At 69.2% G+C, this 110,504-nt stretch carries 108 protein-coding genes and 1 riboswitch (1 of these 109 running past the window's edge); of the genes, 33 read left to right on the top strand and 75 right to left on the bottom strand.

The features are described 5' to 3' along the window. From pilW to DFR41_RS20220, 6 genes are all read right to left on the bottom strand, one after another. Nucleotides 1-476, bottom strand: the 5' portion of a protein-coding gene (gene pilW / locus DFR41_RS20245) for a type IV pilus biogenesis/stability protein PilW (protein ID WP_114804069.1). Its footprint begins 376 nt before the window's first position; 476 of the gene's 852 nt are visible here — the first part of the coding sequence; its start codon is at nucleotides 474-476; its stop codon lies off the left edge, out of view. After that, nucleotides 473-1,630, bottom strand: coding sequence for a dual-specificity RNA methyltransferase RlmN (gene rlmN / locus DFR41_RS20240; RefSeq protein WP_114804068.1), 1,158 nt, complete (start codon nucleotides 1,628-1,630; stop codon nucleotides 473-475). Before rlmN ends, pilW begins: the two co-directional genes overlap by 4 nt. Before the next feature lie 25 nt (nucleotides 1,631-1,655). Next, the gene (gene ndk / locus DFR41_RS20235; protein WP_017759345.1) at nucleotides 1,656-2,081 is read right to left on the bottom strand and encodes a nucleoside-diphosphate kinase; all 426 of its coding nucleotides are present in this window, start codon (nucleotides 2,079-2,081) and stop codon (nucleotides 1,656-1,658) included. 241 nt (nucleotides 2,082-2,322) lie between these two features. Next, nucleotides 2,323-3,861 carry a pseudouridine synthase gene (locus DFR41_RS20230; protein ID WP_114804067.1) on the bottom strand — a complete coding sequence of 513 codons (1,539 nt, stop codon included), beginning with the start codon at nucleotides 3,859-3,861 and terminating at the stop codon, nucleotides 2,323-2,325. Continuing rightward, nucleotides 3,854-4,600: an SMC-Scp complex subunit ScpB gene (scpB, locus tag DFR41_RS20225; protein WP_114804066.1), complete on the bottom strand. Its 747-nt coding sequence runs from the start codon at nucleotides 4,598-4,600 to the stop codon at nucleotides 3,854-3,856. Before scpB ends, DFR41_RS20230 begins: the two co-directional genes overlap by 8 nt. 165 nt (nucleotides 4,601-4,765) lie before the next feature. Beyond that, nucleotides 4,766-5,755 (bottom strand): RluA family pseudouridine synthase, encoded by a 990-nt coding sequence (locus tag DFR41_RS20220; RefSeq protein ID WP_244917816.1) that lies wholly within the window; start codon nucleotides 5,753-5,755, stop codon nucleotides 4,766-4,768. Between the two features lie 48 nt (nucleotides 5,756-5,803). On the opposite strand from DFR41_RS20220, the gene DFR41_RS20215 reads away from it, so the two are divergent. Continuing rightward, complete coding sequence (locus tag DFR41_RS20215) at nucleotides 5,804-6,616, top strand: outer membrane protein assembly factor BamD (protein WP_017760851.1); 813 nt, start codon at nucleotides 5,804-5,806, stop codon at nucleotides 6,614-6,616. Nucleotides 6,617-6,762: 146 nt separating this feature from the next. Here DFR41_RS20215 and DFR41_RS20210 read toward each other — a convergent pair whose 3' ends face one another. The 4 genes from DFR41_RS20210 to DFR41_RS20195 form a co-directional block, all read right to left on the bottom strand. Further along, entirely contained in the window at nucleotides 6,763-7,662 is a 900-nt protein-coding gene (locus tag DFR41_RS20210) for a DUF3014 domain-containing protein (protein WP_114804064.1), read from the bottom strand. 148 nt (nucleotides 7,663-7,810) lie between these two features. Next, a complete protein-coding gene (locus DFR41_RS20205) occupies nucleotides 7,811-8,863 on the bottom strand; it encodes an NAD(P)H-dependent flavin oxidoreductase (RefSeq protein WP_114804063.1) in 1,053 nt (350 codons plus the stop codon). Between the two features lie 48 nt (nucleotides 8,864-8,911). After that, nucleotides 8,912-10,147, bottom strand: a complete 1,236-nt coding sequence (locus tag DFR41_RS20200; RefSeq protein ID WP_114804062.1) for a DUF1501 domain-containing protein — start codon at nucleotides 10,145-10,147, stop codon at nucleotides 8,912-8,914. Nucleotides 10,148-10,248: 101 nt separating this feature from the next. Next, entirely contained in the window at nucleotides 10,249-11,799 is a 1,551-nt protein-coding gene (locus tag DFR41_RS20195) for a DUF1800 domain-containing protein (RefSeq protein WP_114804061.1), read from the bottom strand. 256 nt (nucleotides 11,800-12,055) lie between these two features. Here DFR41_RS20195 and opgC point away from each other — a divergent pair, with 256 nt between their 5' ends. After that, complete coding sequence (gene opgC, locus DFR41_RS20190) at nucleotides 12,056-13,204, top strand: OpgC domain-containing protein (protein WP_114804060.1); 1,149 nt, start codon at nucleotides 12,056-12,058, stop codon at nucleotides 13,202-13,204. On the opposite strand, the gene DFR41_RS20185 is transcribed toward opgC, so the two are convergent. The 4 genes from DFR41_RS20185 to aroC all read right to left on the bottom strand — a co-directional run bounded on the left by DFR41_RS20185 (nucleotide 13,158) and on the right by aroC (nucleotide 17,461). After that, the gene (locus DFR41_RS20185) at nucleotides 13,158-13,829 is read right to left on the bottom strand and encodes a DsbA family oxidoreductase (RefSeq protein ID WP_017757611.1); all 672 of its coding nucleotides are present in this window, start codon (nucleotides 13,827-13,829) and stop codon (nucleotides 13,158-13,160) included. The two genes, opgC and DFR41_RS20185, sit on opposite strands and share 47 nt — an antisense overlap. 85 nt (nucleotides 13,830-13,914) lie before the next feature. After that, nucleotides 13,915-15,141 carry an MFS transporter gene (locus tag DFR41_RS20180; protein WP_114804059.1) on the bottom strand — a complete coding sequence of 409 codons (1,227 nt, stop codon included), beginning with the start codon at nucleotides 15,139-15,141 and terminating at the stop codon, nucleotides 13,915-13,917. Beyond that, a complete protein-coding gene (locus tag DFR41_RS20175; RefSeq protein ID WP_017761630.1) occupies nucleotides 15,138-16,325 on the bottom strand; it encodes an MFS transporter in 1,188 nt (395 codons plus the stop codon). Before DFR41_RS20175 ends, DFR41_RS20180 begins: the two co-directional genes overlap by 4 nt. Next, nucleotides 16,325-17,461, bottom strand: coding sequence for a chorismate synthase (gene aroC, locus DFR41_RS20170; protein ID WP_017761629.1), 1,137 nt, complete (start codon nucleotides 17,459-17,461; stop codon nucleotides 16,325-16,327). Before aroC ends, DFR41_RS20175 begins: the two co-directional genes overlap by 1 nt. Nucleotides 17,462-17,562: 101 nt before the next feature. On the opposite strand from aroC, the gene DFR41_RS20165 reads away from it, so the two are divergent. Beyond that, entirely contained in the window at nucleotides 17,563-17,985 is a 423-nt protein-coding gene (locus DFR41_RS20165; protein WP_017761628.1) for a cupin domain-containing protein, read from the top strand. A gap of 58 nt (nucleotides 17,986-18,043) precedes the next feature. Here DFR41_RS20165 and DFR41_RS20160 read toward each other — a convergent pair whose 3' ends face one another. The 13 genes from DFR41_RS20160 to DFR41_RS20100 form a co-directional block, all read right to left on the bottom strand. Beyond that, nucleotides 18,044-18,835 carry an ABC transporter ATP-binding protein gene (locus tag DFR41_RS20160; RefSeq protein ID WP_114804058.1) on the bottom strand — a complete coding sequence of 264 codons (792 nt, stop codon included), beginning with the start codon at nucleotides 18,833-18,835 and terminating at the stop codon, nucleotides 18,044-18,046. Next, nucleotides 18,832-20,694 (bottom strand): branched-chain amino acid ABC transporter ATP-binding protein/permease, encoded by a 1,863-nt coding sequence (locus DFR41_RS20155; protein WP_114804057.1) that lies wholly within the window; start codon nucleotides 20,692-20,694, stop codon nucleotides 18,832-18,834. The genes DFR41_RS20160 and DFR41_RS20155 overlap by 4 nt, the downstream gene beginning before the upstream one ends. Further along, entirely contained in the window at nucleotides 20,691-21,719 is a 1,029-nt protein-coding gene (locus DFR41_RS20150; protein ID WP_114804056.1) for a branched-chain amino acid ABC transporter permease, read from the bottom strand. The genes DFR41_RS20155 and DFR41_RS20150 overlap by 4 nt, the downstream gene beginning before the upstream one ends. Before the next feature lie 5 nt (nucleotides 21,720-21,724). Further along, nucleotides 21,725-22,873 carry an ABC transporter substrate-binding protein gene (locus DFR41_RS20145; protein ID WP_114804055.1) on the bottom strand — a complete coding sequence of 383 codons (1,149 nt, stop codon included), beginning with the start codon at nucleotides 22,871-22,873 and terminating at the stop codon, nucleotides 21,725-21,727. An 82-nt stretch (nucleotides 22,874-22,955) separates the two neighbouring features. Continuing rightward, nucleotides 22,956-23,627: a TetR/AcrR family transcriptional regulator gene (locus tag DFR41_RS20140; protein WP_114804054.1), complete on the bottom strand. Its 672-nt coding sequence runs from the start codon at nucleotides 23,625-23,627 to the stop codon at nucleotides 22,956-22,958. A gap of 14 nt (nucleotides 23,628-23,641) precedes the next feature. Continuing rightward, nucleotides 23,642-24,733 carry a 1,2-phenylacetyl-CoA epoxidase subunit PaaE gene (gene paaE / locus DFR41_RS20135; protein ID WP_017757499.1) on the bottom strand — a complete coding sequence of 364 codons (1,092 nt, stop codon included), beginning with the start codon at nucleotides 24,731-24,733 and terminating at the stop codon, nucleotides 23,642-23,644. After that, nucleotides 24,730-25,272, bottom strand: a complete 543-nt coding sequence (gene paaD / locus DFR41_RS20130; RefSeq protein WP_114804053.1) for a 1,2-phenylacetyl-CoA epoxidase subunit PaaD — start codon at nucleotides 25,270-25,272, stop codon at nucleotides 24,730-24,732. The genes paaE and paaD overlap by 4 nt, the downstream gene beginning before the upstream one ends. A gap of 5 nt (nucleotides 25,273-25,277) precedes the next feature. Further along, a complete protein-coding gene (gene paaC, locus DFR41_RS20125; RefSeq protein WP_114804052.1) occupies nucleotides 25,278-26,066 on the bottom strand; it encodes a 1,2-phenylacetyl-CoA epoxidase subunit PaaC in 789 nt (262 codons plus the stop codon). Nucleotides 26,067-26,086: 20 nt separating this feature from the next. Continuing rightward, nucleotides 26,087-26,398: a 1,2-phenylacetyl-CoA epoxidase subunit PaaB gene (paaB, locus tag DFR41_RS20120; RefSeq protein ID WP_114804145.1), complete on the bottom strand. Its 312-nt coding sequence runs from the start codon at nucleotides 26,396-26,398 to the stop codon at nucleotides 26,087-26,089. Between the two features lie 59 nt (nucleotides 26,399-26,457). After that, on the bottom strand, nucleotides 26,458-27,468 hold the full coding sequence (gene paaA, locus DFR41_RS20115; RefSeq protein WP_114804051.1) for a 1,2-phenylacetyl-CoA epoxidase subunit PaaA: 1,011 nt from the start codon (nucleotides 27,466-27,468) through the stop codon (nucleotides 26,458-26,460). Between the two features lie 46 nt (nucleotides 27,469-27,514). Continuing rightward, nucleotides 27,515-28,831 carry a phenylacetate--CoA ligase PaaK gene (gene paaK / locus DFR41_RS20110; protein WP_017761001.1) on the bottom strand — a complete coding sequence of 439 codons (1,317 nt, stop codon included), beginning with the start codon at nucleotides 28,829-28,831 and terminating at the stop codon, nucleotides 27,515-27,517. Between the two features lie 26 nt (nucleotides 28,832-28,857). After that, nucleotides 28,858-29,298 carry a hydroxyphenylacetyl-CoA thioesterase PaaI gene (gene paaI, locus DFR41_RS20105; protein WP_017761000.1) on the bottom strand — a complete coding sequence of 147 codons (441 nt, stop codon included), beginning with the start codon at nucleotides 29,296-29,298 and terminating at the stop codon, nucleotides 28,858-28,860. Nucleotides 29,299-29,305: 7 nt separating this feature from the next. Continuing rightward, entirely contained in the window at nucleotides 29,306-30,103 is a 798-nt protein-coding gene (locus DFR41_RS20100) for an enoyl-CoA hydratase-related protein (protein WP_114804050.1), read from the bottom strand. Between the two features lie 166 nt (nucleotides 30,104-30,269). Here DFR41_RS20100 and paaY point away from each other — a divergent pair, with 166 nt between their 5' ends. The 3 genes from paaY to DFR41_RS20085 all read left to right on the top strand — a co-directional run bounded on the left by paaY (nucleotide 30,270) and on the right by DFR41_RS20085 (nucleotide 31,908). Then, complete coding sequence (gene paaY / locus DFR41_RS20095) at nucleotides 30,270-30,872, top strand: phenylacetic acid degradation protein PaaY (protein WP_114804049.1); 603 nt, start codon at nucleotides 30,270-30,272, stop codon at nucleotides 30,870-30,872. A gap of 47 nt (nucleotides 30,873-30,919) precedes the next feature. Then, complete coding sequence (locus tag DFR41_RS20090) at nucleotides 30,920-31,228, top strand: EthD family reductase (protein ID WP_114804048.1); 309 nt, start codon at nucleotides 30,920-30,922, stop codon at nucleotides 31,226-31,228. Nucleotides 31,229-31,305: 77 nt separating this feature from the next. Then, entirely contained in the window at nucleotides 31,306-31,908 is a 603-nt protein-coding gene (locus DFR41_RS20085) for a GbsR/MarR family transcriptional regulator (protein ID WP_114804047.1), read from the top strand. Between the two features lie 104 nt (nucleotides 31,909-32,012). Here DFR41_RS20085 and DFR41_RS20080 read toward each other — a convergent pair whose 3' ends face one another. The 10 genes from DFR41_RS20080 to DFR41_RS20035 form a co-directional block, all read right to left on the bottom strand. After that, nucleotides 32,013-32,273, bottom strand: coding sequence for a hypothetical protein (locus DFR41_RS20080; RefSeq protein WP_114804144.1), 261 nt, complete (start codon nucleotides 32,271-32,273; stop codon nucleotides 32,013-32,015). Between the two features lie 142 nt (nucleotides 32,274-32,415). Next, nucleotides 32,416-33,438, bottom strand: a complete 1,023-nt coding sequence (locus DFR41_RS20075; protein WP_114804046.1) for an aminotransferase class I/II-fold pyridoxal phosphate-dependent enzyme — start codon at nucleotides 33,436-33,438, stop codon at nucleotides 32,416-32,418. Beyond that, on the bottom strand, nucleotides 33,438-34,382 hold the full coding sequence (gene cbiB, locus DFR41_RS20070) for an adenosylcobinamide-phosphate synthase CbiB (protein ID WP_425326714.1): 945 nt from the start codon (nucleotides 34,380-34,382) through the stop codon (nucleotides 33,438-33,440). The genes DFR41_RS20075 and cbiB overlap by 1 nt, the downstream gene beginning before the upstream one ends. 6 nt (nucleotides 34,383-34,388) lie before the next feature. Then, on the bottom strand, nucleotides 34,389-34,958 hold the full coding sequence (gene cobO / locus DFR41_RS20065) for a cob(I)yrinic acid a,c-diamide adenosyltransferase (RefSeq protein WP_114804045.1): 570 nt from the start codon (nucleotides 34,956-34,958) through the stop codon (nucleotides 34,389-34,391). Nucleotides 34,959-34,978: 20 nt separating this feature from the next. Beyond that, complete coding sequence (locus DFR41_RS20060; protein ID WP_244917815.1) at nucleotides 34,979-35,845, bottom strand: ABC transporter ATP-binding protein; 867 nt, start codon at nucleotides 35,843-35,845, stop codon at nucleotides 34,979-34,981. Then, nucleotides 35,842-36,855 (bottom strand): FecCD family ABC transporter permease, encoded by a 1,014-nt coding sequence (locus tag DFR41_RS20055; protein ID WP_114804044.1) that lies wholly within the window; start codon nucleotides 36,853-36,855, stop codon nucleotides 35,842-35,844. The genes DFR41_RS20060 and DFR41_RS20055 overlap by 4 nt, the downstream gene beginning before the upstream one ends. Further along, nucleotides 36,855-37,757 (bottom strand): ABC transporter substrate-binding protein, encoded by a 903-nt coding sequence (locus DFR41_RS20050; protein ID WP_114804043.1) that lies wholly within the window; start codon nucleotides 37,755-37,757, stop codon nucleotides 36,855-36,857. The genes DFR41_RS20055 and DFR41_RS20050 overlap by 1 nt, the downstream gene beginning before the upstream one ends. Further along, the gene (locus DFR41_RS20045) at nucleotides 37,754-38,329 is read right to left on the bottom strand and encodes a bifunctional adenosylcobinamide kinase/adenosylcobinamide-phosphate guanylyltransferase (RefSeq protein WP_114804042.1); all 576 of its coding nucleotides are present in this window, start codon (nucleotides 38,327-38,329) and stop codon (nucleotides 37,754-37,756) included. Before DFR41_RS20045 ends, DFR41_RS20050 begins: the two co-directional genes overlap by 4 nt. Then, nucleotides 38,329-39,699 carry a cobyrinic acid a,c-diamide synthase CobB gene (locus DFR41_RS20040; RefSeq protein ID WP_244917814.1) on the bottom strand — a complete coding sequence of 457 codons (1,371 nt, stop codon included), beginning with the start codon at nucleotides 39,697-39,699 and terminating at the stop codon, nucleotides 38,329-38,331. Before DFR41_RS20040 ends, DFR41_RS20045 begins: the two co-directional genes overlap by 1 nt. Continuing rightward, nucleotides 39,684-41,612 (bottom strand): TonB-dependent receptor domain-containing protein, encoded by a 1,929-nt coding sequence (locus DFR41_RS20035; RefSeq protein ID WP_114804041.1) that lies wholly within the window; start codon nucleotides 41,610-41,612, stop codon nucleotides 39,684-39,686. The genes DFR41_RS20040 and DFR41_RS20035 overlap by 16 nt, the downstream gene beginning before the upstream one ends. 94 nt (nucleotides 41,613-41,706) lie before the next feature. Continuing rightward, a riboswitch (cobalamin riboswitch) is annotated at nucleotides 41,707-42,027 on the bottom strand. Nucleotides 42,028-42,066: 39 nt separating this feature from the next. Between DFR41_RS20035 and DFR41_RS20030 the strand changes: the two genes are divergently transcribed. The 3 genes from DFR41_RS20030 to DFR41_RS20020 all read left to right on the top strand — a co-directional run bounded on the left by DFR41_RS20030 (nucleotide 42,067) and on the right by DFR41_RS20020 (nucleotide 43,832). Then, nucleotides 42,067-42,312, top strand: a complete 246-nt coding sequence (locus tag DFR41_RS20030; protein ID WP_114804040.1) for a DUF904 domain-containing protein — start codon at nucleotides 42,067-42,069, stop codon at nucleotides 42,310-42,312. Next, on the top strand, nucleotides 42,309-42,626 hold the full coding sequence (locus tag DFR41_RS20025) for a cell division protein ZapA (RefSeq protein ID WP_114804039.1): 318 nt from the start codon (nucleotides 42,309-42,311) through the stop codon (nucleotides 42,624-42,626). The genes DFR41_RS20030 and DFR41_RS20025 overlap by 4 nt, the downstream gene beginning before the upstream one ends. 390 nt (nucleotides 42,627-43,016) lie before the next feature. Next, on the top strand, nucleotides 43,017-43,832 hold the full coding sequence (locus tag DFR41_RS20020) for a sulfite exporter TauE/SafE family protein (protein WP_114804038.1): 816 nt from the start codon (nucleotides 43,017-43,019) through the stop codon (nucleotides 43,830-43,832). A gap of 30 nt (nucleotides 43,833-43,862) precedes the next feature. Here the strand turns inward: DFR41_RS20020 and DFR41_RS27485 are convergent, their stop codons facing one another. The 9 genes from DFR41_RS27485 to hemN all read right to left on the bottom strand — a co-directional run bounded on the left by DFR41_RS27485 (nucleotide 43,863) and on the right by hemN (nucleotide 53,089). Continuing rightward, a complete protein-coding gene (locus DFR41_RS27485) occupies nucleotides 43,863-44,483 on the bottom strand; it encodes a hypothetical protein (protein ID WP_147284404.1) in 621 nt (206 codons plus the stop codon). Beyond that, nucleotides 44,480-45,313 carry a fimbrial biogenesis chaperone gene (locus tag DFR41_RS20015; protein WP_017758335.1) on the bottom strand — a complete coding sequence of 278 codons (834 nt, stop codon included), beginning with the start codon at nucleotides 45,311-45,313 and terminating at the stop codon, nucleotides 44,480-44,482. The genes DFR41_RS27485 and DFR41_RS20015 overlap by 4 nt, the downstream gene beginning before the upstream one ends. Before the next feature lie 23 nt (nucleotides 45,314-45,336). After that, nucleotides 45,337-45,870, bottom strand: a complete 534-nt coding sequence (locus DFR41_RS20010; RefSeq protein WP_017758334.1) for a hypothetical protein — start codon at nucleotides 45,868-45,870, stop codon at nucleotides 45,337-45,339. Nucleotides 45,871-45,900: 30 nt separating this feature from the next. Next, complete coding sequence (locus tag DFR41_RS20005; protein ID WP_147284403.1) at nucleotides 45,901-46,515, bottom strand: hypothetical protein; 615 nt, start codon at nucleotides 46,513-46,515, stop codon at nucleotides 45,901-45,903. Nucleotides 46,516-46,546: 31 nt separating this feature from the next. Beyond that, nucleotides 46,547-47,194 (bottom strand): hypothetical protein, encoded by a 648-nt coding sequence (locus DFR41_RS20000; protein WP_081682488.1) that lies wholly within the window; start codon nucleotides 47,192-47,194, stop codon nucleotides 46,547-46,549. Beyond that, entirely contained in the window at nucleotides 47,194-47,811 is a 618-nt protein-coding gene (locus DFR41_RS19995; protein WP_114804037.1) for a hypothetical protein, read from the bottom strand. Before DFR41_RS19995 ends, DFR41_RS20000 begins: the two co-directional genes overlap by 1 nt. A 124-nt stretch (nucleotides 47,812-47,935) precedes the next feature. Further along, nucleotides 47,936-50,041, bottom strand: coding sequence for a hypothetical protein (locus tag DFR41_RS19990; RefSeq protein WP_017761481.1), 2,106 nt, complete (start codon nucleotides 50,039-50,041; stop codon nucleotides 47,936-47,938). Nucleotides 50,042-50,781: 740 nt separating this feature from the next. Next, nucleotides 50,782-51,534, bottom strand: a complete 753-nt coding sequence (locus DFR41_RS19985; RefSeq protein WP_114804035.1) for a sulfite exporter TauE/SafE family protein — start codon at nucleotides 51,532-51,534, stop codon at nucleotides 50,782-50,784. Between the two features lie 133 nt (nucleotides 51,535-51,667). Continuing rightward, complete coding sequence (gene hemN, locus DFR41_RS19980; protein WP_114804034.1) at nucleotides 51,668-53,089, bottom strand: oxygen-independent coproporphyrinogen III oxidase; 1,422 nt, start codon at nucleotides 53,087-53,089, stop codon at nucleotides 51,668-51,670. Nucleotides 53,090-53,282: 193 nt separating this feature from the next. On the opposite strand from hemN, the gene fnr reads away from it, so the two are divergent. Further along, nucleotides 53,283-54,002, top strand: a complete 720-nt coding sequence (gene fnr / locus DFR41_RS19975) for a fumarate/nitrate reduction transcriptional regulator Fnr (RefSeq protein WP_114804033.1) — start codon at nucleotides 53,283-53,285, stop codon at nucleotides 54,000-54,002. Between the two features lie 84 nt (nucleotides 54,003-54,086). Here fnr and DFR41_RS19970 read toward each other — a convergent pair whose 3' ends face one another. From DFR41_RS19970 to DFR41_RS19930, 9 genes are all read right to left on the bottom strand, one after another. After that, nucleotides 54,087-54,353, bottom strand: a complete 267-nt coding sequence (locus DFR41_RS19970; RefSeq protein ID WP_017761485.1) for a hypothetical protein — start codon at nucleotides 54,351-54,353, stop codon at nucleotides 54,087-54,089. Between the two features lie 109 nt (nucleotides 54,354-54,462). Then, a complete protein-coding gene (locus DFR41_RS19965; RefSeq protein ID WP_114804032.1) occupies nucleotides 54,463-54,759 on the bottom strand; it encodes a FixH family protein in 297 nt (98 codons plus the stop codon). 44 nt (nucleotides 54,760-54,803) lie between these two features. Next, nucleotides 54,804-56,252: a cytochrome c oxidase accessory protein CcoG gene (gene ccoG, locus DFR41_RS19960; RefSeq protein WP_114804031.1), complete on the bottom strand. Its 1,449-nt coding sequence runs from the start codon at nucleotides 56,250-56,252 to the stop codon at nucleotides 54,804-54,806. 64 nt (nucleotides 56,253-56,316) lie between these two features. Then, on the bottom strand, nucleotides 56,317-57,240 hold the full coding sequence (ccoP, locus tag DFR41_RS19955; RefSeq protein WP_017761488.1) for a cytochrome-c oxidase, cbb3-type subunit III: 924 nt from the start codon (nucleotides 57,238-57,240) through the stop codon (nucleotides 56,317-56,319). A 37-nt stretch (nucleotides 57,241-57,277) separates the two neighbouring features. Continuing rightward, nucleotides 57,278-57,415, bottom strand: a complete 138-nt coding sequence (locus DFR41_RS19950; RefSeq protein ID WP_017761489.1) for a CcoQ/FixQ family Cbb3-type cytochrome c oxidase assembly chaperone — start codon at nucleotides 57,413-57,415, stop codon at nucleotides 57,278-57,280. 22 nt (nucleotides 57,416-57,437) lie between these two features. After that, nucleotides 57,438-58,070 carry a cytochrome-c oxidase, cbb3-type subunit II gene (gene ccoO, locus DFR41_RS19945; protein WP_017761490.1) on the bottom strand — a complete coding sequence of 211 codons (633 nt, stop codon included), beginning with the start codon at nucleotides 58,068-58,070 and terminating at the stop codon, nucleotides 57,438-57,440. A 19-nt stretch (nucleotides 58,071-58,089) separates the two neighbouring features. Then, on the bottom strand, nucleotides 58,090-59,529 hold the full coding sequence (gene ccoN / locus DFR41_RS19940) for a cytochrome-c oxidase, cbb3-type subunit I (protein ID WP_043118453.1): 1,440 nt from the start codon (nucleotides 59,527-59,529) through the stop codon (nucleotides 58,090-58,092). Nucleotides 59,530-59,597: 68 nt separating this feature from the next. Continuing rightward, nucleotides 59,598-59,735 (bottom strand): cbb3-type cytochrome oxidase assembly protein CcoS, encoded by a 138-nt coding sequence (gene ccoS, locus DFR41_RS19935; RefSeq protein WP_017761492.1) that lies wholly within the window; start codon nucleotides 59,733-59,735, stop codon nucleotides 59,598-59,600. A 12-nt stretch (nucleotides 59,736-59,747) separates the two neighbouring features. Then, complete coding sequence (locus tag DFR41_RS19930; protein WP_114804139.1) at nucleotides 59,748-62,111, bottom strand: heavy metal translocating P-type ATPase; 2,364 nt, start codon at nucleotides 62,109-62,111, stop codon at nucleotides 59,748-59,750. Nucleotides 62,112-62,216: 105 nt separating this feature from the next. On the opposite strand from DFR41_RS19930, the gene DFR41_RS19925 reads away from it, so the two are divergent. Both DFR41_RS19925 and DFR41_RS19920 read left to right on the top strand, forming a co-directional pair. Continuing rightward, a complete protein-coding gene (locus DFR41_RS19925) occupies nucleotides 62,217-62,660 on the top strand; it encodes a universal stress protein (RefSeq protein WP_017760202.1) in 444 nt (147 codons plus the stop codon). Nucleotides 62,661-62,734: 74 nt separating this feature from the next. Then, nucleotides 62,735-63,160, top strand: coding sequence for a universal stress protein (locus tag DFR41_RS19920; protein ID WP_114804030.1), 426 nt, complete (start codon nucleotides 62,735-62,737; stop codon nucleotides 63,158-63,160). Between the two features lie 220 nt (nucleotides 63,161-63,380). On the opposite strand, the gene DFR41_RS19915 is transcribed toward DFR41_RS19920, so the two are convergent. The 4 genes from DFR41_RS19915 to DFR41_RS19900 all read right to left on the bottom strand — a co-directional run bounded on the left by DFR41_RS19915 (nucleotide 63,381) and on the right by DFR41_RS19900 (nucleotide 68,331). After that, nucleotides 63,381-64,928, bottom strand: coding sequence for a malonate--CoA ligase (locus DFR41_RS19915; RefSeq protein WP_114804029.1), 1,548 nt, complete (start codon nucleotides 64,926-64,928; stop codon nucleotides 63,381-63,383). A gap of 69 nt (nucleotides 64,929-64,997) precedes the next feature. After that, nucleotides 64,998-65,774 carry an enoyl-CoA hydratase/isomerase family protein gene (locus tag DFR41_RS19910; protein ID WP_114804138.1) on the bottom strand — a complete coding sequence of 259 codons (777 nt, stop codon included), beginning with the start codon at nucleotides 65,772-65,774 and terminating at the stop codon, nucleotides 64,998-65,000. 11 nt (nucleotides 65,775-65,785) lie between these two features. Further along, nucleotides 65,786-66,775 (bottom strand): Bug family tripartite tricarboxylate transporter substrate binding protein, encoded by a 990-nt coding sequence (locus DFR41_RS19905; RefSeq protein ID WP_114804028.1) that lies wholly within the window; start codon nucleotides 66,773-66,775, stop codon nucleotides 65,786-65,788. 83 nt (nucleotides 66,776-66,858) lie between these two features. Further along, nucleotides 66,859-68,331, bottom strand: a complete 1,473-nt coding sequence (locus DFR41_RS19900) for a malonyl-CoA decarboxylase (protein ID WP_114804027.1) — start codon at nucleotides 68,329-68,331, stop codon at nucleotides 66,859-66,861. Between the two features lie 101 nt (nucleotides 68,332-68,432). Here DFR41_RS19900 and mprF point away from each other — a divergent pair, with 101 nt between their 5' ends. The 5 genes from mprF (at nucleotide 68,433) to DFR41_RS19875 (ending at nucleotide 76,187) form a co-directional block, all read left to right on the top strand. Continuing rightward, nucleotides 68,433-71,048 carry a bifunctional lysylphosphatidylglycerol flippase/synthetase MprF gene (gene mprF / locus DFR41_RS19895; RefSeq protein ID WP_231394164.1) on the top strand — a complete coding sequence of 872 codons (2,616 nt, stop codon included), beginning with the start codon at nucleotides 68,433-68,435 and terminating at the stop codon, nucleotides 71,046-71,048. A gap of 31 nt (nucleotides 71,049-71,079) precedes the next feature. Beyond that, a complete protein-coding gene (locus tag DFR41_RS19890) occupies nucleotides 71,080-72,573 on the top strand; it encodes a virulence factor family protein (RefSeq protein WP_114804026.1) in 1,494 nt (497 codons plus the stop codon). A gap of 160 nt (nucleotides 72,574-72,733) precedes the next feature. Next, nucleotides 72,734-73,696 (top strand): pseudouridine synthase, encoded by a 963-nt coding sequence (locus tag DFR41_RS19885; protein WP_114804025.1) that lies wholly within the window; start codon nucleotides 72,734-72,736, stop codon nucleotides 73,694-73,696. Nucleotides 73,697-73,875: 179 nt separating this feature from the next. Further along, entirely contained in the window at nucleotides 73,876-74,913 is a 1,038-nt protein-coding gene (locus DFR41_RS19880) for a GlxA family transcriptional regulator (protein WP_114804024.1), read from the top strand. 89 nt (nucleotides 74,914-75,002) lie between these two features. Then, nucleotides 75,003-76,187: an MFS transporter gene (locus DFR41_RS19875; RefSeq protein ID WP_114804023.1), complete on the top strand. Its 1,185-nt coding sequence runs from the start codon at nucleotides 75,003-75,005 to the stop codon at nucleotides 76,185-76,187. 6 nt (nucleotides 76,188-76,193) lie between these two features. Here the strand turns inward: DFR41_RS19875 and lgt are convergent, their stop codons facing one another. Further along, nucleotides 76,194-77,015, bottom strand: a complete 822-nt coding sequence (lgt, locus tag DFR41_RS19870; protein WP_114804137.1) for a prolipoprotein diacylglyceryl transferase — start codon at nucleotides 77,013-77,015, stop codon at nucleotides 76,194-76,196. Between the two features lie 179 nt (nucleotides 77,016-77,194). On the opposite strand from lgt, the gene bfr reads away from it, so the two are divergent. Further along, on the top strand, nucleotides 77,195-77,689 hold the full coding sequence (gene bfr, locus DFR41_RS19865) for a bacterioferritin (RefSeq protein ID WP_017758623.1): 495 nt from the start codon (nucleotides 77,195-77,197) through the stop codon (nucleotides 77,687-77,689). On the opposite strand, the gene DFR41_RS19860 is transcribed toward bfr, so the two are convergent. After that, nucleotides 77,690-78,637, bottom strand: a complete 948-nt coding sequence (locus tag DFR41_RS19860; protein ID WP_114804022.1) for a LysR family transcriptional regulator — start codon at nucleotides 78,635-78,637, stop codon at nucleotides 77,690-77,692. Between the two features lie 97 nt (nucleotides 78,638-78,734). Here DFR41_RS19860 and ilvD point away from each other — a divergent pair, with 97 nt between their 5' ends. Next, on the top strand, nucleotides 78,735-80,426 hold the full coding sequence (gene ilvD, locus DFR41_RS19855; RefSeq protein WP_114804021.1) for a dihydroxy-acid dehydratase: 1,692 nt from the start codon (nucleotides 78,735-78,737) through the stop codon (nucleotides 80,424-80,426). 3 nt (nucleotides 80,427-80,429) lie between these two features. Here the strand turns inward: ilvD and DFR41_RS19850 are convergent, their stop codons facing one another. Continuing rightward, a complete protein-coding gene (locus tag DFR41_RS19850; RefSeq protein WP_114804020.1) occupies nucleotides 80,430-80,690 on the bottom strand; it encodes a TIGR04438 family Trp-rich protein in 261 nt (86 codons plus the stop codon). 100 nt (nucleotides 80,691-80,790) lie between these two features. On the opposite strand from DFR41_RS19850, the gene DFR41_RS19845 reads away from it, so the two are divergent. Next, nucleotides 80,791-81,096, top strand: coding sequence for a c-type cytochrome (locus tag DFR41_RS19845; protein WP_244917819.1), 306 nt, complete (start codon nucleotides 80,791-80,793; stop codon nucleotides 81,094-81,096). 106 nt (nucleotides 81,097-81,202) lie between these two features. On the opposite strand, the gene DFR41_RS19840 is transcribed toward DFR41_RS19845, so the two are convergent. From DFR41_RS19840 to ylqF, 3 genes are all read right to left on the bottom strand, one after another. After that, nucleotides 81,203-82,144 (bottom strand): M14 family metallopeptidase, encoded by a 942-nt coding sequence (locus tag DFR41_RS19840; RefSeq protein WP_114804018.1) that lies wholly within the window; start codon nucleotides 82,142-82,144, stop codon nucleotides 81,203-81,205. 58 nt (nucleotides 82,145-82,202) lie between these two features. Next, a complete protein-coding gene (locus tag DFR41_RS19835) occupies nucleotides 82,203-83,657 on the bottom strand; it encodes a SulP family inorganic anion transporter (protein WP_211322633.1) in 1,455 nt (484 codons plus the stop codon). Nucleotides 83,658-83,735: 78 nt separating this feature from the next. Continuing rightward, the gene (gene ylqF, locus DFR41_RS19830) at nucleotides 83,736-84,740 is read right to left on the bottom strand and encodes a ribosome biogenesis GTPase YlqF (protein WP_114804016.1); all 1,005 of its coding nucleotides are present in this window, start codon (nucleotides 84,738-84,740) and stop codon (nucleotides 83,736-83,738) included. A 273-nt stretch (nucleotides 84,741-85,013) separates the two neighbouring features. Here ylqF and DFR41_RS19825 point away from each other — a divergent pair, with 273 nt between their 5' ends. Next, the gene (locus DFR41_RS19825; RefSeq protein ID WP_114804015.1) at nucleotides 85,014-85,379 is read left to right on the top strand and encodes an HPF/RaiA family ribosome-associated protein; all 366 of its coding nucleotides are present in this window, start codon (nucleotides 85,014-85,016) and stop codon (nucleotides 85,377-85,379) included. After that, entirely contained in the window at nucleotides 85,376-87,643 is a 2,268-nt protein-coding gene (locus tag DFR41_RS19820) for a hypothetical protein (protein ID WP_244917813.1), read from the top strand. The genes DFR41_RS19825 and DFR41_RS19820 overlap by 4 nt, the downstream gene beginning before the upstream one ends. Here the strand turns inward: DFR41_RS19820 and DFR41_RS19815 are convergent. From DFR41_RS19815 to acs, 5 genes are all read right to left on the bottom strand, one after another. Next, nucleotides 87,615-88,532, bottom strand: a complete 918-nt coding sequence (locus DFR41_RS19815) for an SDR family NAD(P)-dependent oxidoreductase (RefSeq protein ID WP_114804013.1) — start codon at nucleotides 88,530-88,532, stop codon at nucleotides 87,615-87,617. The genes DFR41_RS19820 and DFR41_RS19815 overlap by 29 nt on opposite strands. Nucleotides 88,533-88,650: 118 nt before the next feature. After that, complete coding sequence (locus DFR41_RS19810) at nucleotides 88,651-89,205, bottom strand: LapA family protein (protein WP_234193958.1); 555 nt, start codon at nucleotides 89,203-89,205, stop codon at nucleotides 88,651-88,653. Nucleotides 89,206-89,341: 136 nt separating this feature from the next. Further along, nucleotides 89,342-90,769: a mannose-1-phosphate guanylyltransferase/mannose-6-phosphate isomerase gene (locus DFR41_RS19805; RefSeq protein WP_114804012.1), complete on the bottom strand. Its 1,428-nt coding sequence runs from the start codon at nucleotides 90,767-90,769 to the stop codon at nucleotides 89,342-89,344. Between the two features lie 30 nt (nucleotides 90,770-90,799). Then, complete coding sequence (gene galE / locus DFR41_RS19800; protein WP_114804011.1) at nucleotides 90,800-91,804, bottom strand: UDP-glucose 4-epimerase GalE; 1,005 nt, start codon at nucleotides 91,802-91,804, stop codon at nucleotides 90,800-90,802. Nucleotides 91,805-91,989: 185 nt separating this feature from the next. Next, nucleotides 91,990-93,990 (bottom strand): acetate--CoA ligase, encoded by a 2,001-nt coding sequence (gene acs, locus DFR41_RS19795; protein WP_114804010.1) that lies wholly within the window; start codon nucleotides 93,988-93,990, stop codon nucleotides 91,990-91,992. Between the two features lie 226 nt (nucleotides 93,991-94,216). Between acs and DFR41_RS19790 the strand changes: the two genes are divergently transcribed. From DFR41_RS19790 to DFR41_RS19775, 5 genes are all read left to right on the top strand, one after another. Continuing rightward, complete coding sequence (locus tag DFR41_RS19790; RefSeq protein ID WP_043118201.1) at nucleotides 94,217-94,462, top strand: AbrB/MazE/SpoVT family DNA-binding domain-containing protein; 246 nt, start codon at nucleotides 94,217-94,219, stop codon at nucleotides 94,460-94,462. After that, a complete protein-coding gene (locus tag DFR41_RS19785; protein ID WP_114804009.1) occupies nucleotides 94,459-94,875 on the top strand; it encodes a type II toxin-antitoxin system VapC family toxin in 417 nt (138 codons plus the stop codon). The genes DFR41_RS19790 and DFR41_RS19785 overlap by 4 nt, the downstream gene beginning before the upstream one ends. Nucleotides 94,876-94,938: 63 nt before the next feature. Further along, nucleotides 94,939-95,577: a TIGR00645 family protein gene (locus tag DFR41_RS19780; RefSeq protein WP_017758740.1), complete on the top strand. Its 639-nt coding sequence runs from the start codon at nucleotides 94,939-94,941 to the stop codon at nucleotides 95,575-95,577. A gap of 213 nt (nucleotides 95,578-95,790) precedes the next feature. After that, on the top strand, nucleotides 95,791-97,191 hold the full coding sequence (locus DFR41_RS27770; protein WP_170159430.1) for a hypothetical protein: 1,401 nt from the start codon (nucleotides 95,791-95,793) through the stop codon (nucleotides 97,189-97,191). Between the two features lie 44 nt (nucleotides 97,192-97,235). Next, complete coding sequence (locus DFR41_RS19775) at nucleotides 97,236-97,844, top strand: N-acetylmuramoyl-L-alanine amidase (RefSeq protein ID WP_170159429.1); 609 nt, start codon at nucleotides 97,236-97,238, stop codon at nucleotides 97,842-97,844. A 45-nt stretch (nucleotides 97,845-97,889) separates the two neighbouring features. Here the strand turns inward: DFR41_RS19775 and DFR41_RS19770 are convergent, their stop codons facing one another. Then, nucleotides 97,890-100,193, bottom strand: a complete 2,304-nt coding sequence (locus DFR41_RS19770; RefSeq protein WP_244917812.1) for a LamG-like jellyroll fold domain-containing protein — start codon at nucleotides 100,191-100,193, stop codon at nucleotides 97,890-97,892. Between the two features lie 275 nt (nucleotides 100,194-100,468). Between DFR41_RS19770 and DFR41_RS19765 the strand changes: the two genes are divergently transcribed. The 3 genes from DFR41_RS19765 to DFR41_RS19755 are packed head-to-tail and all read left to right on the top strand — an operon-like array spanning nucleotide 100,469 to nucleotide 104,987. Then, nucleotides 100,469-102,850: a phosphoesterase gene (locus DFR41_RS19765; protein WP_114804007.1), complete on the top strand. Its 2,382-nt coding sequence runs from the start codon at nucleotides 100,469-100,471 to the stop codon at nucleotides 102,848-102,850. Further along, a complete protein-coding gene (locus tag DFR41_RS19760; protein ID WP_114804006.1) occupies nucleotides 102,847-104,301 on the top strand; it encodes a cytochrome-c peroxidase in 1,455 nt (484 codons plus the stop codon). Before DFR41_RS19765 ends, DFR41_RS19760 begins: the two co-directional genes overlap by 4 nt. Nucleotides 104,302-104,309: 8 nt before the next feature. Beyond that, on the top strand, nucleotides 104,310-104,987 hold the full coding sequence (locus DFR41_RS19755; protein ID WP_114804005.1) for a hypothetical protein: 678 nt from the start codon (nucleotides 104,310-104,312) through the stop codon (nucleotides 104,985-104,987). Nucleotides 104,988-105,064: 77 nt separating this feature from the next. On the opposite strand, the gene DFR41_RS27480 is transcribed toward DFR41_RS19755, so the two are convergent. Genes DFR41_RS27480 through DFR41_RS27475 form a run of 3 tightly spaced genes read right to left on the bottom strand, consistent with a single transcriptional unit; the run spans nucleotide 105,065 to nucleotide 106,848 of the window. Continuing rightward, nucleotides 105,065-105,628 (bottom strand): hypothetical protein, encoded by a 564-nt coding sequence (locus DFR41_RS27480; RefSeq protein WP_147284402.1) that lies wholly within the window; start codon nucleotides 105,626-105,628, stop codon nucleotides 105,065-105,067. After that, a complete protein-coding gene (locus DFR41_RS19750; RefSeq protein ID WP_244917811.1) occupies nucleotides 105,625-106,206 on the bottom strand; it encodes a glycoside hydrolase family 24 protein in 582 nt (193 codons plus the stop codon). Before DFR41_RS19750 ends, DFR41_RS27480 begins: the two co-directional genes overlap by 4 nt. 3 nt (nucleotides 106,207-106,209) lie before the next feature. Beyond that, the gene (locus DFR41_RS27475) at nucleotides 106,210-106,848 is read right to left on the bottom strand and encodes a PAAR domain-containing protein (RefSeq protein WP_147284401.1); all 639 of its coding nucleotides are present in this window, start codon (nucleotides 106,846-106,848) and stop codon (nucleotides 106,210-106,212) included. Nucleotides 106,849-107,708: 860 nt separating this feature from the next. Between DFR41_RS27475 and DFR41_RS19745 the strand changes: the two genes are divergently transcribed. Together DFR41_RS19745 and DFR41_RS19740 are read left to right on the top strand one after the other, a co-directional pair. Further along, entirely contained in the window at nucleotides 107,709-108,479 is a 771-nt protein-coding gene (locus DFR41_RS19745) for a Crp/Fnr family transcriptional regulator (protein ID WP_114804004.1), read from the top strand. A gap of 36 nt (nucleotides 108,480-108,515) precedes the next feature. Then, on the top strand, nucleotides 108,516-108,800 hold the full coding sequence (locus tag DFR41_RS19740; protein ID WP_147284400.1) for a hypothetical protein: 285 nt from the start codon (nucleotides 108,516-108,518) through the stop codon (nucleotides 108,798-108,800). Between the two features lie 36 nt (nucleotides 108,801-108,836). On the opposite strand, the gene DFR41_RS27470 is transcribed toward DFR41_RS19740, so the two are convergent. Beyond that, complete coding sequence (locus tag DFR41_RS27470) at nucleotides 108,837-109,211, bottom strand: hypothetical protein (RefSeq protein ID WP_147284399.1); 375 nt, start codon at nucleotides 109,209-109,211, stop codon at nucleotides 108,837-108,839. A gap of 156 nt (nucleotides 109,212-109,367) precedes the next feature. Here DFR41_RS27470 and fcl point away from each other — a divergent pair, with 156 nt between their 5' ends. Next, a complete protein-coding gene (fcl, locus tag DFR41_RS19735) occupies nucleotides 109,368-110,354 on the top strand; it encodes a GDP-L-fucose synthase (protein WP_114804002.1) in 987 nt (328 codons plus the stop codon). Nucleotides 110,355-110,504: the final 150 nt, after the last annotated feature.

Raw genomic sequence — 110,504 nt, 5'->3', positions numbered from 1 at the left:
GCGGCGCCAAAACGCTGGACGGCATCGGCATAGCGCTTCTGCTGGCACATCAGCCAGCCGTAGTTGTGCAGCGCGTCGCCGTCACGCGGGTTGAGCGCCACCGCCCGACGGAAGCTGTCCTCGGCCTGCGCCGGATCGTCCAGGCGCATGTAGACCAGACCGCGCAGGTTGTACGCCGCCCCCAGAGACGGATCGGCCGCAAGAGCATTGCCGATCTCTTCGAGCGCGACCTGGTTCTGGCCCTGCTCGAAGTAGCCCAGGGCCAGTTGCAGACGCAATTGCGCCCTGCGCTTGGCCTGCACGGCCGGATCGACCGGCTCCACCTGCAGCGGCGCGTTGCCCGCGGGCGGCGGCGGCGTCACCACCGCCGGCGCCGTACTCTTGCACGCCGAAACCAGTGCCGCCATGCAGAGCACCGGCACGAGCGCCGGAAGACGCCCCTGGGCGGAATGGAAGCGCGGCCAGCGTAGGATCATCGTGCGGCTTCTCCAACGGGCTGCCGGTCCGGCGGAGACGACTCGGCCTTGCGCATCATCACAACGCGCCGCTCGGCCATGCGCTCGGCGGCCCGGGTGCGATCCTTGACGTCACCGGCCAACTGGCCGCAGGCGGCGTCGATGTCGTCGCCCCGCGTCTTGCGCACCGTGGTGACGATGCCCGCGTCGGCCAGAAGGCGCGCAAAGGCCTGCACGCGAGGCGCGGGCGAGCGCAGCAGGCCGGAAGCCGGGAAGGGATTGAAGGGGATCAGGTTGAACTTGCAGGAGACGCCACTCGTGCGCACCTGCTCGATCAACTGACGGGCATGCTCGGGCTGGTCGTTGACGCCATCCAGCATGCAGTATTCAAAGGTGATGAAGTCGCGCGGGGCGGGCTCCAGGTAGCGCTTGCAGGCGCTCATGAGCTCGGCCAGCGGGTACTTGCGGTTCAGCGGCACCAGGTCGTCGCGCAAGGCATCGTTGGGCGCATGCAGCGACACCGCCAGGGCCACGGGGCAGTCGGCACCCAGGCGATCCATCATGGGCACCACACCCGACGTGGACACCGTCACACGCCGCCGGGAAAGGCCGTAGGCGTTGTCGTCCAGCATGGTCCGCAGCGCCGGCACCAGCGCGCCGTAGTTCTGCAGCGGCTCGCCCATGCCCATCATCACCACGTTGGAGATGACGCGCTCATCGCGCCCCAGATGGCGGCGCAGGAAATGTTCGGCAAACCAGAGCTGGGCGACGATCTCGCCGGTGCTCAGGTTGCGGCTGAAACCCTGATGACCCGTGGAACAGAAGCGGCAGCCCACGGCGCAACCCGCTTGCGAGGACACGCACAGCGTGCCGCGGTCGTCTTCAGGAATGAACACCGCCTCGACGGCATCGCCGTTGCCGACGTCGAACAGCCATTTGATGGTGCCGTCCGACGACTCGTTCTGCGCCAGCACCGGCAGGCCGGTGACCGTGGCGCACCCGGCCAGTTTGCCGCGCAGCGACTTCGCCAGATCGCTCATCTGCTCGAAGTCGCTGGCGCCACGCTGGTGGATCCAGCGGAACAGTTGCGTGGCGCGAAAACGCTTTTCGCCCAGGCTCTCGCAGAACGCGGCCAGCCCTTCCAGATCGAGATCGAGCAGGTTGGTGGCGGTCATGGCGCGGGCCCGGGCTGTCTCAGCCTCAGCGACTGTAGACGTTCATCGAGGGGAAGAAGAAGGCGACTTCGTTGGCCGCCGTCTCGGGGGCGTCGGAGCCGTGCACGGCATTGGCGTCGATGCTTTCGGCGAAGTCGGCGCGGATGGTGCCGGCAGCGGCCTTCTTGGGGTCGGTGGCGCCCATCAGGTCGCGGTTCTTGGCGATGGCGTCCTCGCCTTCCAGGACTTGCACGAACACCGGGCCGGAGATCATGAAGTCGACCAGGTCCTTGAAGAAGGGACGCTCCTTGTGCACGCCGTAGAACTGCTCGGCTTCGGCGCGCGACAGGTGCACCAGCTTGGCGGCGGCGATCTTCAGGCCGGCGGCCTCGAATCGGGAGACGATCTTGCCGATCACGTTCTTGGCGACGGCGTCGGGCTTGATGATGGACAGGGTGCGTTCGATGGCCATGGGCTTTTTTCTCTGAGGTTGAATGGAGGAAACACGTTTGCCAGAGGTTCCCGCGCAGTGCGGAACGGGAGACCACACTCCCGGCCACGATGGGCGTCTCTCGGCAAAGCTCTCGATTTTATCCGCGCGTCAGGGTTGCCACGCAGTGTTCGAAGGTATTACTTCAACAAAGCCGGGCGACAGCCATGTGAAAAGAGGGCGGCGCGGCACCTGGAAGGCGCCTGCGCCGGCCCGCGATGCGTCAGCGGCCCCGCTTGCGGCCAAAGCCGCCGCCGCCACCACCGCTCGGCCCGCCATTGCCGCGCCGCGCATCCTTGCGCTGGCGGGTGAAGCTGTCGGCGCCGATGTAGCCGAGCGAGGTCTTCATCGGATCGGGCTGGCTGCCACCGGCATTCTTGCCACCGCCGTCCTTGCGGCCGCCGCCCTGCCCGCCCTTGTTGCCCTTGCCGGGTCCGTTGCCTTCCTTGCCGAAGGACGACGGAGCCGGGCCGCGCGGGCCACCGTTGCGGCTGACGCCATTGCGCTTGCCGCCGCCATTGCGTCCCGGTCCTCCGCCCCGCCGGTCGTCGGCCTGCGGCCGCGCCATCTCGGCGCCGGCGGCACGCGTGAGCGCACGGATGTCCTGCTCGTCCAGCTCCATCCAGGCGCCGCGCTTGAGGCCGCGCGGCAGCACCATCGCGCCGTAGCGGATGCGGATCAGCCGGCTCACGGCATGGCCGACGGCCTCGAACAGCCGGCGCACTTCGCGGTTGCGGCCCTCGGAGATCGTGACGCGGTACCAGCAGTTGGAGCCCTCGCCGCCGCCGTCCTCGATGGTGCCGAACTGGGCGACACCATCGTCCAGGCGAACACCGTCGAGCAGCTTCTGCTTCTCATCGTTCGACAGCGCGCCCAGCACGCGGACCGCATATTCGCGCTCCAGGCCGAAGCGCGGATGCATCAGGCGGTTGGCCAGCTCGCCCGAACTGGTGAACAGCAGCAGGCCTTCGGTGTTCAGGTCCAGCCGTCCCACGGACTGCCACTTGCCCTGGTGCAGCCGCGGCAGCTTGCGGAACACCGTCGGCCGGTTCTGCGGATCGTCGTGCGTGACGACCTCGCCCACCGGCTTGTGGTAGGCGATGACACGGGCGGGCGGCGGCGCGATCCGGTAGCGGATAGGCTTGCCGTTGACCTTGACCTGGTCGCCGTACTGGATGCGCTGGCCGATGTGGGCCGGCTCGTTGTTGACCGAGATGCGACCCTCCAGTATCAGCCGCTCCATCTCCAGCCTCGAGCCGAGGCCGGCCTGGGCCAGCACCTTGTGAAGCTTGGGAGCGTTCGCCTGGGGCAGCAGCACCCGCTTGGCGACGGCGCCGGCCGCCTCTTCTTCTTCCTGCGCGTCGAAGTCGCCGGAGATCACATCCGCGAACTGGATCGGCTGCGCCGCCGGCGCACGCTCGCGGGCACCCTCGGAGGACTCGTCCTGCTCGTCGTCATTGGCGGGGTCGTCCCCCGCGCCCTCGCCTTCGCCCTCGGCCGCATCTGCGGACCCGGCCGCGGTGGCCGGCACCGGCTCTGCCGCGTCCGCCGTGCCTGGCTCCCGCTCGGCGGTCATCGGGGCCGTGGTCTGGGTCTCGGCGGGTTCGGCGGCGAGCTCGCGCTTCCCACGCGGACGGCGCGCGCGAGCGGGCGTGCTGGCGCCCTCCTCGCCGCCGGCCAGCTGCGGCACCGCCACCGACTCGGCATCGGCAGCAACGGGAGCGCCGGCGGGCAGGCCCTGTTCGGGATCGGATTCAGTCATGAGGGGTTTCCGGGAAAGTGTTCGTGTCGGGGGATGCCGCAGCGGGCGGCGGGGGAGCGGGCGCTGTCGGCTCGGCGTCGGGCATGATGGCCGACCCTGCGGCAGCGGCCTCGGCGGAAGGCGCCTGCGTCTCGGGCACCTGCACCGTCTCCATCGGCAAGGCGGGCTGCCCGGCTTCCGGCGGCAAGCCGCGGCCCGCCAGGGCCTGGGCCATGTCGCCGGGCTGGTGCGGCGCCTCGATGGCCGGCAGCTGGTCGAGCGAGGCAAGGCCTAGGTCGTCCAGGAACTGCCGCGTGGTGGCGTAGAGGGCCGGACGGCCCACGGTCTCGCGGTGACCGATCACCTCGACCCAGCCGCGGTCCTCGAGCTGCTTGAGGATCAGCGAGTTGATCGTGACGCCGCGGATGTCTTCCATGTCGCCGCGGGTGACCGGCTGGCGATAGGCAATGATGGCCAGCGTTTCGAGCGCAGCGCGGGTGTAGCGCGGCGGCTTCTCGGGATGGAGGCGGTCGAGGAAGTCGCGCATCTCGGGCCGGCTCTGGAAGCGCCAGCCGCTGGCAACGCCCACCAGCTCCATGCCCCGCTGCGCCCACTCGTCCTGCATCTGGGCGAGCAGCGACTTGAGCGTGTCGGTGCCCACCTCTTCATCGAAGAGCACACGCATGTCGCGCAGCGTCAGCGGCTGCGACGAACACATCAGGGCGGTTTCGAGAATGCGCTTGGCATCCGCCGTATTCATGGTGGCGAGGTTCCAGGCAAGGAGCGCGCGGAGCGCGCCGGGACAGAAGAGCCGAGAGAGAAGAAGGCGCCGACGTCTGCGGCTGTGCGCCAGGACGGGCCGCCGTCCTGAAGGCGCGAACGGCCAGTCGAGAAGATGGCCGCCGGAGGTCGCGCCGCGAGGCGCTCAGCCGCGATTGTAGTCGAGCCCCCAGGCCCGGGCGGCGTCGGCAATGTCGGACGGCAGGGCCGAGCGCAGGTCCAGCGCCTGGCCGGTCATCGGGTGCGCGAAGGCCAGCCGGAAGGCATGCAGCGCCTGACGGTGCAGGCCGGCCGCCGGTGCGCCGCCGTAGGTCTCGTCGCCCACCAGCGGATGGCCGATGGAGGCCATGTGCACGCGGATCTGGTGCGTGCGGCCGGTGTCCAGCGTGCAGCGCACCAGGCAACCGCGGTCGTGGCCGTCGAGCAGCTCGAAGCGGGTGCGGGCCGGTTTGCCGGGATGCTGCGCCAGGTCGACCACGGCCATGCGCAGGCGGTTGCGGGGGTCGCGGCCGATGGCGCCTTCCACCGAACGGCTGGCGGGACCGGACCACGCGCGGTGGCCCATGGCCAGGTACTGCCGGGAAACCTCCCGCGCCGCGATCATGCGTACGAGCGCGTCCATGGTCTGGCGTGTGCGGGCCACCACCATCAGGCCGCTGGTGTCGCGGTCCAGCCGGTGCACGATGCCGGCCCGCGGCAGGGTGGCCGCCCTGGCGTCGCGCGCCAGCAGGCCATTGAGCAGGGTGCCGCTCCAGTGCCCGGGCGCCGGGTGGACCACCAGGCCCGCGGGCTTGTCGATGACGACCAGGTGCTCGTCCTCGTGCACCACCTGCAGCGGCATGGCCTCGGGCCGGAAGGCCTGGCTTTGCGGCGTGGGGCGCAACTCGATCTCGCCCGTCTGGCCGGCCTGGACCGCCGTCGCCGACTTGCGGATCGCCCGGCCCTGGAGCTGGACCGCGCCCTCCTCCACCAGCTGCTGCAGGTAGCTGCGGGAGAACTCCGGGATCAGTTGCGCCAGGGCCCGGTCCAGGCGCCGGCCATGCAGGGCCTTGGGAATGAAAAAGGCCCGTCGCTCGCTCTCGTCGAGGTGATCCGAGGGTTCGTCGGCCTCGGCATCGGGCCCGGGCTGGGCCAAGGGGGGGGTCGATATAATCCCGGGGGTTTGACTCACGAAAGCTTGCCTGTGACGTTTCGCACCCGATTATCGGCGGTCCCCTCGTGGCTCGCCCTCTGCGCCGCCGGGTTCCTGCTGGCGGGCTGCTCCTCCACCAAGACCGATCCGACGGCCAACTGGAGCCCGAACAAGATCTACTCCGAGGCGAAGGACGAAGCCGATGGCGGCGCCTACGACAAGGCAGTGCCGCTGTTCGAGAAGCTGGAAGGCCGGGCCGCAGGCACGCCGCTGGCCCAGCAGGCCCAGATCGACAAGGCCTATGCCCAGTACCGCGCCGGCGACAAGGCCCAGGCCCTCGCCACGCTGGACCGGTTCATGAAGCTGCATCCGGCCAGCCCCGCCATCGACTACGCCCTCTACCTCAAGGGCACGATCAATTTCAACGACGACCTGGGCATGTTCGCCTGGCTGACGCGGCAGGATCTGTCCGAGCGCGACCAGAAGGCCGCCAAGGAATCCTTCGAGTCCTTCCGCGAACTCGTGACGCGCTTCCCCGATTCGCGCTATGCCAACGATGCGCGCCAGCGCATGAACTACATCGTGAACTCGCTCGCACAGTACGAGGTTCACGTGGCCCGCTATTACTACAAGCGCGGCGCCTACCTGGCCGCGATCAACCGCGCCCAGATCGCCCTGGCCGACTACCGCGAGGTGCCGGCGCTCGAAGAAGCGCTCTACATCATGGTGCTGTCGTACGACGCCCTGGGCATGAACGACCTGCGCGACGACACCAAGCGCGTGCTCACCACCAACTACCCGCAGAGCCGCTATCTGGCCCAGGGCTTCAAGACCAAGGACGATCCGTGGTGGAAGCTGTGGTGAGCGGCACCTGAGCCTGCATCGCCCTCCATCGAAGGCCGCCCTTGGCGGCCTTCTTCTTTGGGGCGCCAGGTCAGCGCTGCGGGACAGGTCAGGATGCCCATGCCCTCATGGCTCGGAAGGCAGCGCAGGGCCGCGGCGCTGCATCCTCAGGGCTTCTTCGCGCCGGCCGAAGCCGGCACCGCCGTCGCCACCTGCGTCCGCAGTTCGCGCAGCTTGGCCTTCAGCCGCCGCTCGTTGACCAGCCCCACCCGCACCATGAGCTTCTGGCCCGCCGACAGCGACTGCAGGCGCTCGTCGGCGTATTCGTAGCGCACCCAGGGCCGGTCGCCGGGCGTGTCGCCCTTGACCTCCACCACGCGGATCTGCAAGGGCCCGGCCGGCTCGGGCGCGGCCAGCAGATGGTCGATCACCGCAACCAGCCGGTCGTTGAAGTAGCGGCCGGGAAAGCCCAGCTCCTCATACGCCTGCTGGAAGAGCGGATAGAGCCGGGCATACACGCCCGCCACTTTTGCGGCATCCAGGTTTTCGGCCAGGAGCACGAAGGGCGTGTAGCGCGCAGCGTTGTCGGGGGCGATGGTGCGCACCTCACCCTGCCCCTGGAGCTGAAAGCGCCCCTCTGTGGGCCGCACGGGCCAGCGCTGCACCGGCGCATGCTCGCGCGGCAGGTTGTCGATGGTGGCGACGCCACGGCGGACGAAATCGTCCAGTTGCAGAAACTGACCCACCGCCTTGCTGCCCAGCAACTCGACCAGTGCCGCCCGCATTCGGGCATCGGATTCGCCCAGTGCCGGCAGGTTCTTCTCAGGTTCGGCGATGGCCGCCACCTCGTTCTGCGGCGTCGCCGGTGAAGGCGGAGTGGCGGCCAGCGGGGGCGGCGCATCGGGCGGCGCGGGGGTGCTGGCGACGGGCGCCGTTGGCGGCGGTGGCATCTGCCGCTGCTGCCACCATTGCCAGCCGAACCAGCCGGCGGCGGCCAGCGCGATCAGGAGGGCGATGATCAGGCCGACCGGACGGTCGGCGCGGGGACGGAAATCGGGCTCGGACATGCGGGTCTCTCCTGGACTTCGGCGACAGCCTCATTGTGGGCGGCGCCCTGCCCCTATCTCACACCGCGCGGTAAGCCGTTGTGACAGGGCAGGTCGCTGATGGCGCGCTGGCGGTGCGAATCGCTCCGGAGCACGAGGTTCCCCGCGATCAGCGGACGCCCAGGCCTTCGGCGAGGGTGCGCGTGAGCTCGCCGGCCGGCACCGGACGGCAGCCCGCGGCGTTCTGCCCGGACCACAGGGGCGTGAAGTCGCCACGGCCTGCCGCCTCGGCCTTTGCGCGCAGGGGTGCGATGGCCGCCGTGGCAAGCGGGAAGGCAGGCGCATCCGGACTCATCGGCCCAAGTTCGCGCATGACACGATTGACGATGCCGCGGGCCGGCCGGCCGGTGAACAGCCGCGTGAGCGCCGTGTGCCGCGCAGCCTCGGACTGCAGGGCCGCACGGTGCAGGGCGCTGGTCGTGGCTTCGGGGCTCAGCAGGTAGGCCGTGCCCACCTGCACACCCGCGGCACCCAGCGCCATGGCCGCCGCCACGCCGGCCGCATCGGCGATGCCGCCGGCAGCGATCACCGGCACCTCCAGTGCGGCCACCAGCTGTGGCAGCAGCGCGAACAGGCCGCTCTGCCGGCTCAGGTCGTCCGACATGAAGTGACCGCGATGGCCACCGGCCTCCAGCCCCTGCGCGATGACGGCATCGGCCCCCTGGGCCTGCAGCCACAGCCCTTCCTCCACCGTCGTGGCGCTGGCCAGCACGCGGGCGCCCCAGCCTTTGACGCGAGCCAGCAACTGCGGTGCCGGCAGGCCGAAATGGAAGCTCATCACCGGCGGACGCAGCGGCTCCACCAGGTCGCACAGCGCGGCGCTGAAGGGCTGGCGGCCGGCACCCGCGCCGATGCCGGCCGGGTCGATGCCGAACTCCGCGTAGTAAGGGGCCAGCCGCTCGCGCCAGCGCGCCTCGTGGGCGGCGTCCGGCTCGGGCGGCACGTGGCAGAAGAAGTTGAGGTTGAAGGGCCGGTCGGTGGCAGCGCGGATGGCGGCCACCTCGCGCTCGATGGCCTCAGGCGCCAGCATGGCGCAGGGCAGCGAGCCGAGTCCACCGGCCTGCGACACCGCGATGGCCAGGGCACTGCCCTGCACGCCCGCCATGGGGGCCTGGATGATGGGAAGCGCGGTGCCCAGCAGGGCGGCGAGGTCGAGGCGCATGCGTCGGTGTCCTGGGGATGCGGAACCGCCGATTGTGCGCAAGGTGCCTCAGACCAGCTTCAAGTCGCGCGCCGCCACGCCCGGAAAGACCCGCGCCACCTGCTGGGGCGACAGCCCGTACATGCGCTGGAACAGTCCGCCGAGCACCGAACGGTACTCGTTGAGCACCGGCCAGTCGCGGTTCTGGAACAGCGTCTGCGCCGTCAGCGCCTGCTGCGTGCCGACGATGTGCCCGCCCGCCGAAGCCGCCAGCCCGCCGCCCAGCACCCAATAGACCGTGCCGTGGCCATGGTCCGTGCCCTTGTTGCCGTTCTCGCGGAAGGTCCGGCCGAATTCGCTGATGACCACCACCACCGTCTCGCGCCAGGCGTCCTCGCCAAGCTCCTCGGCAAAGCCGCTCACGCCGCGGCCCAGTTCCTCCAGCCGGTTGGCCAGGTAGCCCGTGCTGCCGCCCTGGTTGACGTGCGTGTCCCAGCCGCCCACATCCACGAAGCCCAGGTCGAAGCGCTCGCGCATCAGACGCGCCATGCGGCGCGCGACCAGCTCGAAACCCTTGGCGCTGATGGCATTGCGGCTGGCCTGGTCCATCTCGGCCTGGATGCTGCGGCGCAACTCGGCCTGCAGCGCGAAGCCCTCGGAGACCGCACTCTGCAGCGGGCTTTTCGCATACATGCCGGCGATGTCCTCGACCTGCCGTGCACCCAGGCCCTGCCCGCCCGGGTTGCCCATGCCGATGTTGCCCACACGCACCGTGCCACGCAGCGAGAGCGGCAACTGGTCGGTGAACGCGATGGGCGTGACCTCCTGCAGAGGACCGCCGCCCAGCACCTGCGCCAGCCGGTTGAGGAAGCCCGAGCCGTAGTCGCGCCGCCCCGTCAGCGCCTGGCCCAGCTCGATGCCGTCCTGCGTCTCGAAATGGCTGCGCGTCAGATCGTCGGTGCCGGCAAAGGGGATGAAGGCGGCCTGCCCGCGCTGGAACAGCGGCAGCACGCTGCCCGCCAGCGTCGGATGCAGGCCCCAGTCGGCGTCGAGCGCCAGAGCGCCGCCCGCCTGCCCCGGGCGGGGCACGGCGATGGACGGCCGACTCTGGTAGTAGAAGTCGCTGCCCGTGGGCACGAGGAAGTTGCAGCAGTCGTAGGCCCCGCGCAGGAACACCACCAGCAGGCGCGTGCCTTCGGCGGCGGGTGCGGCGAGCAGGCGGCCGACGGGTGCCGCCAGGGACAGCGCGGCCCCCGCCTGCAGCAGGCGGCGGCGGGACGGCGATGAGGGGGAGGGAATGGGCATCGAAGGACTCCTTGTTCAGGCGGGCATACGCCGCGACGATCCCGCCCCGCAGGGCGTCCCGGCCGCTGCCAAACGCGGCACGGCATGCGGTACGGGTCGGTTCATCGGTACATCCGTTCCGGTGACGCGAGCAGGTAGGTGTTCCAGTCCTGCACGGACGCCGCCTTCGCCAGCGCCTGCCGGGTCGCGGCGCCCAGCGTGGGTTCGATGCGGCGCACGGCCTCGGCCTGGGCCATCGCGGGATAGGGAGGCTTCTCCAGCGGCGCGCGCGGCTCGGCGCGGAACAGCACCGCGCCGTTGCTGCCCAGCGAGCGCGCGACGTCGAAGCGCGCATTCATCTGGCCGGCGCTGGCCCACTCCTGCTGCCGCAGGGGATAGCCGTCGGGCGTGTCGTGCGCGTGGGGCGCCTCGCCCAGGCGGTTGACCCAACCCATCAGCGGCCCGATGTCGCTGGCCACCCGATCACCGTAGGCCAGCCGCACGCTGCCGATGGCGTACTGCAGCGGATCGCGGAACTTGCGGCCCAGCGAGGCCGTGAATTCGGGCGAGCCCAGCATGGTGCGCACGACGGCGGCGATGTCGCCATCGGTGCGCTCGAAGGTGCGGGTCATGCGCTCGACCAGGGCGGGCGGCGGATCGTCCGCGACGAAGTAGGTGGCCAGCTTGCGCGAGATGTGCCGGGCCGTGGCCGGCGCGCGGGCCAGCCGGTCCAGGGCCTCGTCGACCTCCGCCAGGCCGCTGGCATGCAGGGGCGCGCCCAGCAGCGTCTTGGGGTTGCGGTCGTGGCGGGCGGGGTTGAACTCGAAGACGCCGCGGCGCACCCACTGCCCGGCCAGCGCCGGCGGCAGGCGGGGCGGCGGCGCATCCAGCGGCTGCAGGTTGGTGCCCAGGCCGGTGAGCACGCGCGCCATCTCCTGCACATCGCCCTGGGTGTAGCCGCCATCCACGCCGAGCGTGTGCAGCTCCATCATCTCGCGCGCCAGGTTCTCGTTGATGCGACCGGCGGCGTTCTGCGGGTTGTCCAGGTACACCAGCATGGCCGGGTGCAGCTCGACCGCACCGAGCAGGTCGCGGAACCGGCCCAGCGCATGCGGCCGGATGGCGCTGTCCTCGTAGTCGGCGAGCAGCGCCGGGGCCTTGCGCACGCTTACGTAGAAATGGTTTGCCCAAAACCAACTCATCACCTCGCGCAACTGGTCAGGGCTATAGAGGGCGCGCAACAGGAAACGCTGCTGGGCTTCACGGCCAGCTTGGCCGAGCGCTTGCAACCAAGCCTGGCCGGCAGCTTTTCGCGCGTCATCGTCAGTGATCGCGACCGCAGCACGTCTCTGCGCCTCCAACCTCAGCGCCAGGGCACCGCCCGGCTCGACGCTGATGCTCATGGCGTCGATCTTCTGCTGGGCCGCGGGCGGCAGCGGCGCGCCCGCGACATCCGGACGCAGCTGGTCATCGACCCAGCGGGCCAAGCCCAGGCGGTCGACCTGGGCCACGGTATCGCTGCTGACGCCCCAGCTCAGGCGATCGATCCAGGCGAGCTGGGCGACAGGCGCCGAAGGCACCGACAGGGAGCGGCCGGGCGACGCGCAGCCCCACAGCAGTACGGCGGCACACAGCGCCGCGCCACAGGCACGAAGACGGGGAAAGCGCTGCATGGGATCTCCTGACGAGGTGGCCTGCACGATGCCGGATCAACCCGCGCGATGCCGCTGGCGTTGACGCGCGGCCACCGCAACAAATGTAAAGATCTGGGAACAGGCGAACCTGACTGGCCGGCACTCCTCACACACAGGCAGTCCCGTCTCGGCGAGCGGTGGCGCGCGCCCCATGTCCTACACCGGCCGGGGGCCCTGGCGCACCGCGGCCCGACCACGGCCTTGCGATGCTCGCCGCCTTTCAACCGGATCCACCATGCGCCGCCTCTGGGAAATCGACGCGCTGCGCGGGCTGATGCTCGTGCTGATGACCGTCACGCACCTGCCGTCGCGGCTCACCGACCCGCTGGGCCAGCCCTTCGGCTTCGTCTCGGCGGCCGAGGGTTTCGTGCTGCTGTCGGCCTTCGTGTGCGGTCTGGTGTACGGCGGCATCGGCCACCAGAAGGGCGTGGCGGCCATGCGGCAGGCCTTCTGGCGGCGCGCGGTGACGGTCTATCTGTGCCAGGCGGCGCTGCTGCTGTTCCTCTTCTTCGTGATCGCGGGGCTGGGCCTGCGCGCCGATCAGCCGGCGGTGCACGAACGGGTGCGCTACTTCATCGCCTATCCGCACCAGGCCTTCGTCTGGGCACTGGCGCTGGTGCACGAGCCGGCCCTGCTCGACATCCTGCCCATGTACATCCTGTTCATGCTGGCCAGCCCCTGGGTCATGGCCTACGGCATGCGCCATGGCTGGAAGCGGCCGCTGATGGTGAGCGCCGGGCTCTGGCTGCTGGCGCAGTTCGGCTTCACCAACCTTCTGTACCGCGCGGCGCAGGCACTGCTCGGCATTCCGGTGCCCATCGACGAGACGGGCTCCTTCGATTCGCTGGCCTGGCAGTTCCTGTGGTTCGCGGGCCTGTGGCTGGGCTGCAGCCGGCACGATGCGGTGCCGCCGAGGCTGGAGTTCCCGGCCGGCGTCGTGCGCGCGGCCGTGGGCACGGTCATCGTGGTGATGCTGTGGCGCCACCTGGGCCCAACCGGCCAGGCGCCCTTCGGCAGCCACGATGCGCTCAACGAGTGGTTCGACAAGTGGCGACTCGCGCCGCTGCGCCTGCTGAACCTGGTGGCCATCGGCATCGTGGTGCTCCGCTTCGGACCCACCTGGCTCCGCCATCTTCCCCGACCGCGCGTGCTGGAGACACTGGGCAGTGCCTCGCTTTCCGTGTTCTGCGCCCACCTGGTCGCGGTCTTCGCGGTGCTGGTCGTGTGGGGTGGCGACTTCCACGTCCGGCCCTGGTGGGGCGATGCGCTGATGCTGGGCGCGGTCTTCGGCGTCCTCTATGGGGTGGCAGTCGGCGTGGCCCGGTGGGAGGCGCGGGTCAAGCCTCCATCACGGAAGAAGGCTGCGCGCCCGCAATCTGCCTGAGCGCCCGCTCGAACACCTCGGGCGGCTGGCCGCCGGAGATCAGGTGCTGCCGGTTGAGGATGATGGCCGGCACCGAATGGATGCCCGCCTGGGTGAACATGCGTTCGGTCGCACGCACCTCGTCGGTGAATTCGTCGCTGGCCAGGATGGCCCGGGCACGCTCGGCGTCGAGGCCCGCCTCGGCCGCCAGCCGCACCAGCAGTTCATGATCGGCCGGGCTCAGGCCGTCGAGGAAGTAGGCCTTGAACAGCGCCTTCTTCAAGGCCAGCTGCTTGTCCGAGCCTTCCAGCTCGGCCCAGTGCAGCAGGCGATGGGCATCGAAGGTGTTCCACACCCGCTTGCGCATGTCGAGGTTGAAGGGAAAGCCCACCGCCTCGCCGCGCTGGCGCAGCACCTCGCCGTTGGCGCGCACCTGCGACTCGTCGATGCCGTACTTGCGCTTCAGGTGTTCGATGGAGTCCTCGCCCTCGGGCACCATGTCCGGGTTGAGCTCGAAGGGCTGGAAGTGCAGGTCGACCTGGACGTCGGGCGCCACGCGTTCCATGGCAGTCTGGAGCGAGGCCAGGCCGACGGCGCACCAGGGGCAGGACACATCGGAGACGAAATCGATACGCAGGGTGTTCATGCGCGCATTCTGCGTTCGGCCGGCGACACCTGCATCGCCGAGGCCTTTGGACCGCGAACCCCGTAGACGCCAGCTGCTCGAGACGTCAGCCGCGCCGGGCGCGCTGCAGCCGCGGCAGCCAGCCGTAGGCGATGCCCACCAACGCCAGCCCCGCCAGCAGCAGCGGCAGCACCATCGGCCAGGCGCCGGCCGAGTAGCGCGCATCCACGAAGAGCGCCGCCGTCTGCCCCGCGCAGAAGGCCACCAGCATCATCAGGAAGCCCGACCACGACACGGCCCGTCCCGCCAGGTGCGGCAGGTCGCCCACCGCGCCGGCCTGGCCGCAGGGCTGATGGATGCCGTGGCCCATCACATACACCGCATGCCCGGCCAGCAGCGGCAGGGGCGAATGCGGCAGCAGCAGGCAGCCCAGCGCCTGGATGCTCGCGCCCGTCAGGCTGAGCACCGAGCCGATCTGCACCGTGCGCACCGGCCCGACCCGGGCCAGCAGCCGCCGGCACAGCAGCGTGCTGCTGATGTAGACGACGGAGCCGCCCGCCGGCACCCAGCCGTACATGACCGGCGACATGCCAAGGTAGCCGATGTAGACCATGGGCGACAGCAGCAGGAAGCAGAACAGCCCGCCATAGGTGCAGGCCGCCAGCGAGGCCCACGCGCGGAAAGGCCGGTTGCGCCAGACCTCCCGCGCGCTGCCGCGGGGCGCGGAGGCATCGGGTGCGTCCAGGGCGCCGGCCAGCATCGGCCGGTGCGTCTCGGCGAAGGAATGCCAGCACAGCCCGAGCAGCACCAGCGCATAGACCGCCATGCCCACCAGCACCCAGCGCCAGCCAAGCGCCTGCACGCCCCAGGCGCCCAGCAGCGGCGACATCAGCGCCACCACGCCGAGGCCCGTCAGCCCGCGGGCCATCACCTGCGGCCCTTGATGGGCGGGGTACAGGTCGCGCACTGCCGCCCGCGAGCACACGAGGATGGCGGCCATGGCGAAGCCCTGCACCGCCCGGCCGGCCGCCAGCAGCAGCACGCTGCCCGCCAGCGCGCAGCCCAGGGCCGCGACGGCATAGGCGCCCAGGCCCGCCAGCAGCACCGGCCGCCGGCCGAAGCGGTCGGCCAGCGGGCCGCACAGCAATTGCGCCACGCCGAAGGCCAGGATGAAGACCGTCAGGCTGCTGCTGGCCGAGCCCAGGTCGCGCGCGATCTCGGGCAGCGCGGGCAGGTAGCTGTCGGTGGCCACCGGCTGCGCGGCCAGCAGCAGCGGCAGCAGCATGGCGAAGGCGATGCCGCGGCGCGGGCGATCCGGGGCAGCGTCACTCATGCCCGGCCCTCCTCGACCTTCGCGCGCCACGCGCACAGGCTGCCGATGACCGCCAGGGCCGTCGCCGCCCAGAACATGACCACGTAGCCCAGTTGCTGCGCCACCGCCCCGCCGGCCAGCATGCCCAGCACGCCGCCCAGGCCGTAGCCGATGACGGTGAACAGCGCCTGGCCGCGTCCGCGAAGGCGCCCCGGGAAGTGCTCCGTCACCATCGCGATGCAGGTGGTGTGGTGCGCCGCAAAGCTCAGGGCATGCAGCATCTGCCCCAGCACCAGCGCCCAGACCCATTGGCCCAGCCCGGCGGTCAGCCCCATGCGCAGCACCGCGGCCACGCCGCACAGCAACAGCCACTGCGGCATGCGCAGCCGCCGCACCACCCGGCCCTGCAGCCCAAACCAAGCCACTTCGGCAGCCACCGACAGCGCCCAGAGCGCGCCGATGGCCGCCTTGTCATAGCCGATCGAATCGAGGTAGAGCGAGAAGAAGCCGTAGATGGCGAAGTGCGCCGTGACATGGAAGAACAGCGAGGCGAAGAACCAGCGCACCACCGGCCGCTGAAGCACCGGCCCGACCGGCTCGTGCACTCCGCCGCGGACAGCCACGGGCTCGCGGTGATCGGGCAGCCTGAGCGTGGCGAAGAGCACCAGCCCCAGCGTGACCAACGCCCAACCCGGGAAGTGCCCCATGCCGAAGCGGTCGAACCAGGCCCCGGCCAGGAAGACGGTGACCAGGAAGCCCGCCGAGCCGCACAGCCGGATGCGTCCATAGCGGCCCCAGTCGCCCGCCACCAGGTGCGCCAGCGCCGCCTCGGTGAGCGACATCATCGAGCTGGTGTGGGTGAACATGACCAGCAGCACCAGCGCGATCCACCAGTGCCCGCCGTTCCACCACAGGCCCAGCGAGCCCACCAGCGCCACGGCGGCGCTGATGCGCAGCAACTTGACCCGCTCGCCCGTGCGGTCCGACAGCGTGCCCCAGGCATAGGGCGCGAACACCCGGGTGAAGGACTGCACCGAGGTCAGCAGGCTGATGGTGAAGATCGGCAACCCCAGGCTCTGCAGCCACAGGGGCAGGTAGGGGTTGAAGAAGCCGATGTGGGCAAAATAGCTGGCCGACAGCCCCGCGAAGGCGAGCAGCGGACGCCGGCTGGCGGCGGCAGAGGGCGTGGTGGCCGGGTCGGCCACTACAGGAAGGAGGCCTGCAGGCCCTCCGGTCGGTCGGCCCGGGCCTTGTCGCCGCGCACCACAGGAAAGGCCGCGCCCGGCTCGCCGCACTGGGCGCGCTGGCGCAAGGCGTGTTCCATCACCACCAGCGCCAGCATGGCCTCGGCGATGGGCGTGGCGCGGATGCCCACGCACGGATCGTGGCGGCCCTTGGTCACCACCTCGACCGGCCGGCCGTCCACGTCCACGGAAGTGCGGGGCGTGGTGATCGAGCTGGTCGGCTTGATGGCGATGGCCACCTCCAGGTCCTGCCCGGTGCTGATGCCGCCCAGCACGCCGCCCGCGTTGTTGCTGTCGAAGCCGTCGGGCCGCATGGCGTCGCCGTGCATGCTGCCGCGCTGCGTCACGCTGGCGAAGCCGGCGCCGATCTCCACGCCCTTGACGGCGTTGATGCCCATCATGGCGTAGGCGATGTCGGCATCGAGCTTGTCGAACAGCGGCTGGCCCAGGCCGGCAGGCATGCCGGTGGCCACCACGCGCAGGCGGGCGCCGCAGGAGTCCTGCGCCTTGCGCAGCGCGTCCATGTAGGCCTCCAGGGCCGACACGTCGGCCACGGGCGCGAAGAAGGGGTTGTTGGGCACGTGGTCCCAGCTCTCGAAGCCGATCACCTGCTCGCCGATCTGCGTCATGCAGCCGCGGAACTCGGTGCCGTACTGCTCGCGCAGCCACTTCTTGGCCACCGCGCCGGCCGCCACCATCGGCGCCGTGAGGCGGGCCGACGAACGGCCGCCCCCGCGCGGGTCACGGATGCCGTATTTCTTGAAGTAGCTGAAGTCGGCATGGCCCGGGCGGAACTGGCGGGCGATCTCGCCGTAGTCCTTGCTGCGCTGGTCGGTGTTCTGGATCAGCAGCGCGATGGGCGTGCCGGTGGTCCTGCCTTCGTACACGCCGGAGAGGATCTGCACCGCATCGGGCTCGTTGCGCTGGGTGACGTGCCGGCTGGTGCCGGGGCGCCGGCGGTCCAGGTCGGGCTGGATGTCCGCCTCCGAAAGGGCCATGCCGGGCGGGCAGCCGTCGATGACGCAGCCGATCGCGGGGCCGTGGGATTCGCCGAAGTTGGTCACCGCGAACAGGGTGCCGAAGGTGTTGCCGCTCATAGGCGGGCGATTATCGGTGCGTGCCGATACCGGGGCGTCCTGCTGCGGGAACGCTTTATGCATGTTGCAGCGCAGCACCCCCCCAGGAAGGAGCGCGCCCCATGTTGGATCGAACCACCACGGAGTTCTCGCACGTCAAGCCCGGCGACACCGACTACAAGTCGGGCGGGTTGCGGGACTTTTTCCTCTACCGGGACCTCGGCATCGCCGCGGCCACCCATGGCAAGGTGATCGCGCACCTGGTCAAGGCCAACATGGCGCCCGAGACGGGCACCGGCTGGCACCGGCACGAGGCGGACTTCCAGATCGTCATCATGGTCAAGGGCTGGGCCCGCTTCATGTACGAGGACAAGGAGACGCTGGTGGAGGCCGGCGACGTGGTGCACCAGCGCCCGGGCATCCGCCACTACCTGTTCGACTACTCGCCAGACATGGAATACCTGGAGATCGTCTCGCCGGCCGACTTCAAGAGCGTGGACGTCGAGCCCGTCTGCGAAGTACCGGCGCCCACCCCCTGGAAGTAGCCGCGGCTGCCGACACGTGGTCGGCGAGCAATAAGCAGAGGCCTCAGGGCCGGCCAGCTCATGCCACCCGTTGCCCCAGCCCGAGGTAGGTGTCGATGATGCGGCGGTCGTGCAGCAATTCGGCAGCCGGGCCTTGCAGCGCCACGCGGCCGGTCTCCAGCACATAGCCGCGGTCGGCCACCTGCAGGGCGGCGCGCGCGTTCTGCTCCACCAGCAGCACCGACACGCCCTGCGTTCGCAGCGCGCCCACCACCTGTAGCACCTCGCGCACGATCAGGGGCGCCAGGCCCAGCGAAGGCTCGTCCAGCATCAGTAGCCGGGGACGTGCCATCAGGGCGCGGCCGATGGCGAGCATCTGGCGCTCGCCGCCGGAAAGCGTGCTGGCCCATTGGGTCCGCCGCTCCTGCAGCCGCGGAAAGATGGCGAACACCTCGGCCATGCGGGCGCGCTGGTCCCGGCGGCCCGTGCGCCAGCGGTAGAAGCCGCCGAGCAGCAGGTTGTCCTCGACCGACATCTCGCCGAAGAGCTCACGCCGCTCGGGCACCAGCGCCACGCCGCGCGCCACCATGGCCTCGACGCTGGGCCGGGCGATCACCTCGCCGCCCAGCCGCAGCCGGCCGCGCGACGGCAGCAGCCCCATGGCCGCCGCCAGCAGCGTGGTCTTGCCCGCCCCGTTGGGGCCGATGACGGTGACGATCTCGCCCTCGTCGATGTGCAGGGCCACGCCGTGCACGGCCTCGACGGCACCGTAGGCGACGTGGAAGTCCTCCAGCGCCAGCACGGGCCGGGCGGCGCCGGGCCGCGCCTCGACCGGGGCGGCGTCGCTGGCGGCAGCCAGACGGGCGCTCATGCGGCCGGCTCCAGCACCGCGGCGGCCGCGGTGGCCGAGGTCGGTGGCGCGGCCGGTTCCGCCCCGCCCAGGTAGGCATCCAGCACGCGCGGATTGCGCTGCACCGCGTCCGGCGTTCCCTCGGCGATCACGGTGCCGAACTCCAGCACCGTCACGCGGTCGGCCAGGTTCATCACGAACTCCATGTCATGTTCCACCACCAGGATGCCCAGCCCCTCGCCGCGCAGCTGCGCCAGCAGGCCGGCCAGGGCCTGCTTCTCCAGGTGGCGCAGGCCGGCGGCGGGCTCGTCCAGCAGCAGCGCCACCGGGTTGCCCGCCAGGGCGCGTGCGATCTCGACCACCCGCTGCTGGCCCAGCGCCAGCGAGGCCGCCGGCCGGTCGGCGAAGGCACCCAGGCCGCAGCGCTCGATCTGCCGGCGGGCCTCGACCAGCAGGGCCGCCTCTTCGGCACGGTCCAGCCGCAGCATCGCGGCCCACCAGCCGCGCCGGCCGCGCAGGTGCGCACCCAGCGCCACGTTCTCGAGCACGCTGCGCTCCCCCAGCAGGCGCACATGCTGGAAGGTGCGGCCCAGCCCGCGGGCCGCGAACTCGCGCGAGGGCCGGCCCTGCATGGGCGTATCCAGCAGGCGCACCTCGCCCTCGGTCGGGTCGTCCACGCCCGACACCATGTTGAAGAAGGTGCTCTTGCCCGCGCCATTGGGGCCGATCAGCGCATGAACCTCGCCGGCCCGCAGCGTCAGGTCGACGGCACTGTTGGCGACCAGGCCGCCGAAGCGCTTGGTGACGGCACGCGCCTCCAACAGCAGCGCGCCCGCCGGCTGCATGGCCCGCGCCGGCAATGCGCAAGGCGGCACCCCGCGGCGCCCTTCGCGCTCGGGCCGGAGCCAGCGTCCGCTCCACCGCGCCACCGTGGGCCACAGGCCTTCGGCGAAGCGCTGCAGCACCAGCACCATCAGCAGGCCGAAGACGATCTGCTCGAAGTTGCCGCTGGCGCCCAGCAGCCGGGGCAGCCAGTCCTGCAACTGCTCCTTGAGCAGCGTGATGAGCATGGCGCCCAGCACAGCGCCCCACAGATGACCTGCGCCGCCGACCACGGCCATGAACAGGTATTCGATGCCCACGTTCAGGCCGAAAGGCGTCGGATTGACGAAGCGCTGCATGTGCGCATAGAGCCAGCCCGACAGCGCCGCGAGCAGCGCCGCCAGCACGAAGACCCGGGCACGCTGCCGCGCCGTGTCCACGCCCATCGATTCCGCCATCAACCGGCCCGACTTGAGCGCGCGGATGGCGCGCCCCTCCCGCGAGTCGAGCAGGTTGTGCAGCGCCCACAGGGTCAGCAGCAGCACCGTCCAGATCACCGGCCCCAGCACCCGCGGCGAGGCCAGCGAGATACCGAAGACGCTGAGCGCCGGCAGACCGGTGATGCCCGTCTGCCCGCCCAGCGCCTGCAGGTTGCCGAACAGGTAGTACAGCCCCAGCCCCCAGGCGATGGTGCACAGCGGGAGGTAATGGCCCGAGAGCTTGACGGTGATGCCGCCCAGCGCCCAGGCCAGCACGAAGGTGAGCGCGAGCCCGAGCGCCAGCCCCACCCAGGGCCACAGCGGCGGCGGCAGCGCCGAGAGCGCCGCGGCGGCCGTGGGCGACGTGCAGACCCAGGCCGTGGCATAAGCGCCGATGGCCACGAAGGCCGCCTGCCCAAAGGAGGTCATGCCGCCCACGCCGGTGAGCATGACCAGCCCGGCCGCCACCAGCGCGTACAGCCCGATGTAGCTGAACACCGTGGCGGTGAACTCGGGCAGCAGCGGCCAGGCCACGGCCAGCGCCGCGACGAAGAGCAGCATGAGTTGCCGGCGGGTCATTCCTCGTCCTCCACATGGCGGCTGCGCAGCGAACGCCACCACAGCACCGGAATGATCAGCGTGAACACCAGCACCTCCTTGAAGGCGCTGGCCCAGAAGGAGGAGAAGGCCTCCAGCTGGCCCACGATCAGCGCCCCCGCCAGCGCCAGCGGGTAGCTCGCGAGCCCGCCGACGATGGCGGCCACGAAGCCCTTGAGGCCGATCAGGAAGCCGGTGTCGTAGTAGACGGTGGTCAGCGGTGCCACCAGCAGGCCGCCCACGGCGCCGATCAGCGCCGCCATCGCAAAGCTCAGGTCGCCCGACAGATCGGCGGGAATGCCCATGAGCCGCGCACCCACACGGTTCATGGCCACGGCGCGCAGCGCCTTGCCCACGATGGAGCGTTCGAAGAACACGAACATCAGCACCACCAGCAGCACCGCCACCCCCACCACCACGAGTGACTGCCCGGCCACCGTCACGCCGCCCCAGTCGAAGCGGGTCTCCGAGAAGGCCGGCGTGCGCGATCCCTCGGCGCCGAAGAACAGCAGGCCCAGGCCCACCAGCACACCATGCAACGCCACGGACACGATCAGCAGGATCAGCACGCTCGCCCGCGCCAACGGCCGGTACGCCAGGCGGTAGAGCAGCGGGCCGAGCGGCGCGACCACCAGCAGCGTCGCCAGCGACTGGCCCCACAGCGAAGCCGGTCGCCACAGCAGCACCACGGCGCAGGCCAGCAGCGGCAGCACCACCGTCCAGGCCAGCGTCGCCCGCCATTCCACGACCGCGCCGCGCCGGGCACGCCAGAGCTCCAGCAGCAGCACCGCCACGGCCAGCACCAGCAGCAGCCACAGGGTGCCCGGCACCTTGCCGGTGCCGAGCGCCGCCATCGACAGCGCGCCGAAGGCCACCAGCTCGCCCTGCGGAATGAAGATGACGCGCGTGACCGAGAACACCAGCACCAGCGCAAGCGCCATCAGCGCATAGATGGCGCCGTTGACGATGCCGTCCTGGCCCAGCAGCAGGGCGATCTGGAGGTCCATGCCGTTCAGGGCAGGTACTTCCAGGTGCCGTTCTGAATGGTCACCATCACCCGGGCGCGGTTGTCGAGGCCGAGGTGGTCGGTGGGCGTCATGCTGAAGACGCCATGCGCGCCGGGCACTTCCTTGATCTGCTCCAGCGCGTCGCGCAGCGCGGCACGGAACTCGGGCGTGCCCGGCTGCGCTTTCTTGAGCGCCTCGGGCACGGCGGCCTGCAGCATCAGGCCGGCATCCCACGCATGGCCGCCGAAGGCCGCTGTAGTGCCCTTGCCGTGGGCCGCCTCGTAGGCGGACACATAGGCCATGGCCGACTTCTTGACCGGGTTGCTGTCGGGCAGTTGCTCGGCCACCAGCATGGGCCCCGCGGGCAGGATGGTGCCTTCCACGTCCTTGCCGCCCACGCGCAGGAAGTCGGCATTGGCCACGCCATGCGTCTGGTAGACCTTGCCCTTGTAGCCGCGCTCGGCCAGCGTCTTCTGCGGCAGCGCGGCCGGCGTGCCCGAGCCGGCGATCAGCACGGCCTCCGGATTGGCGGACATGAGCTTGAGCGCCTGGCCCGTCACGGAGGTGTCGGTGCGCGCATAGCGCTCGTTGGCCGCCAGCTTGATGCCCTTGGCGGCAGCGGCCTTGGAGAAGACCTCGTACCAGCCCTCGCCATAGGCGTCGGAGAAGCCGATGAAGCCGACCGACTTCACGCCCCGGGCCGCCATGTGCTCGGCGATGGCCTGCGCCATCATGTCGTCGTTCTGCGGGGTCTTGAAGACCCACTTCTTCTTGTCGTCCATGGGCGAGATGATCCGGGCCGACGCCGCCAGGCTGATCATCGGCACGCGCGCCTCGGCGGCCACGTCGATCATGGCCAGCGAGTTGGGCGTGACGCTGGAGCCGACGATCACGTCGGCCTTGTTGTCGGCGATCAGCTTACGGGTGTTGTTGACCGCGGTGGTGGTGTCGCTGGCATCGTCGAGCACCACGTAGTTGACCTTCTGCCCGCCGATGGTCTTGGGCATGAGGGCGATGGTGTTCTTCTGCGGAATGCCCAACGAGGCCGCGGGGCCCGTGGTCGACAGCGTGACGCCCACCGTCAGGTCGGCCCACGACAGGCTGGCCGCGCAGGCCAGCGCGGCGGCGGCGAGCGCCTGGATCTTGAACTTCATGGCTTGTCTCCTTCTGTACTTTCTCGGTCTGGCAGAAAACGCCGGGGCGCGTCGCCCCGCGGCGTGCGAAAGGTGCCGCCGGTCAGCCGGTCGGCGCCGGATCGGTGTCGGAATCGGAATCGGCAATGGGAACGTCCACCGGCCGACGCGCCGCGTCGGGCAGGCGCACCGCCGACAGCCCGCCCAGGAACAGGTCGGCCACCACGGGCGCCATGTCCTCGTAGTCCAGCGGCCCATCGGGCTTCATCCAGGTGAACATCCAGTTGATCATTCCGAACAGCAGCATGGTCAGCGGCATGCCCATCAGCGTGTCCTGCAGGTCGGGCCGCAAGGCCGCCACGGCACGCGCAAAACCGCGCACCACGGCGCGCTCCTTGTCGAGCACGCGCTGGCGGTCTTCGGGCTCCAGGAAGCGCACGTCCTCGGTGAGCACGCGGTGGGCGCTCTGCGCGGTGGCGTACTCGCGCACCAGCCGCAGGATCAGCTCGCGCATGCGGGCCTCGGGCGGCATCTCGCCGGCCCACACCTCCGAGACGATGGCATCGAGCCGGCTCACATGGGCCTCGGCGATGCTCACCAGCAGCGTGTACTTGTCCTTGTAGTAGTGGTAGAGCGTGGGCTTGGACAGGCCGCAGGCCTCGGCCACCTGGTTCATCGAGGTGGCGGGATAGCCCCGCCGCGCGAACAGCAGCCCGGCCTGCGCCAGGATGGTCTCGCGTTGTTCGTCGTAGCCTGCTGCGCGTCCTCGTGCCATCCCTGCGTTTCCCGTCAACGTTCGTCGAACGAGAGTACCACCCGGTCGGTGGTGGGATGGGCCTGGCAGGTGAGCACGAAGCCCGCCTGCACCTCGGCCTTGTCGAGCGCGAAGTTGCGTTCCATGCGCACCGCGCCTTCGAGCACCTTGGCGCGGCAGGTGCCGCACACGCCCGAGGTGCACGAATACGGCACCTCCACACCGGCCGCTGCCGCGCAGTCGAGGATGCTGGGCTGGTCACGGCGGAACTCGATCTCGCGCGAGAGCCCATCGCGCACGATGACCACCCTTGCCTGCTCGGCATCGCCCGGCAGCGCCTCGTGCATCACGGCGCCGACGGCTCCGGGGACGGCGGCCGGCTGGGCGATGCCGAAGCGCTCCACATGGATCGCCGACTCCGGCACGCCGGCCGCGCGCAATGCCGCCTCGGCCTCGTCGTTCATCTGGTAGGGCCCGCAGATGTAGGCATGGTCGATGGACCAGGCCGGCACCAGCGCACGCAGGAAGTCGCCCACCTTCTCGCGGTCGAGCACGCCGCTGTTGATGGGCGCGTCGGTGTGCTCGTCCGAGAACACGTGGTGCAGCACCAGCCGGCTCAGGTGCCGGTTCTTGAGGTCCTCCAGCTCTTCCTTGAACATGGTGGAGCGCAACTGCCGGTTGCCGTAGATCAGCGTGAAGCGGCTGCCGGGCTCGCGCGCCAGCACGGTCTTCATGATCGACAGGATGGGCGTGATGCCGCTGCCGCCAGCGACGCCCAGGTGGTGCCGGCGCTCCTCGGGCGCCAGCGGAACGAAGAAGCGGCCCTGCGGCGCCATGACGGCAATCTCGTCGCCGGGCCGCAGCTGGGCGTTGATCCAGTTGGAGAACACACCGCCGCGCACCTTGCGCACGCCCACGCGGAGCACGCCATCGTCCACGCCGGCACAGATCGAGTACGAACGCCGCAGGTCCTGCCCGTCGATCTGCTTGCGCAGGGTGAGGTACTGGCCCTGGGTGAAGCCGAAGGTCTGGCGCAGCTCGGGCGGCACATCGAAGCTGACGATCACCGCCTCGGCGGTATCGGGCTCCACGGTCCGCACGCGCAGGGAATGGAACAGGGGCGTCATAGCGGCTTGAAATGCTCGAAGGGTTCGCGACAGGCGATGCAGCGGTAGAGCGCCTTGCACGCGGTGGCGCCGAAGGCGGACAGCCGCTCGGTCTCGGGGCTGCCGCAGCGCGGACAGGCGACCATGGGCGGCGCGCCACGGCGCCCCACCAGCCGCACCGGCACGCCCTGCCCCGCTGCCACCGGGCCCGGCGGCGCGATGCCGTATTCGCGCAGCTTTCGGCGGCCGTCCTCGCTGATCCAGTCCGTGGTCCAGGCCGGCGCGCGGCGCAACACGGTCTGCACCGGCCCCAGGCCGGCGGCCTCGATCGCATCTCGCACGCTCTGCGCGATCACCTCCGTGGCAGGACAGCCGGAATAGGTCGGCGTCAGCACCACGGTCAGGCCGTCGGCGTCGACGCGAATCTCGCGCACCAGGCCCAGGTCGCACACCGACAGCGCCGGCACCTCCGGGTCGGGCACGTCGGCCAGCACAGCCCAGGCACGCGCCATGCGCGCGGCCTGTTGCGACACCGAAGCCGGCGTGGGCACGGCCGCCATCGCGCTCACCACACGCCTCCGGGATAGGCCCGCTGCAGTTGCTGCATCTCGGCCAGGATGTAGCCCATGTGCTCGCTGTGCACGCCGCGCTTGCCGGTGCTGACGAAGGCCGTGTGCGCGGGCATGGGCAGCGAGGCCTCGGCCAGCACCTCGGCCATCGCGGCCTCCCAGTCGGGGCGCAGCGCGCTCCAGCGCGGGCCCAGGCCGCTGGCGGCGGCGGCCTCGTCCACCGCGTCGTCGGCGAAGAGTTCGGCGGCATAGGGCCACAGCCGCTCCAGCGCGGCCACCATGCGCCGGCGCGACTCTGCCGTGCCGTCGCCCAGCCGCACCACCCAGTCGGCGGCATGCTGCTGGTGGTAGCGGGCCTCCTTCACGGCCTTGCCGGCGATGGCGGCCAGCTCGGTGTCGGTGGAGTCCTGCAGCCGCGTCCACAGCAGGTGGAAGAAGGTGGCGGCCATGGTGTTGCGCAACACGGTGAGCGCGAAGTCGCCGGGCCGGCCCGGGCCGTTGGGCAGTTCCACCAGCGTCACGTTGCGGTAGTCGCGCTCCTCGCGCAGGAAGGCGAGCTGGTCCTCGTCATGGCCGCAGCCCTCGACGGCACCGGCGTGGCTCAGAACAGCGCGGGCCTGGCCGATCAGGTCCAGCGCCATGTTGGCCAGGGCGATGTCCTCTTCCAGCACCGGCGCGTGGCCGGCCCATTCGCCCAGCCGCTGGCCGAGGACGAGGGCGGTGTCGCCGATGCGCAGCAGGTACTGCAGCGGCGCGTCCTGGGCGATCTCGATGGAGGCTTGCATGTGGTGTCTCCCGTCGGTGCTCACATGTGGTCCACCGCGCCGGGCAGCGTGTAGAAGGTGGGATGGCGGTAGACCTTGTCCTCCATCGGGTCGAAGTACATGTCCTTGTCGCCCGGGTCGCTGGCCACGATCTGGTCGGCCCGGACCACCCACACGCTGGTGCCCTCCTGCCGGCGCGTGTACACGTCGCGCGCCAGCTGGATGGCCATGCGCGCATCGGCGGCATGCAGGCTGCCGCAGTGCTTGTGGTCCAGGCCGGCCTTGGTGCGCACGAAGACCTCCCACAGCGGCCACTCGGCGCGGGGCGGTTGCGCCCGGCTTGCGTTGCCCACGGGTCTGGCTTCGGTTTCGCCTGCGATGCGGTCGCCCTTCGCGTCGGGGGTGTGCTCGCTCATGCGGCCTCCTTGAATCGCTCTTCCTGCTTGCGGGCATGGGCCAGTGCGGCTTCGCGCACCCAGGCGCCCTCCTCCCAGGCCTTCACGCGGGCGGCCAGGCGCTCGCGGTTGCAGGGGCCGTCCCCGGCGATGACGCGCCAGAACTCGGCCCAGTCGATGGCACCGAAGTCGTGGTGCTGGCGCGCCTCGTTCCACTTCAGCGCGGGGTCGGGCAGGGTCACGCCCAGGACGCGGGCCTGCTCGACGGCGGCGTCGACGAACTTCTGCCGCAGCTCGTCGTTGGAGACCCGCTTGATGCCCCAGCGCATGGACTGCGCCGTGTTGGGGCTCTGGTCGTCAGGCGGGCCGAACATCATCACCGAGGGCCACCACCAGCGATCGACGGCGTCCTGCACCATGGCCTTCTGCGACTCGGTGCCCTGCTGCATCATGGTCAGCAGGCTTTCGAAGCCCTGGCGCTGGTGGAAGCTCTCCTCCCGGCAGATGCGCACCATGGCGCGGGCATAGGGCGCATAGGAGCAGCGGCAGATGGGCACCTGGTTCATGATGGCCGCGCCGTCCACCAGCCAGCCGATGGCGCCGACGTCGGCCCAGGTGAGCGTGGGGTAGTTGAAGATCGAGCTGTACTTGGCCTTGCCACTGTGCAGCGCCTCCAGCATCTGGTCGCGCGAGGTGCCCAGCGTCTCGGCCGCGGCATACAGGTACAGGCCGTGGCCCCCCTCGTCCTGCACCTTGGCCAGCAGGATGGCCTTGCGCTTGAGCGTGGGTGCGCGGGTGATCCAGTTGCCCTCGGGCAGCATGCCGACGATCTCGGAATGCGCATGCTGGCTGATCTGGCGCACCAGCGTCCGGCGGTAGTGTTCGGGCATCCAGTCCTTGGCCTCGATGAAGGCGCCGTCGTCGATGCGGGCATCGAAGCGGGCCTCCAGCAGGGCTTCCTGGGCCGAGCGCACGGGCTTGCGGGCGTCGGCGTCCTTGCCGGCGGTGTCCATGGCCTGGGTGTACATGGGGCGGTCCTTCCTGTGGGTGAGGTGGGGGCGGGGCGACGGCGGGTCAGCGCGCCTTGGCGCGTTCGTCGAAGACGCGGCGCGCCTTGCCGGTGAGCGTGCGCTCGATGCCGTCGGGCGGCAGCACGGCGACGGTGGTGCTGATGCCGATCAGCGTCTTGATGCGGTGCTGCACCCAGCCGGCCACCTCCGCCGCACTCGCGGCGGCCGCGGCCTCGGGCTGCAGCTCGCAGCGCACCTCCACCGTGTCCAGGTGGCCATCCCGGCGCACCACCAGCTGGTACTGGCCGGAGAGCTGCGGGTGCTGCAGCACGATCTCCTCCACCTGCGTGGGAAAGACATTGACGCCACGGATGATCAGCATGTCGTCGCTGCGGCCGACGATCTTGCCCATGCGCCGGAAGGCGCGGGCGGTGGGCGGCAGCAGCCGGGTGAGGTCGCGCGTGCGGTAGCGCACGATGGGCAGGGCCTCCTTGGTGAGCGTGGTGAAGACCAGCTCGCCCTCCTCGCCGTCGGGCAGCACCTCGCCGGTCTCGGGGTCGATGATCTCGGGATAGAAGTGGTCTTCCCAGATCACCGGGCCGTCCTTCGACTCGATGCATTCGCTGGCCACGCCCGGGCCCATGACCTCGGACAGGCCGTAGATGTCCACCGCGTCGATGCCGGCACGGCCCTCGATCTCGCGGCGCATGGCCTCGGTCCACGGCTCGGCGCCGAAGATGCCGACCCTGAGCGAGCAGTCGCGCGCGTCCAGGCCCTGGCGCGCGAACTCCTCGACGATCACCTGCATGTAGCTGGGCGTGACCATGATGATCGACGGCTTCAGGTCGCGGATCATCTGCACCTGCTTCTCGGTCTGCCCGCCCGACATGGGAATGGCGGTGCAGCCCAGCCGCTCCACCCCGTAGTGCGCCCCCAGGCCGCCGGTGAACAGGCCGTAGCCGTAGGCCACGTGGATCAGGTCGCCGGCCCGGCCGCCCGCGGCGCGGATGGAGCGTGCCACCAGGTCGGCCCAGCGGTCGATGTCGCCGGCGGTGTAGCCCACCACCGTGGGCTTGCCCGTGGTGCCCGACGAGGCATGGATGCGCGCCAGCCGCTCGCGCGGCACGGCCAGCATGCCGAAGGGATAGTTGTCGCGCAGGTCGCTCTTGACGGTGAAAGGGAACTTCGACAGGTCGGACAGCTGCCGCAGGTCCGAGGGATGCACGCCCCGTTCGTCGAAGGCGCGCCGATAGTGCGGCACGTTCTCGTAGGCGTTCTCCAGCGTGGCGCGCAGGCGCTGCAGCTGCAGCGCGGCGATCTCGTCGCGGCTGGCGGTCTCGATGGGTTCCAGGTCGCCGGGGGCCGGCTGCTTGACGGGCATGGGTCGTCTCCTTGCGGGCAAATCGGTCAGCGCGGCACCGCGGGCCGGCCGCGGGCGGTGTAGGAGCGGCCGCGGAACACCGCCACGCGCTCGCCGCGCTGGTTGGTCACGACCACGTCGTACACGCCGGTGCGACCGGTCTTCGAGACCTCGGTGCACCTCGCCTCCAGCCGGTCGCCCAGGCGCGCGGGCGCGACGAAGTCCACGCCGAAGCCCGAGGCCACGGTGAGTTCGTCATAGGCATTGCAGGCGTAGGCGAAGGCGGTGTCGGCCAGCGTGGCGATCAGGCCGCCGTGGCAGATGTCGTGGCCGTTGAGCATGTCCTCGCGCACGCTCATGGCGGCCGTGGCTGCGCCGGGCGCAATGGCGGCGATGGCAATGCCCAGCGCATGCAGGGCCCGATCGTTGGCGGCCATGCCGTTGCGCACGGCGTCGGCGATCTGCTGGGGTGTAGAGGACGCGACCATGGCGGCTTCAGCGGTCGGTGAACTGCGGGGCACGGCGCGCGCCGAAGGCGGCCACGCCTTCCTGGTAGTCGTGGGCACGACCGAGATCGCCCTGCATGCGGGCCTCCTGCGCCAGGGCGGCCTCCAGATCCAGCGCCTGCGCCGCATCGAAGGCCGTGCGCGTGGCGACCAGGGCCTTCACCGGCATGGCGGCCAGCCGGCGGGCCAGTTGCTGCGCCTCTTCGGCCAGGGCGGCATCGTCGACCACGCGCCAGATCAGGCCGAGGCGCTCGGCTTCCTCGGCCGGCAGCTTGTCGCCCAGCAGGCCCAGGCCCAGCGCGCGCGCACGGCCCACCAGCCTCGGCAGCAGCCAGGTGCCACCCGTGTCGGGCACCAGGCCGATCTTGGCAAAGGCCTGGATGAAGCTGGCCGAGCGCGCCGCCAGGACAAGGTCCGCACACAGCGCGAGGTTGGCGCCGGCGCCCGCGGCCACGCCGTTGACCGCAGCCACCACCGGCACCGGCATGCTGCGCAGGCGCAGCACCAGCGGGCGGTAGAAGCGGTGGATGACGTCGCCCAAGTCCTTGGCCGCACCGCCCGGCTCGGGGGCCACGGCGGGATCGGCCAGGTCCTGGCCGGCGCAGAAGCCGCGGCCGGCGCCGGTGAGCACCAGCGCGCGAACGCCGGCATCCGCCGCAGCGCGCTCCAGCGCGTCCATGAGCGCGTGGTGCATGGCCTGGGTGAAGCTGTTGAGCGCAGAGGGGCGGTTGAGCGTCAGGGTGCGCACGGCATCGGCCGTGCTCTCGATCACCAGGGCGTCGGACATGGGGCGTCTCCGGGATTGTTCGGGGGTCGTTTCGCCGAATTACTTTCGACCGACCGGTCGGCTTATCTTAAGATTGCCGCGCTGTTTGACGCAAGTCAGCACACCCCGAGAAAACCCGTGTCAGCGCCGTGCCGTTCGGTGCTGCGCCCGAAGGAGACCTTGCGCAATGCCCTGCTATGCCATCGAAGGCGTGGTGCCCGTCGTGGACCCGAGCGCCTATGTGCATCCCACCGCCGTGCTGATCGGCGACGTCCACGTCGGCCCGGGCTGCTATGTCGGACCGGCGGCCTGCCTGCGCGGCGACTTCGGCCGTGTGGTGCTGGAGGCCGGCTCCAACGTGCAGGACACCTGCGTGATCCACGGCTTTCCGGAGCGGGACACGGTGGTGCGCGAGAACGGCCACATCGGCCACGGCGCCGTGCTTCACAGCTGCGTGATCGGCCGCGATGCGCTGGTGGGCATGAATGCCGTGGTGATGGACGAGGCCGTGGTCGGCGAGCGCACCATCGTGGCCGCCTGCGCATTCGTGCCCGCGGGCATGCAGATCCCCGATGCCAGCCTGGTGGCCGGCGTGCCCGCACGCGTCAAGCGACCGCTGACCGAGCAGGAGATCGCCTGGAAGCACGACGGCACCCTCACCTACCAGGACCTCACCCGCCGCTGCCTGGCCACGATGGAAGAGGTCGCGCCGCTGGCCCGGGCCGAGGCCGGCCGGCCGCGCCTGAAGGCCCCGGACGTGCAGCCACTCATTGCCACCCGCCGCGGCTGAACCGCAGCGTCCATCCACCCATTCGCAACCACTCCAGGAGACCCGCCATGATCCGTGTCAGCGTCCTCTACCCCTTCACCGAAGGTGCCCGCTTCGACCACGACTACTACCGCGACAAGCACATGCCCATGATCCAGACCCGCATGGGTTCGGCCTGCCTGGGCTACCGCATCGACCGCGGCCTGTCGGGACCGGCACCCGGCTCCAAGCCGGCCTTCGAGGCCATGTGCCACATCGACTGCGCATCGGTCGAAGCCTTCCAGGCCGCCTTCGGACCTCACGCGAAGGAAATCAACGGCGACGTGAAGAACTACACCGACATCCGGCCGACGATGCAGATCAGCCAGGCGGGCTGAGCGCCATCGCCCCACCGGATTCAAGGCATTCCTGGGATTTCGGCTTTTTCTGAAATCCCAGCACGCACAATCGGCGGATGCCCAACAGCCGTCCTGCCGACCCGCGCCCTGCCCTGCCCGAACTCCACCGCCAGTTCGTCGACCACTTCGGCGAGATGGGCAGCCGCTGGGGCATCAACCGCACCGTGGGGCAGATCTATGCCCTGCTCTTCCTCTCGCGGCGCCCCCTCAATGCCGAGGAGATCAGCGAGACGCTGTCCTTCTCGCGCTCCAACGTGAGCATGGGGCTCAAGGAACTTCAGGCCTGGCGGCTGGTGCAGCTGCGCCATCTGGCGGGCGACCGGCGCGAATACTTCGAGACGCCGGGCGAGGTGTGGGACATCTTCCGCGTGCTGGCCGAGGAACGCCGCCGGCGCGAGATCGAACCCACGCTCTCGATGCTGCGCAACGCCCTGCTGCAGGAGCCGGCCACCGAGGAGGAGCGTCATGCCCAGCAGCGCATGCGCGAGATGCACGATCTGATCGACCGGCTGGTGCGCTGGTTCGACGACGTCCAGCGCCTCTCGCCCGACACCGCGATGCGGCTCATGGGAATGGGCGCCGCGGTGACGCGGGTGCTCGACCTCACCGGTCGGCTGACCGGCGGCGGCCGGGGGCGCAAGGACGCCGACGGCGAATAGGCGAGGCCACCGGTCACAAGCAAAAGGGCTGCATCGCTGCAGCCCTTTTGCTTGGTTGGCCGGATGCCGCCGCGTGTCACCACGCGCGGACCCTGTGTGGGAACTCAGTCCTTGCCCTTGAGCGCGTCCTTGGCCTTCTCGGCCGAGTTCTTGGAGCGGTTCTTGTGGTACTCCGACTTGACGTTGTTGACGGCCTTGCCCACCGGGCCGCTCTTCTTGGCGTCGCTCTCGGCGCGCTTCTGGTCGATCTTGTGCTCGGCGGCGTCCGACGCCTCCGATGCGGCCTTGCCCAATTGGGCATGGCTGGCGCCGGCAAAGGCGATCAGGGACAGGGCGGTGGCGATACCGAAAAAGGTTTGGCGCATGGTGTTCTCCGAATCTGTGAGCGATGCGCCAAGCGTGCCTGCCGCGAGCCAGGCCGGGCTGTCGGCCATCGCGCCATCGTCGTGACCGAAGCGGCAGTGCGCGTTCGCAGGCCATCGGGCGATCACGGGGCGCGCCATCCGTCTATGCGAACGGACTCCATGCACGAGCCAGTGCATCCTGGCTGGCCGGGGGCAGCACACCCAGTCGCACCCAGCCCGGCATGCCGAAGCTGCGGCAGTCGCGCAGCTTGATGCCGTGGGCGCGCAGGTCGCGCAACGCCTCGTCGAGGGACGGGGCGCCTGGCCTGGCACAGAAGAAGTTGGCGACGCCGGGCGCCACCTGCCAGCCCATCGCTTCGCAGTGCGAGATCTGGCGCTGCTTCCATTCCCGAAGGCGCGGCAGGCATTGCGTCGAAAGCCAGTCCTGGACGGCCGGCTCGGTCCAGGCCCGGAGCATGGCCTCGGCATGGGCGCCCAGGGGCCATGACGGTGCCAGGGCGTGCAGATCCTGGACCAGCCGCCCGGGCGCTGCGGCCGGTGCGATGGCATAGGCGCCACGCACGCCCGTCAGGCCCAGGGCCTTGTTGGGCGTCCACAGCTGCCAGCACCGGTCGCGCTGCGCCGCGGTCAACGCCGAGGCGCCCTCCAGCCGCAGGGGGGCGTAAGCGCAGTCCAGGACCAACGCCGTGTCCCGTGGCAGGGCGTCGAGCCGGGCGGGCAGATCCGCCACGGCGTCGCCGCGCGGGGAGGACGGCTCGCAGGCCCAGGCCAGGACCGGGGGCCGATCGCCACCGAGCGCCAGCGGCTCGCCGACGACCTGTACCGGCAGTCCATGGGCTTCGGCCGCCAGACGGTAGTCGCCATAGGCGGCCGCGGGCACCTGCACCGGCCCTTCGCCCCGACGGCTCAGGGCCACGGCCGCCGTGATGCGCACGATGAACTCGCTCGCGCTGGCGGCCACCAGCACCCGTTCGGGAGAGACCCCATGCCATGCGGCCAGCCGGGCGCGCAATGCCGTGGCCGCCGGGTCCGGGTAGCGCGTGGGATCAGCCTGCCGCAGCGCCTGCATCACTGCCTCGCAGGGTCCGCAGGCGTTGGCGTTGGTGGAGAAGTCGTGCACCGGCACGCCCTGCGCGTCCGGCCCACCGTGGACCACGGACCTCATCACGCCTGCCCCAGCCAGACGAGCGCGAGCGTGGCCAGCGCGGCTGCCATCGGCACGGCACGCCCCGCCAGGACGAGTGCCCGCTGCGTGTCCTGTGCCTGCGGCTCGCGGCCGTCCGCGTGGAGCGCATAGACGCCGGGCTTGCGCAGATGCACGCCCAGCAGCAGCGCCATGGCGCCCATGGGCCAGCCGCCGTTGGGCGACGGCGTTCGTGCCGCTTCCCGCCGCAGCCCGGCGGGCCAGCGCCCGGCGGCCAGCATCAGCAGCAGGGCCGTGAGCCGGGCCGGCAGCCAGGACAGGGCGTCGTCCGCCCGCGCCGCCCATTTGCCGGCCCAGGTCCAGTCCCGGCCGCCACGATCGCCGCGGTAGCCCCACATGGCGTCGGCGGTGTTGGCGAAGCGATAGAGCACGGCGCCAGGCAGTCCGGCGATGGCGAACCAGAACAGCGGCGCCACCACCGAGTCGTTGAGGTTCTCGGCCAGCGACTCGATGGCGCTCTCGCGCACCTCGCCGGCATCCAGGCGCTGCACGTCTCGGCTCACCAGACGGGCGAGGCGTTCACGGCCTTCGGGGAGCGAGCGCCCCAGCGCCGCCTCCACCGCCGCCACCTCGTCACGCAGCATGCGCCAGGCCAGCAGCGGCTTGAGGCACAGCGCGAGCACCACCGTGGCCAGCAGCGCGGGCAAGGCGCCAACGGCCCATTGCAGGGTCCAGCCCAGCGCCGTCGCCACGAAGGCGCCGACGAGCCATGCCAGCGCACCGCGCACGAAGGGCTCGGCACGCCGCGCATCGCCAGGCAGCGGCGCCACATGGCGACCGGCCCAACCCAGCCAGCGGCCCATGCCGACCACCGGGTGCAGCCGCACCGGCGGCTCGCCCAGCCAGCGGTCGACGGCGAGCGCCAGCCAGAGCGCGGCGGCCAACACGACCGGGCTGTCGATCACCGTGGCCTAGTCCTCGATGCCGCGCTGGGCCGGAATGCCCGCGTCGAAGGCATGCTTGACCTTGCGCATCTCGGTCACCGTGTCGGCGATGTCGATCAGCTCCTGCGGGCAGCGCCGGCCGGTGAGCACCACGCTCACCGACGAGGGCCGCTGTGCGAGCACCTCGATCACCGGCTCCAGCGGCAGCCAGCCGTAGATCAGCGGATAGGTGATCTCGTCCAGCACCACCAGGAAGTGCTCGCCGGAACTGATGGCCGCCGCCGCCCGGGTCCAGCCATCGCGCGCCAGTTGCGCGGAGCGCTCCAGGTCCTGGCTCTTCCAGCTGAAGCCGTCGCCCAGGCCTTCGATGGGCATCCCCAGTTGCTCGAACACGCGGTGCTCGCCGAAGCGCGCACTGGGCACCTTCATGAACTGGAAGATGCGCACCGGCTTGCCGCGGCCATGGGCGCGGATGGCCAGGCCGAAGGCGGCGGTGCTCTTGCCCTTGCCGTCGCCGGTGTTGACGATCAGCAGCCCGCGGCGCTCGCCTTCGGGCTTCTCGTAGGGCTTGGTCTGGGGCGGGGTTTCGGTCTGCATGAGGGTTCTCGGAAAAGGGTTCAGCGGTGCAGCGCCACCCACTGGTCGTCGACACGGTGGATGCGGATGCGATGGTCGAAGACGGCCTCGATGGCGGCATGGGTGGCGGCATCGCCGCAGGGGCCGTGGTGCAGAAGGCGGCCGCCGGCCATCACCATCAGGTCGTCGGCCAGCAGTGCGGCATGCAGCTCGTGCAGCACGGTGACCACGGTGCGGCCGGCATCGGCCAGGGTGCGGGCCAGCGCCAGGCAGTCGGCCTGGTGCGGCGGGTCGAGGTTGGCCAGGGGCTCGTCCATCATCAGCACGCCCGCCTCCACGGCCAGCGCGCGGGCGAGCAGCACGCGCTGACGCTCGCCGCCGGAAAGCTGCGACAGCGCACGGGCACGCCAGTCCCAGGCCTGGGTCTGGCGCAGCGCGCGTTCGACGGCCGCATGGTCGGCCTCGGACGGTGCAGCCAGCCAGCGCTGGTGCGGCAGGCGGCCGAGCATGGCGACGTCGTAGGCCGTGAGGTCGTCGGCGGCCGGGTCGGCCGCGCCGCCCTGCGCCAGCCAGGCCAGGCGTCGGGCGCGGGTCCGGTGCGGCCATTCAGAGAGCAGCCGGCCATCCAGCCGCACCTCGCCGTCCGCGGGCGCCAGCAGGCCGGCCATAGCCTTGAGCAGCGTGGACTTGCCCGCGCCGTTGGGGCCGACGATGCTGGTCCAGCGGCCCGCCTGCAGGCGCAGCGTCACACCGTGAACGACCGGCGCATCGCCGAGCCGGACACCCAGGCTCCGCGCCTCCAGCACGGGTGCGTCGACCGCTGCGCCGCGGTCTGCCTGGCCGGCCGCGGCTCCGGTCGATGCGCCTTCCGCGCGGGCGTGCATGGCGGCGGCGAGATCGGCGTTCATCGCCCACCTCCGCGCGAACGCTTGTGCATCAGAAAGAGCAGGTATCCGCCGCCCAGCACGGCCGTGAGCACACCCACCGGCAGCTCCTGCGGCGCGATCAGCCACCGCGCCAGCAGATCGGCCGCCATCAGCAGCGCGCCGCCCATGAAGGCCGACAGCATCAGCAGTCCCGCATGCGTGGTCTTGACGATCGAGCGCACCAGGTGCGGCGCCGCCAGGCCGACGAAGGCGATCAGCCCCGTCTGCGCCACGGCCGCGCCGGTGGCCAGCGACAGCACCGCCACCAGCGCCGCGCGCATGGCCGGCAGCGGCAGGCCCAGGCTGGCGGCGGTGGCCTCGCCCAGCGCCAGGCCATCGAGCACCGGCGCCAGCAGCCGCGCCGCGATCAGGCATCCCGCCAGGGCGACGGCCATGATGGCGCAGGCATTCCAGCCCACCAGCGCCGTGTTGCCCAGCATGAACACGACCAGCGCCTGCAGGATGTCGGCCGAGGACAGGGTGAACAGGTCCTTGATGGCGCCCAGCACCATGCCCACGATCACGCCGGCCAGCAGCAGGCGCAGCGTGTGCTGGGCGCCGCGGGCCAGGGTCAACGTCAGCAACACGGCCGCCACGGCGCCCGCGAAAGCCGCGCCCGTGAGGCCCAGCCGCACGCCCCAGGCCGCCGCGGCGGGCGAGCCGCCGATGGCGCCCAGCGCCAGGGCCACGCCCAGGCCGGCGCCCGAGGCGCTGCCCAGCAGCCAAGGGTCGGCCAGCGGGTTGCGGAACAGGCCTTGCGCCACGGCACCCGCCAGCCCCAGCAGTGCGCCGGCCAGCCAGGCCCCGGTGGTGCGCGGCAGGCGGATGTCGCGCACGATCTGCCAGGCGATGGGGTCGTCGACCAGCTGCCACAGGCGTTCGACGCCGGTGCTGCCCACGGCCGCGCCGAGCGCGCCCAGCAGCACCGCCGCCAGCAGCAAGGCCAGCGTGAGCACCCGGGCGCGGCGGCCCTGCTGCAGGTGGAGGGCCATCACTCGGCCAGGGGCCGGCCGGACAGGCAGTCGGCCATCAGGCGCGCGGCCTCGCCCATGCGCGGGCCGGGGCGCACCAGCACGTCGGCCTGCGCGGCGCTGAAGCGGCAGATGCGGCCGTCGCGCACGGCGCGGATGCCGGCCCAGCCCGGCCGCTGCTCCATGCCCGCAGCGCTGCGCACACTGACCATGATCAGGTCGGGATCGGCCCGAACGACGAACTCCGGGTTGAGCTTGGGAAAGGGCCCCATCGCCGCCGGCACGATGTTGCGGGCGCCCAGTCGGGCCAGCGTCTCGCCCATGAAGGAGCTCTCGCCCGCCGCGTAGGGGCCGTTGTTGACCTCGAAGTACACGCGCTGGCCGCGGCGCGCGGGCGGCACGGACTGCGCGGCGGCGTCCAGCTCGCCCTGCAGCCGCTGCCACAGCGCGGGCGCGCCCGGCTGGCCCAGCAGCGTGCCGACCTTGGCCATCACGCGCTCGACATCGGCCTGGGTCTTGGGCTCCAGCACCGCAACCTTCAGGCCCAGGGCCTGCAGCCGGTCGACCACGCGCGAGGACTTGGCCAGCAGCACGAGGTCGGGCTTCAGGGCCACGACCGCCTCGACATTGGGATCGATGCCGCCGCCCACCTGCGGCAGGTTGTGCACCGGCGCCGGCCAGTTGGAATAGCGGTCCACGCCCACCAGGCGCTCGCAGGCGCCAAGCACGCAGACGGTTTCGGTGAGCGAGGGCAGCAACGTCACGATGCGCTGCGGCGGCTGGGCGAGGCGCACGATGGCGCCGCGTTCGTCCACCACCTCCACCGGGGCGGCGAGCAGGGCGGGCGCGGCGGCGGCGAGCAGCAACGCGGCAAAGGCCGCGCGCAGGGCGCGGCCGGTGCGCAGGAGGGGCCAGGTCGTCATCCGTTGTCCTTCACGGTCAGGGGCAGGCCGGCCACCATCAGGGTGACGCGGCGGCAGGCGGCGGCCACATGCTGGTTGAGCTGGCCCAGCGCGTCGACGAAAGCCCGGGTTTCTTCGCCCAACGGGATCACGCCCAGGCCGATCTCGTTGCCGACCAGCACCACGGGCCCGGGCGCCCGCGACAGCGCCTCCACCAGCAGCAGGGCCTCGGTGCGCCAGTCGGGCAGCGCGGCGCGCTGCGGATCCAGCCCGGGCGGCATCAGCAGATTGGTCAGCCACAGCGTCAGGCAGTCGACCACCAGCAGCGTGTCCGGACGGCTCAGCGCGCCGATCAGCTCGGGCAGGCGCAGCGGCTCTTCCACGGTCTCCAGGCCGGGCACGCGCTCGGCCCGCTCCTGGCGATGGCGGGCGATGCGCTGCGTCATCTCGGCGTCCCAGGCCTGGGCGGTGGCGATGAGCACGGCCCGCCGCCCGGGCGCGCCGGCCAGCCAGTCGCCAGCCGCCGATTCGGCGCGGCGCGACTTGCCGCTCTTCTGGCCGCCGAGGATGAATTCGTGGGCGTTGTCCGTCATCAGGAGGCCGATGTTCGCAGCAGGGGCCGCCCGTCGAACAGGCGGGCCGTAACCGCGGGGTCGGAGGGAAACCAGGCGTGGAAGTAGCTGGCCCGCACCGGCCCCTGCGCATACAGCGCCTCGCCAGCATCGGCCTTGGGCTTGGCACCGGGCCGCGCGCTGCGCGCCAGGGGCGCCAGCACCGTCTCGCAGCGCGAGTAATGGAAGGTGTGGCCGCGCAGCAGCCCGCCGTCGATGGCCAGCCATTGCGAGCCCAGGCCCGCCAGGCGCGGCTGCATCACGGTGCGGCCGGGCAGCAGGCCCCACAGGCGATGGCTGCGGCCTTCCTTGTCCACCAGTTCGTCGAACAGGCTCATCATGCCGCCGCATTCGGCCCAGACCGCGCGGCCCTGCGCCACATGCCCATGCAGGGCCGCGCGCAGGTCGGTACGCGCGGCCAGGCGCTCGGCATGCAGCTCGGGATAGCCGCCCGGTAGCCACAGCGCGTCGCATTCCGGCAGGGCATCGCCCGCCAGCGGCGAGAAGAAGGCCAACCGCGCGCCGAGCTGCACCAGCAGGTCGAGGTTGGCGGCATAGAGGAAGCAGAAGGCCGCGTCGCGCGCGATGGCGATGGTGCGGCCCGCCAGCAACGCCGGCACGGGCGCGGCTGCAGGCGGCGCCGCGAAGTCGACCTGCGGCAAGGCCGCGAGTCCGCCCTGCCCCAGTGGCGTGGCGGCGAGTGCGTCCGCGGCGGCGTCCAGCCGGGCCAGGCCGTCGTCCAGCTCGGCGCTGGCCACCAGGCCCAGGTGCCGCTCGGGCAGGCCGAAGTCGGCGCTGCGCGGCAGCCCGCCCAGCCAGTGCGCCGGATCGCGCAATGAGCCACGCAGCATCTCGCCGTGGCGCTCGCCGGCCACTCGGTTGGCCAGCACGCCGGCCCAGGGCAGGCCCGGGCGGTAGCTCTGCAGCCCATGCGCCAGCGCGCCGAAGGTGCCAGCCATGGCGCCGGCGTCGATCACGGCCAGAACCGGCAGGCCCAGGCGCTGGGCCAGGTCGGCCGCGCTGGGTTCGCCATCGAACAGGCCCATCACGCCCTCGACCACGATGAGGTCCGCCTCGCAGGCGGCCGCGTGCAGGCGGGCGCGGGCATCGGCCTCGTCCGTGATCCACAAGTCCAGCGAGTGCACGGGCGCCCCGCTGGCCATGGCCAGCCATTGCGGATCGAGGAAATCGGGCCCGCACTTGAAGGCCCGCACGCGACGGCCCTGCCGCGCGTGAAGCCGCGCCAGGGCCGAGGCCACGGTGGTCTTGCCCTGGCCCGAGGCCGGGGCCGCCACCAGCACTGCGGCGCAGGTGGCGGGCCCGCGGGCGCCGTCGGTCAGCGCGGCGTCCACTTCAGGCCCACGTAGGCCGTGCGGCCGGCCGTCGCGTAGTTGTTGGCCAGCACGTAGTTCTTGTCGGTGGCGTTGTCCAGCCGCGCGACCAGGCGCAGGTCGGGGCGCAGCTGCACGCTGCCATACAGGTTGAGCAGGCCGTAGCCGGCCAGCACGATCTTGTTGGCCGTGTCGTCGAAGCGGCGCGAGGCCAGCTGCACCTCTGCTCCCACGGTCCAGATGCCCTGCGTCCAGTCGCCGCCGAAGGTGGCGTAGCGCTTGGCACGGCGAGGCAGTTGTCGGCCGGTCTCGGAATCCTTCGGGTCCTGCACGTCGATGGAGCCGCGCAGCGTGAAGTGATCGCCGAAGCGGTGGTCGGCGGCCAGCGTGGCGCCCTGGTACACCGCGCGTCCCACGCTGGCGTAGCAGCCGAAGAGCGAGGCGCAGCTCGTGCTGGTGCTGCTGAACACGATCAGGTTGCGCACGCGGTTCTCGTAGACCACCAGGCTGGCATTGGTGCGGCCGTCGCCATAGCGCACACCGACCTCCGCATTGCGTCCGGTCTCGGGCTTGAGGCTGGCATCACCGTACTCGCTGAAGCGCTGGTACAGCGTGGGCGCGCGGAAGGCCGTGCCGGCGGCCGCCGTGACGCGCCAGTTCTTCACGAACTCGTAGCCGTAGGAGGCGCTGCCGGTGGTCTTGCCGCCGAACTCGCTGTCGTCGTCGTGGCGCACGTTGAGCTGCACCGTGTGGGCGCCCTGATGGAAGCCGTAGCCGAGGGCCAGGGCATCCTGCGCGCGGTCGCGGTTCAGGGTCTTGCGCCAGTCGGTCAGCGAGGGGTTGAGCAGTTCGTCCTCGCGGCGCTCGAGCGCGGCCGTGAAGCGGTGCGGGCCGTACTTGCCTTCGGCCTGCAGCAGGTAGCCGCGCAGTTGGGTGTCCGTGATGTATGTGGTGCTGGGGTAGCCCGCATAGCCCGCAGCGATGCGGGCCGAGGTGGTCTCGTACCGGCTGTTGCTGTCGGTCACCTGCAGCAGCGTCTTCCAGTGCTCGGTCCATTGGGCCGTCCAGCTGAGGCCGGCCGTGCGCAGGTGGTAGAGATTGCGGTCGTCGGTCGCGTTGGCGAGGCGGTAGCCGGTGCCCGAGGTCGCGTCGTAGCCCGACGTGGTCTCACTCTCCAGCACGGTGGCCTCGATGCGGTGCTGCGCATTGATCTGCCAGCCCAGGCGCACATTGGCCGAGCTCGCACGGTAGAGGTCGTCGTCGGGGTTGTGGTTGATGTTGGGCGTGCGCACGTCGAAGCCGCGCGTGGTTGTGTAGCCGGCGCCCAGCGAGTAGTCGAAGGCCCCCGACTTGCCAGACAGCCCCACCTGCGCATCGCGCAGGCCGCGACTGCCCGCGCCCACGCTCACCGTGGGCGAGATGCCGTCCTCGCCGCGGCGCGTGAACAGCTGCACCACGCCGCCGATGGCGTCCGAGCCATAGACCGCGGCGGCCGGGCCGCGCAGCACCTCGATGCGATCGATCTGCCCGAGCGGCAGCGATTCCCAGGCGGCGCCGCCGGTGGACTGCGAGTCGATGCGCACGCCGTCGAGGTAGACGGCGGTGAAGCGCGTCTCGGCGCCGCGCAGGAACACGCTGGTGGTGTTGCCGATGCCGCCGTTGCGCGAGATCTGGACGCCGGGCAGGCGCGCCAGGAGGTCGGCCACGCCGGTGGCGCCGCTGTTCTCGATGGCCTGGCGGTCGATCACCGACACGTCGGAGACCAGCTCGGACAGCGGTTGCTCGACACGTGTGGCGGTGACCACGGTTTCCTGGAGGGTGGCCGTCTGGGCCAGCGCGCCCAGCGGCGCAAGAAGGGTCATGGCCGCGGCCACGGACGACAGGGGGCAGGTGCGCGACAAGGCGCGCGCGGAAGAACCAACGCGGGTGATCATGGTGTGGAAGCCGAAGCTCCGTGAAGCATGTCCCTGGCCGGCCTCCCCGCCGGCGATGGGACGTCATGGCTGCCGCGCTCTCGTGGAGGTCGCGCGGCAGCCGCCTGTGTTGGCCGGTATCCGGGCTGGCAGCGCGCGCCGGCCGCCTTCCCAGGGATCGCGTGTCGACGATCTCCAGTGGCTTGCTTGGACGACGTGGCGCGTGCGTGAACACATGCGCCGGCTGCTTCACCGTTGCGGGGGCAGCGCAGGCTTGCCGGTGGCCGGCGCCGGGTCCGAGCCTGCTTCCTGCCCTGGGGCGGAAGGGTTCGATCCCGGTGCCGGCCTTGCGCGCTGGCATGCGCGCGGGCTCCTGCTTCCCGTTGAACTGCGACGCGCGAACCGCGCCGCGAGCACCAACAACGGCGCGCATTGTAGGCAGACGCCGACAGGCCGGCCCCTACAATCGCCGACCATGTCTGCACCGAGCCCCATCGATCAGATCGCCGAGCGCGTGGAACGGCTGCTCGTCCGCCACGAGGAAATGCGGCGCACCAACGCGCTGCTTGTGCAGCAGGTCGATGCACTCACCCGCGAGCGCGACGCGCTGCGGGCCCGGCTGACGACGGCCCGCACCCGCATCGACGCCATGCTGGAACGGCTGCCGGCCGAGCCGACCTCCGACGCCGACGCATCCACATCCACCTCCGCCGCGCCATGAATCAGATCGAAGTCCGGATCATGGGCCAGAGCTACCTGCTGGCCAGCCCCGACGATGGCGAGGACGCCCTGCGCGAGGCCGTGGCACGGGTGGACGCGGCCATGTGCAGCATCCGCGACGCAGGCAAGGTGAAAGCGCGCGAGCGCATCGCCGTCCTGGCCGCGCTCAATCTGGCGTACGACCTGATCCAGCGCGAATCGGCACCTGCGCCTACACCCGCACCGACTGCGATGGCGGATGGCGATCCGGAGCGCGCGGCCCATCTCATCCGCCGCCTCGACCAGGCCCTGGCCGGTGATGGGTTACTGCTGTAGCACTACGCCTTTTACGCACGTCTTGCGCCGCCTTGCAAGCCGCGCGCGACAAGGCCAACACGGCACACGGGACACTGCAGACACGCCGCGGCCGAGGCATAGAATGAACTCGTCTGCGATGCCGCCGGGCTTTATATTTCCTTGAACCAATGCTCTATGGAGCCCGGGCTTGGTACATCGCCTGGCAAGCGTGATCATCTCGCGTCAGATGAACCCAATGCCTTGCTGCCCTCGCCCACCTGAACCCTGCGTTCAGGATGACGGTCCGGTGGCATTCGCAGACACCTCTTCCTTCAACGGCCCCTTCACGGGGCCGTTGTCATGTGTGCCACGCCCCGCACATACGCGGGCGCCGCACCGCGCGGATAAAAATACGACGGAGACTCCCTCATGGGCATCGAACCCCTGCTGATCGTCGAGCTCGGCCTGCTCGGGCTGGGCGCCGGCTTCCTGGCCGGCCTGCTGGGCATCGGCGGCGGCATGCTGATGGTGCCCTTCCTCACCTACATCATGAGCACGCGCGGCGCCTCGGCCGACCTGGCGGTCAAGATGGCCATCGCCACCTCGATGGCGACCATCATGTTCACCTCCATCAGCAGCGTGCGCGCGCACCACAAGCGCGGCGCCGTGCGATGGGACATCGTGCGGCACCTGGCGCCCGGCATCGTCATCGGCAGCCTGGTGGGCAGCCTCGGTGTGTTCGCGCTGCTCAAGGGCTCGGTGCTGGCCATCTTCTTCGCGCTCTTCGTGGGCTTCTCGGCCACGCAGATGTTTCTCGACAAGAAGCCCGCGCCGAGCCGGCAGATGCCGGGCACGGGCGGCCAGTTCGCCGCGGGCGGCGTCATCGGCTTCATCTCCGGCCTGGTCGGCGCGGGCGGCGGCTTCATCAGCGTGCCTTTCATGACCTGGTGCAACGTGCCGATCCACGCGGCCGTGGCCACCAGCGCGGCGCTGGGTTTTCCGATCGCGGTGGCCAATGTGGCGGGCTACATCGCCAGCGGCTGGTCGGTGCAGGGACTGCCGCAGGGCGCCTTCGGCTACATCTGGCTGCCGGCGCTGGTGGTCGTGGCACTGTGCAGCGTGCTCATGGCACCGTTGGGCGCACGGGCGGCCCACGCACTGCCGGTCAAGAAGCTCAAGCGTGTCTTCGCCAGTGTGCTGTACGTGCTGGCGGTGTACATGCTCTGGAAGGGACTGTCCGCGTGAGGCGCGGATCGCGCGCGCTGCATCGGTCGCTCAAGGCGCCACTGCCGTGAAGCCAACCTGCCCGCTGTATGAGCCGGCGCGAATCGAGGGGCCCGCATTGAGGCCGAACGTCCAGTTGGCAGAACGCTGAGTCACCAGGTTGCCGAAGGCTGTCCCGGAAACGGTGACGGCGGCACCGGTGCCAGCGGCCGGTATTGCTGGCGCCGGCAGTCCGCCGTTGTCGGAACTCACCGTGACGCTTCCCATGGGAATCACCGCGCTGCCGGCTGCAAGTGGCGAAAGAACCGTGGCCTGAAGACTCACCGTGCCCGCGTTGCTCCCGACTTCGACTGCGAGCACGTTGTTGCTGGGGCTGACGGTGAAAGTGGGTGCGGCGGCGGTCCAAGGAACGGCCTGTGAATTTCCGTTTGTGGCGACCGTGGGCGCACCGGGTAGCACGGCACCCACATTGAAGCCCACGGTCGCTAAACCAGCACCAGGTGGGCCGACGCGCAGGTACATGTATTTCCCGATGTTGATGCGGAAGTCCAGACGGGCGGATACCGTGTAGGGGCTATTGGTGTCACTGACCTGCTCCGCGAAAGACGGGGTCGGAAGTGTCAGAACCGCAAGGCCCCATAGCGCGGCGGCGCGACGCGCGCCCTGCGTCACCGGAACTCTGCCTCCACCCGGAAGCTGCCATCTTCCCAATCCAGGAGGCCCGACGCCTTGACCGGCAAGCTCAATGTCTCCGGCATCACGCCTTCGTCGGCCCGCGGCGACAGCGGCAACTGGCGGGTCTGGCCCGGCATGATGGGCGTACTTTCTGGCGTCCATTCCTGTTGGCGCCCATCCGTCGCACGCACGTCCAACGCTCCGCTCAGACGACCATGGGCGTCACCCTCGTTGCGCACCACAATCACCGGCTGTCGCCGGCCTTGATGCTCCCGCACCACCGCGTCCTGGAGCACGAGCTTGGGCGCTGCGCCGCCCACGGCGACGTAGACCGCGACTGCAATCCGGCCGCTCACCGGCAATTGCAATGCCATGCCGCGCTCGCGCACCAACGCCTGATAGGCAGGCTCCACACCTTCGATGACGACCATGAAGCGGCACTCTTGTCTCTCAGCGCCGGAGGGAACCTCCACTTGAAAGCGCATGGCCCGCCTTTCCTGCGGCCCGAGCTTGAGGGATCGCCGCTCCAGCGTGACCCAGGGCCGGCAACTGCCAGGCAGCAGCTCATCGTGATAGCCGATCTGTCCCTCCGGGGAGTAGGTCCAGTCAAGGGTACGCACGGAAAGCTCGACCGCGGAGCTGCCCATGTTCTGCACGTCAAGGACCTGGCCCACGCGACTACCGGCAGCAGCGCTCAGTTCATAACGGGACGGGGCCACGCCCACTTCGAAGGGGGCCGCCAGGACCGCGCAGGGAACGAGCGCCGCGGCCATGACGAAACACACGCGGGTGACGCATCCCTTCAAACGTTGGATAACCTTGTTCATGCGTCCTCGACTCTGGTCGCTCTTCACGGCAACACCTCGATAAAAAAGTAGGTTTCAAGATCCAGTCCACGCGTTGAGGCAGGACGCCACTCGCGAAGATCCAGTTGAAGCCGGAGATCAAGCCGTTCGGTGATCCACGGCCCCGGCACGACACCGGTCCAGACCAACCGCTGCTCACCTGCCATTGCCGATCCAGGCGCAAGTGCATCGCTGCCCGACCATTCCACCCTGAGCCCCGCAGGCGACCTCAAGCCTGGCACCAGGGACGGCACCACGAGATAGATGCGTGCTCGCTTCCCAGCGTAGGGGGCGGTCGCCAGGCGGTATTCGACGCCCCGGAACATCGCCGAGACATACGGCGATCCCGCTTGGATCGATGCCGTGTCCACGCTCGCCGGAATTCGCGCGCGGGGCGACGCCGAGTCGTCCAGCCGCTGTGCATGCGCGACACCCGCAGCGTGCAGCGTGAGGAGCAGGACGATTGCACGCGTGAGCCTGAGGCTCAGCAAGCTCCGGAAGCGCTGCCCGTATCGGGCTGCGGGCGGCAAATCGATCATGACAAGCGATGGCGCGAGGCACCCACGTGATCAGTTCATGGTGGCGGTGAACGTCACGCGCCCCTGGTAGCTGCCTGCCGGATACAGCGTGCTGTTTGCATAGGTGAAGCTGAGGGTGTTGCTCAGTTGTGTTCTGCTTGGTCCCGAAAACAGCGTCTGGAGGAATCCCGGCAAGCTGAACTGCGCCAGTTGCTGGCTTGTGGAACCGTTGAAACTTCCGGTCTGGATGTCGTTCCCGGCATTGGCGCCGGTATCAAGGTTGGAGGACACCCAGCTGATGCTCGAAAAAGGGATCACCGTACTGCCACAGCTGATCGCGGTGAGGCACTGCAGTCCCACTGAGGACGACGCCGTGAGCGTGACCGCACTGGGCGAGAAGTAGCCCGTTTTGTCGGCCGACACCGTGATCAGGACGGATGAAGCCCCGGTGCCAGAAATGGCGCCAGGATTGGGTGCGACATCGGCGCCGCTCACATCGAAGACGACCTGATCGATCGATGCGCCCGCCGCTCCAACCCTCAGGCTGATGCCTTGGGTGACGGAGATGTAGGTCGTCAGGATCACGGCCTGCGCCGGGTCGATGAACGAGGCGGCAATGGCGCCGGCCAGCAGCCATCGCAGCCCTCTCAAACGTGCATACGCCATCGGTCAGACGATCTGCACCGCCCGAATGCGGTCATACCCCGGAGGCCGTGTATGTCACCGTCGCGCTGTACGCACCTGCCGTCCAGCTCGTCGGCGTACCGTTGAGGGTATAGGTCCAGCTGCCGCTGGCGAGCACGTTGCTGGCGATGGTGGATGACGAACACGCACCAAGATCGCCGCCGGGATGCGCGAGCGTTCCCGAGCCGGATACGGCGAAGCTGGAGTTGGGCGGCCCTCCCGCTGCCGACCATGCACCGACCGCGCAGCTGAGTGTGCCCACGCCGGCGTTGGTCCAGGCAGCCACTGTCAGCGCGGAAGGCTGCGAACCGACCGCCAGGGTCGGTGCAGCAGCGTTCCAGTTGATCGCCGTGTTGTTGCCATTGTTCGGACTGGTCGGCCCGTTCTGAATGGAAAACGTGGGCGCCCATGTCAGGCTGGACTGCGTGGCGTTGGCCGCCCCCACCCGCAAAAGGATGAGCTTGGGGACCGTCACCGACAGGTTGACCCTTCCGGTGGCGGTCAGGGTGCCAGAGCCCGAGGACGCGTAGCCATAGGTGGACTCGGCCCGGGCCGGTGTGCCAAAACACACGACGGACAGAAGCCCCACCGCGAGCGCCAGCGCTCCTCTAGCCCAGAGTTGGCTGGAACGCGCGCGGAGTTGAATGTCGATCCGCGTCATCACACTCCCGTGGCTGTGTAGGTGACGGTGGCCGTGTAGGAGCCTGCGGACCAGCTGGCCGGAGTGCCGCCAAGCACATAGGTCCAAGTGCTCGCGGCCAATGCATTGCTCGGGAAGGTCGTCGACTGGCAGGCACCCAGGTTGGCACCCGGGTGAGGCAAGGTACCAGAGGAGTTCACCGTGAAGTTGCTGTTGAGGGGTCCACCGCTGGCCGGGCTCCAGGCGGCAACCGCGCAATTGATGGTTCCACTGCCTGCGTTCGTCCATGCGGTCACGGCGAGTGCGCCTGGCTGCGTGCCGGCCGTCGCGGTCGGGGCATTGGCATCCCAGTTCACAGCCGTGTTGTTGCCCGTCGTGGGCACGGTGGATGCCGCAGGAATGCTGTAGCCCGACGTCCAGGACAGCGTGTCCACTACCGTGTTCGCGCTACCCACGCGCAGCAGCAGCAGTTTGGGCACGGTGACAGACAGGTTGACCCGTGCGTTTGCAGTGACGGTACCGGTGCCGGACGACGCATAACCATAGGTGGACTCGGCCAGCGCCGGGGTGCTGGCGAGTGCGCCAACTGCCAAAGCAACGGCTGCGACACGGTTTTGGAAGAAGTGCTGTTTTCTCATCGTGGTTCCTCTCTGAAGTACGGGCTGCTGAAAAACTCTTTTTTGGAAGTGCGGCGGAATTCGCGAGTCGCGTCCTCACCGCGTCGTATAGCGCTCGCTGTCATCTCTGCCGCAGCCGGAGGACTCATGGCGTCCCTCGCACAAGCGCAAGCGTGACCGAGCCCGTACCGCGCAGGGGGACTTCGACCCCTGCGCCGTACCCAGAATCCACCCAGGGAAGCGGGATGCTCTCGGGCGTCACGCTCAACCGGTGCCGACCCACTGCGACCAAGCGGAATTCGAAGCGACCGTTGCGATCAGTGACGGTTCGGAACCGCCCGTCGAGCACGACTTCGACACCTGCTGCGAGGGCCTCACCCGGCTGCTGTATGCCGTCACGGTTCGCATCCAGGAACACCTGCCCTTCGATGTCGCCACTGCCTGCACCCGCCGCCCGGTCGCCGATCGGTGCAAATGGCTGGCCACTCTGCCCTTGCCATCGAAGGTAGAGCTGGAGCGTCTTTTCGTTGCTTCGATAGACCTGGGCCGTATCCGCCAGGGTTCGAACCAGAGCAGTTCGCGCCTGATTGAGGCTCAGGGTCGCGCCTACTCGCCAGCCCGCAGCAAGGCTCTGCTCCAGCGAGAGGCTCCCAGACAGGCCCCTGCTGGTGTAGAGCCCACCGGTTCGCGACGTGTAGCGAAGATTGCCCTGCACTTCGACCGTGCCGGCCAGCCTGCCGCGAAACTGTGCGCCGGCCGTGGGGTAATGGCGGACGACGCCGCCGCTTTCGTCTCGCGCATAGCCGATGAGGGTCGTGAACTCTCTGCCTCCGTTGGACGCGCGGGCATCGAACCAGTCCTGCTCCCAGACCAGCTCCTGACCGGTTGCGGTGTCACTGTCGGCCGCAACCGAACGATTGCGTTGCACGGTGAGCGTGAGACGGCTGCGCGGCAGTCCGAAAAATCGGCTTTGGCCGTACCAGGACGCGAGAAAACTCTTCTGCGTGCTGCTCGGAGTCGAGGCTTCGGCGTTCCAGTTGCTGCCGAAGTTCGTACCACCCTGCTGATGCAGGACGGCAGCCGAGAAGCTGCCCCCGATGGCGCTGTCGCGGTCCAGAAGATATTGCCCGTTGAGGGAAAACGCTCGCCGCGAGCGTTCTGTACCGCTCTGGTATGCCTCCTGCGGACCGCGGTCCAGGTCGACCCCGCCGCCCCAGCTGAGCCGCGCGCTCGTGTAATCGACGCGCCAGTGGCCTCCGCTGGTCCCGGTCGCCAGCGAAGTGTCACCAAAATGAAGATTGGGGCGCGCAACGAACAGGCTCGCGGTGTGCCTGTAGGAGCCCAGACGCACAGCCCCTTCGGCGAACAGACCGACGGAGCTTCCCTGGGCGACATCGGGAGTGCTCGATTGCACTCTGCTTGCAATCAGCGTGAGCCGGCCACGGGGTTCGCCATCGCGCAGGGGCCAGTTGTTGCGCCCGACCGAGGCCGCGAAGCTGCGTACGTCTTTCGATCCGCTGCCCTGCCCTCTCCACCCGTCGTAGTAGAAGGCCGGTACGTTGTTCGCCTGCTCGATCTGAAAAGCCGCAAAACCATCGCCGTCCACTCGCCTGGTCATCGCGATCCAGCTCTTGCTGCCCTGGCTACGCTCGAAGCCCGGATAGGGGCTTCCCACCAGCCAACCGCGCAAGCCGCCCCCGAGCCGCAGTTCGCCGTCTGCGTCGAACAGGCGCACCGATGCGCCACGCAACGGGCTGCTTCCAAAGGCCAGCCGTTCATACCGCTGAAGACCGTCCGTGCGCTCGGCATAGAAATCGCCGAGCGCGATGTCGGCGAAACGTCGGGAGGTCAGCGGCACACCGGTCATGCGCAGGGTCAAACGGTCGCCACTGGCATGGGTGGACTGTCCAAGCGATCCCAGCCCGAAGAGTCCGGACTGCGAATCACCGTTGGCGCCGCGACCGTCGAACTGAAAGCTCAAGTCTCCGAAATTGAGCATCTCGCGCCGGTACTCGGCATGGATACCGGCTTCGAAGGCATGCAGCGATGCGCCGCTGTCGTCTGAATTTGCCCAACCCGCGCGCGACTCCACCACCCAGGACCGCACGCCTGCGAGCTCGCCTCCGACGGGTGCTGTCGCGGTGTCTGCTGAATCCAGGACGGATTCGTCCATGACGCGGTCCACATAGGCCTGCGGCGCCCGCTCCAACTGCGCTCGCAAACGCGCCTGTTCTGCCTCGAAGCGACTCATTGGCTCCACTCGTACCGATCCGCCAGCGTCCTGCGCGCCGCACGGCCAAGCACAAAGGCCACCAAGGACGGCCAACATCCAACGACGGCCAATTGCAATCCGGGCCGCACCGCTGCACCTCACCTGTGCCGGCCCGCCACAAGGGCGGACAGCGATCGCGGCGCAGAGCCAAGCCCATCTTTGCGGCTTGGAACCACGTGCAATGAATCAGTTCGATTTGCCGGCAAGCGCTCCGACCTTTTCAAGGCCCCTCCTTGGATTCGCCTAGCCATGAATCAATGACCAGAAGCGTGAGTTAAATCATGACGGGCATGCTCGCGAAAGATTGACGATGACAGCATGAATTAGAACTTTATGAGGACATTCACACACTTACCAGGTATTTTTTAGGACGCCAGCCCTGCCTTGATCGAGATTCACCACCTAATTAAAAATTAGGTGAATAATTTAAAAGAAAAGTTTTTCAAAAGCTCAACACGCGTTCACGAGCGGGCCACCGCAGCATCAGAAAGGTCCAGCATTGACGGCCATTCCGCTGTCGAATGCGCCCCCGTGGCCCGGGCTTGCGATCTGCAAATCGAAATCGACGTCGTCGCAGACGCGGCAACAACTCAGACGGTGCTGCGCTTCACGCGCCGGCGGCCGGACTCGGCACCGGATTCAAAGAGGGCCTGCCAACGTCTTGGGCTCGAAGCTCTGGAAGTCCACAGGCAAGAGATCGCGGACGACGCCTTCCGCAGTCAAGCGCACCAGCGCGCCACCTGCTCTCGCAGATCCATCCAAAGGGCGTAGCCTGCGGCCGTGGCAAGCAGCAGCCCAGCCACCCGCGTGCCCGCTGCTGCCCGCCAGGTCCCCTGTCCGCCGCGCAGGTACGACCAGAACCTCGGTGCCAGCCAAAGGCCTGCAGCGCCCCCGGCGCCGAACAGAACCATCAACGTTGCCCCTTCGAAGGGACTGCCGGCCAGCGCCGCCAACATCAACGCCGAATACAACATGCCGCAAGGCATCAACGCCCACACCGAGCCCACCGCCAGCAGCCCCCGCGGGGACGCCGCACAAGTGGCCGCACGTTGCATGGCGCCCCTTCCCAGCTGCGCCGCCCAGAGAGGCTGCCGACCCACGGCGGCCAGGACGATTCCCCAACTCAGCACGACTGCATGCATGAGCAACCACAGGGGCTTGAGTGCCGTCAAGGTGGCACTGAGCGTCGCAAGCATGCCGGTGGCCGACGCCACCAATGCACCGGTTGCCGCATAGCTCAACAGGCGGCCCCCATGAAAGGCAAGCTGCATCGACGGGGTGATTGAGGCAGGCTCGCCACTGCCGCGCGGGAAGATCTGCACCTGGGACTTATCGCCGGCTTGCGCCATGGGCCGCCGTGTGCAAGCGCTCATCAATGAGGTGCAGGCCGGGCCGCACATCATGGCGCAGTGCGGCGCAGAGGCCACGCCAAGCAGCGTCGCCGACAGCGCGAGTCCTTCGATCCAGGCCATGAAATCTCTAGGTCAGCCGGACGTCTGGCCGCTGCCGTCGGTCCGGGGACGTGAGTGCCCTGCCCGCAATGGACGGCGCCCTCGGCACGGGTCGGCAGGCTTGGGGACGCATGGGCAAAGGCCTGGGCGCAGCTCAGATGATGCGTGAGAAGCGGGTGCGCGCCCGGTCGGCCTGCAGGTAGCGGTCGAACACCATGGCGATGGCGCGCACCACGTACCAGCCGGCCGGCGTGACCTCGAGTTCGCGCGCATCCAGGCGTACCAGCCCCTGCTCCGCCAGGGGCTGCAACGCCTGCAGCTCGGCCGCGAAGTACTGGCGGAAGTCCACCAGATTGGCGGCGCCCATGGCCTCGAAGTCGATGCGGCCCTGGCACATGATGGCCATGATGACCGCGCGTCGCACCACGTCGTCGCGGCCCAGGGCCAGGCCGCGCACCACGGGCAGTTGGCCCTGCTGCAGCCGGTCGCGGTAGTCCTCCAGCGTCTTGGCGTTCTGGCTGTAGCTGGCGCCCACACGGCCGATGGCCGAGACGCCCAGGCCGATGATGTCGCAGTCGGGCTGGGTGCTGTAGCCCTGGAAGTTGCGGTGCAGCCGGCCCTGGCGCTTGGCCACGGCCAGGGCGTCCTCCGGCACCGCGAAGTGATCCATGCCGATGTAGACGTAGCCCGCCTCGCCAAACACGCCGATGGCGCGCGAGAGCATGTCGATCTTGGTGGGGCCGTCGGGCAACTCCTGCGACAGGATGCGACGCTGCGGCTTGAAGCGCTCGGGCAGATGGGCGTAGGCGTACAGGGCGATGCGGTCGGGCCGCAGCTCCACCACCTGCGCCAGCGTGCGCTCGAAGGACGTGCTGTTCTGCCGCGGCAGACCGTAGATCAGGTCGGCATTGATCGAGGCGAAACCCAGCCGCCTTGCCGCCGCCATCAGCGCGAAGACCTCGGCCGCGGGCTGGATGCGGTGCACCGCCTTCTGCACCTGCGCATCGAAATCCTGGATGCCGAAGCTGAGGCGGTTGAAGCCCAGCGCCGCCAGGTGCGCGAGGCGGGCCTCATCGACCGTGCGCGGGTCGACCTCGATGGAGCATTCGGCGCCGGGCAGGAAGTCGAAGGACTCGCGCAGCGCCGTCATCAGGGTCGAGAGCTCCTCGTCGCTGAAGAAGGTGGGCGTGCCGCCCCCCAGGTGCAACTGGCTCACCGGCTCACCCCGGCCCAGTTCGGCCACCTGCAACCGCAGCTCGCCCAGCAGGTCCTGCAGGTATTCGGCCGCCCGCTCGTGGTGGCGCGTGATGATCTTGTTGCAGGCGCAGTAGTAGCACAGCGATTCGCAGAAAGGGATGTGCACGTACAGCGACAGCGGCAGCGCGCGCGCGCCGGCCGCCTCGCGGCGCTGGACCAGGGCCTGGGCATACTCCGCGGGACCGAAGGCCTCCACGAAGCGGTCGGCGGTCGGATAGGAGGTGTAGCGCGGGCCCGGCACGTCGAAACGGCGCAGCAGCGACGTCGAAAGCACCGCGGGCTCGGTCGCAAAGGGGGACGGGATGGGCAGAGAACTCATCGCAGCAGGAGGGCACAGCAGCGCCAGGGTTGTTGCCTCTAATGTGCGTTCGAAGCCATGATCGGCGCTTGATCCACGTCAAACAGAAAGTTGATCGCTGTCGGAGAATGACTGACAAGGGAGCCTTCGGACGCCACAGACCCCACGAGCGAGGCGTCGGGCCGTCCCCCCACCCTACAGAGTCGGACACACCATGACCCCAGAATCCATCAAAGTCGCTTGTTCCAACTGCAACCTGCGCGAGTTGTGCATGCCCGTGGGCCTGTCGCCGGAGGAACTGCAGCGACTGGATTCGCTGGTCGCCACGCGCCGCAAGGTGCGCCGCAAGGAACTGCTGTTCCATAACGGCGAGCAGTTCGTCTCGCTCTACGCCATCCGCACCGGCGTGTTCAAGACCCGCATCACCTCCGAGGACGGCCGCGACCAGGTCACCGGCTTCCAGATGGCCGGCGAGATCATCGGCCTGGACGGCATCGTCAACGACCGCCATACCTGCGACGCCGTGGCGCTGGAAGATTCCGAGGTCTGCGTGATGCCCTTCGACCGCATCGAGGAGCTGTCGCGCGAGGTGTCGGCGCTGCAGCGCCATGTGCACCAGATCATGAGCCGCGAGATCGTGCGCGAGCATGGCGTGATGCTGCTGCTGGGCAGCATGCGCGCCGAGGAGCGCCTGGCTGCCTTCCTGCTGAACCTGGTGCAGCGCCTGCATGCGCGCGGCTTCTCGGCCTCCGAGCTGGTGCTGCGCATGACTCGCGAGGAGATCGGCAGCTACCTGGGCCTCAAGCTCGAGACGGTGAGCCGCACCCTCTCCAAGTTCGTCGACGACGGCGTGGTCGAGGTCAACCAGCGGCATGTGCGCATCCTCGACGCGGAAGCACTGCGACGGATGGTCAACCCCACGGTCTGCGCCTGAGCCCCGGGGCCGGTGGCCCGCCAGGGCCACCTGGCACGTCATAAACAGGAAGGACGCCTCGGCGTCCTTCTTCGTTTCGGGGGCTCAGGCCTGGCCGGCGGGCCCGGGCTGCGCATTGACCTGGGCCGGCGTGCGCATCAGCAGCGCCGTCGTCGCGCTGCACACCATGGTCACGACCCAGAAGCCGAAGAAGCCCAGCGCGTAGATGGCCTGCCGCGGCATCTCGAGCACATGGCCGAACCAGCGCAACTCGGCCGGATCGACGAAGCCGAAGACCAGGAACTCCATCAGGCAGGCGGCCAGAAACGCCGGCCAGGCGATGGCCATCAGGCAGTGAGGCTGGCGCAGCATGCGGGATGTCTCCGTCTTCTGGGTTGCGGGGCGGCTGCGGCCCCGCGGGCGGCGCCGCAGCGGGGCATGCTTGGCCGCGGACGGTCGTGCCGGTGATCGACGCGCCATGTCAAGGCTGCGCTGGAGGCAGGTTCCGCGTCGGCGTTGTCACGTGGTTGCGAGCCTGCTGCGCCGGCGTCAGGGCGCGCTGGGCCTCCAGCGTGCGGTTGATCTCGATGCCGCGGCGGTAATAGTCCGCCTCGATCACCGGATCGGGGCTGTGCACCGCCAGCCACAGCGTGGCAAAGCCGGCCACCACCACCACCGCCGGACCGCCCACCACCATCCACATCAGCGGATGGCGCCACCAGGGACCGCTGGAAGGCTCGACCAGGGGTACGGAAGCAAGCGTCGTCGGGTTCGTCATGGGGATCCTCGTCGTGATGGATGCGAAGTCGATGCGTCGGGCAGTCAGCGCGGCACCAGGAAGGCAGCCTTCTCGGCCACATGGGCGCCGCCGCCCTCCTCGCCCACCTCGATGCGCACGCTGTGCGAACCGGGGGTGGCGCTGCCGTAGGGAATGCTCAGCCGCACGGCCACCCAGCGGGCCTCGGCCGGACCGACCTCCACCGGCGTGTCGGGCGAGACGGCAATGCCCTCCAGCCCCTGCGCCGCGAGCCGGTACTTCTGCGGCCGCTCGGTGGCATTCATGATCTGCAGGCGGTAGACGTTCTCCAGCCGGCCGCCTTCGGCGATACGGGCCAACGACGCCCGGTCGCGCACCACGTCCACCTTCAGCGGCGTGCGGGCCACCAGGCTCACCAGCATGCCCACCACCAGCAGCATGAGCACCGAGGCATAGATGAGCACCCGCGGCCGCAGCACGCGGCGCCACAGCTGCGCGCGGCTCCAGTGGCCCGCCATGCCGTTGACCGTGTCGTAGCGGATCAGGCCGCGCGGATAGTTCATCTTCTCCATCACGGTGTTGCAGGCATCCACGCACTGGCCGCAACCGATGCATTCGTACTGCAGGCCCTGGCGGATGTCGATGCCCGTGGGGCAGACCTGCACGCACAGGTCGCAGTCGATGCATTCGCCCAGGCCGCGGGCCTTGTAATCCACGCTGCGGCCCCGCGGTGCCCGCGGCTCACCGCGGCCCGGGTCGTAGGTGACGATCAGCGTGTCGCGGTCGAACATGGCGCTCTGGAAGCGCGCATAGGGGCACATGTACTTGCACACCTGCTCGCGCATGAAGCCGGCATTGCCATAGGTGGCGAAGGCATAGAAGAAGACCCAGAACACCTCCCAGGAGCCCATCTGCGTCTGCAGGAAGGCCAGGCCCAGCTCGCGCACCGGCGTGAAGTAGCCCACGAAGGTGAAGCCCGTCCACATCGCGATGGCGATCCACACGATGTGCTTGTAGGCCTTCTTGACCAGCTTTTCCATGGAGAGCGGCTCGCCGTCCAGCCGCATGCGCGCCGTGCGGCTGCCTTCGATCTTCTGCTCCACCCACATGAAGATCTCGGAATAGACGGTCTGCGGGCAGGCATAGCCGCACCACAGCCGGCCGGCCACCGCCGTGAACAGGAAGAGCGAAAGGGCCGAGATGACCAGCAGCCCCGACAGGTAGATCAGGTCCTGCGGATAGAGCACCAGCCCGAACAGGTAGAAGCGCCGCGATGCCAGGTCGAAGAGCACCGCCTGCCGCTCGCCCCAGCTGAGCCACGGCAGGCCGTAGAACACCAGTTGCGTCGCAAACACCATGGCCCAGCGCCAGCGCGCGAACATGCCCTGCACCGCACGCGGGTAGATCTTCTTGCTGGCGGCATACAGCGACACGGCCTCTTCGGCAGGCGGCTCCGCGGCGATGGGGATGACGCGCCGAGGGTTGGGCGTGGGCGCGTTGGAGGATGCGGACATGGCGTTGGGGCGCCCGCAGGCGCCTTTTTTCGTGGGGATCAGGCTCGGAGGGTCATGAAGCCACTCAAGGCTTGGCCGACGCCGTGGTGGCGTTGTGGGACAGGCCCCAGACGTAGCTCGCGAGCACGCGGATCTGCGCCTCGGTCAGCCGCTCGTTCTGCGCCGGCATCACGTTCTGCTTGCCGTTGTTGACCATGGCGATGATGGCGGCCTCGCCGTAGCCGTGCAGCCAGATGTTGTCGTTGAGCCGCGGTGCACCGAGCGCCTGGTTGCCGCCACCATCGGCGCCATGACAGGCCGCGCACACTGCGAACTTGGCCTTGCCCAGGCCGGCGCGCACCGAGTCGTGCGGGCTGCCCGACAGGCTGAGCACGTAGTTGGCCACGTTCTTCACGTCGTCCGCGCTGCCCACGGCCGCGGCCATGGGAGGCATGACGCCGACGCGGCCCATCGTGATGGTCTCGATGATCTTGTCGGGCGTGCCGCCGTGCAGCCAGTCGTTGTCCGTGAGGTTGGGAAAGCCCTTGCTGCCGCGTGCGTCGGAGCCGTGGCACTGGGCGCAGTTGTTCATGAAGAGCCGCTCGCCGATGGCACGCGCAGCCGGGTCGGCCGCCACCTGCTCCACCGGTGCGCTGGCAAAGCGCGCATAGACCGGCGCCAACTCGGCATTGGCCTTCTCGACCTCGGCCTTGTACTCGCCGGCCGAGCTCCAGCCCAGCTTGCCCTGCACGCTGCCCAGGCCCGGGAAGAAAGCCAGGTAGCCCACCGCGAAGACGATGGTGATGATGAACAGGCCCACCCACCACAGCGGCAGCGGGTTGTTGGCCTCGCGCAGGTCCTCGTCCCAGACATGCCCCGTGGTGTTGTCCTTGTCGCCGACGACGCGCTTGCGCGCCGTCATCCACAGCAGGATCGCGCAGCCCAGGATGCTCAGCACCGTGGCGGCGATGACGTAGTTCGACCAGAAGTTGTTGATGAAGTCGCTCATCGTGATCTCTCTCGTTCGATGCGTTGGCGCGGGGCGCTCAATCCTGCTCGAAGGGCAGCCGTGCTGCCTCCTCGAAGCCGGCACGGTTGCGCCGCGCGTAGGCCCAGGCCACGATGCCCAGGAAGAGCACGAAGCACACGACGGTGGCGATGGAACGCAGGGTGGTCAGGTCCATGATGTGGGTACTCCTCGTTCGCTCACTTCAGGGCACGGCCCAGCGACTGCAGGTAGGCGATGGTGGCTTCCATCTCGGTCTTGCCCTCCACGGCGGCCTGGGCGCCGGCGATGTCCTCGTCGGTGTAGGGCACGCCCACCTTGCGCAGGGCCCGCATGTGGGACGGCAAAGCCGCGGCGTCGACGGTGCTCTTCTCCAGCCAGCTGTAGGCGGGCATGTTGGACTCGGGCACCACGTCGCGCGGGTTGTTCAGGTGGATGCGGTGCCACTCGTCGCTGTACTTGCCGCCCACGCGCTGCAGGTCGGGGCCGGTGCGCTTGCTGCCCCACTGGAAGGGGTGGTCGTACACAAACTCGCCGGCCACCGAGTAGTGGCCATAGCGCAGCGTCTCGGCGCGGAAGGGGCGGATCATCTGCGAGTGGCAGTTGTAGCAACCCTCGCGCAGGTAGATGTCGCGGCCGGCCAGCTGCAGCGCCGTGTAGGGCTTGAGGCCGGCGATGGGCTCGGTGGTGGACTTCTGGAAGAACAGCGGCACGATCTCCACCAGGCCGCCGACGGCGACGACCAGCAGGATCAGCACGATCATCAAAAAGTTGTTGGTCTCGACCTTCTCATGCGAGAAGCCGGTGGACGTGGAGGGCGTCGTCTGGCTCATGTTCTTGTGCTCCGTTCGTTCAGGCATGGGCCGCTTGCGGGGCCGGGATGGTGGCGCGCACGGCACGGCCCGAGATCACGGTCATCCACACGTTCCAGGCCATGACCAGCATGCCGCCGAGGTACAGCAGGCCGCCCAGCAGGCGCACCACGTAGAAGGGGAAGGTGGCCTTCACGCCTTCGGCAAAGGTGTAGGTGAGCGTGCCGTCGGGGTTGATGGCGCGCCACATCAGGCCCTGCATCACGCCGGCGATCCACATGGCGGCGATGTAGAGCACGATGCCGATGGTGGCCATCCAGAAGTGCAGCTCGATGGCCTTGATGCTGTGCATCGTGGTGCGGCCCCACATGCGCGGGATCAGGTAGTACAGCGAGCCCATCGAGATCAGGCCCACCCAGCCGAGAGCGCCGGAGTGCACGTGGCCGATGGTCCAGTCGGTGTAGTGGCTGAGGGCGTTGACCGTCTTGATGGACATCATCGGGCCCTCGAAGGTGGACATGCCGTAGAAGGACAGGGCCACGATCAGGAAGCGCAGGATCGGGTCGGTGCGCAGCTTGTGCCAGGCACCCGACAGGGTCATCACGCCGTTGATCATGCCGCCCCAGCTGGGCGCCAGCAGGATCAGCGAGAACAGCATGCCCAGCGACTGCGTCCAGTCCGGCAGCGCGGTGTAGTGCAGGTGGTGCGGACCCGCCCACATGTAGGTGAAGATCAGCGCCCAGAAGTGCACGATCGACAGGCGGTAGCTGTAGACCGGGCGCTCGGCCTGCTTGGGGATGTAGTAATACATCATCCCCAGGAAGCCGGCGGTGAGGAAGAAGCCCACCGCGTTATGGCCGTACCACCACTGCACCATGGCGTCCTGTACACCGGCATAGGCCGAGTAGCTCTTCATCCAGCCTGCGGGTACCTCGGCGCTGTTGACCACGTGCAGCAGGGCCACCGCGATGATGAAGGCGCCGTAGAACCAGTTGGCCACGTAGATGTGCTTGACCTTGCGCGTGCCCACCGTGCCGAAGAACACGATGGCATACGACACCCAGACCAGCGTGATCAGGATGTCGATGGGCCATTCGAGCTCAGCGTATTCCTTGCCGGTGGTGTAGCCCAGCGGCAGGCTGATGGCCGCGGCCACGATGACGGCCTGCCAGCCCCAGAAGGTGAAGGCCGCCAGCCCCGGCGCGAACAGGCGCGTCTGGCAGGTGCGCTGCACCACGTGGTAGCTGGTGGCAAAGAGTGCGCAGCCGCCGAAGGCGAAGATGACGGCGTTGGTGTGCAGCGGACGCAGGCGCCCGTAGCTCAGCCAGGGGATGCCGAGGTTGAGATCGGGCCAGGTCAGCTGGGCGGCGATGATCACGCCGACGAGCATGCCGACCACGCCCCAGACCACGGCCATCAGCGAGAACTGGCGCACGACCGTGTCGTTGTAGAGCGCCGCAGGTGAGTGGGAGGACTGCATCTTGGGAACCAGGTTGAGGAACTTGTAGGCAGTGTCCGACTCGGTTCCCGTCGGTCGATTGACGGAGATCAATCGCTTTGCAGAATGCGCGCGCCTTCCTGTTCCACGTCATCGAACTGGCCGCGCTCCACGGCCCACCACAGGCCCGCAATGATCAGCAGCACCAGCAGCACCGACAGCGGCACGAGCACGAAGAGGATGTCCATGGCCGCTCCCCTTCAGCCTTGCGGCACCAGCGTTGCATGCGCAGGCATGTGCTCCGCGGAAGCCACTGCCGCTTGGCTTTCTCCGGCATCCATGCGAGACAGGCGTGCACTGTTCAGCACCACCACCAGTGAGCTGAGCGCCATGCCCAGACCCGCCAGCCAGGCCGGCAACCAGCCCGCCAGCGCCAGCGGCACGCACAGCGCGTTGTAGGCCGCCGACCAGGCGAGGTTCTGCCGCACGATGCGCAGCGTGCGCCGCGCCTGTGCCACGGTGTCGGGCACCGCCTGCAAGGAGTCGGCCAGCACCACGAAGTCGGCCCGCGCCTGGGTGAGCGGCACGGCATTGCCGAAGGCGAAGGAGGCGTCGGCCTGCGCGATCACCGGCCCGTCGTTGAGACCGTCGCCCACCATGGCGACCGCCCTGCCCTGCGCCTGCAGGCGGCGCACCTCGTGCAGCTTGTCCTCGGGGCTGCAGCCGCCGCGTGCCGTGTCGATGTCGGCGCTGGCCGCCAGCCGCTGCGCCGCTGCCTCGCGGTCGCCGGAAAGCAGGCGTGGCACCAGGCCCTGGGCCTTGAGCCGCGCGATCGCCTCCGGCGCTTCGGGCCGCAGGTCCTCGGCGAGCGCGAAGCTGGCCACCCAGCCCTCATCGTCGCTGAGGTGCACCTGCATGGCATCGGTCTCCAGCGCGCGGGCCTCGCAGAAGGCGGCGCTGCCCAGACGGACATGGCGCCCCGGCGCATCGCCCTGCTGCGGCGAGAGCGTGCCTTGCATGCCCTGCCCGTGCTGCTCCTGCACGGCCTCGGCCCGCCATGCAGGCGGCAGGCGATGCTGTGCATCCCAGGCCTGACGCAGCGCCCGCGCGGCCGGGTGCAGCGAGCCTTCGGCCAGCGCCACGGCGAGTTCGAGCGCGTCGCCCGGCAGCGTCCCGCGGCGGCTGTAGACGCGGTCCAACCGCGGCGTGCCGCGCGTGAGCGTGCCGGTCTTGTCGAAGACCACGGCCTGCGCCGTGGCCAGCGATTCCAGCGCCTGCATGTGGGCCACCAGCACGCCGCGCCGCGCCAGCGCCCCGGCGCTGGCCAGCATGGCCGCGGGCGTGGCCAGCGACAGCGCGCAGGGGCAGGTCACGATCAGCACCGAAACCGCGACCATCAGCGCATGGCCCCGGTCCACCGGCCACCACCACAGCGCCGCACCGCCCGCCGCGAGCACCACCGCAAGCAGGAAGGGCCGCGCGATGCGGTCGGCCATCGCGGCCAGCCGCGGGCGCTGCATGGCTGCGCTTTCCATGAGTGCCACGATCTGCGCGAAGCGCGTGCCACTGCCTACCTGACGCACGAGCACCAGCACGGGCGCCGACAGGTTGTGGCTGCCGGCATGCACCGCCTCGCCATAGGGCTTGGCCACGGGGCGCGACTCGCCGGTCAGCAGCGCCTCGTCGGCCAGCGTGTCGCCGTCGACCACGATGCCGTCCGCCGGAAAGGACTCGCCCGGCCGCACGCGCAGCACATCGCCCACCTGCACGCGGCGCAGCGGCACGCGCTCGAAGCCGCCGTGGATCTGCCGCCGCTCGGCCGTCTCCGGCAGCCGGCCGGCCAGCGCATCCAGCGCGCCGGCCGTGCGGTCGCGCAGGCGCGACTCCAGCCAGCGGCCGGTGAGCAGGAAGAACACGAACATGGTGAGCGAGTCGAAGTACACCTCATGGCCCAGCGGCCCTTGCGGGTCGAAGGTGCCGGCCGTGCTCACCACGAAGGCGATGGCCATGCCCAGCGCCACCGGCACGTCCATGCCGATGCGGCCATGGCGCAGATCGCGCCAGGCGCTGCCGAAGAAGGGGCCGCAGGCGAAGGCCATGACGGGCAGCGTGAGTACCCACGAGGCCCAGCGCAACAGGCGCTCGATGTCGGGCGTCATCTCGCCCGGCCCGGCGACGTAGGCGGGCAGCGCATACATCATCACCTGCATCATGCACAGGCCCGCCACCAGCCAGCGGAAGAGCGCGCGCCGCGCCTCCTTCTGGCGGGCGATGCGCAGCGAAGCATCGGCGGCCGGCGCGAAGCGGTAGCCGGCCTCGGCCACCGCGGCGAACCAGCGCGAGGGCTGCACCTGCGAGGGCGACCACACCACGCGCGCGCGCCGGCTCGCGGCATTGACCGTCACCTTGCGCACACCGGGCAGGCGCAGCAATGCGTCCTCGATGGTGAAGGCGCAGGCCGCGCAGTGGATGCCGTCGACGCAGACCTGAGATTCCCAGTCGCCGCCCGCGCGCAGTTCATGGCCGAAGGCCGGCCATTCGGCCGGATCGTCGAGGGCCGTGCGGGCCTGGACGTCGGCTTCCGTCGGTGCGCTGGCGGAGCCTAGAGGAAGGGCAGCTTGCATGCACCGATGCTGCGCGTACGCACCCTCGTCGGCCTTGACCTCGGTCAAGTTTCGGCCGCGCCGTGCTGCCTATGCTGGAGCCACATCAACACGGAGCCTTCCATCATGTACCAGCGCATCCTCGTCCCGACCGACAGCTCCAGCCTGTCGAAGAAAGCCGTCCAGCATGCCACCGCGCTCGCCCAGACCTGCGGCGCCGAGATCGTGGTGCTGAACGTCGTGCCCCGCTACCCGGTGAGCTATCTCGAAGGCGCCGTGGTGTTCGAGACGCAGGATGTGGCGCGCATCGAGAAGCAATGGTCAGAACAGGCCCGCGAGCTGGTGGACAAGGTGGTGGCGCAGGTACAGGCCAAGGGCGTCAAGGCCCGGGCCGCGGTGGTCAAGTCGGACCTGGTGGCCGAGTCCATCATCAGCGCCGCGCGCAAGCACAAGGCCGACCTGATCGTGATGGCCTCGCACGGCCGCAAGGGCATCAAGCGGCTGCTGCTGGGCAGCGAGACGCAGCACGTGCTCACCCATTCCACATTGCCCGTGCTGGTATTGCGCTGAGCGCGGTCCCCAGCAGCCACACTGGGCTGCGCCCTCGCGGCGCATGTCCTCACCCCAGAAAAGGAGCAAGAGCAATGAAGATCGTCGTCGCCGTGGATGGCAGTGAGTTCACCCGCAAGGCGTTGGACTACATCGCCGCCCAGCGAAGCATGTTTGTCGATGGCCATGAGCTGGTGCTGGTGCATGTGTGCCCGGCCATCCCGCCGCATGCCAGCCGCCACATCGCGAAGGACACCCTGGCCGAGTACTACAAGGAAGAAGGCGCCAAGGTGATCGATCCGGTGAAGCAGCAGCTGCAAGGCCTCGGCATCGCCAACGCTTCGGTGCAGACCCGCCATGGGCAGGCTGCCGAAGAGATCGTGCGCGCCGCAGAGGAATGCGGCGCGGGCCTGGTGGTCATGGGCACGCACGGGCATGGCACCCTGGGCCGCGCGCTGATGGGCTCGGTGGCCACCAAGGTGATCGCCGAGAGCAGTCTGCCCGTGCTGCTTGTGCAGTAGCGCGCCCCGCAGCCTCTCTACAGGCACCCACGACGAAGGCCGGCGCGGGCAACCGCCGCCGGCCTTCTTTCTTTCCATCGGTGGCAAACCGCGGAAGGGCCGCGGAGCGGGCCACGCAAGGGCACCCGAGGAACTGGCTTCGCCAGGCCTCTGGGTGCGCCCCCCTCCGAGCCGAAGGCGACAGAGAGGGGGGAGCCGCGAAGCGGCTTGGAGGGTGCTCTTAAATGAACAGCGCCTTGTGCTGGTCGCGCAGAAGCGCCTTCTGCACCTTGCCCATCTGGTTGCGCGGCAGTTCGTCGACGACGAAGCAGCGCTTGGGGATCTTGAAGTTGGCCAGCTTGGCCTTGAGCTCGGCCACGATGGCATCGGCGTCGGGCGAGGCGCCCGGCTTGCCCACCACGACCGCCACGCCCACCTCGCCGAAGTCGGGATGGGGCACGCCCACCACGGCGCTCTCGGCCACGCCCGGCATCTCGTTGATGTAGCCCTCGATCTCGGCCGGGTACACGTTGTAGCCGCCGCTGATGATCAGGTCCTTGCTGCGGCCGACGATGGTCACGTAGCCCAGCGTGTCGACCTTGCCCACGTCGCCGGTCTTGAAGAAGCCGTCGGGCGTGAACTCCTCCTTGGTCTTCTCGGGCATGCGCCAGTAGCCGGCGAACACGTTGGGGCCGGCCACCTCGATGTTGCCGATCTCGTCGCGCTCGCAGTCGCGCGGCGGCTTTCCGTCTTCATAGGCCCGCACCCGCAGCTTGACGCCCGGCAGCGGAAAGCCCACCGTGCCGCCGCGCCGCGCGCCCTGCACCGAGGTGTAGGGGTTGGAGGTCAGCATGATGGTTTCGCTCATGCCGTAGCGCTCCAGGATGGTGTGGCCGGTGCGCGTCTGCCAGTCGTTGAAGGTCTCGATGAGCAGCGGCGCCGAGCCGCTGATGAACAGGCGCATGTTGTCGCAGGCCGCCAGGCTCAGCGTGGGCTCGGCCAGCATGCGCACATAGAGCGTGGGCACACCCATGAAGACGGTCGCCTCGGGCAGCTTGGCAATGACGCGCTTCGGGTCGAACTTGCCGAACCAGAGCATCTTGCTGCCGTTGAGCAGCGCGCCATGGATAGCCACGAACAGCCCATGGACGTGGAAGATGGGCAGCGCATGCAGCAGCACGTCGCCGTGCGTCCAGCCCCAGTAGGTCTTGAGCACCTCGGCATTGCTGCGGAGGTTGCGGTGCGACAGCATCGCGCCCTTGCTGCGGCCGGTGGTGCCGCTGGTATAGAGGATGGCCGCCAGGTCGTCGTCGGCCTTGCGCACGATCTCGTGCTCGGCGCTGCAGGTGGCGGCGTGGCCCAGCAGGGTGCCTGTGCGGTTCTCGTCCAGCGTGAACACCCAGCGCGTGCCGGCCGCCTTGGCGATGCGCTCCACCCAGTCGAGGTTGGCGCTGGTGCACACCACCACCTCGGGCTCGGCATTGCCGATGAAGTACTCCATCTCGGCACGCTGGTAGGCGGTGTTCAGTGGCAGGAAGACGTAGCCCGCGCGCAGCGTGGCCAGGTACAGCAGCATGGCCTCCACCGACTTCTCGACCTGCACCGCCACCCGCGCCCCCGGCTTCAGGCCCAGGCTGCCCAGCAGGTTGGCAATCATGGCGCTGGCCCGCTCCAGGTCGCGCCAGGAATAGGCCAGGCCGTCATCGGTCTCGACGGCGATCTCGTCCAGGTCGTGCGGGAAGGCGGCGCGCAGCGCGGCAAAGAGGTTGGCGTTGGGCGTGGAGCTCATGAAGAGGGGAAGGCGAAGGAGCGGTTGGATGGGGAGGGGTTCTTGGACAGGGGCCGAGTATTCACGGATTCAGCCGAAGCGGGGCGGCCTTTTGGCGAGAAAGGCATCGATGCCTTCGCGGTGCTCGGCCGAGTCGGCATAGTCGTAGGCGCCGGCCAGCAGCTGCTTCATCTCGCCCGCGGCCAGGGCGCGGAAGGTGGCCTTGTGCAGCCGAGCGGCCTGCGGCGCCAGGGCAGCGATGCGCTGCGCATGGCGCCAGGCGGCGTCGGGCACCTCGGCATCGGGCAGCACGTCGAGCAGAAAGCCCGCCGTCAGCAGCCGTTGCGCCGGATGCAGGCCGGCGGCCAGCAGCATGTCGCGCGCCAGCGCATCGCCGATCTGGCTGCGCACCAGCGCGGCCTCGCGCGGCGCCATCGGAAAGCCCAGCTTCGCGATGGGCGCGCCGAAGCGGGCCGAGGCGCCCGCCAGGCGGATGTCGCAGCAGCTGGCGATCTCCAGCCCGGCCCCCATGCAGGCGCCCTCGATCTGCGCGACCAGCGGCACCGGGCAAGCCAGCAGCGCCGCCAGGGCGCCCCAGACCTCCTCCTCGTGGAAGTGCCGCAGGCTCGCCACGTCGTAGCGGAAGGCCGGGTATTCGGAGATGTCGCCGCCGGCGCAGAAGGCACCGCCCTCCCCGCGCACAACCACGCAGCGAAGGCTGGCGTCGGTCGCCAGCCCCTCGGCAGCGGCCCGCAGGCCGTGCCACATGCCGCGCGTCATGGCGTTGAGCCGGCCGGGATTGCGCAGCGTCAGGGTGGCGATGGCGCCTTCGCGCGCCAGGTCGATGGCATCGTTCTTGTCGCTCATGGAGGCCAAATCTATTCGAGTTTGGCCCCCGAGGCCTTGACCACCGCCGCCCAGCGCTTGACCTCGGCCGAGACGAACTGGCCATAGGCCGGGCCGGTCAGGCTGGGAATCTCCGAGCCGTTGTTGGCCCAGATGGTCTTGAGCTCGTCGGCGGCCAGCGTGCGGCGCATGTCCTCCGTGATGCGCGCCGCCAGCTCGGGCGGCGTGCCCTTGGGCGCCCACAGGCCGTACCAGGTGGTGACGGTGTAGTCGGGCAGGCCCGACTCGCTGGCGCTCGGCACGTCGGGAAAGGCGGCGTTGCGCTGCGCGCCCGAGACCATCAGCGCCTTGATGCGCCCGGCCTTGATGTGCTGGGCCGACGAGCCCAGGCCGTCGAAGCCGCAGTCCACGTTGCCGGCGATCAGGTCCTGCAGCATGGGGCCGGCGCCGCGGTAGGGGATGTGCGTGATGAAGGTGCCCGTCTGCAGCTTGAAGAGCTCGCCCGCCAGGTGGTGCGAGGTGCCCGCCCCGGCCGAGGCGTAGTTGAGCTTGCCGGGGTTCTGCTTGGCATAGGCGATGAATTCCTTGATGCCTGGCTGGGTGACGCGCCGCGGGTTGACGACGACCACCTGCGGCACATTGGCCAGCAACATCAGCGGCACGAAATCACGCTCGATGTCGTAGTCCAGCTTCGGGTAGATGGCCGGCGCGATGGCATGGTGCACCGCGCCCATGAACAGCGTGTGCCCATCGGGCGCGCCCTTGGCCGCGATGCTGGCGCCCACGGTGCCGCCCGCGCCGCCGCGGTTGTCGATCACCAGCGTGTGGCCGGTCGTCTTGGTGAACTGCGCCGCCAGCGGCCGGGCGAAGGCGTCGGTGCCGCCGCCGGCCGGAAAGGGCACGACCAGCGTCACGGGCCGGCTGGGCCAGGAAGTCTGGGCGCGCACACCGGCGCAGGCCGCGGCGGCACCGGCCGCGGCCAGGCGCAGCACGCTGCGCCGATGGATCGGTTGGGGGGTCATGGCTTGTCTCCGTCTCTCGTCTTGGATGCGCCGGGGCCGGCGGCGCTTGTGGGATGGAATCGGCCCGGGGATTCAGCAGGGGCTCAGAGCAGCAGCCCCTCGATGTCGCCCGACACCGGCACCTTGCCGTCTGCGAGCAGGGCGCGGTGCTTGTCCAGGCGCTTGAGGTCGTACAGGTAGTTGACCATCAGCCCCCAGGACTGCTTGACGCCCTTGGGCGACAGGTCGGCCGCCCAGTTGAGCCGCTCGACGCGCGCGCCGTTGCCAAGGTGGAAGCGTGCCACCGGGTCCGCCGGCTTGCCATCCTGGCCGACCCGCCCCAGGTACTCGGCCGCCAGGTGCAGCAGCGTCTGCCGCAGCGGGGAGCGCTCGCCCAGCGAAGGCGCATCGTCCAGCGCCGCCAGCAGCCGGTCGGCCGTGGGCGGCAGGCTGCCCAGATGCCGGCCCAGCGCCTGGGCCTGCTTGTCGGGCAGTCGCGGCAGCAGGGCCGCGGCCTGGCCGCCCAGCCACTGGCGCAGCCCGGGAATGGGCGAAAGCGTCGCGAAGTTCTTGAGCTTGGGGAATTCCTCGCGCAGCGTCTCCACCACCCGCTTGATCAGCGAATCACCGAAGCTCACGCCCCGCAGCCCGGTCTGGGTGTTGCTGATCGAATAGAAGATCGCGGTCGAGGCCTTGTGCGCCGGGGTGGCGGTGGCCGCCTCGTCCAGCAAGGGTGCAATGGCATCGCTGATGGCGTCGGTCAGCGCCACCTCCACGAAGATCAGCGGCACGCCCGGCAGCCGAGGGTGGAAGAAGCCGTAGCAGCGACGGTCGGTGTCGTCCAGCCGGTTCTTGACGTCCGACCAGCTCTTGATGTCGTGCACCGCCTCGTACTCGATCAGCTTCTCGATCAGCGAGGCCGGCGAATCCCAGCTGATGCGCTTGAGGTCGAGGAAGGCGACGTCGAACCAGGTCGAGAACAGCTGCTCCAGCTCGGCGTCCAGCGCGGCCAGGCGCCGGTCCTTGCGCACCACCGGCAGCAGCTCGGCCCGCAGCCCGACCAGGAAGCGCAGCCCCTCTTCCGGAATCGCGAAGCGCTGCAGCAGGCGGGCGCGGGGCGAGGCCGAGGCGCGACGCAGCCTGGCCTCGGCCTGCGCCTGCTCGGGCGAGCCGGGCTCGGTGGCCTCGTACTGCTCGCGCGCGGTGCGCAGTTTGGCGGCATCGGGGGCGAAGCATTCGGCCATCAGCAGCCAGACATCGCGGCGCTCGTCGGCCGTCAGTGCCTCGTAGGCCGTCAAGACCGCGTGGGCGCGGCGGCCGGCCTCGACCTCGCTGGTGCGGCTGTCGGTCACGCCCTGGAGGTCTTCGAGCATGCGACGCAGCGCGCGGGGCGGCAGCGCCTCGCCATGGCGGCGCAGCGTGGCGGCCATGCGCTCCGTCAGGGTGCGGGGCGGGCGGTTATCGCCGGCCGGGGTCGGGGTCACTGCCGGCTTGGCGGCGGTCGAGCCCCCCGCCGACGCGCCGGGGCGCAGCAGCGAGACACCCTTGGACAGCCAGTCTGGGGGAGTTTTGGTCATGGAATCGACAAAATTTCGGGGCCGGGCCAACGCATGGGCCAGGGCCTGCGTTGTGGCTTGAGGCCGACGGCGCATGCCGCCTGGCACCCTGTTTGTACACCGTGACCGAGCTTTCCCATTCCTCCCCCGACCATGCGCCACCCGCGACGAGCCCTGTTCCTACAGAGGCCGTCGCCCTCGGCTGGCAGCGACTCAAACCCTGGCTGATCGCCGCAGCCGCCCTGCTCCTGTGCCTGCTGCTCGCCGCCGCGCTGCACGGCCTGGCCGGCGAGGTGCGCTACGACGACGTGATGAAGGCCATCGCGGGCACGCACGAGCTGGACATCGTGCTGGCGCTGATGGCCACCGCCGCCAGCTACCTCATCCTGTCGGGCTACGACTTCTCGGCCCTGGCCTATGCCCATGCCCGGGTGAACCGGGGCACGGTGCTGCTGACCTCTTTCACGGCCTATGCGCTGTCCAACACCATCGGCCTGGGCCCGCTGACGGGCGGGGCGGTACGCACCCGGCTGTACACGGCGGCCGGGCTCAAGGCGCACCAGGTGGCGCAGGTGGTGGTGTTCAACGCCGCGGCCTTCGGCCTGGGCATCACCGCCTTCGGCGCGGTGGCGCTGCTGTGGGGCGCGCCCGAGGTGGCGGGGCTGGTCGGCCTGCCGCCAGAACTGCTCCAGTTGGGCTCGGGCCTGCTGCTGGTGGGCGTGGGCGTGTTCCTGGCGCTGTGCCGGCGCCAGCGCAACCTGCAGATCGCCGGGCGCTGGCGGCTGCGGCTGCCGCCGGCGGGCCTGGCGGTGCGGCAGCTGGTCATCTCGGCCTTCGAGCTGACGGCCTCGGCGGCGGCCCTCTGGTTCCTCCTGCCGGGCGAGCGCATCGACCTGCCGGCCTTCACCGCCTTCTATGCCATCGCCATCGTGGCCGGCATCATCAGCCACGTGCCCGGCGGCGTGGGCGTGTTCGAGGCGGTGATGCTGATGGCCACCCGCAACGACGTGCCGGCCGACTCGATGCTAGCCGCGCTGGTGCTCTACCGCGGCATCTACTACATCGTGCCGCTGGTGGCGGCCACCGCCCTGGTGCTGGGCTGGGAACTCAAGAGCGGCGTGGGCACGCCCATCGCGCGGGCGGCCACGCGGCTGAGCCCGCGGCTGCTCGCGGCGCTGACGCTGGTGGCGGGGCTGTGGCTCATCGCTTCGGGCGTGACGCCCTTCACCGAGGACGCGCGCGAGATGCTGGCCACGCTCAATGTGCCGCTGCCGCTGGTGGAGGCCTCGCACTTCCTGGGCAGCGTGGCCGGGCTGGGCCTGCTGCTGGTGGCGCGGGGACTGTTCCACCGGCTCGATGCCGCGTGGTGGGCCGCGCTGGTGCTCGCCGTCGTTTCGGCGGTGCTGGCCCTGCCCAAGGGCATCGCGCTGCACGAGGCCGGCCTGCTGGCCACGCTGGCGGTGCTGCTGGTCGTCTCGCGCAAGCAGTTCGACCGCCGCTCCTCCCTGCTGTCGATGCGGCTGGAGCCCGGCTGGCTGATCGGTCTGGGCGCGGTGCTGGCGGGCTCGCTGTGGCTGCTCTTTTTCGCCTACCAGGAAGTGGCCTACACCCACCGCCTGTGGTGGCAGTTCGAGCTGGACGCGCAGGCGCCGCGCTCGCTGCGCGCGCTGCTGGGCGTGGCGCTGGCCGGCATGGCCTATGGCCTGTGGCAGCTGCTGCGCCCGCCCGTGGGCCAGGCGGCGGCACCCACCACGGAGGACCTGGACCGCGCCGCCGCCATCGTGGCCGCCAATCCGCGCGCCGACGCCTGCTTCGCGCTCACCGGCGACAAGCATCTGCTGTTCTCGCCCTCGGGTCGCAGCTTCCTGATGTACGGCAAGCAGAACCGCTCCTGGATCGCGCTGTACGGCCCGGCCGGCGACAAGGCCGAATGGGCCGAGCTGGCCTGGCGCTTCGTCGAGATGGCCCGCACCCACGGCGGGCGGCCGGCCTTCTACCAGGTGCGCCCGGCCAGCCTGCCGCTGTACCTGGACTGCGGCCTGCAGGCCTTCAAGCTGGGCGAGCATGCGCACATCGAGCTGCCCGGGTTCGACCTCAAGGGCGCCAAGCGCGCCAACCTTCGCTCGGGCATGAACCGCGGCGAGCGCGAGGGCCTGGTGTTCGAGGTGATCGAGGGCGAGGCGCTGGAAGCGGCCCTGCCCGAGTTGCGCGCCGTGTCGGACGCCTGGCTTTCGCGCCAGAAGACGCGCGAGAAGGGCTTCTCGGTCGGCCGCTTCGACGAGGACTACCTACGCCGCCTGCCGGTGGCCGTGGCCCGGCGCGAGGGCCGCATCCTGGCCTTCGCCAACCTGCTGGTCACCGCGCCGGCCGAAGAGGCCGCCGTCGACCTGATGCGCCACCTGCCCGATGCGCCGCCCGGCACCATGGACTTCCTGTTCGCCAAGGTGCTGCTGCACCTGAAGGACCGCGGCTTCCAGCGCTTTGCGCTGGGCATGGCGCCCATGGCCGGCATGGCCGAGCGCCGCCATGCGCCGCGCTGGCAGCGGCTGGGCCGTCTGCTCTACGAGCATGGCGAGCGCTTCTACAACTTCCGCGGGCTGCGCAGCTTCAAGGACAAGTTCGAGCCCGTCTGGGAGCCCCGCTACCTGGCCGCGCCCGGCGGCGTGGCACCGCTGTGGGTGCTGCTGGACTTGGCCGCGCTGATCGGCGGCGGCACCAAGGGCGTGATCGGCAAGTGACGCCGCGCTGCCCGCTTTCGACTTCCCTCGCATGACATTGCCGACCTCCTTTTTGCGCCGCACCCTGGTGGCCGGCGCCTCGGGCCTGTTGCTGGCCTGCGCCGCCATCGCCCAGCCCGCCGCCCCCGTGGCCGGCGCGGCCGCCCTGCCCCAGCCGGCCAAGCGCATCACGCGCGAGATCTTCAAGGACGTGCCTCTGTACCGCCCCGCCGGTGCCGTGCAGCAGTTCGTGGTGCTGCTGACCGGCAGCGACGCGCCCACTGCGCGCGACCTGCGCCTGGTACAGGCCATGACCGCCCAGGGCGCCATGGTCATCGCCGTGCCCGGCCTGGGCTTCTACCGCAGCCTCGCGGCGGTCAGCCAGCAGTGCGTGCACGGCCCCGGCGCGCTGGAGAACTTCGCGCGCTTCGTGCAGGCCGGCGAGAAGCTGCCCACGTACATCGAGCCGATCCTGGTCGGCACCGGCCAGGCCGGTGCGCTGGCCTACGGCCTGCTCGCGCAGTCGCCCGCCGACACCTACACCGGCGCGCTGTCGCTGGACTTCTGCCCGCGAGTGGCCCTGCCGCTGCCGATGTGCGGCGACGAGAACTTCCGGAGCCGGCCCGTCGCTGGCGAATCCGCGCAGCTCGGCCGGCCTGTGCAGACGCTGCGGCCGCTGGAGCCCGCCTTCGACCTGCAACCCGCCAAGCGCCTGGCCGGCGCCTGGACGGCCATGGGCGCCGCCCCGCATGCGGCAGCCTGCGCTGCGGGCCCGCAGGCGCCCGCCGCGTTCACCGCCCAGGTGCCCAACGCCCGCTGGGTCGCGCCCGCCGCAGCCAATTCGGCCGACGCGCCACCGCCCGGCTTCGACGCCGCCTTCGCGCAGTTGGCCGCGAAGCGCGCCGGCCTCGCCCTGCCGCCCAGCCAGCTGTCGGACCTGCCCGTGACCGAGGTGCCGGTGCAGGGCGCCGGCAAGCGCTTCGCCGTGCTGGTGTCGGGCGACGGCGGCTGGGCCAGCATCGACAAGCGCCTGGCCGCCGCCCTGGCGAAGGACGGCATTCCCGTCGCCGGCCTGGATTCGCTGCGCTACTTCTGGACCCGCCGTACGCCCGAGGGTGTGGCCGCCGACCTGGACCGGCTGATCCGCTACTACGCCGCCCGCTGGGGCCGCAGCGAGGTGCTGCTGCTGGGCTACTCGCAGGGCGCCGACGTGCTGCCCTTCGCCTACAACCGCCTGCCCGAGCGCACCCGCGCCAGCGTCAAGCTGCTGGGCCTGCTGGGCCCTGGCGAGAAGGCGGCCTTCGAATTCCATGTGAGCAACTGGATCGGCAAGTCCGGCGACCAGCCCATCGCGCCCGAGGCGAAGCGCCTGCCGGCAGGCCTCACGCTGTGCGTGTACGGCACCGAGGAGAAGGCCGACTCGCTCTGCCCTCGACTGGACGCGACTCAGGCGAAGGTGCTGCCCATGCCAGGCGGCCATCACCTGGGCGAGAACTACGAGGATCTTGCGGCCAAGGTGCTGCAGGCCGCGCCGCCGGCGCGCTGAGGGCGGGCGGCCGACCTGCGGCGAGGCGACCGCGCGCCACACGTCGTGTGCGCCGGCAGCCGACACCTCGATATTTCCAGGCGCAGGCGCCGCGAACGCGTTTCAGCCGCGCGGGGCCGTTTCCTTGGGCTGGCCTGCCCCATCACGACAATCTCCGCCCATGTCCGACCGCCCCGCCCGCAAATCCGGCAGCGCCCGCCGAGCCGCCCAGCCCCGCCCGCTGCCGGTGGACGGCGGCCTGGGCCCGAGCTGCGTGGCGCTGCCGCCCGGCGGCTGGGCGACGGTGCTGGACTTCCTGGCCGAACGCTTTCCGATGGTGACGCGTGCCGACTGGCAGGCCCGCATGGCCGCCGGCCGCGTGGTGGCGGGCGACGGCAGCCCGCTTGCTGCACACACGGCCTACCGCAAGGACCTGCGTGTCTGGTACTACCGCGAATGGGCCGAGGAGGCGCCCGTGCCCTTCCAGGAGACGGTGCTCTTCCAGGACGAGCAACTGGTGGTGGCCGACAAGCCGCACTTCCTGCCCGTGATGCCCAGCGGCCGCCATGTGCGCGAGACGCTGCTGGTGCGCCTGAAGCAGCGCCTGGGCCTGGACACGCTGGTGCCCATCCACCGCATCGACCGCGAGACCGCCGGGCTGGTGGTCTTCAGCGTGCAGCCGGCCACGCGGGGCGCCTATCAGCGGCTGTTCGCCGAACGGGCGGTGCGCAAGCAGTACGAGGCCATCGTTCACTGGCCGCCCCCGGCGCCGCTGCCGGCGGTCTACCGCAGCCGGCTGGCCGACGTCTTCATGCGCAGCGAGACGGTGGCCGGCGAGCCCAACGCCGAGACCGCCATCGCCCTGCGCGAGCTGCGCGGCGACGTCGCCCTGCTCGACCTGGCGCCGCACACCGGCCGCAAGCACCAGCTGCGCGCGCACTGCGAGGCGCTGGGCATGCCGATCGTGGGCGACGGCATCTATCCGGTGCTGCGGCCGGAAGGGGCGGACGACTGGCAGAACCCGCTGCGGCTGCTGGCGCGCGGTATCGCCTTCGATGATCCAGTGACGCGGGAGGCACGGGTGTTCCGAAGTACGTTGTCGCTGGCGTGGCCGGACGGCCGTTCGGCAGGCGGCCCGCTCTAGGACGGCCTGCTGCTCGGCCCCCGCGGGTCGGCTCCCTCTCCTGCGAGGGGCTCACGACAATGTCCGCCCCAGCACGTTGGCGGCCTCCGTGGCTGCACGCGCGGACACGCCAGAAAGTGGCTAGATTTGTGGGCTCATTGTCCTTGCGGCCACGCGCGCGGGGGCCCAGACTCCCCGCCATGCCCGCCGCCGCCCCACCCCGCACCATCGCCTGCCTGCTTTACGCCGACTGCATGAGCCTGGACGTCACCGGCCCGATGCAGGTCTTCGCCACGGCCAACGACGTGGCGCAGCACGGCCACCGCCGGCGGGCGCCCTACCGGCTGCAGCTGCTCGCTGAGACGCCCGCGCCGGTCGCGACCTCGGCCGGCATTCGCCTGATGCCGGATGAGGCCTGGTCCGCATCGGCGCTCGACACCGTCGACACCCTGCTCGTCCCCGGCGGCGACGGCGTGATCGCCCAACGCGACAACATGGCGCTGCTGGACCTGCTGCGCCGCGCAGAGCCGCTGGTGCGGCGCCTGGGCTCCGTGTGCTCCGGCGCCCTGCTGCTGGCCGAGGCGGGCCTGCTCGACGGCCGGCGCGCCACCTCGCACTGGTCGCGGCTGGACCAGCTGCGAGAGCGGCATCCAGACGTGCAGGTGGAGCCCGACTGCCTGCACACCTTCGACCCCGGCAGCGCCCAGGACGGCCATGTCTTCACCTCGGCCGGCGTCACGGCGGGCATCGACCTTGCGCTGGCCCTGGTGGAGGCCGACCTGGGCCGGCCGATGGCGTTGGCCGTGGCGCGGCAACTGGTGATGTTCCTGCGCCGGCCGGGCGGGCAGGCGCAGTTCAGCGCCCTGCTCGCGCCCGAGCCGCGCCGCACGCCCCGGCTGGCTGCGCTGCTCGACTGGCTGCCGGGCCAGCTCGGCGCCGACCTGTCGCTGGAGCGTCTGGCCGCCCAGGCCTGCCTGCCGCCGCGCACGCTCACCCGCGCCTTCCAGAAGGAGCTGGGCACCTCGCCCGCCCGCTACATCGAGCGCCTGCGGGTGGAAACGGCCAGCGCCCTGATGGCCCAGGGCCAGGCCTCAGTGGCCACCGTCGCCCGGCTGTGCGGCTTCGGCCATCCGGAGAACCTGCGACGCAGCTTCCACAAGCACTACGGCGTGGGGCCGCAGGCCTGGGCGGAGCGCTTTGGCGGCGTCGCCGTCGACACGGTGCAGTCCAGCACCTGACCAGCATGCGCGTCTGCCGGCTGTTGCCAAGACCCGCGCCATCCCGCCTTCCCAACCCACCGCCCACCGCCCACCGCCCACCGCCCCCCATGTTCGCCCTGCTTCGCACCCACGCCAGCCTGCGCCTGCTCTTCCTCGGCCAGGCGCTCTACTGGTCCTGCTCCATCATCGGCATCGCCCTGACCGCGCTGGTCGGCGCCCGGCTGGCGCCGCTGCCCTGGCTGGCGACGCTGCCGCTGGCGCTGCTGGTGGCCGGCAACCTGGTCGCCGTGCGGCCCCTGGCGGCGGCCATGCAGCGCCACGGCCGGCGGCGGGTGCTGGTGGCCGGTGCGCTGGTCGGCGTGGCGGGCGGCCTCACGGCCTGCCTCGCCATCATGGCGGACAGCTTCGCGCTCTTCGGCCTGGGCATTGCGGGCGTGGGCGTGTACCAGGCTTCGTCGGCCTATTACCGCTATGTGGCGCTGGAGGCCGTCGAGGCCCAATGGCGCGGCCGGGCCGCCGCCTGTGTGCTGGCCGGTGGCGTGTGCGCGGCCCTGTTCGCACCGTCGCTGGCGCTCGCGGCGCGGCAGTGGCTGATCACGCCCTTTGCCGGCGCCTACCTGGCCATCGCCGGCCTGGCCGCCGTCGCCGCCCTGCTGCTGACCCGCTTGCCGGAAGGCGCAGCGGCCACCCCCGCGGCCGGCCAGGCGTCCGCCACCCGCTGGCGCACGCTGCTGGCCCGCCCCGCACTGCGCGCCGCCATCGTCATGACCGGCGTGGGCCACGGGCTGATGATCCTGGTGATGAACGCCACGCCGCTGGCCATGGCCGACTGCGGCTTCGCCGTCGAATCGTCGGCGCGGGTGATCCAGTGGCATGTGCTGGGCATGTTCCTGCCCGCCTTCTTTGCCGGGGGCCTGGTGGACCGGCATGGCAGCCGACGCGTGGCCGCCGCAGGCATCGCCGTGCTGGTGGCCAGTGCGGCGCTGGCCCTGTCGGGCGTGGCGCTGGCGCAGTTCGTGGCCAGCTCGCTGCTGCTGGGCATCGGCTGGAGCCTGATGATCGTGGCCGGCACCACGCTGCTGACCGAGGCGCATGCGCCGACCGAGCGGGCCGGCGCCCAATCGCTGATGGAATTCGCCAATGGCGGCACGGCGGCGGCGATGTCCTTTGCCTCGGGTGCGCTGCAGTCGGGCATCGGCTGGACGGCGATCAATGCCGCGATGCTGCCGATGCTGGCCGGGGCCGCCTGGCTGCTGTGGTCGACCCGGCCGGCGCTGCTTCGCTCGGCCTGAATCGGCTCAGGCGCGGGTCACGCGCGGCTGCTTGGGCGCCGTGGCGTACAGCACGATGCCGGCCAGGATCATGGGCACGCACAGCCACTGGCCCATGCTCATGTTCAGCGCCAGCAGGCCCAGGAAGTCGTCCGGCTCGCGGAAGTACTCCGCCACGAAGCGCATCACGCCATAGCCCATGAGGAAGACGGCCGAGACGCGTCGCTCCAGCCGCGGCTTGCGGGCATACAGCCACAGGATCACGAACAGCAGCAGCCCTTCGAGCAGGAACTGGTAGACCTGCGACGGGTGCCGCGACAGCATCGAGCCGCTCTGCGGAAACACCATGCCCCAGGGCAGGTCCGGCGACGCGAAGCGGCCCCACAGCTCGCCGTTGATGAAGTTGCCCACGCGGCCGGCGGCCAGGCCCGTCGGCACGCAGGGTGCCACGAAGTCCATCAGCTGCCAGAAGCGCCGCCCTCGCGCCCGCGCGAACCAGGCCATGGCGGCGATCACACCGATCAGCCCGCCGTGGAAGCTCATGCCGCCGCGCCAGACCATGAAGATCTCCAGCGGATTCGACAGGTAGTAGCCCGGCTTATAGAACAGGCAGTAGCCCAGCCGGCCACCCACGATCACGCCCAGCACGCCGAAGAAGAGGATGTCCTCCACGTCCTTGCGCGTCCAGGCCGCGCTGCCCGTCATCGAGGCGAAGGGCTCGTGCCGCAGCCGCCGCGTGCCCAGGAAGAAGAACAGGCCGAATGCCGCAAGGTAGGTCAGGCCGTACCAGTGCACGGCAAGGGGGCCGATCTGCAGGGCGACCGGGTCGATATGGGGGTACATCAGCATGGCGCGCATTGTGCCCGGCACCCCATGGCGAGGCGGTGACGCGCCGTTGCGAATGCGTCTGATCGGCTGCCGCATCCGCATGCAGAACGCCGCGTGGGGGGCATTGGCCGCGAGCGTTTCGCCAAAGCCAGGGCCGGGCGGATACTCGCGGCGTTTTTGTCTTCGAAGAATCACACACCATGCAGGGCAACCCCCAAGTCATCGACTACCTGAAGGACTTGCTGCGCGGCGAGCTCGCCGCCCGCGACCAGTACTTCATCCATTCCCGCAACTACGAAGACCAGGGGTTCGGGCGCCTGTACGAGCGCATCGACCACGAGATGCAGGAAGAGACCGAGCATGCCGACGCACTGATGCGCCGCATCCTGATGCTCGGCGGCAAGCCCGACATGAGCCCCAAGGCCTTCACCCCCGGCCTGACCGTCGAGGAAATGCTGCGCAAGGACCTCGACACCGAGTACGAGGTGCGCGACGCACTGCGCAAGGGCGCCGCCCTGTGCGAGAGCGTGGGCGACTACGTGAGCCGCGACATCCTGGTCTCGCAACTGCACGACACCGAGGAAGACCATGCCTACTGGCTGGAGAAGCAGCTGGGCCTGATCGCCAAGATCGGCCTGCCCAACTACCTGCAGTCGCAGATGGGCGAAGGCGACTCGTCCACCTCGGCCGGCTGATCAGCCCGCCTCGCCGGCCCCGGCCCGCGTCCGCAGGAAGCGGACGAAGCGCGCCAGGGCCGGTGGCTGCCGCTCCGCCAGCCACACCAGGCTGGTTTCGCAGGACGGCAGCACTGCCTTCTTTCCTCCCCGCTCCTTCAATTCCTCCGCCCGCCGGTACACCACGCCGGCGCGGCTGAAGGCTGTCACGCTGGCTGGTACCCAGGCCACGCCCAGACCACCGGAGACCAGGTTGACGATGGTCTGCATCTGGATCGCCTCCTGCGCCACGCGCGGACGGCGGCCATGGGCGGCGTAGAGCTGCATCACCGCGTCGTGCACGCCGGGCAGGATGCGGCGCGGGTACAGCACCAGCGGTTCGTCCATCACCTCGGCCAGCGCCGGTCGCACCTGATGCGCCAGCGCATGCGCGGCCGGCAGCGCCAGCACCAGCGGCTCCCGCGCCACCGCCAGCCGGGCCAGGCCGGCCGGCGCGACGCCGGGCGGATGCAGCAGCAGGCCGGCATCGATGTCGCCGCGCGCCAGGGATTCCAGCTGCACGTCGCCCGTCGCCTCCACCAGTTCCAGCGCCACCTGCGGGCTGTGCTCGCGGAAGTCGCGCACCCAGCCTGGCAGCCGGTCGAAGCCGATGGTGGAGACGAAAGCCAGACGCACCCGGCCGGCCTCGCCCGAGTCGGCCGCGCGCGCCCGGGCGGGCAACGACCGCGCCTGGGCCAGCAGGGCCCGCACCTCGGGCACCAGTGCCTCGCCCGCGGCCGTGAGCGCCACGCGTCGGCGCGTGCGGTCGAAGAGCTGCACGCCCAGCGTGCGCTCCAACTGGGCGATGGCCTGGGTGACGGGGGGCTGGGTCATGTGCAGCCGCTGCGCCGCGCGGCCGAAGTGCAGTTCCTCGGCCACGGCCAGGAACTGCCGCCAGGCGCGCAACTCGATCGGGGCCTCTTCCTTCATTCGGCCAGCATATCAATCCGCCCGCCAAATAGGATTGGAAGCAATCAGAGGCCGGGTCGAGAATCCCCGCCACCCACGAACCGCGGAGACACGCCCCATGGAAAGTAAGCCGATCAAGATCAACCGCCGCAGCGCCAACATCACCGAAGGCAAGAGCCGCGCGCCCAACCGCTCGATGTACTACGCCATCGGCTACGAGGCCGACGACTTCGCCAAGCCCATGGTCGGCGTGGCCAACGGCCACAGCACCATCACGCCCTGCAATGCCGGCCTGCAGAAGCTGGCCGACGCGGCCGTGGCCGGCATCGAGGAAGCCGGCGGCAACGCCCAGATCTTCGGCACGCCCACCATCTCCGACGGCATGGCCATGGGCACGGAGGGCATGAAGTACTCGCTGGTCAGCCGCGAGGTCATCAGCGACTGCATCGAGACCTGCGTGCAGGGCCAGTGGATGGACGGCGTGCTGGTGGTCGGCGGCTGCGACAAGAACATGCCCGGCGGCATGATGGGCATGCTGCGCGCCAACGTGCCGGCCATCTACGTCTATGGCGGCACCATCCTGCCGGGCCACTACAAGGGCCAGGACCTGAACATCGTCAGCGTCTTCGAGGCCGTGGGCCAGAACGCCGCCGGCAACCTGAGCGACGAGGACCTGCTGCAGATCGAGCGCCGCGCCATTCCCGGCACCGGCTCCTGCGGCGGCATGTACACCGCCAACACCATGAGCTCGTCCTTCGAGGCGCTGGGCATGAGCCTGCCCTATTCGTCGACCATGGCCAACCCGCACGACGAGACGCAGAACTCGGCCAAGGAATCGGCCAAGGTGCTGATCGAGGCCATCAAGCGCGACCTGAAACCGCGCGACATCGTCACCCGCAAGGCCATCGAGAACGCCGTGTCGGTGATCATGGCCACGGGCGGCTCGACCAACGCCGTGCTGCATTTCCTGGCCATCGCGCATGCAGCGGGCGTGGAATGGACCATCGACGACTTCGAGCGCATCCGCCAGCGCGTGCCGGTCATCTGCGACCTCAAGCCCAGCGGCCGCTGGCTGGCCGTCGACCTGCACCGGGCGGGCGGCATTCCGCAGGTCATGAAGCTGCTGCTCAACGCCGGCCTGCTGCATGGCGACTGCATCACCATCACCGGCAAGACCATCGCCGAGACGCTCAAGGACGTGCCCGATGTGCCGCCCAACCCCGAGGTGATCCGGCCCATCGACAACCCGCTGTATGCCCAGGGCCACCTGGCCATCCTGAAGGGCAACCTGAGCCCCGAGGGCGCCGTGGCCAAGATCACCGGCCTGAAGAACCCCGCCATCACCGGCCCGGCCCGCGTGTTCGACGACGAGCAGTCGGCGCTGCAGGCCATCCTGGCCGGCAAGATCCAGGCGGGCGACGTGATGGTGCTGCGCTACCTGGGCCCCAAGGGCGGCCCCGGCATGCCCGAGATGCTGGCGCCCACCGGCGCGCTGATCGGCGCCGGCCTGGGCGAGAGCGTGGGCCTGATCACCGACGGCCGCTTCTCCGGCGGCACCTGGGGCATGGTGGTGGGCCACGTGGCGCCGGAGGCCGCGGCCGGCGGCACCATCGCGCTGGTGCACGAGGGCGACTCGATCACCATCGACGCCAAGACGCTGAGCCTGGAACTGAACGTGCCGGAAGAAGAGATCGCCCGCCGCCGCGCGGCCTGGAAGGCGCCCGCCCCGCGCTACACCCGCGGCGTGCAGGCCAAGTTCGCCTTCAACGCGTCCAGCGCCAGCCTGGGCGCGGTGCTCGATCGGTTCTGAGACCTAGGGCTTGCGGCGCGCGGCGCCGCGGGCGCGCGTCGTGAGGCCCAGCGCATCGCGCTGGCGGTCGATGCGCGCCTGCTTGCGGGCGTCGTCCCGCTCCATCGCGCGCCGGGCGGTGTAGCCCGACCAGTCCGCGAAAGCCCACCAGACCATCGCGGCCGGAAAGGGCGACAGTACGATCCACCAGGAGAGGCCGGCGAAGAAGCCGACCTCGAAGTACTTCAAGCCGATTGCCACCAACCCCACGATCAACAGCCACATGTTCCGCTCCTCGTTCCAACAGCCCGCCGCGCGACGCACGAGCCACATTGCAAACGACTGTAACGCCGCCGGCGGGCCAGTGGTCGGCTCCGCGTTCGCGTTGCGCGCCGGCGCGATCGCCGCCCTGGCGCTGGCCGGCCTGCTGCCTGCGGCCAAGGCCGACCTGGCCCTGGCCACCAGCAAGGCCTGCATGGCCTGCCACACGGTGGACCGCAAGGTGATCGGCCCCGCCTTCAAGGACGTGGCCGCCCGCTACAAGGACCAGAAGGGCGCCGCGGACATGCTTGCCACCAAGATTCTCAAGGGCGGCGCGGGCGCCTGGGGGCCGGTGCCCATGCCGGCCAACACCCAGGTCAGCGAGGCCGATGCGAAGAAGCTGGCGGCCTGGGTGCTGACGCTGAAGTGACGGCTGCCCGAAGCCTCTCCAACCGTTCGCGCTGAGCTCGTCGAAGCGCCGGCCGATGTGCCCTGGCTTCGACAGGCTCAGCCCGAACGGGCAAGGTTGAACGTGCTCAGCCCAGCGGCCGCGTCAGGTAGACGGCCTCGCGGCCGACGATGGCGTCGCGCGTCGGCATGAAGACGGTGCAGCCGTCGCACGGCGAGACGATGCGCCGCTCGCCGTCGGTGGCGATCGGCTCGTCCTTGGCGAAGGTCTCGAAGCCGACCAGCGGCCGCTCGAAGCGGAATTCCTTGGTGTGCACCATGTGCGTCTGCAGCAGCTCGAAGCGGCGCTGCGGCGCCGGCGGCTGGCGCCCCTCGCGCGGCGAGATCAGGCCGAAATGGGCGATGAAGTCGTGCGCCACCTTCGTGGCCAGGTCCGCCGCGGACTGCGCGAAGTGCTGGCCGCACTCCACCACCAGCGCCGTCTGCGGACCGTCGCCGTCCACGCCATGCCGGCCGTACTGGATCAGCGGCGTGCCCGAGCCCAGCCCCTGCGGCATCACCAGGTGCACGGGCGGCAGGCCCAGCGCCACGGCCACGGCCGCATTGCGCGCATAGGCCGGGTAGACCCAGAAGGGCTGCACGTCCTGGCTGGTGGAGTGGATGTCCAGCACATGGTCGGCCGCGTCCACCACGGCGCGCAGCTCGCGGGCGCGGCGCAGCTCGGGGCTGTCCTCGCTGCCGTCGAGCATCTCGGCCGACCAGATGCGGTTCATGTTGTGCACCAGCTGGCGGCTGTCGAAGGGCCGCTCGATGTCGAAGCTCTCGTAGGCCGCGACGTTGGAAAAGCTGATGGTCAGCGTGCCCTTGACGGGCCGCACGCCGCTGTCGAGCAGATGCGTGGCCGCCACCATGCCGCAGATCTCGTTGCCGTGGGTCAGCGCATTGACCAGCACGTGCGGCCCGGGCTGGCCCGAGTCGAAGCGGTGCACATAGTCGATGCCGGTGTTGCCACGGCGGTAAGCGGACAGGTCGCGGGGCAGGACCTCGAAGGTGGGAAGTGGGGCGGTCATCGGACCATTGTGGGCGAGCCGGCCGAAGCCTGCTCGGCGCCGCGGGGCCCGCGGCCGCTCACTCGATGGCCAGGTCCAGCCGCGAGACCAGCGCACGGGTCTGCGCGTTCATGCCCACCACCTCCACGGCGCTGCCATGCTTGCGCAGGCGCTGGCAGACCTTGTCCAGCGCATTGACGGCGGTGATGTCCCAGAAATGCGTGCCGGTGAGGTCGATGCGCACCGGCCGGCCCTCGATGTCGCGGATGTCGAAGGCCTCCACCAGCATGTCGGCCGAGGCGAAGAAGACCTGGCCCGAGACGCGGTAGACCAGCGCCCCTCCCTCCTCCGCCGGCTGGACGGCGATCAGCCGCGCCACCTTGAAGGTGAAGAACACGCCGCTCAGCAGCACACCCACCGCCACGCCTGCCGCCAGGTTGTCGGTGAGCACCGTGACCACCACCGTCGCCAGCATCACCACGCTGGAAAGCTTGGGATGCCGCCACAGCGCCCGCGCCGAGCCCCAGTCGAAGGTCGAGGCCGACACCATGACCATCACGGCCACCAGCGCCGCCACCGGCACCTTCGACACCCAGGGTTTGAGCAGCACCATCAGCACGAGCAGGAAGGCGCCCGCGAACAGCGTGGACAGCCGGCCGCGCCCGCCATAGCGCACGTTGCTGACGGTCTGGCCGATCATTCCGCAGCCGGCGATGCCGCCGAAGAAGCTGGCCGCGACGTTCGCCAGGCCCAGGCCGGTGGCCTCGCGGTTCTTGGCGCTTGGCGTGTCGGTCAGTTCGTCCACCACGCTGGCGGTCATCAGCGACTCCAGCAGGCCCACCATGGCGATGGCAAGGGCCGGCAGCGCGATCAGCTGCAGCGTCTGCCAGGTCAGCGGTACCTGGGGCACGCCGAAGCTGGGCAGGCCGTCGGGCAGCAGGCCCAGGTCGGCCACCGTCTTGAGCGGCAGGTTCAGCCACTGCGCCGCCAGCGTGAGCACCACGATGCTCACCAGCGGCGAGGGCACCACCGTCGTGAGCCGCGGCAGGCCATAGATGATGACCAGGCCCGCGCCCACCGCGGCCCAGGTCGCCAGGTTGGCGCCCACGAGGTGCGGCATCTGCGCCGAGAAGATCAGGATCGCCAGCGCATTGACGAAGCCGGTGCGCACCGAGCCCGACACGTAGCGCATCAGCGTGCCCAGCCGCAGCCAGCCGAAGAGCATCTGCACCAGCCCCGCCAGCACGCCGGCCGCGAACAGGTACTGCACGCCGTGCGAATGCACCAGCGGCGCCGCCACCAGCGCCACCGAGCCGGCCGCCGCCGACACCATGGCCGGCCGCCCGCCCGCGAAGGCAATCACGATGCTGATGACGAAGGAGGCGAACAGGCCCACGGCCGGGTCCACGCCCGCCACGAAGGAGAAGGCGATGACCTCCGGGATCAGCGCGAAGGTGGCCACTGCGCCGGCCATGAGCTCGCGCGGAATGCTGGGCGCCCATTCGGCGCGGAAGGGATGGGGGTGGCGGGACATGGGAATCGGAGCAGAGAAAAGCGGAAAGCCCATCGCGCCGAGCGGACGAGGCGGGCGGAGATGAAAGGCAGAAGGCGCTCAGCCCTCTTCGTCCACGGGACCGCCCCAGTTCTCGTCCTGCTCGATGGCGTCCGCATCACGGCCTCGGCCCCGGGCGCGCAGGGCCGCGGCGCGCTGGCGCTTGAGTTCGGCCTCGGCCTTGCGCCCCGCCGCCAGCCAGCCCAGGAACTGGTTGACCGTCTCCAGCGTGATGCGGCCGATCACGCCACCGCGCAGGTCGGTGAGCACCGCCTCGGCCGCCTTCTGCATGTCGATGCGGCCGCCGCCCAGCAGCGCACCACGCTTGCGGCCGATGGCGCCCAGGATGTCCTCGTCGGGCTGGGTGCACAGCGCCAGCTGGGCGTTGTCGGCCGGCAGCTTGTAGCGGGCCCGCAGCGGCTCGGTGTACTGGGCCTTGAGGTAGGCCAGCACGTCCAGCGCCACCGATTCGTCGTCGTAGGCATTGCGGCCCACGGCGCCGGTGGCGGCCAGGCGCACGCCGCTCTCGGGCACGATGATCTTGGGCCACAGCATGCCGGGCGTGTCGTACAGGTAGAAATCGTCGGCCAGCAGGATGCGCTGCTCCTGCTTGGTCACGCCGGCCTCGTCCGCGGCCTTGGCCTGGCGCTTGAGGCTCAGGGTGTTGATCAGCGTGGACTTGCCCACGTTGGGCACGCCGCAGATCAGCACCCGCATCGGCTTGGCCAGCCCGCCGCGCTTGGGCGACAGGCGATGGCAGGCCTCGATGATGGCCGCGCGCTGGGCCGGCGGCGTCTGGCTCGCGTCCAGCGCGATGGCGCCGGTGGCCTCCTGCGCCTGGTAGTGGGCCAGCCATTCGGCGGTGCGGGCCGGGTCGGCCAGGTCCTGCTTGTTGAGGATCTTCAGGCGCGGCTTCTTGGCCGTGATGGCCGCCAGCGCCGGGTTGGCGCTGGAGCCGGGCAGGCGCGCGTCCAGCAGCTCGATCACGACGTCGGTGGTCTTCATCCGCTCGGTGATGGCCTTGCGGGTGGCATGCATGTGGCCGGGAAACCATTGGATCGTCATGGCAGCAGTCGGGGCGAGGGAGACAGGGGAAGGAAAGCGCGCGGCAAGGGCGCGTCGGCCCGCCGCGGGGCGGGGCCGTGTGGCATGGCGCGGCAGCGCACCACGGCGGCGAAGGGGCCGGATTGTCGCCGCTCGCCGCCGGCCTCGCCTGCAAGCACGCATTGGCCTTGGCCTACGCCGGCCCGCCCGGGGCTGGGGCACAGTGCAAGCTCGTCCCCATGGCCGGTATGGCATCCCTGCCGACCGGCCCTCACCGACAAAGGAGCCCATTTCATGCAGATCCAGGTCAACACCGGCAACGGCATCGAGAACAAGGAGTCGCTGGAGCGCTGGGCCGACGCCGAACTGCGTCAGCAACTGCACCGCTTTGCCGAGGAAGTCACCCGCGTCGAGGTGCACCTGAGCGACGAGAACGCCGCCCGCGGCGGCCAGGCCGACAAGCGCTGCACCATGGAAGCCCGGCTCGCAGGCCATGCCCCCATCGCCACCTCGCAGGACGCGCCCACGCAGGACGAGGCCTTCCGCGGCGCCCTGGACAAGCTCAAGCGCGCGCTGGACACCGCCATCGGCAAGCGCACCGACCACCGCGACCGCACCACCATCCGCACGGCCGGCATCGACGCCGGCCTGGGCGATTGAGCGCTGATGCGCCGGACGTGGCGGCCCCCGGGCGCCATGTCTGGGAATTCGCCCGCACCGGCGGCGTCGACCAGGTCCTGATCCGCCGGGGCGAGGACATCGCCCACATCGGCGAGCTGGACCGCAAACTGTGGGTCGCCCTGGCCTGCCCGGTGCAGGGCCTGGAATTCGACAGCCGCACGCTCGCCCTCATCGACACCAACGACGACGGCCGCATCCGGCCGCCCGAGCTGATCGCCGCGTGCGAGTGGGCCTGCCGCGAGTTGCGCGATGCCCAGTTGCTCATCGCTGGCGGCGACACCCTTTCCCCCCACGACATTGCCGACAGCAGCGCGCTGCAGGCCGAAGCGAAGAGGATCCTGCGCATCGTCGGGAAGGACGAAGCTGCTGCGCTCACGCTCGAAGACGTGACCGGCCGCAGCGAACTGCTGGCCTCACTGCGCTTCAACGGCGACGGCGTCATCACGCCGGCGACGGCCGAGGACGACGCGATCCGCGCCGTCATCGAACAGATCATCAGGACGCAAGGCAGCGTTGCCGACCGCAGCGGCGCCATGGGCATCCAGCGCACCCAGGCCGAAGCCTTCTTCAAGCAGGCGCACGCCCTGGCAGACTGGCAGGCCAAGGCGGTGAGTGACGATGCCACCATGCCGCTCGGCGAGGCCACGCTGGCAGCGGCGGCCGCCTTCGATGCGGTCGAGGCCAAGGTCGACGACTTCTTCGCCCGGTGCAGCGTGGCGGCCTTCGACCCGCAGGCCGTGCCCGCCCTCAACCCGGCGGCCGCGGCCTACGACGCGCTGGCGGGCAGCGCCATCGACACCCATTCCCCTGCGCTCATTGCCCTGCCCCTGGCGCCGGTGGCGCCCGGCCGCACCCTGCCCATGGCCGGGCGCGTCAACCCGGCCTGGGCCGAGGCCCTGACCAAGTTGCGCGAGCGCGCCGTCGCGCCGCTGCTGGGCGAGGCCCTCGAAGCCATCGACGAGGGTCAGTGGGCGTTGCTGCGCGAACGGCTGGCGCCCTGCCGCCGCTGGCTGGCGAGCCGCCCGTCCACCCAGCTGGGCAGCGCCGCCGACACCCCGCCCGAGAAACTGGAAACCTGGCTTGCGGCCGAAGAAGCCGTGCTGGCCCTGCTCACCCAGGACGAGGCCGAAGAGGCCCACAACAAGCGCCTCGTCGATCTGGAACGGCTGCTGCGCTTCAAGCGCGACCTGTACCGGCTGCTGCGCAACTTCGTCTCGTTCGAGGACTTCTACGCGCGGCGGGGTGCCATCTTCCAGGCCGGTCGCCTGTACCTGGACGGCCGTAGCTGCGACCTGGTGGTGCGGGTCGCCGACGCCAAGAAGCACGCCATGCTGGCCGGCCTGGCCAAGACCTGCCTGGCCTACTGCGAATGCACCCGCGGCAAGGACAAGCAGACCATCGTGGCCGCCTTCACCGCGGGCGACACCGACTTCCTCTTCGTCGGACGCAACGGCGTGTTCTACGACCGCGAAGGCAAGGACTGGGACGCCACCATCACCCAGCTGATCGACAACCCGACGAGCGTGGCGCAGGCCTTCGTGGCGCCCTACAAGAAGTTCATCCGACTGGTCGAGGAGCAGGTGGCAAAGCGCGCCGCTGCCAGCGAGGCCACGGCTCAGGCCAGCCTGAGCAGCGTGGCGACCACCGTGGCCACGGCCGACAAGGCCGTGCCGCCGGCCACCGCCGGCCAGCCTGCGGCGCTGCCCAAGCTGCCCGGCCGCATCGACGTGGGCACCGTGGCCGCGCTGGGCGTGGCCATGGGCAGCATCAGCGCGGTGCTGGTGGCGATGTTCACCAAGTTCGTCGACCTGGGGCCGTGGATTCCCATCGCGCTGGTCGGCGTGGTGGTGGCCATCTCGGGGCCGAGCATGCTGATCGCCTGGATCAAGCTGCGCCAGCGCAGCCTGGGCCCGATCCTGGATGCGAGCGGCTGGGCCATCAACGGCCGCATGAAGGTGAGCGTGCGGCTCGGCGGCTCGTTGTCGCGGATGGCCAAACTGCCCCATGGGGCCAAGCGCGTGCTGCAGGATCCCTATGCCGACCGCAGCAGCGGCTGGCTGGTGGGACTGGGTGTGCTGGTGGTTGCCGCCGCTCTCTTGGTGTGGGGCTGGCGCACGGGCTGGTTCGACCGCCACCTGCCCGAGACGATGAGGCCCACCGGCACCGTACCGGCGGCGGCGCCGGGGCTCCGCGCCCCGGTGGGCGCGCCCGCACTCAGCGGCGTGCGGCCATCGCCTGGCTGACCTCGTTGGTGCCCTGGGCGGAGCCGCTCTGCGGCACCTGCTCGCCGTTGCGGTCGGTCACCTCGGCCAGGCGCGCCGCCAGTTGCTCGGGCACCGTGTCGCCCAGGCCCAGGTGCACGCCCTGCGTCAGCGTGATGTGCGCGGCCTCGAAGGTGCCGGCGCCGGCGCACAGCACCGTGCGCGTGGGCGCCGACTCGTGCGCCAGCACCAGCATGGCCGGCACCACGGCCTCGGGCTTGAGGGCGTCCAGCACCTCCTGCGGCATCAGGCCCTCGGTCATGCGCGTGGCGGCCGTGGGCGCCAGGCAGTTGACGTGGATGTTGTTCTTCGCGCCTTCCAGGCTCAGCGTCTGCATCAGGCCCACCAGCGCCATCTTGGCGGCGCCGTAGTTGCTCTGGCCGAAGTTGCCGTACAGGCCCGAGGAGGAGCTGGTCATGACGATGCGGCCGTACTTCTGCGCATTCATGATCTGCCACACGGCCTTGGTGCAGTGCACGGCGCCCATCAGGTGCACGTCCACCACCAGGCGGAAGTCGTCCAACTCCATCTTGCTGAAGCTCTTGTCGCGCAGGATGCCGGCGTTGTTGACCAGCACGTCGACACGGCCCCAGGCGTCCACCGCCTGCTGCACCATCGCCTGCACGGCGGCGAAGTCGGTCACCGAAGCGCCATTGGCCAGCGCCTCGCCGCCCATGTCGCGGATCTCCTGCGCAACGCGCTCCGCGGCCGTGGCCGAGCCGCCCTGCCCGTCCACCGCGCCGCCCAGGTCGTTGATCAGCACCTTGGCGCCGCGACGCGCCAGGGCCAGCGCATGCTGGCGGCCCAGGCCGCCGCCGGCGCCGGTCACGATGGCCACGCGGCCGTTGAAGTCGAGGGAGGGGGTGGTCATTGCGGGCGTCCTTTCGGGGCTGTCTCGTCGGATATGCGAAACGAGCACTGTACCGGCCCCTCCGGTCCGCCCCTGTCTCCGAGGCGGTGGCCGCGGTCCGCAGCCACCCTGTGCGCGCTCAGGGACGCGGGTCGAAGGCCACCGGCGCCGGCGCGGCGCTGAGCGGCGTCACGGCCACGGGCGTCGATGCGGTCGCGGCAGCGGCCCGCCGATCCAGCCGGTCTTCCAGCTGGCCGATGTGCGCAGCCAGCGTGTTGTCCGCCTGCTCCGCACGTTGGCGCAGGGCGGTTTCGAGCTGTTCGATGCGGGCCAGCAGGGCAGCATGGCGCTCGCCATTGCGGGCCATGTGGGCGTTTTCCTGCGTTTCGAGGAAGGTGCGCAGCTCGGTGAAGCGGCTGGCCTCGGCCTTGTCGGCCAGCTCGCGCTGGGCCTGCAGTTCCTTGGTGTGCCGACGGGCGTCCAGCAGCACCGTGCCCTGTAGCCACAGCACATAGGCCAGGAAGAAGGCGGCCAGCAGCACGGTCAGGCCCAGCATGACCAGACCCAGCGGCGCCGTGACCGTAGTGACACCCAGCGACATGGCGGTGGGCGCCGACAGCGTGCCCCAGTTCAGCGCGGCAAGGGCCGCGATGACGATGGCGATGACGAACAGGACGATGGAGCGCACACCCATGGGGCTTCCTCTCTTTTTCGATGTGGAAAGCCCCGGGTTGTACATCGGCCGGGCCGCGCGGCCGTGTCGGCCACGGGCGCCGCCCGGTGTGGGCCGGCCGCGCACCAGACAGCCGCGGCCGGCGAAGGCGCGACGCTCAGCCCACGCGGCCGTAGCGGTCGGAGAAGCGGACGATGTCGTCCTCGCCCAGGTAGGCCCCCGACTGCACTTCGATCAGCTCCAGCGGGATCTTGCCGGGGTTCTCCAGCGCGTGGATCACGCCCAGCGGGATGTAGGTGGACTGGTTTTCGGAGAGCAGGATCTCCTTGTCGCCGATCTGCACCTTGGCCGTGCCCGACACCACGATCCAGTGCTCGGCGCGGTGGTGGTGCATCTGCACCGACAGCTTCTCGCCGGGCTTCACCGTGATGCACTTGACCTGGTAGCGGTCGCCATGGTCGATGGAGTCGTAGGCGCCCCAGGGCCGGTAGACCTTGCGGTGGGCCGAGGCCTCGGAGCGGCCGTCGGCCTTGAGCTTCTCGACGATCTTCTTGACGTCCTGCACTCTGGACTTGCTGGCCACCAGCACGGCGTCGGCCGTCTCGACGACCACCACGTCCTGGATGCCCAGTACAGACACCAGGCGGTGCTCGGCATGCACATGGCTGTTGCGCACCTCGTGGGCCACCACGTCGCCGCGGAAGGCGTTGCCCTGGGCGTCCTTGGCGCTGACTTCCCACACGGCGTTCCAGGCACCCACGTCGCTCCAGCCAGCGCGCAGCGGCACGACCACGGCCTTGTCGGTCCGCTCCATCACGGCGTAGTCGATGGAGTCCTCGGGCGAGGTGGCGAAGGCCTCGGCGTCCAGGCGCACGAAGTCCAGGTCCTTCTTGCCCTTCTCGACCGCCTCGCGCGCGGCGCGGGCGATGGCGGGCGCAAAGCGCTCCAGCTCCTGCAGGTAGGCCGAAGCCTTGAACAGGAACATGCCGCTGTTCCACAGGTGCCGGCCACCCTCCAGGTAGCCCTGGGCGGTCTGCAGGTCGGGCTTCTCGACGAAGGCCTGCACGGCCATGGGCGCCACCGGCGCCGCGGCATCGATGCGGTTGGCAACGCTGATGTAGCCGTAGCCCGTCTCGGGCGCCGTCGGCACGATGCCGAAGGTGACCAGCTTGCCCGCTTCGGCCGCGGACAGGCCGGCGCGCACGGTCTCGTGGAAGGCGGCGGTGTCGGGAATGGCATGGTCGGCGGCCAGCACCAGCAGCACCGGGTCCTGGCCATCGGCCATCGCGGTCACGGCGGCGGCAGCAATGGCCGGCGCCGTATTGCGCGCCACCGGCTCCAGCACGATGGCATGGGCGCTCAGGCCCTTCTCGCGCAGCTGCTCGGCCACGATGAAGCGGTGGCCTTCATTGCACACCACCAGCGGCCGCACCGGCGCGTTGCCGTTCAGGCCCGCCAGGCGCGCCGCGGTGAGCTGGAACAGCGTCTGCTCTTCGGTGAGACCCAGGAACTGCTTGGGGTAGCCCGCGCGCGACAGCGGCCAGAGTCGCGTGCCGGAGCCGCCGGAGAGGATGACTGGAATCATGGTGGCAGAGGAGTAGGCAATCAAAAAGGATCAAGCGGCGGCCGCGCGGCCACTCTGCCAGCGCCAGGCGTCGGCGCACATGCTGTCGAGGTCGCGGCGGGTCTGCCAACCGAGCAATTCTCGTGCGAGCGCCGGGTCGGCCCAGTATTCGGCCACGTCGCCCGCGCGGCGCGGCGCCACCTTGTACGGAATGGGCTTGCCACAGGCCCGCTCGAAGGCCTTGACCAGGTCCAGCACGGAAGCCGGCCGGCCGGTGCCCAGATTCACGGTCAGCAGGCCAGCCTGGCGGTCAAGGTGGTCGAGCGCGGCGACATGGCCTTCGGCCAGGTCCATCACGTGGATGTAGTCGCGCACGCCGGTGCCATCGGGCGTGGGGTAGTCGTTGCCGAACACGCTCAGCTCGGCGCGCTGGCCCACGGCCACCTGGGCCACATAGGGCATCAGGTTGTTGGGAATGCCCTGCGGGTCTTCGCCAATGAGGCCGCTCTCGTGGGCGCCCACCGGGTTGAAGTAGCGCAGGCGCGCCACCCGCCAGTCGGGCTCGGCCGCGCACAGGTCGGCCAGCATCTGCTCCATCATGGCCTTGGTGTGGCCATAGACGTTGGCCGGACGGAAGGGAAAGTCCTCGCGCACGGGCACGGTGTCGGGGTCGCCGTACACGGTGGCCGAGGACGAGAACACCATCTGCCGCACGCCGGAGGCCTGCATGGCCCGCAGCAGCGTCACGGTGCCCGCGACGTTGTTGTCGTAGTAGCGCAACGGCTGCGCCATGGACTCGCCCACCGCCTTGAGCGCCGCGAAATGGATGACGGCCGTGATGCCGTGCTCCGCCAGCACCCGCCGCACCAGCGCCTCGTCGCGCACGTCGCCCTCCACGAAGGGCACCTCGCGGCCGATGATCTGGCCCACGCGCGTGAGCACATCAGGCCGGCTGTTGTCGAAGTTGTCGAGGACGACGAAGGCACGGTTCGCCGCCGCCAGCGCGACGCAGGTGTGGGAGCCGATGAAGCCGGCGCCTCCGGTGACGAGGATCATGGGTCGGGGCTTTGTGAAAAATCGCTACCGAAAGGCAACGCGATGGCGCCCGATCTTAAACAGCTCCTGACCAGCGGACGCGCAATACGCATCTACCCGCACTTTGGTTGTAAGCACGGTGACAAATCTTTGCAGCCGCCGTGTTGCAGCGGCGGGGGCGCGGCGCCCGCCCGCGCCGGCCGCGCTCAGTTGGTCTGCGCGAGCTGCTCCAGGATCGCCGGGTTCTCCAGCGTCGAGGTGTCCTGCGTGATCGCCTCGCCCTTGGCGATGCTGCGCAGCAGGCGGCGCATGATCTTGCCGCTGCGGGTCTTGGGCAGGTTGTCGCCGAAGCGGATGTCCTTGGGCTTGGCGATGGGGCCGATTTCCTTCGCGACCCAGTTGCGCAGCTCGTTGGCGATCTGCTTGGCCTCTTCGCCGGTAGGGCGGCCGCGTTTGAGCACGACGAAGGCGCAGACTGCCTCGCCCGTCACATCGTCAGGGCGGCCCACCACGGCGGCCTCGGCCACCAGGTCGGTCTTGGCGACCAGGGCCGATTCGATCTCCATGGTGCCCAGACGGTGGCCCGACACATTCAGCACGTCGTCGATGCGGCCCGTGATGCGGAAGTAGCCGCGGTCCTCGCTGCGCACCGCGCCGTCGCCGGCCAGGTAGATGGTGCCGCCCATCTCCTCGGGGAAGTAGCTCTTCTTGAAGCGCTCGGGGTCGTTCCAGATGGTGCGGATCATCGAGGGCCAGGGCCGCTTGATGACCAGCATGCCGCCGGCGCCATTGGGCAGGTCCTTTCCCGTCTCGTCCACGATGGCGGCCATGATGCCCGGCAGCGGCAGCGTGCAGGAGCCCGGCACCAGCGGCGTGGCGCCCGGCAGCGGCGTGATCACGTGGCCGCCGGTCTCGGTCTGCCAGAAGGTGTCGACGATGGGGCAGCGCTCGTGGCCGATGTTCCGGTGGTACCACATCCAGGCCTCGGGGTTGATGGGCTCGCCCACCGAACCCAGGATGCGCAGCGACGACAGATCCCAATTCTTGGGATGCACCTTCTCGTCCGACTCGGCCGCCTTGATTAGCGATCGGATGGCCGTGGGCGCCGTGTAGAAGATGCTGACCTTGTGCTTCTCGATCATCTGCCAGAAGCGGCCAGCGTTCGGGTACGTGGGAATGCCTTCGAACACCACCTGCGTCGCGCCCGCCGCCAGCGGGCCGTAGGCCACGTAGGTGTGGCCGGTGATCCAGCCGATGTCGGCCGTGCACCAGAACACGTCTTCGGGCCGGATGTCGAAGGTCCATTCCATCGTCATCTTGGCCCACAGCAGATAGCCGCCGGTGGCGTGCTGCACGCCCTTGGGCTTGCCGGTGGAGCCGGAGGTGTAGAGGATGAAGAGCGGATGCTCCGCGCCCACCGCCACCGGCGGGCAGTCGTCGCCCTGCCCTTGCAGCGCCTCGGCAAAGGTCTTGTCGCGGCCTTCGACCTTGTTCCAGGCCGAGGGCGTACGCTCGTACACCAGCACCGTCTTGAGCGTGGTGCAGCCGCCCAGGGCGATGCCGTCGTCCACGATGGCCTTGAGCGGCAGCTCCTTGCCGCCGCGCAGCTGGTAGTTGGCCGTGATCACCGCCACGGCACCAGCGTCGATGATCCGCTCGTTGAGCGCCTTGGCCGAGAAGCCGCCGAACACCACGCTGTGCGTCGCGCCGATGCGGGCGCACGCCTGCATGGCGACCACGCCTTCCACGCCCATGGGCATGTAGACGATCACGCGGTCGCCCTTGCCGATGCCCTGCGCCTTGAGCGCGTTGGCGAAGCGGCTCACGCGCGAAAGCAGCTCCTTGTAGGTGACGTGGGTGACCGTGCCGTCGTCGGCCTCGAAGACGATGGCCGTCTTGTTCTCGACCGGTGTGCCGATGTGGCGGTCGAGGCAGTTGGCGCTGGCGTTGAGCTCGCCGTCGTCGAACCACTTGTAAAAAGGGGCATTCGACTCGTCGAGCGTGCGGCTGAAGGGCTTGGTCCAGTTCAGGTGCTCGCGGGCGTGGCGGGCCCAGAAGCCGTCGAAGTCCTTGGCCGCCTCGTCGCACAGCGCCTGGTAGGCCGCCATGCCCGACACGCGGGCGCCCTGCTGCGCCTGGGCGCTCGGCTCGAAGACGCGGTTTTCGACGAGCACGGACTGGATGGTGGAAGCCGAGCTGCTGCTCATGGTCTTGTCTCCTGGGGGCTGAATGGGCCCGATCTTGATGGCGGAAAGGTGAACGCGGTGTACTGTCCCGCGGGCGTCTTACGAGGCTCTGACGCAGGGTCGGGCGGCCGGACGAGCCCGCGCATGCTAATCAACCTGCCATGCGCCCCACCAACCCATGGTGCATGGCAAAGCCACCGCAATCCAGTGAAAATGCCAGGCCCCGCCGCAGATTGCCCCATTTGCCATGCAAGCCACCTCTAACATTCACCATGGCAGAGCCGTCATTCCCGCCGCCTTGCGCGAGCAACTCGGCCTGCACGACGGCGACCAGTTGATCTGGCAGGTGCGCGATGGCGAACTGGTCGCCACCACCCGCCGCGCCCAGTTGCATCGCGCGCAGCAACGCTTTCAGCAAACCGTGGCCAAGGATTCCCCGTCGCTGTCCGAAGAACTCGCGGCCGACCGCCGTCGCGCCGCCGACACCGAATGAGCACGCCATCGCCCATCGTGCTGGACGCCTCGGCGATCCTGGCCTTTCTGCAGGAAGAGCCGGGCCATCTCGAAGTGGAAGAGGCCCTGCACGACCGCCCCTGCCTGGTCACCGCCGCCAACCAGTGCGAAGTCGTGGCCAAGCTGCTCGACCGCCAGATGCCGACGGAGGCCATCGATGCCGTGGTGGCCGACCTGGGCTATCAGGTGGTGGACGTCACCGCCGAAGATGGCGCGCGCGCCGGTCACTGGCGCAGCCTGACCCGCGCGCACGGCCTCAGCCTCGGAGACCGCCTGTGCCTGGCCGTGGCCGCCAGACTGCAGGCGCCCGTGCTCACGGCGGACCGGCCCTGGCTTGCGCTGGCTGACACATTGAACGTGCAGATTCGCTGTCTGCGCCCCGGCTCGCACTAGCTCCGTCCCGCGGCTTGCACCCGCACCCCTTACCCCTTTCCTTTTCCCCTCCGTCCGATCTCCATGGCCGACCTGAACGACCCGACTCCGCCCGCGCCCGTCAAGCGCACCTCTCCCCTGCGCCCCCTGCCCAACCTGATCTTCGCCAGCCGCTGGCTGCAGCTGCCCCTGTACCTGGGCCTGATCGTTGCGCAGGCGGTGTACGTGGTGCACTTCCTGGTCGAGCTGCTGCACCTGGTCGAGGCCGCCTTCGGCAACCAGAACGCGCTGCAGGCCCTGATCAACAGCATCGGCTACAAGACCACCGCGCCCATCACCACCTTGAACGAGACGGTGATCATGCTGGTGGTGCTGGCGCTGATCGACGTGGTGATGATCAGCAACCTGCTCATCATGGTGATCGTGGGCGGCTACGAGACCTTCGTCAGCCGCATGAACCTGGAAGGCCACCGCGACCAGCCCGAGTGGCTCAGCCACGTCAATGCCTCGGTGCTCAAGGTCAAGCTGGCCATGTCGATCATCGGCATCAGCTCGATCCACCTGCTCAAGACCTTCATCAACGCCGACAACTACACCGAGAAGGTGCTGATCGCGCAGACGGTGATCCACGTCGCCTTCCTGTTCTCGGCCATGGCGATTGCCTATACCGACAAGCTGATGAGCAGCACGGCGTCGCATGGGAAGAAGAACGGCGGGCACTGAGCGTCGTAGCAACAGCCCTCCGCTCCCCCAAGCCCGCCTCAGCGAAAGCCAGGCGGGCTTTTCTTTGTGCCGGCGGTGCGCATGCTTCACAACCCGCCATCCTAGATCGCCAGCAACTGTGAACTTTTCACCAATTTAGAGGATTCGAGAAAACACGGCACTTCCCAGAATCGCGGCACACACGGCATGCCCGAGGGGCAGGAGGGGAAGTTCATGACAAGCAACCACCGGCGCGCAAACGGCGCCATGGTCATGCTCGCGCTGGCCAGCGGTCTGGTACTCGGTGGCTGCACCAGCGCTCCTGTCGCCAGATGGGAACGGGGCTCGTTGGCCCAGGCAGGCTCCAGCTTTTCAAGTGCGACCGAATACCTCGGCAAGGCGCGAACGCACTACGAGACCACGGTAGCGGAGCAGATGGCGCACGAGCGCAATCTGTCGAACGGGCTTATCGGTACAGGCGCCGTGGTCCTCGCACTGGCAACGGCCAAGGTGCACGCCGACGCGATCCTCGGGGCGTCGTTGCTCGCGGGCACAGGCTATGCCCTCGGAAATCGCAACCTTCCGCGCAACCGCGTCATGATTTACCTGGAGGGAATAAAGGCCTTGGGCTGCGTCGAGCAAGCAGCAGCGCCACTCGCACCCCTCGGGTCAATACCCACCGACGAGCTCAGTCGCGAACTGGGAACACTTGCCGTGCGTCAGTCCCAAGTCGACGACGCTCTGACCAGTGCCCAGAAGCTTCAGCCTCCGGTACCGACAGAGGAGGCAGCACGCCTCAGCCAGTTGCAGCGCAGCGCCGACGAGGCCAAAGCCGCCGGAGTCAAAGTGACAGCGGCAGCGCATGAGCAGCTCGGCGCGTCGGCCAAGGCTGGCCACCTGATGGTGGCGGCGGTTAACGAGGTGGACGAAGCCGTGACGCGTGCTGTCGTCGAAGACACACCGAAGCTTTCCACAGTCCCGAGCGCCATCAGCGGCCTGCGCGATATGACGGCAGCTTTTGCGCCCGGCATCGACCTGAAGATCATGGTGCCCGAGGCGCCGTCTCCCGCACCTGCCGCGACAAGCAGACGCGAGATGGCGCGCCTCCAGGGCCTTATTCAAAATCAAGGTGGGTCGGACAACGCGTTGCTCCGGCAACTTCTCGCGGCATTGGCCGATGCAGAAGAGGATGAGGACACATCGGCAAAAAAGGCTGCTCAGGCCGCCAAGAAGATCGAAGACTCCACCAACGCCCTGATCGCTCAGGCCAAGGTGGTGCAGACGTTGACCATGCGGACCGCAGCATCCATCAAGAACGATGCGTTCAGCGGCTGCGGTGTGGCCGCAGCGGTGCCTAAGCTGACAGCCGCCCCAGCGACGCTCTCCTTCAAGATCAAGACCCCTTCCCGCTCGATCGTCGACATCCAAGGCGGCACGCCGCCCTACTTCGCGGAATGGGACGGTCCGACCTCCACCGCTTTGAGCATCAAGCCGCCCATCCGCTACGACACACGCGTCGAAGTCACGGCCACGCCCGTCAAACCCGAGGCTACGGCGCTCCAGACGCGCCTGCGCATCACCGACAGCGCCCCCACGCCCCGCCCCGTGTACGTCGACGTCAGCCTCACCGACTGACGCCCTTCCCTCTTCGCCTTTTCCCCACGAAGCAAGGAGTCATCATGCGCATCGCGAATCACAGGCTGATTGCCGAGGACGGCGACAACGACGTGACGTTCATCGACACGCCCAACCAGTCGGCACCGATCAAGCCGCTGTACCTGATCATTCACTACACCGCCGGCACGTCGCTGGACGGCGCGGTGTCCTGGTTCAGGAATCCGGCGGCACAGGCCTCGGCCCACCTGGTCATCGACCGCGACGGCAGCATCGTGCAGATGGTGGCCTTCAACAAGCGCGCCTGGCACGCCGGCAAGAGCAGTTGGGGCGAGCTGGAGTCGATGAACCAGTACGCCATCGGCATCGAGCTGGTCAACGCCGGCAAGCTCAGGCAGAACGGCGCTGGCGAGTGGGTCAACTGGTCGGGCAAGCGCATCGATCCGTCCGAGGTGATCGTCGCCACCCATCCCCAGGAATCGAGCAGCGCCGGTTGGCAGGAATACCCCGAGGCACAACTCGAAGCCGCCATCGCAGCGGGCCTGGCGCTGCACGTGCAGTACGGCTTCACGGACATCCTCGGGCACGAGGATGTGAGCCCCGGTCGCAAGGTCGACCCGGGCCCGGCCTTTCCGATGAACAGCTTCCGCTCGCGCGTGCTGGGCCGCGCCTGACGGGGAGAGGACGGCTGCGGGCCGGCGGCGCCCCCCCTCCGCGCCTCAGCTCGCCCGCGCCGTCAGCCACTGGCTCGGCGGCAGGGGCGCGCCGACGATGCGGATCTCGCCCAGGCTGCCCAGGAAGCCGGTGGACATGCCGTCGGCCCACTGGCCGCAGCCGATGGCCATCTGCTGCTGGGCGGCCACGTACTGGATGCCGTGCATGTTGCTGTTGTTGCGCAGCACCGGTGCACCCTCCACGTACATCGTGGTCGCGTAGCCGTCCGCCGGGTCGTTGACGATGGCCACGTGCAGCCACTGGCCCGCCGAGATGCTGCCCGACCAGCAGGTCAGGTTGGTCGCCTGGTCGGTGGGCACGATCTCCCACTGGAACTCCATCAGGTTCGACAGCGCGAACATCATGGGGGTGTCGCCCTCGCCGCTGCCGAAGCCCTGCAGGTGCGAACGCGCGCCCAGCCGGTACAGGATGCCCATCCAGCCGTTGACGTTGGCGTCGAAGGCCGGGTCGATGTAGACGAAGGCCTCGACCGTGTAGCCGCTCAGGAACTGCTCGGTGTTGAGCTTCGAGGTCTTGTCGGTGGTGAAGTACGAGGCCCGGCTGCCGGTGGCATTCAGAAAGCGCAGGCTGCCCGGCGCGGCCGACAGCGGGTGGTGGCTTTTGGACCAGACCAGGTCGCCGTCCTTGCCCATCCAGGTGTTGACCGAGATGGGGTTGGCGCCCGCGGGGGACACGTCGGCGATCTGCTGGCCGTTCTGGTACGGAAACTTGTCGCCCTCGGCCGCGGTGCTGCTGTAGAAGCGCCAGTGCGCCAGCGTGTTGGCCACCTTGGGATAGTCGTCCGGGCCCGACGCCGGCCGGCTCGCGGCCACCGTGGGGCTCTTGAAGTTGGTGAGGATCGTCTCCTTGGCCTGCTGCGTGATGGCCTTGGTGCGCGTGCCGGCCGGCACCGCAAAGCCGGGGTTGAAGCCGCCGAAGCGCGCCGCGAAGTCGATGTCGAGGGTGAAGCCCTGGTTGGCCTCCGTGAGCCAGGCCGAGTCGAAGTTGTTCAGCTCGGCCTGCGGCTTGACCGGCACCCACGGCGAGAAGGAACTGGCCACGATCTTCTTGTGGGTCAGGTCGAACTCGTACATGCGCATCAGGCCGTTGCCGCCCATGTAGGCCATCTGGTAGTCGACCACCATCAGGAACACGTCATGGCCGAAGGCGTTCTTCTTCGTCACGGTGCAAGAGCCGTGGTAATGGCCGTTCACGGCCATGAAGATCTGGTCGTTGTTCTTGATGAGCCTGTCCCACATGTAGTTGGAATAGGCCGTGTCGGCGGCGGTCACGCCGTCCTGGCCGATGCCCATCAGCTGGTGGTTGATCAGGATGACCGGCAGCGTCGGGTTCTTCTGGATCACCTGGTTGGCCCAGGCGATGGCGTCGTCGGACGCGCGCCACGACATCGAGAGCACCAGAAAGCGGTTTCCCTCGGCCTGGAACACGTGGTACTCGTGAAAGCCGGAGGAATGCCGCCCGCCGAAGGTGGACTGCTGCTGGGCCCGCGCGGTGGGAAACACCTGCAGGTAGGGCTCGAACAGGTTCACGCGGTGGCTGCCGCCGTCCTGGTAGCCGTCGGTGTTGTCGAAGCCGGTCACGCCCACGCCCCAGTCGGGGCCCCATTGCATGTCGGAGCCGATGGCGCCCACGTCATGGTTGCCGGCGCAAATGGAATAGGGGCATTTGGCCTGCTCCAGCACCTGCATGGCCTGGCTGGCCAATTCCCATTCCTTTTGCACCGTATTGGCGGCAATTTGCCCATTGCCCACCAGATCGGTGGAGGGAGTCCAGGGCGCGGATTTTTCTGACGAGTAATACCAGGATTGGTCGACCACGTCGCCCAGATGCATGGTGAATGCAGTTTTCAATTGCTGCGCATTGCTGGCGATCCATTGCGTCTGCGCCTTGAAGGGATTGTTGTAGCGCGGATCGATATCGGCATAGAGCTTCTGGTAGAGCATGCCCATTTTTTGCGACGCATAGCGCGAATAGAACTGCGTGTCGGGCAGCACCATCACCGAAAACGACGACGTCGGCACATCCTGCGTGGGTTGCGTCTGCGGCGCGGCAGCGGGCGCCGGTGCGGCGGCCGGCGCAGATGCTGCGGCACTGCCACCGCCCGAGGAAGAAGACGCCGGCAACAGCGTGCTGCCATCGCCGCCGCAGCCCGCCAGCACGCCCGACACGCCCACGGCCGAGCCCGCCAGCATCAGCTGGAGCAGGCGCCGGCGCTGGATCTCGTTGACGCGCGCGAGCTCGTCGATATTCAACGTCGCGGGAATGCGCGTATTTTGGTATTCACTCATTTCGAACCCTCGATGGAACGGCGCATTGCAGTGCGCCGGAAAAAGGCGAAATGATGGGGACGCGTCTTTACATTCAAGTGACAAATCCACCTGAATATTTCCCAGACCTGGTCAGCTTGGTTTAAGCAAAAACAAGGATTCGCGCGCGGCCACGAAATGCCGCCACCGCACGCGACAGAAGTCAGCATCGTTTCAGCTTTCCTTCACGGGCGTGACACCGCCATTGACCAACATTCAGCGGTTTTGCATTTCCAGCCCACGATCAAGAGGTCATCTTGAAACCCACCGCCCCTTCCACTTCACGTCTTCTTCTCCCGGCCCTCACCGTGCTGGCCGCTGCGGCCCTGACCGCCTGCGGCGGCGGTGGCAACGACGGCATCGCCTTCCTGCCGGCCTCGACCAGCAGCGGCAGCAACAGCAACAACGGCGGCCAGACCGGCAGCACGGCCAACACCGTGGCCGTCAACGGCGTGGTCGCGGCCACGGCCTTCAAGTCCGGCAGCGCCACCGACCCGGTCTTCTCGGCCGGCTACTTCGCAGGCGCCAAGGTCTGCGTGGACAGCAACAACAACGGCCGTTGCGACGATGGCGAAACCGCCACGACCACCGACGCCAGCGGCAAGTTCAGCCTGACGGTGCCCGCCGGCTCGGCCCTGCTGGCCGACATCGGCACCAGCGCCAAGAACACCGCCAGCGGCCAGGCCGTGGCCAGCCGCGAGGCCCTGCGCATCAGCGCCGGCCAGGTCAGCGACCAGCAGGCCGCGCAGGTCGTCATCAGCCCGCTGTCGGCCGAGGTGGCCCGCCTGCTCGACGCCAACGGCAGCAGCTATGCCACCGAGCGCAAGAACGTCGCCAGCCGCCTGGGCGTGGCCGAGACCGCCGTGCTGGGCGACTTCAACCAGGCCAGCGGCAAGGCCCAGGCCGCCCTGCTGGCCGAGGCCAATGCGCTGAACAACCGCTACGTCTACGCCACCACCAAGCTCGACCGCGGCGACCTGTACCCCGACGCGCTGGCCGTGCCCGGCGGCGACCCGCGCCTGACGGGCAAGAACGGCGTCACGGCCCTCACCGCCAACACGGCCGACACGCGCAAGCCCATCACCTTCGCGCAGGCGCAGCAGGCCGCCTTCAACGTCGAAGGCATTCCGCGCTACGACAACATCTTCATCGTCATGCTGGAGAACAAGGCGACCTCGTCGATCGTCAACTCGCCTTACGCGCCCAAGATCAACGCCTACCTGCAGGCCGGCAACCAGCTGGTGAGCTACTACGCCACCGGCAACCCCAGCGAGCCCAACTACACCGCGCTGGGTGGCGCCGACGACTTCGGCATCACCGACGACAGCCAGTGGAACTGCGACGCCACCGGCCCCACCGCCGTGCAGGACCTGCCCGTGCCCGACAACACCCAGCCCGGCCTGGCCAGCTCGCCCTTCAAGACCACCTGCACGCAGGCCGCCGCCGTCAGCCACAACATCGTGGGCCGGCCCAACCTGTTCAACGCCATCACCGCCGCCGGCATGACCTGGCGCACCTACAGCGAGTCGATGAACCCGGGCCAGGACTTCCGCACCGACAGCGTGGCCGACGCCGCCGTCACCGCGCAGGACCATGTCTACCCGCCCGGCACCCTGGGCCCCAACACCAGCCCCATCGGCGACGCCACGCTCACGCTGCCCATGCCCGCCGGCCTGTACAAGACCAAGCACCACCCCGGCATGGCCTACCAGAACGTGCGCAGCGCCCCCGAGTGGAAGTACAGCAACCGCACCATGGGCGGCGGCCAGTGGGACGCCGCGCTTGGCAAGGCCAGCGCCTACACCGTGCCCACCGGCTACGACATCGACCAGCTGGGCACCGACCTGGCCAGCGGCAACGTGGGCAACCTCAACTTCCTGATGCCCGACCAGTGCGACGACATGCACGGCATCACGGTCAAGGGCACCAACGGCGGCGGCACCACCGCATCGGCCAGCGACTGCAGCAGCGTGGCCAACAACGTGGCCACCAGCGCCGTGTCGCCCATCATCACGCGCGGCGACAACTACGTCGACTACGTCGTCAAGAAGATCCAGGCCTCGCCGCTCTGGCAGAACCCCAACAAGCGCGTCGCCATCGTGCTGATGTTCGACGAAGGCAATGCCACCGCCGGCTTCAACTCCTGCTGCGGCTGGAACCCGCTCAAGGTCAAGCAGACCACCAACATGCCCAACCCGCTGCAGCAGAACGCGGACGGCAGTTGGTCGCAGGACACCACCATCAACAACTACCAGATGGGCAACCGCGGCCACGGCGAGAGCATCTTCGGCATCCTGACCAACCAGCCCAACGCACCGAAGGGCGTGGTCGACAGCGACGCCTACAGCCACTTCGCCTTCGTGCGCACGCTGCAGGACATGTTCGGCCTGGCCGACCCGGCCAACGACGCTTCGTACATGAACCGCTCCAAGTACACCGAGGCCTTCATCGCCGCGAACATCCTGAACCTGCCCGAATACGCCGGCAGCGCCGACACGCACTTCGACAGCGTGCGGCCGATCAACCACGCCTTCGTGGCCCCCACCGGCTACACGCAGAAGCAGTCCGCCGACGTGACCGTGACCGCGCAGACCGGCCCCGACGCCAACCAGACCAACGTCTGGGCCGTCAAGCCATGAGGCGGACCATCGCTCCGGCGGCCGGCGCCACGCTCATCGCGGTGGCGGCGGCGGCTGCCGTGGCGGTGGGCCTGGCCAGCTGCGGCGGCGGAGGCGGCGGGGGCGGCAGCGCCCTGCCCCTCGGCCTGGGCGCCGGTGGCAGCGCGGCGGCGCCCGCGCCTGCCTCCACGCCCGCCGCGGCGCAGGCATCTGCAGCCGGCGCCGCGCCTGCGGCCACGGGCCCGCTCAGCCTGGCCGCGCAGGTGGGCCAGAAGATGTTCTTCGACAAGGCCCTCTCGGGTTCGGGCCAGATGAGCTGCGCCTCATGCCACGACCCAGCCCATGCCTACGCTCCCGCCAACGACCTGGCCGTGCAGCTGGGCGGCCCCAAGCTCGATCAGCCCGGCACCCGCGCCGTGCCCTCGCTGCGCTACAAGGAATTCACCCCCGCCTACGCCGACCTGCTGGACAACCCCGACGGCATCAGTGCCCCCGGCCCCGGCGGTGGCTTCACCTGGGACGGCCGCGCCAACACCCTGGCCGATCAGGCCCGCGTGCCGCTGCTCAACGCCGCCGAAATGGCCAATGCCAGCCCGGCCGACGTCGTGCGCAAGCTGCAGGCGGCCAGCTATGCGCCGCTCATCACGCAGGCCTTCGGCGCGCATGTGTTCGACAACCCCGACACGGCCTTTGCCAGCGCCGTGCAGGCGTTGCAGGCCTACCAGCTGGAAGACACCAGCTTTCACCCCTACAGCAGCAAGTTCGACCGCTATGCCAGCAACAAGCTGGGCGGCAACCTTTCGCCGGCCGAAGTACGGGGTCTGAAGGTGTTCACCGATCCCAACACCGGCAACTGCGCCTCGTGCCACTACCAGGGCGCGGGGCTCAACGGCAGCTCGGCCCTGTTCACCGACTTCTCGTACGAGGCCATCGGCGTGCCGCGCAACGCGGCCATCGCCGCCAATGCCGACCCCAGCTACTACGACATGGGCGTGTGCGGCCCCCTGCGCACCGACCACCTGCCCGCCAGCCCCGGCGCCGCCGACAGCTTCTGCGGCATGTTCAAGGCACCCACCCTGCGCAACGTGGCCACGCGCAGCGCCTTCTTCCACAACGGAGTGATGCACACGCTGGAGCAGGTCATCCGCTTCTACAACACGCGCGACACCAACCCAGAGCTGTGGTACCCCACCGTGGGCGGCCAGCCCAAGGCCAAGAACGACCCGGCCTTCCCGACCTACGGCCTCATCACCACCCAGTACACGGGCGGCACCGTCAGGAAGTTCGACGACCTGCCCAGCGCCTACCTGCCCAACATCGACCCGCAGATGCCCATGGACGGCCGCAAGCCCGGCTCCGCCCCGCCCATGTCGGAGCAGGACATCCATGACCTGATCTGCTTCCTCCACACCCTGGACGACGCCGACACCACGGCCGCCCAACCGCTCAAGCCCGAAGACTGCGCCCAATGACGCGCCCCATGACTCCGACCACCCTGCCCCTTCCCGCCACTGACCCCGTCGCCCCGCGTAGCCGCCTGGCCGTGCCCGCTGCCGCCGCGCTGCTCTGCGCCGCCGCCCTGCTGGCCGGCTGCCAGCACGAAGCCACCGTGGATCCTGGCGCCCTGCATGCCGCCACCGAGCTGTACCTGGCCCGCCATGGCGACCTGTGCCTGGGCAAGCCCCGCTGGCCCATCGACGTGACCCCGGCCGAAGCCCGGGCCCATGCGCGCGACGCCGTGCAGATGCCCGTGCTGCAGCACCTGGGCCTGGTGCAGGCCGAAGACATCGCCCTGCCCGCCACGGCCGATGCGCCGGCCGCTGCCGCCATCCGCTACACCCTGACGCCCGAAGGCCAGAAGTACTTCATCGCCCGCAAGACCGCCACCGGCGCCGCAGCGCCGGCCGACTTCTGCGCCGCCCACCTCACGCTCGACCGCATCGTCGGCTGGGCGCCCGAGCCCGGGCACCCCGCGGCCGACGGCGGCCCGGTGGTCGTCACCTACACCTACCACGTGCAGCCCGCACCCTGGGCCGCCGACGCCGATGCGCAACGCGTGTTTCCGATGGTGGCACGCGTGGTGCAGGGGGATGGGAGTCTGCAGTTGAAGCAAACATTCACGCATGACTCATCTGGCTGGACACCAGTTGGAGGCTGAGGCTTCCAACGCCGAACGAGCATTCGCGCCTGAGCGTCCCAGCGCCCTACATGCGCGAAAGTCGCGCATGTACGGCGTCATCTGAACTCATGGGTGCACGCAAACCTCTTCTCTGGTTTGGCAGCCTCATAGGCGCGGCAGCTCACCGCTGTGTACCCGTCTTTACCGTAGGCATATTTGATTTCCTGCCAATAACGTCCAGCTGCGCTGAAATTGGAGACGACGATGTCTTTCATACCGTGGCGTCCAGAAGATAGAACCGTCACCTTGTCGGATCTAGACGAGAACAACACCTTTGAATCCGCCATGAACCAATACTGAAAGTTGTGGGCGCCGTAGAAATAGGAAACGTATGGAGACGTGGCGGGACGGACGAACCGATAAACACCGGGGGAATCACTCAAAGCTATCTTCTTCTCTGCCAATATTTTGGTTCGGCCTATCCGATAACCTTTTTCCCTCATTTCATTTTCCAGGACGTCCCTATCTTCCAGGGTGGCAATCAAGACATCGGTTATTGGGCCAGACGCGGCAGCCCATTTGGCGGTGGAATCCTCAGTGGAATTTTCAAATAATATTTCAGCGTAAAGCGGAGCGCCTTTCAAAAAAGCCGCGATAAGCAATATCTTCGCCAGATTCATTCTTTGGTCACCTTTCCCCCAAATTTTCTGAACTGGGCAACCAAGTCTTCATATCTTTTATACGGCTGACCCTTTACTCGATTCGGAAGGCCGGGCCCTTGAGGCAAGGAATTCCATGTTCTCGCTGCGCTGCCGAGTGCAACAACCATGTCGCCATCAATCACCGCATCCAGACTCTTTGAGCTACGCAGCCCTTCCACAGCAATCAGGTCTTGTGTTTCCGGGCTGAAGTCGGTGAGCCCCATCTTTTTCACGCCGTTTTCCTGCCAGTTTGCTTTGGTGATCTGGTAGCGACCTGCAGCTGTGGTCTTGCCATCTGAACCCGGCCCTGGGTGCGTGCTCTCGTCTTTGAAAGACCAATCGCCACGGGCCCACCCATAGCCGAATTTGGCATGATAGTCGCCGCCCTCTGCCCAAGCGATCATGTCCAGAAACGCTCGTACATTGGGGTTCTTGAGATACGCCCTGTTCTCCGCCAAGCGGATAAGTCGGCTGTCCACCTTGACGGTTTGGGGCGTCTTGTCGTGCAATGGTGTGGTGTACCCCGTACCGACCTTGACGGGTGACTTATTGGTCATGATTTATTCCACCTGCAGAAATACCGTGACGAGGCGAGCGCCGGCCCTTGTGTAAATGGGCTGAGTCATTCCATGCAAGTCTGTCACCCCTTGCACGGTCATGCCATCGCATTCGAGTACGTACGCGCTGCCGGCCAGTGCCTGACCAGTAATGGAATCAACCAAAACGAATCGCTGGTCTGCATTCATTCCTATGACTGCAGGATCATGCCCTTCGCCAATAAACCATGAGACAGCATCGCCCACAATCTCATGGGGCTCGAAGCACATTCGGATTGTATCCAGCGTTGCTTTGAGTCGCGGAGGCACAGCGCATTTGCACATGCACAAATCACCATCCAGATTCGCTTGCCGACCAATGGCATCTGTCTGGGGGCGATAGGGAGGAACGCATTTGGTGACACCCCAAGTTTTGCACGCATTACAAAACACGGGATCGCCCTCGAAGCACGCTAGCTTTCCGAAATACTCCACCTTGTATTGCTGCGGTTTCGGTTGAACCAATCCGCCGCCCGGCTTCAAGGTGTCGCCCTCTCTAATCAATGCACGGTAATACATATTTCTCCCTTCATGATTCTTCAGAGTGAAAATTCTTGATTTGTCGCTGATCGACACGCGATTTTTACCCTTGAACCAGCGCACAGGCCGGAACTTTCATCCGAATCATGCAAATCCGTGGAAAATTACTCAGGATTTAGTTGCTCGAATTCGCTGCAGCGCGCAACTCACACAAATCGGAATTCATTCACCGCGCGAAGGGCCACCACCGGCGCTACGGGGCGCCGCACATTCGGACTGTTGCACCAGCCCGCTGATGCTTTCGACGAATACGCTGCCGGGGTGATCGACGATCCCGCACGACAAGGCCCATTGGCGCTGGCGCCGTACACGCCCGCCCAGCGCATGGGACACGCTCGTATCCATCAGGTATGGCGCATCGGCGCCGCTCACTCACGAGCCTTGTTCGGCCGCGAACGCTACGTCGTTACGTTGGCCGCCGACGCCAAGGCGCAGAGGAAATCGCCGATGACCGCGCGCATGGTGCATCGGCGCCGGCAGCCTGCCGCTGCGCCAGTCCTTCACGCCAGGGACTCGAGGGCTGAGTGCCTGCTGGCGGCGCCTTGCGCCCGCGGGCTACCCGCGCGACCTCGACGTACCGCCCAGCTCGCCCGAGCCCCCCTTCACAGAGCTCAACGCCCATCGGCCCTTCCCGGAGCCATGGGCGTCCTCGTGGGGGCTGGCGGCCCCCCCCTTTACAACCAAACCGCTAATCGTTGCTGAATTCAGTAGAAATCTTGCGGAGATAGAGATTTTTTCTCGTTTCCTTCACTTTTATTAAGCCTAAAGTGTCAGCAAGTCTTCAATTCCGATGATTTCGTGCGCACAAGCCCACATCCCAGCTTCTAGCATGCGTTACTACTTTCAGCCTCCTTGCAACGCATGCAGCGAATCGTCACATTTGGCGCTGCTCATTATTTCGGCTGCGGCCGGCTTGAACGCGCATGTTGATTCATCCTTTGCTTTCCGAAGTGCCCCAAGGGGTGCGCCAGCAACTGATGCGGTTCGTGGAACTGCGCCACTTCCGCAAAAATGACGTAGTTCTACTTACGGGCCAGCCTGCGTTTTCGATGTATTGCGTTGCCTCGGGACTGCTGCGGGTGGGCCTGCCGACCGACGCCACAGCCCGCGCGGAACTGATCACCACCAACTTCCTGCGCGTCAACGACATCTATCTGAGCGGCCCCCTTGCCCAGGCCGACCGTCCCAACATCTCCGAACTCACCCTGGTGGCTGCCCTGCCCTCGGCGGTGTACGTGCTGCCGATGGACATCGTACGCGGGCTTTGTACACAGTACCCCTCGATCTCGATGGCTTTGGTGGACATCAGCCTGGAACGCGCCAACATGCTCCGGCGCCAGCTGCGCCGCCGCAGCACCCTGTCGGCCGAGAAGATGGTGGCACGCGTCTTGCACGAACTGACGCAACTCGCACCGCAGGGCACCCGGGCCTTCAGCAAGCGCATCTCACAGGCGCTCATCGCGTCGTACACCGGCCTGTCGCGCGGCGTCGTCAACAAGGTCATCAACGACCTGGAGCAGCGCGGCCAATTGCGCAGAAGCGGCGATTCGATTCAATTGGAAGAATCCGACGAATACGACACCCTTTTTGGAGAAACGCAGGAATCGCTGAGAAAACTGTACCAGCAGCAACAACAGCAGGCGGGCAAGGACCCTGGCGCCGCGGCCAATTACAAGAAGCCCAAATGGGCGTGATCTGCAATTGCTTTGCCGGTCCGGTGCGCAAGACGAATGCTTAAGTTTATTTTCAGTCCCGAATATGCGGCCCGTCGGCTTGGGAAATGGCGCGGGCTTGTTCTTTTGCTTTATTCCATCCTGCTTTTTCTGGTCGTATCTTTTGCCATTTTTGTGGCGGCACCGGCCAGCGCCGCCAGCGGCGCCTACATCGTCGTCACCGTGTCCGCTGCATTGCTCTGCGTGGTGTTCCTGCTGCGCGGCCTGTACATGCTGTACCGCGACCTGCTGTTCAAGGACTACGCAACGCTGGCCTGGCGCGCCCGCCGCAGGCACCGTTAGCCGCACCGCGACGGGGCTCCGCGCACCGCCGCGTCATCACTCCTGCCCTGCATAGCCGACCAGTTGGGCGGGCGCCAGACTGGATTCGGACAGCCGCTCTTCCACCTCGCACGCCGCCTGGAGCGGTGTGAGCTTGTGCACGCGCGCATAACCCTCGATGGCATTGCCCAGCGTCACGCGGGATACGAAAAAAGAAGTCAAACGCAGGAATGCGTGAATCGCATCCAGCCGTGCGGCCAGATCGGGTTGGGGAACGGGGACCTGTTCTGATGCGTGACTCATGCCGACTCCTGTGCGCGATCCGGCATGCGATGCAAGGAGCGTGCACAGAGCGAGACGAAAGGCCACACCCATGGCACGCCGGCCGCCATTGAAATCGCCACCCCAAACTGTTACGAAGGCTTCAGACACCGCGCGAGGCTCGCAAGAATGTGTCGAGAACCCGGCAGAATCGGAGCCGACGCCGAAGGCCGGGCCTTCGGCAGGCACGAACCTTTCTAGGCTGGCGCGCACCCCTGTGCGCCTGGCCCTCTTCCTTCCCCCTCCTCCGCCGCATCCGCAAGCACCATGACCTCTTCCTCCAAGCGCATCTACGTCGCCGGCCACCGCGGCATGGTCGGGAGCGCCATCGTTCGCCACCTGCAGGCGGCCGGTGAGACCGACATCGTCACCCGCACCCACGCCGAGCTGGACCTGACCAACCAGGCGGCCGTGCGCGAGTTCTTCCAGACCCAGGGCATCACCGACGTGTACCTGGCGGCGGCCAAGGTGGGCGGCATCCATGCCAACAACACCTACCCCGCAGAGTTCATCTACGACAACCTGATGATGGAGGCCAACGTCATCCATCAGGCCTTCAGCGCCGGCGTGAAGAAGCTCGTCTTTCTGGGCAGCAGCTGCATCTACCCCCGCATGGCGCCCCAGCCCATGACGGAAGACGCGCTGCTCACCGGCACGCTGGAGCCCACCAACGAGCCCTATGCCATCGCCAAGATCGCCGGCATCAAGCTGACCGAAAGCTACAACCGCCAGTACGGCGCAAGCCACGGCATCGACTACCGCAGCGTGATGCCCACCAACCTGTACGGCCCGGGCGACAACTACCACCCGGAAAACAGCCATGTGCTGCCCGCGCTGATCCGCCGCTTTCACGAGGCCAAGCTGGCCGGCACGCCCACGGTCACCATCTGGGGCACGGGCACGCCCAAGCGCGAGTTTCTGTATGTGGACGACATGGCCGCCGCCACCGTGCACGTGATGGACCTGGCGCCCGAGATCTACCGCGCGCACACCCAGCCCATGCAGAGCCACATCAACGTGGGCTGCGGCGACGACATCTCGATCCTGGACGTGGCCAAGCTGGTGGCCGAGACGGTGGGCTACACGGGCGAGATCGTGACCGACCCGACCAAGCCCGACGGCACGCCGCGCAAGCTGATGGACGTGTCTCGCCTGGGCAAGCTGGGCTGGCGTGCGCAGGTGTCGCTGCGCGATGGCCTCAAGCTGGCGTACCAGGACTTTTTGACCAATCATGCCCAACTCCGGACTACCTGAGGTGCGGCACATCGCCATGCGAATGTGTCGCCGAAAGAGACCTACTTAGTCCGCCCTTATATGGGCGCCTCCCGGATTGCAAGAACTCGTGTGTGTGACGAATCAGGAGGCAGGGCTGCAGTCTTATATTCGGCCTGTTTTGCAGGCTGA

Source organism: Pseudacidovorax intermedius, assembly GCF_003350475.1.
In the GTDB taxonomy this organism is placed as follows: domain Bacteria; phylum Pseudomonadota; class Gammaproteobacteria; order Burkholderiales; family Burkholderiaceae_C; genus Xenophilus; species Xenophilus intermedius.
The sequence above is the reverse complement of the archived record's forward strand: the minus strand, read 5'-3'. Positions and strand labels throughout refer to the sequence as shown.

Bases quoted from the DNA above. Each gene is read 5' to 3' on its own strand.
- DFR41_RS19840 (WP_114804018.1), bottom strand. From the start codon at position 82,144: ATGACCGCCCCACTTCCCACCTTCGAGGTCCTGCCCCGCGACCTGTCC.
- DFR41_RS20160 (WP_114804058.1), bottom strand. From the start codon at position 18,835: ATGAGCGCCCGTCTGGCTGCCGCCAGCGACGCCGCCCCGGTCGAGGCG.
- ilvD (WP_114804021.1), top strand. From the start codon at position 78,735: ATGGAAAGTAAGCCGATCAAGATCAACCGCCGCAGCGCCAACATCACC.
- paaA (WP_114804051.1), bottom strand. From the start codon at position 27,468: ATGTACACCCAGGCCATGGACACCGCCGGCAAGGACGCCGACGCCCGC.
- DFR41_RS19860 (WP_114804022.1), bottom strand. From the start codon at position 78,637: ATGAAGGAAGAGGCCCCGATCGAGTTGCGCGCCTGGCGGCAGTTCCTG.
- DFR41_RS20210 (WP_114804064.1), bottom strand. From the start codon at position 7,662: ATGTCCGAGCCCGATTTCCGTCCCCGCGCCGACCGTCCGGTCGGCCTG.
- DFR41_RS19760 (WP_114804006.1), top strand. From the start codon at position 102,847: ATGAGGCGGACCATCGCTCCGGCGGCCGGCGCCACGCTCATCGCGGTG.
- DFR41_RS20150 (WP_114804056.1), bottom strand. From the start codon at position 21,719: ATGGACCTCCAGATCGCCCTGCTGCTGGGCCAGGACGGCATCGTCAAC.
- DFR41_RS19750 (WP_244917811.1), bottom strand. From the start codon at position 106,206: ATGACCAATAAGTCACCCGTCAAGGTCGGTACGGGGTACACCACACCA.
- DFR41_RS19755 (WP_114804005.1), top strand. From the start codon at position 104,310: ATGACTCCGACCACCCTGCCCCTTCCCGCCACTGACCCCGTCGCCCCG.
- paaK (WP_017761001.1), bottom strand. From the start codon at position 28,831: ATGCCCGTCAAGCAGCCGGCCCCCGGCGACCTGGAACCCATCGAGACC.
- DFR41_RS19985 (WP_114804035.1), bottom strand. From the start codon at position 51,534: ATGGCCTGGATCGAAGGACTCGCGCTGTCGGCGACGCTGCTTGGCGTG.
- ccoO (WP_017761490.1), bottom strand. From the start codon at position 58,070: ATGAGCCAGACGACGCCCTCCACGTCCACCGGCTTCTCGCATGAGAAG.
- DFR41_RS20185 (WP_017757611.1), bottom strand. From the start codon at position 13,829: ATGAACACCCTGCGTATCGATTTCGTCTCCGATGTGTCCTGCCCCTGG.
- bfr (WP_017758623.1), top strand. From the start codon at position 77,195: ATGCAGGGCAACCCCCAAGTCATCGACTACCTGAAGGACTTGCTGCGC.
- ylqF (WP_114804016.1), bottom strand. From the start codon at position 84,740: ATGACGATCCAATGGTTTCCCGGCCACATGCATGCCACCCGCAAGGCC.
- ccoG (WP_114804031.1), bottom strand. From the start codon at position 56,252: ATGTCCGCATCCTCCAACGCGCCCACGCCCAACCCTCGGCGCGTCATC.
- DFR41_RS20100 (WP_114804050.1), bottom strand. From the start codon at position 30,103: ATGTCCGACGCCCTGGTGATCGAGAGCACGGCCGATGCCGTGCGCACC.
- DFR41_RS19850 (WP_114804020.1), bottom strand. From the start codon at position 80,690: ATGTGGCTGTTGATCGTGGGGTTGGTGGCAATCGGCTTGAAGTACTTC.
- DFR41_RS20045 (WP_114804042.1), bottom strand. From the start codon at position 38,329: ATGACGGACAACGCCCACGAATTCATCCTCGGCGGCCAGAAGAGCGGC.
- paaD (WP_114804053.1), bottom strand. From the start codon at position 25,272: ATGGCGGCCGTGCCCACGCCGGCTTCGGTGTCGCAACAGGCCGCGCGC.
- DFR41_RS20010 (WP_017758334.1), bottom strand. From the start codon at position 45,870: ATGATCGATTTGCCGCCCGCAGCCCGATACGGGCAGCGCTTCCGGAGC.
- DFR41_RS19780 (WP_017758740.1), top strand. From the start codon at position 94,939: ATGGCCGACCTGAACGACCCGACTCCGCCCGCGCCCGTCAAGCGCACC.
- DFR41_RS19785 (WP_114804009.1), top strand. From the start codon at position 94,459: ATGAGCACGCCATCGCCCATCGTGCTGGACGCCTCGGCGATCCTGGCC.
- DFR41_RS19890 (WP_114804026.1), top strand. From the start codon at position 71,080: ATGACATTGCCGACCTCCTTTTTGCGCCGCACCCTGGTGGCCGGCGCC.
- DFR41_RS19995 (WP_114804037.1), bottom strand. From the start codon at position 47,811: ATGAGAAAACAGCACTTCTTCCAAAACCGTGTCGCAGCCGTTGCTTTG.
- DFR41_RS19885 (WP_114804025.1), top strand. From the start codon at position 72,734: ATGTCCGACCGCCCCGCCCGCAAATCCGGCAGCGCCCGCCGAGCCGCC.
- DFR41_RS19835 (WP_211322633.1), bottom strand. From the start codon at position 83,657: ATGTCCCGCCACCCCCATCCCTTCCGCGCCGAATGGGCGCCCAGCATT.
- DFR41_RS27770 (WP_170159430.1), top strand. From the start codon at position 95,791: ATGACAAGCAACCACCGGCGCGCAAACGGCGCCATGGTCATGCTCGCG.
- DFR41_RS19950 (WP_017761489.1), bottom strand. From the start codon at position 57,415: ATGGACCTGACCACCCTGCGTTCCATCGCCACCGTCGTGTGCTTCGTG.
- DFR41_RS20180 (WP_114804059.1), bottom strand. From the start codon at position 15,141: ATGAGTGACGCTGCCCCGGATCGCCCGCGCCGCGGCATCGCCTTCGCC.
- DFR41_RS20050 (WP_114804043.1), bottom strand. From the start codon at position 37,757: ATGACGACCTGGCCCCTCCTGCGCACCGGCCGCGCCCTGCGCGCGGCC.
- DFR41_RS20020 (WP_114804038.1), top strand. From the start codon at position 43,017: ATGGGCATCGAACCCCTGCTGATCGTCGAGCTCGGCCTGCTCGGGCTG.
- DFR41_RS19810 (WP_234193958.1), bottom strand. From the start codon at position 89,205: ATGGGTGTGCGCTCCATCGTCCTGTTCGTCATCGCCATCGTCATCGCG.
- hemN (WP_114804034.1), bottom strand. From the start codon at position 53,089: ATGAGTTCTCTGCCCATCCCGTCCCCCTTTGCGACCGAGCCCGCGGTG.
- DFR41_RS19775 (WP_170159429.1), top strand. From the start codon at position 97,236: ATGCGCATCGCGAATCACAGGCTGATTGCCGAGGACGGCGACAACGAC.
- DFR41_RS20145 (WP_114804055.1), bottom strand. From the start codon at position 22,873: ATGAAGTTCAAGATCCAGGCGCTCGCCGCCGCCGCGCTGGCCTGCGCG.
- DFR41_RS20230 (WP_114804067.1), bottom strand. From the start codon at position 3,861: ATGACTGAATCCGATCCCGAACAGGGCCTGCCCGCCGGCGCTCCCGTT.
- fnr (WP_114804033.1), top strand. From the start codon at position 53,283: ATGACCCCAGAATCCATCAAAGTCGCTTGTTCCAACTGCAACCTGCGC.
- DFR41_RS19925 (WP_017760202.1), top strand. From the start codon at position 62,217: ATGTACCAGCGCATCCTCGTCCCGACCGACAGCTCCAGCCTGTCGAAG.
- ccoP (WP_017761488.1), bottom strand. From the start codon at position 57,240: ATGAGCGACTTCATCAACAACTTCTGGTCGAACTACGTCATCGCCGCC.
- fcl (WP_114804002.1), top strand. From the start codon at position 109,368: ATGACCTCTTCCTCCAAGCGCATCTACGTCGCCGGCCACCGCGGCATG.
- DFR41_RS19990 (WP_017761481.1), bottom strand. From the start codon at position 50,041: ATGAGTCGCTTCGAGGCAGAACAGGCGCGTTTGCGAGCGCAGTTGGAG.
- ndk (WP_017759345.1), bottom strand. From the start codon at position 2,081: ATGGCCATCGAACGCACCCTGTCCATCATCAAGCCCGACGCCGTCGCC.
- DFR41_RS19815 (WP_114804013.1), bottom strand. From the start codon at position 88,532: ATGACCACCCCCTCCCTCGACTTCAACGGCCGCGTGGCCATCGTGACC.
- galE (WP_114804011.1), bottom strand. From the start codon at position 91,804: ATGATCCTCGTCACCGGAGGCGCCGGCTTCATCGGCTCCCACACCTGC.
- DFR41_RS20075 (WP_114804046.1), bottom strand. From the start codon at position 33,438: ATGAGGTCCGTGGTCCACGGTGGGCCGGACGCGCAGGGCGTGCCGGTG.
- DFR41_RS19970 (WP_017761485.1), bottom strand. From the start codon at position 54,353: ATGCTGCGCCAGCCTCACTGCCTGATGGCCATCGCCTGGCCGGCGTTT.
- DFR41_RS20015 (WP_017758335.1), bottom strand. From the start codon at position 45,313: ATGAACAAGGTTATCCAACGTTTGAAGGGATGCGTCACCCGCGTGTGT.
- DFR41_RS19905 (WP_114804028.1), bottom strand. From the start codon at position 66,775: ATGACCCCCCAACCGATCCATCGGCGCAGCGTGCTGCGCCTGGCCGCG.
- DFR41_RS20140 (WP_114804054.1), bottom strand. From the start codon at position 23,627: ATGGCACGAGGACGCGCAGCAGGCTACGACGAACAACGCGAGACCATC.
- paaY (WP_114804049.1), top strand. From the start codon at position 30,270: ATGCCCTGCTATGCCATCGAAGGCGTGGTGCCCGTCGTGGACCCGAGC.
- DFR41_RS20205 (WP_114804063.1), bottom strand. From the start codon at position 8,863: ATGCGCCTCGACCTCGCCGCCCTGCTGGGCACCGCGCTTCCCATCATC.
- DFR41_RS20155 (WP_114804057.1), bottom strand. From the start codon at position 20,694: ATGACCCGCCGGCAACTCATGCTGCTCTTCGTCGCGGCGCTGGCCGTG.
- DFR41_RS19910 (WP_114804138.1), bottom strand. From the start codon at position 65,774: ATGAGCGACAAGAACGATGCCATCGACCTGGCGCGCGAAGGCGCCATC.
- DFR41_RS27480 (WP_147284402.1), bottom strand. From the start codon at position 105,628: ATGAATCTGGCGAAGATATTGCTTATCGCGGCTTTTTTGAAAGGCGCT.
- aroC (WP_017761629.1), bottom strand. From the start codon at position 17,461: ATGAGCGGCAACACCTTCGGCACCCTGTTCGCGGTGACCAACTTCGGC.
- DFR41_RS19740 (WP_147284400.1), top strand. From the start codon at position 108,516: ATGCTTAAGTTTATTTTCAGTCCCGAATATGCGGCCCGTCGGCTTGGG.
- scpB (WP_114804066.1), bottom strand. From the start codon at position 4,600: ATGAATACGGCGGATGCCAAGCGCATTCTCGAAACCGCCCTGATGTGT.
- ccoN (WP_043118453.1), bottom strand. From the start codon at position 59,529: ATGCAGTCCTCCCACTCACCTGCGGCGCTCTACAACGACACGGTCGTG.
- DFR41_RS20055 (WP_114804044.1), bottom strand. From the start codon at position 36,855: ATGGCCCTCCACCTGCAGCAGGGCCGCCGCGCCCGGGTGCTCACGCTG.
- cobO (WP_114804045.1), bottom strand. From the start codon at position 34,958: ATGCAGACCGAAACCCCGCCCCAGACCAAGCCCTACGAGAAGCCCGAA.
- DFR41_RS19920 (WP_114804030.1), top strand. From the start codon at position 62,735: ATGAAGATCGTCGTCGCCGTGGATGGCAGTGAGTTCACCCGCAAGGCG.
- DFR41_RS19900 (WP_114804027.1), bottom strand. From the start codon at position 68,331: ATGACCAAAACTCCCCCAGACTGGCTGTCCAAGGGTGTCTCGCTGCTG.
- DFR41_RS20200 (WP_114804062.1), bottom strand. From the start codon at position 10,147: ATGCCCATTCCCTCCCCCTCATCGCCGTCCCGCCGCCGCCTGCTGCAG.
- DFR41_RS19825 (WP_114804015.1), top strand. From the start codon at position 85,014: ATGCAGATCCAGGTCAACACCGGCAACGGCATCGAGAACAAGGAGTCG.
- DFR41_RS19805 (WP_114804012.1), bottom strand. From the start codon at position 90,769: ATGATTCCAGTCATCCTCTCCGGCGGCTCCGGCACGCGACTCTGGCCG.
- DFR41_RS20195 (WP_114804061.1), bottom strand. From the start codon at position 11,799: ATGCAGCGCTTTCCCCGTCTTCGTGCCTGTGGCGCGGCGCTGTGTGCC.
- DFR41_RS20035 (WP_114804041.1), bottom strand. From the start codon at position 41,612: ATGATCACCCGCGTTGGTTCTTCCGCGCGCGCCTTGTCGCGCACCTGC.
- DFR41_RS20025 (WP_114804039.1), top strand. From the start codon at position 42,309: ATGAATCAGATCGAAGTCCGGATCATGGGCCAGAGCTACCTGCTGGCC.
- paaC (WP_114804052.1), bottom strand. From the start codon at position 26,066: ATGCAAGCCTCCATCGAGATCGCCCAGGACGCGCCGCTGCAGTACCTG.
- DFR41_RS19875 (WP_114804023.1), top strand. From the start codon at position 75,003: ATGTTCGCCCTGCTTCGCACCCACGCCAGCCTGCGCCTGCTCTTCCTC.
- DFR41_RS20005 (WP_147284403.1), bottom strand. From the start codon at position 46,515: ATGGCGTATGCACGTTTGAGAGGGCTGCGATGGCTGCTGGCCGGCGCC.
- DFR41_RS19880 (WP_114804024.1), top strand. From the start codon at position 73,876: ATGCCCGCCGCCGCCCCACCCCGCACCATCGCCTGCCTGCTTTACGCC.
- rlmN (WP_114804068.1), bottom strand. From the start codon at position 1,630: ATGACCGCCACCAACCTGCTCGATCTCGATCTGGAAGGGCTGGCCGCG.
- DFR41_RS19965 (WP_114804032.1), bottom strand. From the start codon at position 54,759: ATGACGAACCCGACGACGCTTGCTTCCGTACCCCTGGTCGAGCCTTCC.
- DFR41_RS19770 (WP_244917812.1), bottom strand. From the start codon at position 100,193: ATGAGTGAATACCAAAATACGCGCATTCCCGCGACGTTGAATATCGAC.
- ccoS (WP_017761492.1), bottom strand. From the start codon at position 59,735: ATGGACATCCTCTTCGTGCTCGTGCCGCTGTCGGTGCTGCTGGTGCTG.
- DFR41_RS19745 (WP_114804004.1), top strand. From the start codon at position 107,709: ATGTTGATTCATCCTTTGCTTTCCGAAGTGCCCCAAGGGGTGCGCCAG.
- acs (WP_114804010.1), bottom strand. From the start codon at position 93,990: ATGAGCAGCAGCTCGGCTTCCACCATCCAGTCCGTGCTCGTCGAAAAC.
- DFR41_RS19930 (WP_114804139.1), bottom strand. From the start codon at position 62,111: ATGCAAGCTGCCCTTCCTCTAGGCTCCGCCAGCGCACCGACGGAAGCC.
- DFR41_RS20165 (WP_017761628.1), top strand. From the start codon at position 17,563: ATGTTGGATCGAACCACCACGGAGTTCTCGCACGTCAAGCCCGGCGAC.
- DFR41_RS20085 (WP_114804047.1), top strand. From the start codon at position 31,306: ATGCCCAACAGCCGTCCTGCCGACCCGCGCCCTGCCCTGCCCGAACTC.
- paaI (WP_017761000.1), bottom strand. From the start codon at position 29,298: ATGGTCGCGTCCTCTACACCCCAGCAGATCGCCGACGCCGTGCGCAAC.
- DFR41_RS19790 (WP_043118201.1), top strand. From the start codon at position 94,217: ATGCAAGCCACCTCTAACATTCACCATGGCAGAGCCGTCATTCCCGCC.
- lgt (WP_114804137.1), bottom strand. From the start codon at position 77,015: ATGCTGATGTACCCCCATATCGACCCGGTCGCCCTGCAGATCGGCCCC.
- DFR41_RS19915 (WP_114804029.1), bottom strand. From the start codon at position 64,928: ATGAGCTCCACGCCCAACGCCAACCTCTTTGCCGCGCTGCGCGCCGCC.
- paaE (WP_017757499.1), bottom strand. From the start codon at position 24,733: ATGACGCCCCTGTTCCATTCCCTGCGCGTGCGGACCGTGGAGCCCGAT.
- DFR41_RS20060 (WP_244917815.1), bottom strand. From the start codon at position 35,845: ATGAACGCCGATCTCGCCGCCGCCATGCACGCCCGCGCGGAAGGCGCA.
- DFR41_RS20030 (WP_114804040.1), top strand. From the start codon at position 42,067: ATGTCTGCACCGAGCCCCATCGATCAGATCGCCGAGCGCGTGGAACGG.
- DFR41_RS20080 (WP_114804144.1), bottom strand. From the start codon at position 32,273: ATGCGCCAAACCTTTTTCGGTATCGCCACCGCCCTGTCCCTGATCGCC.
- opgC (WP_114804060.1), top strand. From the start codon at position 12,056: ATGCGCCGCCTCTGGGAAATCGACGCGCTGCGCGGGCTGATGCTCGTG.
- DFR41_RS20000 (WP_081682488.1), bottom strand. From the start codon at position 47,194: ATGACGCGGATCGACATTCAACTCCGCGCGCGTTCCAGCCAACTCTGG.
- DFR41_RS20090 (WP_114804048.1), top strand. From the start codon at position 30,920: ATGATCCGTGTCAGCGTCCTCTACCCCTTCACCGAAGGTGCCCGCTTC.